Source organism: Cellulomonas sp. PhB150 (genome assembly GCF_003755175.1).
Classification (GTDB): Bacteria; Actinomycetota; Actinomycetes; order Actinomycetales; family Cellulomonadaceae; genus Cellulomonas.
Genome location: NZ_RKHX01000004.1, coordinates 55,624 through 170,176, shown reverse-complemented (window position 1 = coordinate 170,176; position 114,553 = coordinate 55,624). Strand labels below are relative to the sequence as shown.

At 72.0% G+C, this 114,553-nt stretch carries 101 protein-coding genes, 1 tRNA gene, 2 pseudogenes and 1 riboswitch (2 of these 105 running past the window's edge); of the genes and pseudogenes, 66 read left to right on the top strand and 38 right to left on the bottom strand.

The window, feature by feature from the left end; all coding sequences use genetic code 11:
* A protein-coding gene (locus tag EDF34_RS13835; protein ID WP_123372080.1) for a helix-turn-helix domain-containing protein crosses the window boundary here: on the bottom strand, window positions 1–1,150 show its 5' portion. 149 nt of this gene lie to the left of the window's left edge; only the first 1,150 of its 1,299 coding nucleotides appear in the window; its start codon is at window positions 1,148–1,150; its stop codon lies beyond the left edge, outside the window.
* A gap of 364 nt (window positions 1,151–1,514) precedes the next feature.
* Between EDF34_RS13835 and EDF34_RS13830 the strand changes: the two genes are divergently transcribed.
* Complete coding sequence (locus EDF34_RS13830; protein WP_148076637.1) at window positions 1,515–1,871, top strand: hypothetical protein; 357 nt, start codon at window positions 1,515–1,517, stop codon at window positions 1,869–1,871.
* A gap of 73 nt (window positions 1,872–1,944) precedes the next feature.
* Here EDF34_RS13830 and EDF34_RS13825 read toward each other — a convergent pair whose 3' ends face one another.
* On the bottom strand, window positions 1,945–2,550 hold the full coding sequence (locus EDF34_RS13825) for a type IV toxin-antitoxin system AbiEi family antitoxin domain-containing protein (RefSeq protein ID WP_123372078.1): 606 nt from the start codon (window positions 2,548–2,550) through the stop codon (window positions 1,945–1,947).
* Between the two features lie 99 nt (window positions 2,551–2,649).
* Complete coding sequence (locus EDF34_RS13820; protein WP_199737903.1) at window positions 2,650–2,916, bottom strand: helix-turn-helix domain-containing protein; 267 nt, start codon at window positions 2,914–2,916, stop codon at window positions 2,650–2,652.
* Window positions 2,917–2,993: 77 nt separating this feature from the next.
* Between EDF34_RS13820 and EDF34_RS13815 the strand changes: the two genes are divergently transcribed.
* Window positions 2,994–3,185 carry a hypothetical protein gene (locus EDF34_RS13815; RefSeq protein ID WP_123372077.1) on the top strand — a complete coding sequence of 64 codons (192 nt, stop codon included), beginning with the start codon at window positions 2,994–2,996 and terminating at the stop codon, window positions 3,183–3,185.
* Window positions 3,186–3,531: 346 nt separating this feature from the next.
* Here EDF34_RS13815 and EDF34_RS13805 read toward each other — a convergent pair whose 3' ends face one another.
* From EDF34_RS13805 to EDF34_RS13790, 4 genes are read right to left on the bottom strand one after another with little or no spacing between them, the layout of a single operon-like run.
* Window positions 3,532–5,238, bottom strand: coding sequence for a TniQ family protein (locus tag EDF34_RS13805; RefSeq protein WP_123372075.1), 1,707 nt, complete (start codon window positions 5,236–5,238; stop codon window positions 3,532–3,534).
* Complete coding sequence (locus EDF34_RS13800; RefSeq protein ID WP_123372074.1) at window positions 5,213–6,280, bottom strand: TniB family NTP-binding protein; 1,068 nt, start codon at window positions 6,278–6,280, stop codon at window positions 5,213–5,215. The genes EDF34_RS13805 and EDF34_RS13800 overlap by 26 nt, the downstream gene beginning before the upstream one ends.
* Window positions 6,277–8,277 (bottom strand): helix-turn-helix domain-containing protein, encoded by a 2,001-nt coding sequence (locus EDF34_RS13795; protein WP_233575394.1) that lies wholly within the window; start codon window positions 8,275–8,277, stop codon window positions 6,277–6,279. Before EDF34_RS13795 ends, EDF34_RS13800 begins: the two co-directional genes overlap by 4 nt.
* Window positions 8,274–8,993 (bottom strand): TnsA-like heteromeric transposase endonuclease subunit, encoded by a 720-nt coding sequence (locus EDF34_RS13790; protein ID WP_123372073.1) that lies wholly within the window; start codon window positions 8,991–8,993, stop codon window positions 8,274–8,276. The genes EDF34_RS13795 and EDF34_RS13790 overlap by 4 nt, the downstream gene beginning before the upstream one ends.
* A 286-nt stretch (window positions 8,994–9,279) precedes the next feature.
* Between EDF34_RS13790 and dnaK the strand changes: the two genes are divergently transcribed.
* From dnaK to EDF34_RS13770, 4 genes are all read left to right on the top strand, one after another.
* Window positions 9,280–11,136, top strand: coding sequence for a molecular chaperone DnaK (gene dnaK / locus EDF34_RS13785; protein WP_123372072.1), 1,857 nt, complete (start codon window positions 9,280–9,282; stop codon window positions 11,134–11,136).
* On the top strand, window positions 11,133–11,684 hold the full coding sequence (gene grpE / locus EDF34_RS13780) for a nucleotide exchange factor GrpE (RefSeq protein WP_123372071.1): 552 nt from the start codon (window positions 11,133–11,135) through the stop codon (window positions 11,682–11,684). The genes dnaK and grpE overlap by 4 nt, the downstream gene beginning before the upstream one ends.
* 64 nt (window positions 11,685–11,748) lie before the next feature.
* The gene (locus tag EDF34_RS13775) at window positions 11,749–12,711 is read left to right on the top strand and encodes a DnaJ C-terminal domain-containing protein (RefSeq protein WP_123372070.1); all 963 of its coding nucleotides are present in this window, start codon (window positions 11,749–11,751) and stop codon (window positions 12,709–12,711) included.
* Entirely contained in the window at window positions 12,711–13,136 is a 426-nt protein-coding gene (locus tag EDF34_RS13770; RefSeq protein ID WP_123372069.1) for a heat shock protein transcriptional repressor HspR, read from the top strand. The genes EDF34_RS13775 and EDF34_RS13770 overlap by 1 nt, the downstream gene beginning before the upstream one ends.
* Before the next feature lie 6 nt (window positions 13,137–13,142).
* Here the strand turns inward: EDF34_RS13770 and EDF34_RS13765 are convergent, their stop codons facing one another.
* Window positions 13,143–14,153, bottom strand: a complete 1,011-nt coding sequence (locus tag EDF34_RS13765) for a DUF389 domain-containing protein (protein WP_123372068.1) — start codon at window positions 14,151–14,153, stop codon at window positions 13,143–13,145.
* A gap of 81 nt (window positions 14,154–14,234) precedes the next feature.
* On the opposite strand from EDF34_RS13765, the gene EDF34_RS13760 reads away from it, so the two are divergent.
* The 5 genes from EDF34_RS13760 to EDF34_RS13740 all read left to right on the top strand — a co-directional run bounded on the left by EDF34_RS13760 (window position 14,235) and on the right by EDF34_RS13740 (window position 22,877).
* Entirely contained in the window at window positions 14,235–15,182 is a 948-nt protein-coding gene (locus tag EDF34_RS13760) for a 1,4-beta-xylanase (protein ID WP_123372380.1), read from the top strand.
* A 312-nt stretch (window positions 15,183–15,494) separates the two neighbouring features.
* Complete coding sequence (locus EDF34_RS17900) at window positions 15,495–16,922, top strand: glycosyl hydrolase (RefSeq protein WP_123372067.1); 1,428 nt, start codon at window positions 15,495–15,497, stop codon at window positions 16,920–16,922.
* A gap of 56 nt (window positions 16,923–16,978) precedes the next feature.
* Complete coding sequence (locus tag EDF34_RS13750; protein WP_123372066.1) at window positions 16,979–20,779, top strand: Ig-like domain repeat protein; 3,801 nt, start codon at window positions 16,979–16,981, stop codon at window positions 20,777–20,779.
* Window positions 20,780–20,784: 5 nt separating this feature from the next.
* Window positions 20,785–21,771: a PHB depolymerase family esterase gene (locus tag EDF34_RS13745; RefSeq protein WP_123372065.1), complete on the top strand. Its 987-nt coding sequence runs from the start codon at window positions 20,785–20,787 to the stop codon at window positions 21,769–21,771.
* A 98-nt stretch (window positions 21,772–21,869) separates the two neighbouring features.
* A complete protein-coding gene (locus EDF34_RS13740; protein WP_123372064.1) occupies window positions 21,870–22,877 on the top strand; it encodes a LacI family DNA-binding transcriptional regulator in 1,008 nt (335 codons plus the stop codon).
* 138 nt (window positions 22,878–23,015) lie between these two features.
* On the opposite strand, the gene EDF34_RS13735 is transcribed toward EDF34_RS13740, so the two are convergent.
* Window positions 23,016–24,428: a glycoside hydrolase family 28 protein gene (locus EDF34_RS13735; protein ID WP_123372063.1), complete on the bottom strand. Its 1,413-nt coding sequence runs from the start codon at window positions 24,426–24,428 to the stop codon at window positions 23,016–23,018.
* Window positions 24,429–24,468: 40 nt separating this feature from the next.
* Complete coding sequence (locus EDF34_RS13730; protein ID WP_123372062.1) at window positions 24,469–25,734, bottom strand: ROK family transcriptional regulator; 1,266 nt, start codon at window positions 25,732–25,734, stop codon at window positions 24,469–24,471.
* 231 nt (window positions 25,735–25,965) lie between these two features.
* Between EDF34_RS13730 and EDF34_RS13725 the strand changes: the two genes are divergently transcribed.
* The 4 genes from EDF34_RS13725 (at window position 25,966) to EDF34_RS13710 (ending at window position 31,657) form a co-directional block, all read left to right on the top strand.
* Window positions 25,966–27,282, top strand: coding sequence for an ABC transporter substrate-binding protein (locus EDF34_RS13725; RefSeq protein ID WP_199737901.1), 1,317 nt, complete (start codon window positions 25,966–25,968; stop codon window positions 27,280–27,282).
* A 110-nt stretch (window positions 27,283–27,392) separates the two neighbouring features.
* Window positions 27,393–28,352: a carbohydrate ABC transporter permease gene (locus EDF34_RS13720; protein ID WP_123372060.1), complete on the top strand. Its 960-nt coding sequence runs from the start codon at window positions 27,393–27,395 to the stop codon at window positions 28,350–28,352.
* Window positions 28,349–29,170, top strand: coding sequence for a carbohydrate ABC transporter permease (locus EDF34_RS13715; protein WP_123372059.1), 822 nt, complete (start codon window positions 28,349–28,351; stop codon window positions 29,168–29,170). Before EDF34_RS13720 ends, EDF34_RS13715 begins: the two co-directional genes overlap by 4 nt.
* 18 nt (window positions 29,171–29,188) lie before the next feature.
* Complete coding sequence (locus EDF34_RS13710; RefSeq protein WP_123372058.1) at window positions 29,189–31,657, top strand: glycoside hydrolase family 2 protein; 2,469 nt, start codon at window positions 29,189–29,191, stop codon at window positions 31,655–31,657.
* A 52-nt stretch (window positions 31,658–31,709) separates the two neighbouring features.
* Here the strand turns inward: EDF34_RS13710 and EDF34_RS13705 are convergent, their stop codons facing one another.
* The 3 genes from EDF34_RS13705 to EDF34_RS13695 are packed head-to-tail and all read right to left on the bottom strand — an operon-like array spanning window position 31,710 to window position 34,310.
* Window positions 31,710–32,561, bottom strand: coding sequence for a hypothetical protein (locus EDF34_RS13705; protein ID WP_123372057.1), 852 nt, complete (start codon window positions 32,559–32,561; stop codon window positions 31,710–31,712).
* 28 nt (window positions 32,562–32,589) lie between these two features.
* Window positions 32,590–33,354, bottom strand: coding sequence for an MBL fold metallo-hydrolase (locus EDF34_RS13700; protein WP_233575393.1), 765 nt, complete (start codon window positions 33,352–33,354; stop codon window positions 32,590–32,592).
* A complete protein-coding gene (locus EDF34_RS13695; protein ID WP_123372056.1) occupies window positions 33,351–34,310 on the bottom strand; it encodes a helix-turn-helix domain-containing protein in 960 nt (319 codons plus the stop codon). The genes EDF34_RS13700 and EDF34_RS13695 overlap by 4 nt, the downstream gene beginning before the upstream one ends.
* Before the next feature lie 85 nt (window positions 34,311–34,395).
* Here EDF34_RS13695 and EDF34_RS13690 point away from each other — a divergent pair, with 85 nt between their 5' ends.
* From EDF34_RS13690 to EDF34_RS13645, 9 genes are all read left to right on the top strand, one after another.
* Complete coding sequence (locus tag EDF34_RS13690) at window positions 34,396–34,662, top strand: hypothetical protein (RefSeq protein WP_123372055.1); 267 nt, start codon at window positions 34,396–34,398, stop codon at window positions 34,660–34,662.
* A 13-nt stretch (window positions 34,663–34,675) separates the two neighbouring features.
* Window positions 34,676–35,542, top strand: a complete 867-nt coding sequence (locus EDF34_RS13685) for a LacI family DNA-binding transcriptional regulator (protein ID WP_233575392.1) — start codon at window positions 34,676–34,678, stop codon at window positions 35,540–35,542.
* Between the two features lie 174 nt (window positions 35,543–35,716).
* Entirely contained in the window at window positions 35,717–36,145 is a 429-nt protein-coding gene (locus EDF34_RS13675; protein ID WP_158615092.1) for a MarR family winged helix-turn-helix transcriptional regulator, read from the top strand.
* The gene (locus tag EDF34_RS13670) at window positions 36,138–37,649 is read left to right on the top strand and encodes an MFS transporter (protein WP_123372052.1); all 1,512 of its coding nucleotides are present in this window, start codon (window positions 36,138–36,140) and stop codon (window positions 37,647–37,649) included. Before EDF34_RS13675 ends, EDF34_RS13670 begins: the two co-directional genes overlap by 8 nt.
* A 109-nt stretch (window positions 37,650–37,758) precedes the next feature.
* Window positions 37,759–38,682 carry an ABC transporter substrate-binding protein gene (locus tag EDF34_RS13665; protein ID WP_123372051.1) on the top strand — a complete coding sequence of 308 codons (924 nt, stop codon included), beginning with the start codon at window positions 37,759–37,761 and terminating at the stop codon, window positions 38,680–38,682.
* 4 nt (window positions 38,683–38,686) lie between these two features.
* A complete protein-coding gene (locus tag EDF34_RS13660) occupies window positions 38,687–39,667 on the top strand; it encodes an amino acid ABC transporter permease (RefSeq protein WP_233575391.1) in 981 nt (326 codons plus the stop codon).
* Entirely contained in the window at window positions 39,664–40,452 is a 789-nt protein-coding gene (locus EDF34_RS13655; RefSeq protein ID WP_305038128.1) for an amino acid ABC transporter ATP-binding protein, read from the top strand. Before EDF34_RS13660 ends, EDF34_RS13655 begins: the two co-directional genes overlap by 4 nt.
* Before the next feature lie 167 nt (window positions 40,453–40,619).
* Complete coding sequence (locus EDF34_RS13650) at window positions 40,620–41,603, top strand: ATP-binding cassette domain-containing protein (RefSeq protein ID WP_123372050.1); 984 nt, start codon at window positions 40,620–40,622, stop codon at window positions 41,601–41,603.
* Complete coding sequence (locus EDF34_RS13645) at window positions 41,600–42,430, top strand: ABC transporter permease (protein WP_123372049.1); 831 nt, start codon at window positions 41,600–41,602, stop codon at window positions 42,428–42,430. Before EDF34_RS13650 ends, EDF34_RS13645 begins: the two co-directional genes overlap by 4 nt.
* Window positions 42,431–42,490: 60 nt before the next feature.
* Here EDF34_RS13645 and EDF34_RS13640 read toward each other — a convergent pair whose 3' ends face one another.
* Entirely contained in the window at window positions 42,491–45,679 is a 3,189-nt protein-coding gene (locus EDF34_RS13640; protein WP_158615091.1) for a BTAD domain-containing putative transcriptional regulator, read from the bottom strand.
* 107 nt (window positions 45,680–45,786) lie between these two features.
* The gene (locus tag EDF34_RS13635) at window positions 45,787–46,197 is read right to left on the bottom strand and encodes a DUF5684 domain-containing protein (protein ID WP_199737899.1); all 411 of its coding nucleotides are present in this window, start codon (window positions 46,195–46,197) and stop codon (window positions 45,787–45,789) included.
* Window positions 46,198–46,585: 388 nt separating this feature from the next.
* Here EDF34_RS13635 and nrdH point away from each other — a divergent pair, with 388 nt between their 5' ends.
* The 8 genes and pseudogenes from nrdH to EDF34_RS13595 all read left to right on the top strand — a co-directional run bounded on the left by nrdH (window position 46,586) and on the right by EDF34_RS13595 (window position 54,871).
* On the top strand, window positions 46,586–46,831 hold the full coding sequence (gene nrdH / locus EDF34_RS13630) for a glutaredoxin-like protein NrdH (protein WP_118766443.1): 246 nt from the start codon (window positions 46,586–46,588) through the stop codon (window positions 46,829–46,831).
* Window positions 46,832–46,912: 81 nt separating this feature from the next.
* Entirely contained in the window at window positions 46,913–47,329 is a 417-nt protein-coding gene (gene nrdI / locus EDF34_RS13625) for a class Ib ribonucleoside-diphosphate reductase assembly flavoprotein NrdI (protein WP_123372047.1), read from the top strand.
* Window positions 47,299–49,446, top strand: coding sequence for a class 1b ribonucleoside-diphosphate reductase subunit alpha (gene nrdE / locus EDF34_RS13620; protein ID WP_123372046.1), 2,148 nt, complete (start codon window positions 47,299–47,301; stop codon window positions 49,444–49,446). Before nrdI ends, nrdE begins: the two co-directional genes overlap by 31 nt.
* Before the next feature lie 31 nt (window positions 49,447–49,477).
* Window positions 49,478–50,452 (top strand): class 1b ribonucleoside-diphosphate reductase subunit beta, encoded by a 975-nt coding sequence (gene nrdF / locus EDF34_RS13615; RefSeq protein ID WP_118766446.1) that lies wholly within the window; start codon window positions 49,478–49,480, stop codon window positions 50,450–50,452.
* 330 nt (window positions 50,453–50,782) lie between these two features.
* Window positions 50,783–50,977 (top strand): annotated as a pseudogene (locus EDF34_RS18030) (peptidase inhibitor family I36 protein); the annotation flags it as partial.
* Between the two features lie 23 nt (window positions 50,978–51,000).
* The gene (locus tag EDF34_RS13605; RefSeq protein ID WP_123372044.1) at window positions 51,001–51,531 is read left to right on the top strand and encodes an RNA polymerase sigma factor; all 531 of its coding nucleotides are present in this window, start codon (window positions 51,001–51,003) and stop codon (window positions 51,529–51,531) included.
* Complete coding sequence (locus EDF34_RS13600; RefSeq protein ID WP_123372043.1) at window positions 51,528–52,619, top strand: hypothetical protein; 1,092 nt, start codon at window positions 51,528–51,530, stop codon at window positions 52,617–52,619. The genes EDF34_RS13605 and EDF34_RS13600 overlap by 4 nt, the downstream gene beginning before the upstream one ends.
* A 185-nt stretch (window positions 52,620–52,804) precedes the next feature.
* Window positions 52,805–54,871 carry an alpha/beta-hydrolase family protein gene (locus EDF34_RS13595; protein WP_123372042.1) on the top strand — a complete coding sequence of 689 codons (2,067 nt, stop codon included), beginning with the start codon at window positions 52,805–52,807 and terminating at the stop codon, window positions 54,869–54,871.
* 19 nt (window positions 54,872–54,890) lie between these two features.
* Here the strand turns inward: EDF34_RS13595 and EDF34_RS13590 are convergent, their stop codons facing one another.
* On the bottom strand, window positions 54,891–57,119 hold the full coding sequence (locus EDF34_RS13590) for an MMPL family transporter (protein WP_123372041.1): 2,229 nt from the start codon (window positions 57,117–57,119) through the stop codon (window positions 54,891–54,893).
* A gap of 279 nt (window positions 57,120–57,398) precedes the next feature.
* Between EDF34_RS13590 and EDF34_RS13585 the strand changes: the two genes are divergently transcribed.
* Window positions 57,399–57,698: a DUF1540 domain-containing protein gene (locus tag EDF34_RS13585; protein ID WP_199737898.1), complete on the top strand. Its 300-nt coding sequence runs from the start codon at window positions 57,399–57,401 to the stop codon at window positions 57,696–57,698.
* A gap of 60 nt (window positions 57,699–57,758) precedes the next feature.
* On the opposite strand, the gene EDF34_RS13580 is transcribed toward EDF34_RS13585, so the two are convergent.
* Both EDF34_RS13580 and EDF34_RS13575 read right to left on the bottom strand, forming a co-directional pair.
* Window positions 57,759–58,580, bottom strand: coding sequence for a phosphotransferase (locus EDF34_RS13580; protein ID WP_123372040.1), 822 nt, complete (start codon window positions 58,578–58,580; stop codon window positions 57,759–57,761).
* A 49-nt stretch (window positions 58,581–58,629) separates the two neighbouring features.
* Window positions 58,630–59,382 carry a hypothetical protein gene (locus tag EDF34_RS13575; RefSeq protein ID WP_123372039.1) on the bottom strand — a complete coding sequence of 251 codons (753 nt, stop codon included), beginning with the start codon at window positions 59,380–59,382 and terminating at the stop codon, window positions 58,630–58,632.
* Window positions 59,383–59,519: 137 nt separating this feature from the next.
* On the opposite strand from EDF34_RS13575, the gene EDF34_RS13570 reads away from it, so the two are divergent.
* Window positions 59,520–63,413: a sigma-70 family RNA polymerase sigma factor gene (locus EDF34_RS13570; RefSeq protein WP_123372038.1), complete on the top strand. Its 3,894-nt coding sequence runs from the start codon at window positions 59,520–59,522 to the stop codon at window positions 63,411–63,413.
* Here EDF34_RS13570 and EDF34_RS13565 read toward each other — a convergent pair.
* Both EDF34_RS13565 and upp read right to left on the bottom strand, forming a co-directional pair.
* On the bottom strand, window positions 63,394–63,639 hold the full coding sequence (locus tag EDF34_RS13565; protein WP_123372037.1) for a hypothetical protein: 246 nt from the start codon (window positions 63,637–63,639) through the stop codon (window positions 63,394–63,396). The two genes, EDF34_RS13570 and EDF34_RS13565, sit on opposite strands and share 20 nt — an antisense overlap.
* 202 nt (window positions 63,640–63,841) lie before the next feature.
* Window positions 63,842–64,477, bottom strand: a complete 636-nt coding sequence (gene upp / locus EDF34_RS13560; RefSeq protein ID WP_118767941.1) for a uracil phosphoribosyltransferase — start codon at window positions 64,475–64,477, stop codon at window positions 63,842–63,844.
* Window positions 64,478–64,676: 199 nt separating this feature from the next.
* Between upp and EDF34_RS13555 the strand changes: the two genes are divergently transcribed.
* Complete coding sequence (locus tag EDF34_RS13555; RefSeq protein ID WP_233575389.1) at window positions 64,677–65,177, top strand: nucleoside deaminase; 501 nt, start codon at window positions 64,677–64,679, stop codon at window positions 65,175–65,177.
* Here the strand turns inward: EDF34_RS13555 and EDF34_RS13550 are convergent.
* On the bottom strand, window positions 65,109–65,963 hold the full coding sequence (locus EDF34_RS13550) for an NAD-dependent protein deacetylase (protein ID WP_123372036.1): 855 nt from the start codon (window positions 65,961–65,963) through the stop codon (window positions 65,109–65,111). The two genes, EDF34_RS13555 and EDF34_RS13550, sit on opposite strands and share 69 nt — an antisense overlap.
* Window positions 65,964–66,027: 64 nt before the next feature.
* Here EDF34_RS13550 and EDF34_RS13545 point away from each other — a divergent pair.
* Window positions 66,028–66,114: transfer RNA gene (locus tag EDF34_RS13545), tRNA-Ser, on the top strand.
* Between the two features lie 51 nt (window positions 66,115–66,165).
* Here EDF34_RS13545 and EDF34_RS13540 read toward each other — a convergent pair.
* On the bottom strand, window positions 66,166–68,034 hold the full coding sequence (locus tag EDF34_RS13540; protein ID WP_158615090.1) for an Ig-like domain repeat protein: 1,869 nt from the start codon (window positions 68,032–68,034) through the stop codon (window positions 66,166–66,168).
* 301 nt (window positions 68,035–68,335) lie between these two features.
* Here EDF34_RS13540 and EDF34_RS13535 point away from each other — a divergent pair, with 301 nt between their 5' ends.
* On the top strand, window positions 68,336–69,679 hold the full coding sequence (locus EDF34_RS13535; RefSeq protein WP_123372034.1) for a glycosyl hydrolase family 18 protein: 1,344 nt from the start codon (window positions 68,336–68,338) through the stop codon (window positions 69,677–69,679).
* A gap of 54 nt (window positions 69,680–69,733) precedes the next feature.
* On the opposite strand, the gene phoA is transcribed toward EDF34_RS13535, so the two are convergent.
* Entirely contained in the window at window positions 69,734–71,449 is a 1,716-nt protein-coding gene (phoA, locus tag EDF34_RS13530) for an alkaline phosphatase (protein WP_199737897.1), read from the bottom strand.
* 250 nt (window positions 71,450–71,699) lie between these two features.
* Between phoA and EDF34_RS13525 the strand changes: the two genes are divergently transcribed.
* Window positions 71,700–73,913, top strand: coding sequence for an esterase-like activity of phytase family protein (locus EDF34_RS13525; RefSeq protein WP_123372033.1), 2,214 nt, complete (start codon window positions 71,700–71,702; stop codon window positions 73,911–73,913).
* Between the two features lie 100 nt (window positions 73,914–74,013).
* On the opposite strand, the gene EDF34_RS13520 is transcribed toward EDF34_RS13525, so the two are convergent.
* From EDF34_RS13520 to EDF34_RS13505, 4 genes are all read right to left on the bottom strand, one after another.
* Window positions 74,014–74,718 (bottom strand): phosphatase PAP2 family protein, encoded by a 705-nt coding sequence (locus tag EDF34_RS13520; RefSeq protein ID WP_123372032.1) that lies wholly within the window; start codon window positions 74,716–74,718, stop codon window positions 74,014–74,016.
* Window positions 74,719–75,402 carry a phosphatase PAP2 family protein gene (locus EDF34_RS13515; RefSeq protein WP_123372031.1) on the bottom strand — a complete coding sequence of 228 codons (684 nt, stop codon included), beginning with the start codon at window positions 75,400–75,402 and terminating at the stop codon, window positions 74,719–74,721. It lies immediately after the preceding gene.
* Window positions 75,403–75,446: 44 nt separating this feature from the next.
* The gene (locus EDF34_RS13510; protein WP_123372030.1) at window positions 75,447–76,052 is read right to left on the bottom strand and encodes a hypothetical protein; all 606 of its coding nucleotides are present in this window, start codon (window positions 76,050–76,052) and stop codon (window positions 75,447–75,449) included.
* Between the two features lie 70 nt (window positions 76,053–76,122).
* Window positions 76,123–76,713, bottom strand: a complete 591-nt coding sequence (locus EDF34_RS13505; RefSeq protein WP_123372029.1) for a hypothetical protein — start codon at window positions 76,711–76,713, stop codon at window positions 76,123–76,125.
* A 114-nt stretch (window positions 76,714–76,827) separates the two neighbouring features.
* Between EDF34_RS13505 and EDF34_RS13500 the strand changes: the two genes are divergently transcribed.
* From EDF34_RS13500 to EDF34_RS13465, 8 genes are all read left to right on the top strand, one after another.
* Complete coding sequence (locus EDF34_RS13500; protein WP_123372028.1) at window positions 76,828–77,403, top strand: PadR family transcriptional regulator; 576 nt, start codon at window positions 76,828–76,830, stop codon at window positions 77,401–77,403.
* On the top strand, window positions 77,400–78,140 hold the full coding sequence (locus tag EDF34_RS13495) for an ABC transporter ATP-binding protein (RefSeq protein ID WP_123372027.1): 741 nt from the start codon (window positions 77,400–77,402) through the stop codon (window positions 78,138–78,140). The genes EDF34_RS13500 and EDF34_RS13495 overlap by 4 nt, the downstream gene beginning before the upstream one ends.
* Entirely contained in the window at window positions 78,140–80,833 is a 2,694-nt protein-coding gene (locus EDF34_RS13490; protein WP_123372026.1) for an ABC transporter permease, read from the top strand. The genes EDF34_RS13495 and EDF34_RS13490 overlap by 1 nt, the downstream gene beginning before the upstream one ends.
* 328 nt (window positions 80,834–81,161) lie before the next feature.
* On the top strand, window positions 81,162–82,238 hold the full coding sequence (locus tag EDF34_RS13485) for an LLM class flavin-dependent oxidoreductase (protein ID WP_123372025.1): 1,077 nt from the start codon (window positions 81,162–81,164) through the stop codon (window positions 82,236–82,238).
* 20 nt (window positions 82,239–82,258) lie between these two features.
* On the top strand, window positions 82,259–83,044 hold the full coding sequence (locus tag EDF34_RS13480; protein WP_123372024.1) for a tyrosine-protein phosphatase: 786 nt from the start codon (window positions 82,259–82,261) through the stop codon (window positions 83,042–83,044).
* Between the two features lie 98 nt (window positions 83,045–83,142).
* Window positions 83,143–84,984, top strand: a complete 1,842-nt coding sequence (locus EDF34_RS13475) for an AAA family ATPase (protein WP_123372023.1) — start codon at window positions 83,143–83,145, stop codon at window positions 84,982–84,984.
* A gap of 20 nt (window positions 84,985–85,004) precedes the next feature.
* The gene (locus EDF34_RS13470) at window positions 85,005–85,940 is read left to right on the top strand and encodes an Fpg/Nei family DNA glycosylase (protein WP_123372022.1); all 936 of its coding nucleotides are present in this window, start codon (window positions 85,005–85,007) and stop codon (window positions 85,938–85,940) included.
* 56 nt (window positions 85,941–85,996) lie between these two features.
* Entirely contained in the window at window positions 85,997–87,295 is a 1,299-nt protein-coding gene (locus EDF34_RS13465; RefSeq protein WP_123372021.1) for a leucine-rich repeat protein, read from the top strand.
* A gap of 9 nt (window positions 87,296–87,304) precedes the next feature.
* Here the strand turns inward: EDF34_RS13465 and EDF34_RS13460 are convergent, their stop codons facing one another.
* Complete coding sequence (locus tag EDF34_RS13460) at window positions 87,305–88,105, bottom strand: hypothetical protein (protein WP_123372020.1); 801 nt, start codon at window positions 88,103–88,105, stop codon at window positions 87,305–87,307.
* Window positions 88,102–88,740 carry a DUF1684 domain-containing protein gene (locus EDF34_RS13455; protein WP_233575388.1) on the bottom strand — a complete coding sequence of 213 codons (639 nt, stop codon included), beginning with the start codon at window positions 88,738–88,740 and terminating at the stop codon, window positions 88,102–88,104. Before EDF34_RS13455 ends, EDF34_RS13460 begins: the two co-directional genes overlap by 4 nt.
* A 51-nt stretch (window positions 88,741–88,791) precedes the next feature.
* Between EDF34_RS13455 and EDF34_RS13450 the strand changes: the two genes are divergently transcribed.
* The 4 genes and pseudogenes from EDF34_RS13450 to EDF34_RS13435 all read left to right on the top strand — a co-directional run.
* On the top strand, window positions 88,792–89,715 hold the full coding sequence (locus EDF34_RS13450; RefSeq protein WP_123372019.1) for an LLM class F420-dependent oxidoreductase: 924 nt from the start codon (window positions 88,792–88,794) through the stop codon (window positions 89,713–89,715).
* 213 nt (window positions 89,716–89,928) lie between these two features.
* Window positions 89,929–91,611, top strand: coding sequence for a glycosyltransferase (locus EDF34_RS13445; RefSeq protein WP_123372018.1), 1,683 nt, complete (start codon window positions 89,929–89,931; stop codon window positions 91,609–91,611).
* Window positions 91,608–92,333 (top strand): HlyD family efflux transporter periplasmic adaptor subunit, encoded by a 726-nt coding sequence (locus tag EDF34_RS13440; RefSeq protein WP_123372017.1) that lies wholly within the window; start codon window positions 91,608–91,610, stop codon window positions 92,331–92,333. The genes EDF34_RS13445 and EDF34_RS13440 overlap by 4 nt, the downstream gene beginning before the upstream one ends.
* Window positions 92,330–94,255, top strand: a pseudogene (locus EDF34_RS13435) (glycosyl hydrolase); the annotation flags it as partial. The gene EDF34_RS13440 and the pseudogene EDF34_RS13435, both read left to right, overlap by 4 nt.
* Here the strand turns inward: EDF34_RS13435 and EDF34_RS18025 are convergent.
* The 7 genes from EDF34_RS18025 to EDF34_RS13400 form a co-directional block, all read right to left on the bottom strand.
* Window positions 94,219–95,553, bottom strand: a complete 1,335-nt coding sequence (locus EDF34_RS18025) for a glycosyltransferase 87 family protein (protein WP_370450074.1) — start codon at window positions 95,551–95,553, stop codon at window positions 94,219–94,221. The pseudogene EDF34_RS13435 and the gene EDF34_RS18025 sit on opposite strands and share 37 nt — an antisense overlap.
* A 144-nt stretch (window positions 95,554–95,697) precedes the next feature.
* Entirely contained in the window at window positions 95,698–95,907 is a 210-nt protein-coding gene (locus EDF34_RS13425; protein WP_123372015.1) for a hypothetical protein, read from the bottom strand.
* A 68-nt stretch (window positions 95,908–95,975) separates the two neighbouring features.
* Window positions 95,976–96,635 carry a LytR C-terminal domain-containing protein gene (locus EDF34_RS13420; protein ID WP_233575386.1) on the bottom strand — a complete coding sequence of 220 codons (660 nt, stop codon included), beginning with the start codon at window positions 96,633–96,635 and terminating at the stop codon, window positions 95,976–95,978.
* The gene (locus EDF34_RS13415; RefSeq protein WP_123372013.1) at window positions 96,632–96,928 is read right to left on the bottom strand and encodes a type II toxin-antitoxin system VapB family antitoxin; all 297 of its coding nucleotides are present in this window, start codon (window positions 96,926–96,928) and stop codon (window positions 96,632–96,634) included. The genes EDF34_RS13420 and EDF34_RS13415 overlap by 4 nt, the downstream gene beginning before the upstream one ends.
* 74 nt (window positions 96,929–97,002) lie before the next feature.
* Window positions 97,003–97,479: a hypothetical protein gene (locus EDF34_RS13410; protein ID WP_123372012.1), complete on the bottom strand. Its 477-nt coding sequence runs from the start codon at window positions 97,477–97,479 to the stop codon at window positions 97,003–97,005.
* Between the two features lie 134 nt (window positions 97,480–97,613).
* Window positions 97,614–98,681, bottom strand: a complete 1,068-nt coding sequence (locus tag EDF34_RS13405; protein WP_123372011.1) for an acyl-CoA desaturase — start codon at window positions 98,679–98,681, stop codon at window positions 97,614–97,616.
* 194 nt (window positions 98,682–98,875) lie between these two features.
* Window positions 98,876–99,079 (bottom strand): cold-shock protein, encoded by a 204-nt coding sequence (locus EDF34_RS13400; RefSeq protein WP_123372010.1) that lies wholly within the window; start codon window positions 99,077–99,079, stop codon window positions 98,876–98,878.
* Between the two features lie 256 nt (window positions 99,080–99,335).
* Here EDF34_RS13400 and EDF34_RS13395 point away from each other — a divergent pair, with 256 nt between their 5' ends.
* Window positions 99,336–99,917: a SigE family RNA polymerase sigma factor gene (locus EDF34_RS13395; protein WP_123372370.1), complete on the top strand. Its 582-nt coding sequence runs from the start codon at window positions 99,336–99,338 to the stop codon at window positions 99,915–99,917.
* A complete protein-coding gene (locus EDF34_RS13390) occupies window positions 99,910–100,542 on the top strand; it encodes a hypothetical protein (protein WP_148076634.1) in 633 nt (210 codons plus the stop codon). The genes EDF34_RS13395 and EDF34_RS13390 overlap by 8 nt, the downstream gene beginning before the upstream one ends.
* Before the next feature lie 70 nt (window positions 100,543–100,612).
* Here the strand turns inward: EDF34_RS13390 and EDF34_RS13385 are convergent, their stop codons facing one another.
* The gene (locus EDF34_RS13385) at window positions 100,613–102,886 is read right to left on the bottom strand and encodes a hypothetical protein (protein WP_148076633.1); all 2,274 of its coding nucleotides are present in this window, start codon (window positions 102,884–102,886) and stop codon (window positions 100,613–100,615) included.
* A gap of 195 nt (window positions 102,887–103,081) precedes the next feature.
* Window positions 103,082–103,204, top strand: a riboswitch (TPP riboswitch).
* 88 nt (window positions 103,205–103,292) lie between these two features.
* Between EDF34_RS13385 and EDF34_RS13380 the strand changes: the two genes are divergently transcribed.
* From EDF34_RS13380 to EDF34_RS13330, 11 genes are all read left to right on the top strand, one after another.
* A complete protein-coding gene (locus tag EDF34_RS13380) occupies window positions 103,293–103,586 on the top strand; it encodes a thiamine-binding protein (protein ID WP_123372007.1) in 294 nt (97 codons plus the stop codon).
* Window positions 103,583–104,335 carry an ABC transporter permease gene (locus tag EDF34_RS13375; protein WP_123372006.1) on the top strand — a complete coding sequence of 251 codons (753 nt, stop codon included), beginning with the start codon at window positions 103,583–103,585 and terminating at the stop codon, window positions 104,333–104,335. Before EDF34_RS13380 ends, EDF34_RS13375 begins: the two co-directional genes overlap by 4 nt.
* 7 nt (window positions 104,336–104,342) lie before the next feature.
* Entirely contained in the window at window positions 104,343–105,347 is a 1,005-nt protein-coding gene (locus tag EDF34_RS13370) for an ABC transporter substrate-binding protein (protein WP_123372005.1), read from the top strand.
* The gene (locus EDF34_RS13365; RefSeq protein WP_123372004.1) at window positions 105,331–106,131 is read left to right on the top strand and encodes an ABC transporter ATP-binding protein; all 801 of its coding nucleotides are present in this window, start codon (window positions 105,331–105,333) and stop codon (window positions 106,129–106,131) included. The genes EDF34_RS13370 and EDF34_RS13365 overlap by 17 nt, the downstream gene beginning before the upstream one ends.
* A 49-nt stretch (window positions 106,132–106,180) precedes the next feature.
* Complete coding sequence (locus EDF34_RS13360; protein ID WP_123372003.1) at window positions 106,181–107,704, top strand: ATP-dependent DNA ligase; 1,524 nt, start codon at window positions 106,181–106,183, stop codon at window positions 107,702–107,704.
* A 2-nt stretch (window positions 107,705–107,706) separates the two neighbouring features.
* The gene (locus EDF34_RS13355) at window positions 107,707–108,045 is read left to right on the top strand and encodes a TraR/DksA C4-type zinc finger protein (protein ID WP_123372002.1); all 339 of its coding nucleotides are present in this window, start codon (window positions 107,707–107,709) and stop codon (window positions 108,043–108,045) included.
* 83 nt (window positions 108,046–108,128) lie between these two features.
* Entirely contained in the window at window positions 108,129–109,697 is a 1,569-nt protein-coding gene (locus EDF34_RS13350) for a sodium:proton antiporter (protein ID WP_123372001.1), read from the top strand.
* Between the two features lie 50 nt (window positions 109,698–109,747).
* Window positions 109,748–110,122, top strand: coding sequence for a PH domain-containing protein (locus EDF34_RS13345; protein ID WP_123372000.1), 375 nt, complete (start codon window positions 109,748–109,750; stop codon window positions 110,120–110,122).
* Between the two features lie 154 nt (window positions 110,123–110,276).
* Window positions 110,277–110,567, top strand: coding sequence for a hypothetical protein (locus EDF34_RS13340; RefSeq protein WP_148076632.1), 291 nt, complete (start codon window positions 110,277–110,279; stop codon window positions 110,565–110,567).
* 185 nt (window positions 110,568–110,752) lie between these two features.
* A complete protein-coding gene (locus EDF34_RS13335; RefSeq protein WP_158615089.1) occupies window positions 110,753–111,064 on the top strand; it encodes a hypothetical protein in 312 nt (103 codons plus the stop codon).
* Window positions 111,024–111,755, top strand: a complete 732-nt coding sequence (locus tag EDF34_RS13330) for a DUF6308 family protein (protein WP_148076630.1) — start codon at window positions 111,024–111,026, stop codon at window positions 111,753–111,755. Before EDF34_RS13335 ends, EDF34_RS13330 begins: the two co-directional genes overlap by 41 nt.
* On the opposite strand, the gene EDF34_RS13325 is transcribed toward EDF34_RS13330, so the two are convergent.
* Window positions 111,724–112,464 carry a DUF4118 domain-containing protein gene (locus tag EDF34_RS13325; protein ID WP_199737896.1) on the bottom strand — a complete coding sequence of 247 codons (741 nt, stop codon included), beginning with the start codon at window positions 112,462–112,464 and terminating at the stop codon, window positions 111,724–111,726. The two genes, EDF34_RS13330 and EDF34_RS13325, sit on opposite strands and share 32 nt — an antisense overlap.
* 295 nt (window positions 112,465–112,759) lie before the next feature.
* Between EDF34_RS13325 and EDF34_RS13320 the strand changes: the two genes are divergently transcribed.
* The 3 genes in view from EDF34_RS13320 to kdpB are tightly spaced (each overlapping or abutting the next) and all read left to right on the top strand, a layout consistent with a single transcriptional unit that may run on beyond the window.
* Complete coding sequence (locus EDF34_RS13320; RefSeq protein ID WP_118767978.1) at window positions 112,760–112,852, top strand: potassium-transporting ATPase subunit F; 93 nt, start codon at window positions 112,760–112,762, stop codon at window positions 112,850–112,852.
* On the top strand, window positions 112,849–114,513 hold the full coding sequence (kdpA, locus tag EDF34_RS13315; RefSeq protein ID WP_123371995.1) for a potassium-transporting ATPase subunit KdpA: 1,665 nt from the start codon (window positions 112,849–112,851) through the stop codon (window positions 114,511–114,513). Before EDF34_RS13320 ends, kdpA begins: the two co-directional genes overlap by 4 nt.
* Window positions 114,510–114,553 carry the 5' portion of a potassium-transporting ATPase subunit KdpB gene (gene kdpB / locus EDF34_RS13310; protein ID WP_123371994.1) on the top strand. Its footprint extends 2,044 nt past the window's final position, so the window shows 44 of its 2,088 coding nt (coding positions 1–44); its start codon is at window positions 114,510–114,512; its stop codon lies beyond the right edge, outside the window. The genes kdpA and kdpB overlap by 4 nt, the downstream gene beginning before the upstream one ends.

Genomic DNA, 114,553 nt, shown 5'->3' with positions numbered 1-114,553 from the left:
GCTCCAGCGTCGCGCTGGCCGTGCGGTAGTCGGAGTGCAACTCGCGCTCCCAGTCACCCGAGATGAGTTGCCGGCCCGCCATGCCGCGCAGCGCAATTCGGAACGTCATCGGCACGCCGCCGAGTTCGAAAGAGAGCCGAGCGCCGAACTCGGCAAGCTCGACCAGGTAGAGCAGCACGTCCCACACGGCGACGGCACCGGTCGCGCCGGGGATGTCCGGCGTGAGCTGTGCACTGTCGCGAAGGTCCGTGGCGAGCGCCCGCCGGTGGAGGAACTGTGCGCTGGTGCACAGCCGCCACGCCTCGGCGTGCGGCACTCGGTTAGGTCTGATGTCTTGACCGATCCACCCAGCAGTGCGGATCAACGAGTCGCGCGTTGACGTGAACGGCACGGGCCAGCCCCTTAGCCGAACGGTGGACTCGGTGACGAGCTCCTCGAGGTCGTGCAGAGCGACCCGGCCGGCCTCGAACGGCTCGGGACGCACAGCGACGTCGAAGTGCCCGAGCGTGACGACCCCCTGCAGCACCTCGCTGGGTTCCGCCCACGCGGCTGCGGCCTCACCGGTGTACTCCTGCTCCCCGCTGGGAGGAGCGCTGCTCGTCCCGAGAAGCCCCACCGCCCCGAGACGGCCGATGAAGGCGCGCACGCGCTTGTCGGTCGCCAGTTCGAGCAGTTCGCGCATCTCCTCGCTCGAGGGCACGTGCTCCGACCGTGGCTTGCCTCGCGGACGCACGTAGAGGGCCCCGCGGCGCAGGATGTCCGAGTGGTCTCGTTCGCAAACGTGCGGGACATCCTCGAACTCGGTGACGTCGAGGACCACCACGTGCGCACCCGTGGACAACTCGAGCGGCTGCAACGCGAACGTTGCGGCCGGGCGGGTGAACCGCGCGATCGCGTCGCTCACGTTGTCGAAGTCGGACCATTGCGCCAGCTGCTCGTCGGTAAGCCCCGGCAGCATCGAGCTAAGGGCCTTGTCGTTGATCCCGAGGCATACCAGGCCTCCGTCTCGCAGGTTGCCCATCGCCATCACCGCGCGCGCGACCCGAGCGCAGAACGCCAAGTCCGTCAGCAACCCCGGGCCCTTGACCTCGAACGAGCGCGACTCGCGGCCCAGCGCAAGCAGGTCCTCGACTTCTGCGGGTGTCGGCATACGGCGAACCTAGCGGCCGTCCATGCCGCGGCGTGCGCGTTGACGGGCACGTACCGGAAGTCGCGGAGGCGAGATCCGCCGGCGAACCAGCGAGGACGCACGGTCATGCCGCTGGGCAGCACGGCAGCGTGACGCTCACGCCTGGTGCTCGCCGCCGGTCGTCGGCCCGACCGACGATCTGGCTGTGCAACAGTGCGAGCCGCCATGCATTCGGGGCCCTACCGTTCGTGGGAACCGTGCAGGGCGACTTCGTCGACCGCTTCGACGCCTGGAGCGGGGTGAGCCATGCCGTGCACGGGGATTGTAGGCGGCAGGCAGCCCGCGCTCGGCCGCCGGACTGGACGGTGGGTCTAGCGTTGAATGCGTGGAAGTAGTCGAAATCGCCGAACTTGCCCTAGGCGCAGAAGCGGTCGTGCGGCGCGTGCAGATGACGGGCGCTGCGATCTCCGTGACCGTTGATGGCGAGCCCACGGGAGTGGGAGTCGTGCTGCTCCGACAGCAGTCGGTCGTTGCTCCAGAGAGCCCACGCGGGTTGGCGGTAGGCGAGCAGGTGCTCGAGGTGGTGGACGGCCTGCGTCAACTCATCAGTGCCTTCGACGACGTCGGGCCCCAGGACATGACAGACGTCTTCTACGTCCACGCATTCAACGAGTACGACATCGCGGTCCGCGAGCTGTTGCAGGCCGTCGACCGAGGCACCGGTTCGAGCATGTCGATCTGAGGAATGAGCCCCTGAGCCGGCGCACGGATCCTCGGACACGACCGCTCTGCGTCATCGGCCGCGTGATGAGATCTCAGCCGGGGCGCTGGTCTGAGCTCGAAACATGGCCTGCGGTGGCGCCCGGTGCGTTCGAGTCGGCGCGTGGAATCAGCCCGGCGCGCGCAGCGTCGGCGGCTAGGTCACCGAGCAGGCCTGGGTCGGTCCCGATATGGCGCAGGTCGACGATCGTGCGAGCCGCGGTGGTCACCGGCAGGCCTGCGACGAGAGTGACCTCCCGTTCCTCGAGTCGTGCGCGGCGCACACGCAGCCCCACCCGGGTGGACTGAACTCGCCGAGTCAGCAGGAATTCGTGTTCGTCCGCGATGAGGTCGCCGATCCGGTGCAGGCGCGCCGCCGACGCATGGGAAACGACGCCGGTGGACGCCAGATCTGTGAGCCGCTGTTCGACGAGCTCCTTCGGCGAAAGCGACAGCCACGCTGCCCGCAGGTCGAGCAGTTCGTCTCCGCGGACCGCTGGCGACGCATAGATGCCGTGTGCGACGCGGTCGAGGAGGCCCGCGCTCTCCATCCGCGACAACTGCATCCGTGACACTCCGCGATCCACCGCCTGAGCGGTCGTGAGCAGCCCCCACTGGCCTGCGAACAGATCGTTGACAGTGCGTTGATGGGTGGTCAGCATTCTGGAAATGTAACGCCAGATGTTACGTCCGCAGCACCCGGTGCAACCTGGGGCGGTATGCGGGGTCGTCGGGCGCCCGGCAGGCGCTCGGGCTGGCCGCTACGAGTCAGGCGATGGGACGGCGGCGACGAGGTCGCCGACGGTCGTTCCCAGCGGCTCGGCGAGGTCGAACAGCCGCTCGAACAGAACGCCGCGCCGGCCATGTTCCAACTCGATGAGTACGTTCCGGCTCAGCCCGCTCTCGAGCGCGAGAGCCTCCTGAGTGAGGCCCGCCGCGAGCCGGAGCCGCCGGACGTTCGAGCCCACCTGCTGCCGGCTTTGAAACCAGGCTGCGCGCCGTTCGGGTTCGACAGTCTGCGGATCCACTGGCACGCCTGTGATGTCATACGAGTAGGGCACCAATGTCTGCCCCGCTAGTAGGGCATCGGACGTGAGGCGCGGTCATGAGCGATGAACGAGACACCGCTGGTCTGGAGATTGCGATCCATCTGCCAGGTCAGGTGCCGCTCGGCGTGATCCGCCAGTTCGTGCGCGTAGCAGACTTCCTAGAAGCCCCTGACAGTCTCGACGTGGCCTTTCTGGATGTTGACGGCCACGTCACGGGGCTCGGCATCGTTGTCGAGCCTTCGACGTGACGTCGTATGCCGCGCGCCTTCAGAAGGCGATCTCCCAGTCGGGGTAGCCCTCGACGCCGAGTGTGAACTTGAGCGACTCAGACGTGGGGTGGCCGGCGGAGGCGACTCGGTGCGCAGCGCCCGCGAGGACGCGTCTAGCGTTGTCTCCCGCCTCGGAGTACCAGTCGCGGTCCGGCCCTACGAGGGCGACTCTGGCGCCGTCGATTTGCCGCTCCTGCGAGCGGCTGGCCGATGACAGCAGTCGATGCATCGCGTACGAGAGAACGGGATCCGGCGCACCGTATCCAGCCGTCGGCGTCCGTCGTCGCCGGCCCGTGATCGAGCTGGACGGATGGAATGGATTCCTTCATGGCGGCGACCATGCGAGAGGCTCGCGCTCCCCGTGCGGCAGTAGCTGGAAGCCGATTCTGAGGAAGTCGGTGCGGTCAACCCGGGGCGGCAGCGACGGAGTGCTCTGACCCGGAACCAGGAGCGGGCAAAATCGCGGGTGCGAACCGGTGTACGCGACCCACAGGGCTACGGTCGCGCCGGCCTCGCCGCGCTCGTCCAGCGCCACCAACTGCAAGGCTGCCGCCTCGACCGCGGCAGCCCGGACCATTGCCAAGTCGCGCGCCACGGCCACCCTCTTCGAGTAGTTGACCGGCGGCGGATTCGCCTCGAGGCGGGCGAACAACTGCTCGAGGCTGCGGGCCAATCGCTCCTGATCTGGGCGCGACCGGCCGCCCAGGATGGCGGCCACACGATCTGCGAGCCACGCGGGCAGCCCAAGATCAACCGCGATCGCGCGCAGGGGCACGCTAGAACCTACTTTGGACAGGGCCAGCGAGAGCGCGGCTGGGCCGTACGACCCGGCCGCAACGACATGATCGGCGAGCTCGCCGTCCCACAGGACGGGCGGGACCCAGCCGCGGGCGGGCCACGTCCCCTCGGTGAGGCGTCGCCCGCCGGCCCGATGTTCGACCCGCACCGGCGCGCGGGGCCGCTCGGACGCGGTGCGGTACATCAGCTGTTGGGACAGCGACAGGTGCGCGGACAAGGATCCGAGGCGTAGCGACATCAGCAGGGGATTGCGAGGATGGATGTCGTGCTCCTTCGGCCAGATCGGCGTGTGGGAGCCGACGGGGTCGAGCACCCCGTGTCGCGCGGCAAGAGCCTCAACGTGCTCGAGCGAGTCGGCCGTGATGATCTGCGCGGCGACTCCCACGGCAGAGACCAGCTCGCGAGCGGATGTGTCTGGCCACCGGTTTGCTGGCACCTGTTCGTCGATGAGTTCCAAGTACGCGTGTGCGCGCTCTCCTGACGTCGCAGTCCAGTGCATGGCCGTCGCGACATCGCGAGGAGCCTGGGCGCCAGCGTCGAGCGCCTCATGAAGGAGCAGCATTGCGTCGAGCTCCGTCGGGCTTGCGGGCGGCGCGAGAACCGTACGCAGGTCGGTTTCACACCAAGCGCGGCGCGTACGGTGCGCGCGGATGTCCTCGTCGCGCCGCGACGGGCACATCCACATCGAGGAGATTCGCTGCGTCCACGATGAGTGCGTCCCGAACGGCCGCTTGCCGCACGTCGGGCAGGTCTCCACGAGCAGCACTCTGTGCCGTCGGCAGACCAAGGAGAGCGCGCCGGACCACTCGGCACGCCAGTACGGTGTGGGGTCACTCAGGCAACGGGGGCAGAACGACGCACCTTGACGCTTCCGTGTCCTTCGGCCGTATGTTGCCGCCCAACGACGAATTTCGTCGTCTTGCTCGTTCGACAGCGTCGGAGGTTTGCGAGCACGGACGAGGTTCGCGATTGCGGTCGTCACCTGTGCGGTGTTGGCCGGGGACAAGGTGACCGGCCCGCCGTTGGCGAGGTGGAGCAGGGCAGAGGGCGTGACCTGATAGCGAGCCGCGACGCGGGATAGCCACGACTCCGCGAGTTCGCCGTCAAAAGTGGGCACGCTGATCGGCCACTCAGTGATGTCGAATCCGCCAGGGATCTCCCGCAGTGGACGCGCGCGATGCGGCGCGCGTCCACTGCGGCCGCGACGGTCAGCGCCGGCTGGCTGCTCGTTCACCGGCGTTGTCTACGGTGACGGCGGCGAGCACGGTCTCGTCGATCCGCTCGGTCCCGGTCGCGATCGCGATCCAGCACGCCCGGTCGATGATGTTCGTGAGCGAGACGAGGAATCCCTGGGTCCGCCGAAACAGCTCATTGGCAAGCTCCGTCAGCATCCCGGGCCGGGCGTCGGCTAGCACGATGTGCTCCTCGAACGCACGAAGCAAGTAGTTCCACGCCTGGTAGTGGGAATCGCTCGAGATGTCGAATGGGCTGACGGGGCACCGGGTTGCGCGGCGGCTTGTCTGTGCGTAGGTCGACTGGTCGGGGAGCAGCCCTTCGTCGAAGAAGCGTTTGGCCTCCAGCTCCATTCCGACGTAGACGAACGTGACTGGCATCTCGTTCGCCAACCACTTGAGGTGGTTAGAAACCTCCATGCCGTTGCGGTGCTTGAAGTCGATGAAGTGCAACTCATCGATCACGATCATCCGAGTCTGGCAGGAGAGCACGCAGTCGACTGCGAGGCTCCCGAGCGCCGTGGTGCTCGCTCGCTGGGCGCCTGGATGCCCGTAGAACTCCAGAATCTTCGTATTGAGTCCCTTCAGCGTTACACCGGCCGACAGCGGAATGAACGCCACGGGGAGTCGCTGGTGTCCCTCGTCGGTCAACGCGCCTTCGCGCTCATAGATCCGGCGGTGAAAGTCGCGGGCGTACCGGGTCGCGATCGTCGTCTTGCCCACCCCAGCTGGTGAGTCGATGACGACCGAGCCGCGCAGGCGATCGCCATCGCGCCGGGACGAGGCCACGACCTGATCCATGATCGAGTACGAGCGCACGAGCTGCGACGTCCTGATCGTCGGCAGGTTCGCGTTCCACACCGTCCGCGCCTCGTCGTAGTCGGCTCGCTCGACCGGCGATAGCCGCGCCAACGCGCCACGGTCTAGCCGCCTGAGCGGCTCGCGGCCGGCAGCTTGCACGAAGGCGTTCCACCCCGCCTTGCGCGCGAGATGGAACTGCCGCGTTCCGTTGCGAGACAGCCAGTCCGCCCACTCGTTGCTCATTCGTCGAACACCTCGAATCCGTCCACAGGTAGGTGCGCCTCGAAGACGTCCAGGTCATCGGGCGGCGCCGCTCGTTCGACCCGGCGCTCGAGCAGACTGACTACGCCCGGCAGCGACGCGACGTCGCGGGTGGCAGATTCGTCCGCGTCCGGCTGCTGTGAAGCGAGCCTCCTCGCCAGCACGCGCTCGCGACGCGTATTCACCTCGCCGCGCTTCCACGCGGTCAGGAGGTCGTGGACGGCGGCAGCCGGGTCGACGAGCCGGTCCTCGACCGCGGCAAGTCGCCGGGCGTAGTCAACGGCCTCGGAGCTGAACGGAGCGCCGAGACCGGCGGCGTGCTCCCAGGTCAACTCGTGCCACGATCCGTCGACAGGATCCCGGAACCAGGCAGTGCGGACGTCGTGCGTGTCGACGTGGATCGGCCACTTGCCGCCGTGAGCGCCGCCATAGCTCGATGTTGTCAGCCGGTAGGGGTTCAACCCCGGACCGTCGTAACGCAGCCCGCGGACTTCGACGCCGTAGTGGTTGAGCCGCCTCCATTCGACATCGAGGAACTCAAAGGAGAGGTCGGGGTTGAGCGGAAAGGTGACGCTTCCGGTGCGGGCGAGTCCCAGTTCGAACATCTGCACCGGTGTGAACCTCGCCCGAGGCACTTCTGGGAGCGCGAGGCCGTCGTGCTCGCTGTGGTGGTACACGGTGGCGACCCACTCGCGGATGATCTGCTCGAGCTCGGAGACGTAGTAGAACGCTCCGCTCTCGACGTCCTTGCCTCGCGAATAGACGTCGGGTCCCTTGTACCCAGTCAGGTGCTGCAGCAGAGACTGTCGCAAGGTCTTGAAGAATCTCTCCACCGTCGGCTTGTCCGTTGGTTTGCCGGGGGTCGCTGGCTGAACGCAGATCCCGAGTCGAGCGCAAGCGCCGATCACGTGCGCGGACATGTACTGCTTGCCGTGGTCAACAACGATCGTCTCGGGAAGCACGGCCGGTCTGCCGCCGATACGTTCCTGGTGCACACCGTCCGGCACTTCGGTTCCAACTAGGACATTCGTCGGCACGCCGTGGTACGGCCATTCCGTGCCCGCGGCTTCCTGGGGGCGGACGCACTGGAACAGCACGTTCGCCACATCGGCGGCCTTCGATGACACGGGCGTCAAACGCAGTCCCAAGATGCATCGCGAGAAGAGGTCCATCGCCACCGTCAGCTTCACCGCTACCCAGCGGCACGTCACTGGCTCCATGGCGAACACGTCGAGGTCGTTGGTGTCGAGGACGACGTATTGACCAGGCCGATCGGCACGCAGCCGTCCCAGAACGCCCTCGGGTCGCTCGGCTACTGATCGCCGTGACTTGGCCGACCCGAACGTGTGCCGGCCCTTGTCAAGCACTGCGAGTCGTCGATAGGCGCTCGCGCGATGCGGCAGCGCGACGTCGGTCCCGTGCACCGCGACGACCTGCCGATTGACCTCATCAATGACCGCGGCCCGCGTAGGTGTCGAGGAGTACGTGTGGCTGCGCAGCGCGGCGAGGCAGGCCTCATCCCATCGGGGGTCGATCTTCGGTTCTCGCCTCTCCAGCGCGCGACTGTCGATGAGACCGGCGAGACCTGCGCGCCGGTACGACGCCACCCACCGGCGCACCGTCCTGACATCGACGCCAAGTGCAGTCGCCGTCGACTCCATCCGGCGTCCCCACTGGCCGTCGCCGTCCAGTAGCTGAGCGATCGCCCTCCCGTGAGCCTCGAGGACTTCCCGAGCTCCCGGCGTCAGCGCGGACAGTGCGACAGAGCCCAATTCGCTTAGATCGGAGTTGAGTTCGTCGACCGAATCGTGGAGTGAGCTCAGACCATCAGCGAGGCGGGTGAGAGAGACGCGTTGGAATCGGCTGCCGCGCCTGATGACGACGCCGTCGATGTCAACCGAGTCGACCTGCCAGGCTTCGCCCTGCCACCACGCCTGGGCCCCGACGCTTACGTCGACCGTGCCGACCTGGCTCATCATGACGCCGCCACCACGGTCGCTGCGTCGATGGGTTCGGCCATGTTGCACTTCAGCAGGCCGATCCACAGCGCGGCGAGGATCACGAGCCGCGCACCTTGAACACTCTGCCGAGCCAGGCGTTGCTCGATCTCCGCGATCGTTGACCCGGGAGCCTGGCACAGTTGAACTGCCGCCTCGATGTCGACGTCTCGGACCATGCCTGGCCGGCGTGCCGCTGCCAGCAATCGCACGTTCCGGAGCGTGACCTGCGGAGCCTCTACCCAGACTTCGTAGCCCCAGCCACGATCGCGAATGACCGATCCGGTCCACGCGAGAGCCTCCTTCGCTCCGCGCTTTTCGAGCAGTGCCGGGGCCTTGACGTCGACGACGCGCACGCCCTCGGCTGAGTCGAGGCAAAGGAAGTCTGGGTAGCGGGTTCGAGCTCGGCCGTTGTCGTCGCCAATCAGCAGCATCGGCTGCGCCGCGATACGCGTCACGTGCGGATCGAAGTCGGCGAGCCAGAGCCAGGCAAGCTCGAGCAGACTCTCGTAGACGATGTGCCCCAGGTTCGTCGACGACCAGAAGAGTCCGGGGTAGTTGCGCTGACCGCGGTAGTACGGCGGGATGCGCTTCGGCATGCTCCATGCCAGCGCTACCGCGTCCGCGTCGCAGAGGGGAACCTGCACCTCGCCGCCGTCAGCGGTGAAGAAAAGGACCTCCGGAGCCTCTGAGCCCATGCGCTGAGCATCCTCCGCGGACACCGTAAAGCGACGAACGGACACGCGCCGGACACGGTAACGCGAATCGGACAACTCCAACGCGAACCTACACCCTTCGACCCGCTCGGCCTGAGCCCAATCGGGAACATTCGGCCCTCAGCGAAGGTTGAGCCAGACAGACTCAAGTTTGCGCCGCAGGGCTTGCATCGAGATCGAAGCGGATGCAAGGTTGAGCGCAGCGGACTCAAGAGCGGCCCGCCTAGCGGGCCAGACCCAGCAGCAGAGATCGAAAGAAGGCACACACATGGCACGAGCAGTCGGGATCGACCTGGGCACCACCAACTCCGTGGTCGCCGTCCTCGAGGGTGGCGAGCCCACCGTCATCGCCAACGCCGAGGGGTCGCGCACGACGCCGTCGGTGGTCGCGTTCTCCAAGACCGGCGAGGTCCTGGTCGGCGAGATCGCCAAGCGCCAGGCCGTCACCAACGTCGACCGCACGATCGCGTCCGTCAAGCGCCACATGGGCACGGACTGGTCGCAGTCGATCGACGACAAGAAGTACACCGCGCAGGAGATCAGCGCGCGGGTGCTGTCCAAGCTCAAGCGTGACGCCGAGGCCTACCTGGGCGAGCCCGTCACCGAGGCCGTCATCACCGTCCCGGCGTACTTCAACGACGCCGAGCGTCAGGCGACCAAGGACGCGGGCGCCATCGCGGGCCTCAACGTCCTGCGCATCATCAACGAGCCCACCGCCGCCGCCCTCGCCTACGGGCTCGAGCGCGGCAAGGAGGACGAGCTCATCCTCGTCTTCGACCTCGGTGGCGGCACGTTCGACGTCTCCCTGCTCGAGGTGGGCAAGGATGACGACGGCTTCTCGACGATCGAGGTCCGCGCGACCTCGGGCGACAACCGCCTCGGCGGCGACGACTGGGACAACCGCATCGTCGAGCACCTGACCGCCGAGGTGAAGAACACCACGGGCGTCGACCTGTCCAAGGACAAGATCGCCGTGCAGCGTCTGCGTGAGGCGGCCGAGCAGGCCAAGAAGGAGCTCTCGTCCGCGACGAGCACCAACATCTCCCTGCAGTACCTGTCGATGAGCGAGAACGGCCCGGTCCACCTGGACACCAAGCTCACGCGTGCGCAGTTCCAGCAGCTGACGCAGGACCTGATCGACCGCACCAAGGCGCCGTTCAACGCCGTGATCCGCGACGCGGGCATCAAGCTCGCCGACATCGACCACGTCGTGCTCGTCGGCGGCTCCACCCGCATGCCCGCCGTGACCGAGGTCGTCACCGAGCTCACCGGTGGCCGCGAGCCCAACAAGGGCGTCAACCCGGACGAGGTCGTCGCCGTCGGTGCCGCGCTGCAGGCCGGCGTCATGAAGGGCGACCGCAAGGACGTCCTGCTCATCGACGTCACCCCCCTGAGCCTCGGCATCGAGACCAAGGGCGGCGTGATGACCAAGCTCATCGAGCGCAACACGGCCATCCCGACCAAGCGCTCGGAGATCTTCTCCACCGCCGAGGACAACCAGCCCTCCGTGCTGATCCAGGTGTTCCAGGGCGAGCGTGAGTTCGCGCGGGACAACAAGCCGCTCGGCACGTTCGAGCTGACCGGCATCGCGCCGGCTCCGCGCGGGCTGCCGCAGGTCGAGGTCACCTTCGACATCGACGCGAACGGCATCGTGCACGTGTCCGCCAAGGATCGCGGCACGGGCAAGGAGCAGTCGATGACGATCACCGGCGGTTCAGCCCTCCCCAAGGAGGACATCGAGCGCATGGTCAAGGAGGCCGAGGAGCACGCGGCCGAGGACAAGGCGCGCCGCGAGGACGCCGACGCCCGCAACTCCGCCGAGCAGCTCGTCTACTCGACCGAGAAGCTGCTCGTCGACAACGCGGACAAGCTGCCCGAGGACGTCAAGACCGAGGTCCAGGCCGCGGTCGGCGAGCTCAAGGTCGCCCTCGAGGGAACGGACGCGGACGAGGTCAAGGCCAAGACGGCCAACCTCTCGACGGTCGCGCAGAAGATCGGCGAGGCGATCTACGCCAACCAGGGCTCGGCCGACGAGGCCCCGTCCGACGAGGCTCCGGCCGACTCCGCCCCGGACGAGGACGTCGTCGACGCCGAGATCGTGGACGACGAGGACGACAAGAAGTGACGGCCGAGACCCCCGACGACCGGACTCCCGAGGACGAGGTCCTCGCCGAGGCTGAGTCGGTCGCGGCCGACGCCGAGGAGGCGATCGTGCTCGAGGGCCTCATCGAGGCCCAGAAGCTCGCCGCCGAGCGGCTCGAGGAGGTGCAGCGCGCCAACGCGGCGCACTACAACCTCGAGCAGCAGTACTCGGCCTACGTGAAGCGCTCGAAGGCGGACGCGCTCGCCGCGCAGGAGCGCGGCGTCGCGAACGTCGTCGAGGCTCTCATCCCGGTGCTCGACGACATCGAGCTGGCTCGCCAGCACGGTGACCTCACCGGACCGTTCGCGTCGATCGCCGACAAGCTCGAGGCGACGCTCGGTCGGTTCGGCGTGCAGCGCTACGGCGCTGTCGGTGAGGCGTTCGACCCGGCGGTGCACGAGGCGCTCATGCACTCGCACTCCGCCGAGGTCACCGAGCCGACCGTGCAGCTCGTGCTGCAGCCGGGCTACCGCACGGCCGACCGCGTCATCCGCGCGGCACGCGTGGCGGTCGTCGACCCCGAGGCGTGACCCCCGCGACGCCGCGCCCGAGACCCGGGCGCGGCGTCGCACCACAGACACACAAGGAGGCTCGGTGACTGGGCAGGACTGGATCGAGAAGGACTTCTACCGCGTCCTCGGCGTGGCCAAGGACGCCGACGCGGCGACCATCAAGAAGGCCTATCGCAAGCTCGCCCGCACCAAGCACCCCGACCACAACCCCGGCGACGCGAAGGCGGAGGCGGAGTTCAAGGAGGTCGGCGAGGCCTATGCGGTCCTGTCCGACCCCGCCCAGCGCCAGCAGTACGACCAGCTGCGCGCGATGACCGGCGGCGCCCGCTTCCAGGCCGGTGGCCGCGGCGGCGGCACGGCCGGGTTCGAGGACATGTTCGGCAACATGTTCGGCGGCGGTGCCGCAGGCGGTGCCCGCGCCCGCTCGGCCGGCGGCGCGGGCGGCTTCGAGGACCTCCTCAGCGGCATGTTCGGCAGCGGGGCCGGCGGCTTCCAGCGCGGGCCGCAGCCCGGGGCGGACCTGTCCGCGTCGGTGACGCTGCCCTTCCGCGAGGTCGCGGAGGGCGCCACCGTCTCGCTGTCGGTCGACGGCCGCACGGTCAACGCGCGCATCCCGGCAGGTGTCCGCGACGGCCAGAAGATCCGGCTGCGCGGCAAGGGCCGCCCCGGCGACGCGGGAGCCCCGGCGGGCGACCTCGTCGTGACGGTCAAGGTCACGCCGCACCCCGTCTTCACCGCCGACGGCACCAACCTGCGCCTCACGGTCCCGGTCGCCTTCGACGAGGCCGCGCTCGGCGCGACGATCGAGGTCCCCACGCTCGACGGCACGCCCGTGCGGGTCAAGGTCCCCGAGGGCACCCCCTCCGGTCGGGTGCTGCGCGTCAAGGGCCGCGGCATCGGCGGCAAGGGCGACCTGCTGGTGACCGTGCAGGTCGTCGTCCCCCAGCGCCTGAGCGGCGCCGCGCGCGAGGCCGTGCAGGCGTTCGGCATCGCGACCTCGGGCGACGACGTCCGCGCCGGGCTCATGGACCAAGCCAGGCAGTAATGGCCGACGACACCCCGCTCTACGTCATCTCGGTGGCCGCCGAGCTGGCCGGCATGCACCCGCAGACCCTGCGGCAGTACGACCGCCTGGGGCTGGTGTCCCCGTCCCGCACGGCCGGCCGCGGACGGCGCTACTCGCTGCGCGACATCGCCACCCTGCGCGAGGTCCAGCGCCTCTCGCAGGACGACGGCGTCAACCTCGCGGGCATCAAGCGCATCCTCGAGCTCGAGTCCGAGGTGGACCGGCTGCGCCACCAGGTCGACTACCTGCGTGCCTTCGTCGACGCGGGCCGACGAGTCTTCACGGCCGACCCGCGAGGCGACGTCGTCGCCACCCGCCGCGTCGCCCGCCAGCCCCGCCCGACCCAGGCGCCGAGGGCGATCACCCAGGCGGGCTCGGTCGTCCTTTGGCGGCCCTCGCGCTGACGATCGTCAGTCGCCGACGACGCCGATGCGCAGCCGCTCACCCAGCGACGTGTCGACCAGGACCGTCACGCCGGACGGCACCTGGCCCTCGAGCGAGTCGAGCAGGTCCTGCGTCGGCGGCAGGTCCGTCGGGGCCCGCACCTCGATGAGCACCCGGTCGCCCTGGACCTGCACGCCGAGGACCTCCGCGCCGGGCACGGGCTCGACCCACGCGTCGGCCGCGGCCTCCACGCGTTGGGTCATGACCGCCAGCACGTAGTTCGCCACGGTGTTGAGCACCAGCGGCAACGCGACGAGCACGAACACCACCGCGATCGACAGGTACGTCCGCCGCCGCGGGCCCGAGGCCTCGGCCGCCGCCTCCGCCGTGTACCCCGTCGCGGCGTACACGAGCGTTCCCGCGAGGACCAGGGCGAGCAGGTTGGACAGGAACAGCACCAGCGCGCCGAGCCCGAGCGCGATCGCGCCCTGCCCGAAGCAGATGCCGACGACGGCGAGCGGCGGGACCAGCGAGATCGCGATCGCGACCCCGGGCAGGACCGCGGCGACGTCCCGGCGAGCGAGAGCGATCGCGCCGGCGAACCCGGTGGCGATCGCGGCGGCGAGGTCCAGGAGCCCGGGGGACGTGCGGCCGGAGATCTGGCTGTTCGCGAGCAGGTTGACGGTGCTGGGCACGACCAGGGAGAACAGCACCCCGATCCCGATGACCGTCAGCGCCCCGAGCGTGACGAACCGTGCCGCACCGAGGATCGCCGTCCGGCTGCCCTTGGCCAGGCCGAGCGCGATGCCCATGATCGGCGTCGAGAGCGGCGCGATGATCATGGCGCCGATGACCGTCGCGGTGGAGTCGGACAGCACGCCGGCGCTCGCGATCACCGCGGAGAGCGCGAGCATCACCCAGAAGGCCGACCGCTTCGACTGCACGTCCCCGGCCGACAGGTCGAGGTCGTCGGTCAGCTCGTCGAGCGTGCGGCGCTGACGGTCCGGCAGGACCGCCTGCAGCGGGTTCTTCGCCATGCCTGGACCCTGGCACCCTGACGCGGCGCACGGGTGGCGCCACGCGCACGGCTACCGTGGATGTCGACGAAGGAGGTCTCGATGGCGAGGCAGGTGGACGGCTGGGACGCACCGGTGTGCGGGATGACCTGGGGCTGGACCGGTGTGCGGGGGACCTGGCTCACGCCCGATGCGCAGCACTCGATGGACGAGATGGCGGCGCTCGGCACCAACTGGGTGACCCTCGCGTACGGCGCGCTCCAGGCGACGGCGCAGTCGACGACGATCGCGTTCGCCGACGAGCCGACCGTCACCGACGACGAGATCCGCGGCGCCGTCGCCCGGGCCCGCCGTCTCGACCTCAAGGTCTGCCTCAAGCCGGTGGTCAACGTCGCGGACGGCACCTGGCGCGCGTACATCGGCTTCTTCGACTGGGACGTGCCGGGCGAGCCGAGCTGGGCGCAGTGGTTCGACGCCTACCGCGAGTTCATCGTCCACCACGCCCGGCTCGCGGCCGAGCTGCAGGTGGAGATGTTCTGCGTCGGCTGCGAGATGGTCCGCGCCGACCCCCAGGAGGCGCACTGGCGCGAGCTGATCGCGGACGTGCGCGAGGTCTACGACGGGCTGGTCACCTACAACTGCGACAAGTACCAGGAGGACCACGTCACCTGGTGGGACGCCGTCGACGTCATCTCGGCCAGCGGCTACTACCCGACGGGCACCTGGCCCGAGCAGCTCGACCGCATCGGTGCGGTCGTCGAGCGCGAGGGCAAGCCGTTCCTGTTCATCGAGGCGGGCTGCCCGAGCCGCGAGGGGTCGCCGGAGCGGCCGAACGACTGGACCCTCGTCGGCCCACCGAGCGAGCAGGCGCAGGCCGCCTACCTCGACGAGATGCTCACGGCCTGCGCGGAACGCCCTTGGGTGGGCGGCTTCATGCTCTGGGACTGGCCGGCCACGCTGTACTCGTCGGCCGACGCGGCGAGCAACGACGACTACTGCATGTACGCCAAGGCCGGCGCGGCCGTCGTCCGCCGCCATTTCACGTCCTGACCCCTCCGCCGAGACCGACCCGCGCGGGTGAGACCGACCCTCCCGGAGGCTCGGTCTCGCGCCGGAGGGTCGGGCTCGGCGGAGGGCTCGGCTGGGCGGAGAGGGCTCGCGGGCTTGGCTCGGTGACTGTAGCGCTGCAGTAGTCCGCGCCCCCCGGTGTGCCGGCGGCGACGCGGGGCCCATCAATGTGCGTCCGTTTCGCCCGATCTCTTGACCGCTGACGCCTTAAGCGCTTTAGTTAGCCGCGGCCCCCAGCGTCGCTCGGCGCGCTGGCCGCGTCCGCACGGGCCGTCGGAACAAAGGAGTTTCGAGATGTCCTCCAGCAAGGTCGCGCGCATCGGCGCGCTCGTCGCCGCAGCACTGCTCGGCACCACCGCGGTGCTCGCCGGACCCGCCCAGGCGTTCACCGCCTCGAGCAAGCAGCAGGTGCTCAGCTACCTCTCCTCGATCACCGGCGCCTCGATCGTCGCGGGTCAGCACAACAAGGAACCCGCGTCGAATCCCGGGCAGTACAGCCAGGTCGTCAAGAACGTCACGGGGCAGTGGCCGGGGCTGTGGGGCGGCGACCTGATGTTCAACGCGGCCGACGTCGCGAACCGGCAGCGCGTGATCGACCAGGCCAAGACCGAGTGGACCAACGGGTCGCTCGTCGCCCTGACGTGGCACGTCTGCCCGCCGACCCAGGGCTCGTCCTGCTCGTTCGACGGCGGTGTGAAGTCGCGCATCACGAACTCGCAGTTCGACCAGGTGATCGCTGACGGCACGTCGCTGAACACCGCGTGGAAGCGCCGGCTCGACGAGGCGGTCCCCTACCTGCAGCAGCTCAAGGACGCCGGGGTGCCCGTGCTGTTCCGACCGCTGCACGAGATGAACGAGACGTGGAACTGGTGGGGCGGGTACGGCGCCAAGAGCGCGCGGCTCTACCAGATCACGCACGACTACCTGGTCGCCAAGGGGCTGACCAACCTCATCTGGGTCTGGAACGTCCAGGACAACCCCGCGGGCGGGTGGTCGTCGTACTACCCGGGCAGTTCCTACGTCGACGTCGTCAGCCTCGACGCTTGGTACAAGAGCTATCCGAGCGCGGGCGACTACCAGCAGATCCAGTCGATCGCCGGCTCGAAGCCCATCGCGATCGCCGAGATGGGCAAGGTGCCCGATGCGGCGCTGCTGAGCAGCCAGCCGCGCTGGTCGTACTTCATGATCTGGTCCGAGCAGCTGCAGGGCAGCAACACGAACGCGCAGATCCAGGCGACGTACTTCAACTCGCGCGTGCTCTCGCAGGGCGAGATCTCCCTGCCGGGCGGCGGCGGAGGGGGCGGCGGCACGACGGCGCGCACCGGTGCGATCACCGGCCTCGGCGGCAAGTGCGTCGACGTCCAGGCCTCCGGAACGGCCGACGGGACCGCCGTGCAGCTCTACACCTGCGCGACGGGCGTCGCGCAGACCTGGACGGTCAACGCCCCGGCGGGCACCGGCACCGTGGTGAACCCCAGCTCCGGCAAGTGCCTCGACGTCACCGGTCAGGGCACGGCCGACGGCACGAAGGTGCAGCTCTGGACCTGCAACGGCTCGGGCGCGCAGCAGTGGACGTACTCCGGCTCCGCGGGCACCTTCCGCAACCCGGCGTCCGGCAAGTGCCTCGACGTCACCGGCCAGAGCAGTGCCGACGGCACCCGCCTGCAGATCTGGACGTGCACCGGGCAGAGCAACCAGCGCTGGACCCTGCCGGCCGCCTGAGGCGCCGACGACGCAGTGAACCCGACAGTCATCGACGCAAAGGAGCGCCGCGCACCATGCAGCCCACCATCCATCGCCCCCACCGCCGGAGGACCGGCGGCCTGCTCGCCGCGCTCGTCGTCGGGGCGGTCGTCGTGACGGGCGTCCCGGTGCCCGCCGTCGCCGCCGCGCCGCAGGACGCGGGCCTCGGCCCGTCCCTCAACCACGGCTTCGTCACCCGCGACGGATCGCAGCTCGAGCTGGGCGGCGAGCCGTTCCGGTTCGGCGGCACCAACGCCTACTGGCTCGGGGTCGACGAGAACGTGCCGGCCGGCGTCGTCGACTACCCGACGTACTTCCGCATCCGGGACGCGATCGACACCGCGGCCGCGATGGGGACGACCGTGATCCGGTCCCACATGCTCGCCTCGACCGGCAACGACCTGTCGATCCTGCCCTCGAAGGACGCGGGCTTCTCCGAGGGCGCGTTCGACACCGTGGACTACGCGATCGCGTACGCGGCGACCAAGGGCATCCGCCTGATCCTGCCGCTCACCGACAACTGGGCGTACTACCACGGCGGTCTGCGGGACTTCGCGCGCACGTACGGGCTGTGTGCGGACCCCAGCGCCGACTGCCCGCAGTTCTACTCCGACCCGCGGGTGATCGCCGACTTCCAGGACTACGTGGCCACGATGCTCAACCACGTCAACCGGTACACGGGCGTCGCCCTCAAGGACGACCCGACGGTGATGGCGTGGGAGCTCGGCAACGAGCTCGAGGGCATGACGCCCACCTGGATCGCCACGATCTCGGCGCAGCTGCGCGCGGGCGCTCCCGAGCAGCTCGTCGCGGCGGGACGCCGGTTCGACATCGACCCGGACACGCTGGCGGCCGACGTGGACATCGTCGACGTCCACTACTACCCGCCGACGGTCGCCAAGGTCAGCGCCGACGCGAAGACCGTGACCGACGCGGGCAAGGCGTACATCGCGGGGGAGTACGACTCGAACTCCGCGTCGGCCGTGCTGCCCGGCCTGGTCGACAACCCCGACGTCACCGGCATGCTCTCGTGGTCGCTGTTCCCGCACGACGACACCAGCGGGTTCGTCCAGCACCTCGACGGGTTCCAGATCCACTACCCCGGCGACGACCCGGGCATGAAGGAAGACGTCGCCGCCCAGCGCGCGTACGCCGCGGCGCTGGGTTCGCCGGGCGACGACTCCGTGACCCGGCCCCCGCTGATCACCTCGGTGACCGACGACTACGGCCTGCACCGGCTGGCCTGGCGCGGCGCGACCGGCGCGGTCGGGTACGACGTGCAGGTCGAGGCTGTCGACGGCTGGACCACCCTGACCGACGAGCCCGTCGGCGACGCCCCGTGGCTCGACACCGAGACCCGTGGCGCGGCGACCTACCGCGTCGTGCCGATCCGCGCCGACGGCAGCCGCGGCCCGGCCTCGGCGCCCCTGCGCGTGGGTGCCGGCGAGCAGGTGGGCGTGGACGCGCTCGGCTCGCTGACCCCGGCCGTCGCGCACTCCGGCGTGGACGTCAGCCCGGCGGGGGAGGAGACGGTCGTCGCCCCGACCGGCGACGACGGCGGCTCGGTGACGTGGTCCGCTCCCGGGCTGGCCGAGGCGCGCCTGACGGTGCTCTCCGCCGAGCGTCCCCGGCTCGCGCTCGCGGCCGGGTCCGGCTCGAGCTGGACCGACCTCGCGGCCGACGTCTCCCCGGCGGGTGACGGCCGATGGACCGTGACCGCGTCCGGGACGGGCGCGGAGCAGCTGCGCGTCACGTGGCCCGCAGGCTCCACCGACGGCCTGACCCGGGTCGAGCTGCGCTCGGCGCCGCAGGAGGCCGTCCTCGTCGACCCGCTCGACGACCTGGACCGCACCAGCGCCGCGAACGCAGTCGCGATCGACACCGGCGACGGACCCTTGTTCGGCGGCGACACGGGCCGGGCCAAGCGCACCGCCCCCGGTTCGGCGAGCCTCGAGTGGACCATCGGCGACGACGTCGCCCCCGATGGCGTGACCGGCTTCGAGGCCTCCGCGTACTACTGGCCCGACCAGAGCGCGGAGACCCTGGCCTTCTCGGTCTCCGAGGACGGCACGACGTGGCGCCCGCTCACCCCTGACGTCGCGACGACGCCGGGCGTGGTCGGCGGTGCGTGGCGCAAGGACGTCGTCACCGCCCGGGCCCTCACCGGCGTCCGGCACGTGCGGGTCGAGTGGCCGCAGGGCAGCACACCCGAGTGGGCGCAGCAGCTCGGCGAGATCCGCTTCCTGGCCACCGGCTCGGGCGGCGGTGCGCCGAGCGGCGTCACCACGACGACGCCGGCCGACGGCACCGACGGCGTGCGCGGGGTGCCGACGTTCACCTGGACCGCCTCGCGGGCCGCGCTCTACCGCGTCGTGCTCTCCGCGCACGCCGACCTGTCCGACCCGGTCGCCAGCACCAGCACGGCGAGCACCTCGTGGGTCCCCGAGGTCGCGCTCGACGAGTCGACCACGTACTACTGGCACGTCACCGCGCTCAACGGTGCCGGCCAGACCTCGTCGGACACGGCCGCCTTCGCCACGGCGACCCGCCCGACGGCCCCGAAGGTCGTCGACGACTACGAGTCGTACGCGACCGACGCGGACGTGTCCAAGGCGTACGTGCGCAACACGGGAGGCGGCACCATCGCGCCGACGCTCGTGGCCTCCGGTGCGAGCGGGCAGGCGATGAGCCTCGCGTTCGACCTGGGCAGCCCCGGGTACGCCGGTGTGACCCGCACGTTCGCGGAGCCGCAGGACTGGTGGGGCTACGACGGCCTGTCGATGTGGCTGGACCGCACTGCTCTCGAGGCGGACCAGAAGATCTCGGTCCAGCTCGTCGCGGGCGGCTCCTACTGGGAGGCGACCCTGCCCCAGACCGGGCCGCATGCCCCCGGCGTCGTCACGGTGCCGTTCGCCGACTTCGCACCTCCGGCGTGGGCCGGGGACAGCGGTCCCCTGGACCTCACCCGCGTCACCCAGCTGTCGTTCTACCTGGGCGGCGCGGGGACCGGGACGCTCCTCGTCGACGACGTCCGTGCCGTCCGCACGGACACCGCGGCTCCGTCCCTCACGCTGACGACGACTCCCGACCAGCCCGGGTCGGGCTGGTTCACCGGGGCCGTCGACGTCGTGGCGTCCGCGAAGGATGCCGTCGACGCGCACCCGGCGGTCGAGCTGCAGGTGGGCGACGGTGCGTGGAAGGCAGCCACCGAGGTGCGGGTGACCGCGCAGGGCTCCACGGTGGTCCGTGCCCGGGCCACCGACGAGGCCGGCAACACCTCGGATGTCGTCGACCGCACGGTGCGGATCGACTCGGTCGCACCCGCGGTCGCGGCCTCGCTGAAGGGTCGCGTGGTGACCTTCGCGGCGACGGACGCCTCGTCCGGGGTCGCCAAGGTCCAGTACCGCTTCGCCGGCGGCGACTGGCTGACCGCCGAGGGCTCCGTCCGCGTCCCGACCGACGTCGCGTCGCTGCAGTACCGGGCGGTCGACGTCGCGGGCAACGCCTCGGCGGTCGCGAGCCTCGCGACCCACGGCTCGGCCCGGGCGGTGGTCCTCGCGCTCGGCCTGCCGCCGATCGTGCGGGCCGGCGCTCCGGCGCAGGTACTGGTGCAGGTTCTCGGCACCCGCGGTCCGGCATCGGGCGCGGTCACCGTCACCGACGCCGCCGGCACGGTCGTCGGCTCGGCGGACCTCACGCACGGCCGGGCGACGATCCGGCTCACCGCGCCGACGTCGGCGGGCACCCACCGCTTCGTCGTGCGCTACACCGGCGACGCGACCTACGCGCCGTCGACAGGTCAGGCACTGCTCTACGTGATCGGAGGCAAGCGATGAGGCGGATGCGATCAGTCGCACTGGGGGTGGCCGCGGCGCTCGCGGTGGTAGGCGTCGCGGGCGCGGCGAGCGCGGGGGCTGCGCCGCCACGGCAGCTCGCTTCCGCGAGCTGTCACGCACAGCTGGCCGCGGGCACGCACGCCGTGCCCGTCCGGTTCCAGGGGCGGGCGTACGACGTGCGGGTCCACGTGCCGGCGGACCGGCCACGCCGCGTGCCGGTCGTGCTCGACCTGCACGGGTCCGGCGCGGACGGCGCGGCGCAGGCGGCGATCAGCGGGCTCGACGCGGTGGCCGACGAGAACGGCTTCGTCGTCGTCGAACCCACTGCGGCCATCGCGCTCAACGGCGGCTGGGCGTGGAACGTGCCCGGCGTCCCGACCACCGCGGGCCAGCTCCCGCCCGCGGACGCCCGCGACGACGTGGCGTTCCTGCGCGCCGTCATCGCGCGCGTCGGGGCCGCCGTGTGCGCGGACGCCCGCCGGGTGTACGCCACCGGCTACTCCGGCGGCGGGCGGATGGCCTCGGCGCTGGCCTGCCGCCTCGCCGACCGGCTGGCCGCCGTGGCCACCGTCGCGGGGCTCCGCGCCGGCAGGCCGTCCCCGCAGGACACGTCCGTCCCCGACGTGGCCGACTGCACCCCGTCCCGGCCCGTCCCCGTCCTGGAGTTCCACGGGGACGCGGACTACACCAACCCGTACCTCGGCAGCACGGACCTGCGCTGGGGGTACACCGTGCCCGTCGCGGTCCAGACCTGGGCGCGCCTGGACGGCTGCCGGGTGGGGCCGGTGACCCAGCAGGTCAGCGCGCACGTCACCCGCTACGCGTACTCGCGGTGCGAGGGGCGGGCCGACGTCGAGCTCTACCGGGTCGCCGGCGGCGGGCACACGTGGCCCGGCACGTCCGTCGACCAGAGCAGCAACGGCACGGTGACCCAGGAGATCGACGCGAGCCGCCTGATGTGGGCGTTCTTCGCCGACCACCCGCGGCGGTGAGGGCCGAGCGGGCCGCGTCCGCTCAGGACGCGGCCCGCTCGTGGCGCCGCAGTAGGCTGCCCGTTGTGGCGGACAGCGCGAGGCCGGCCCGGTCACGAGTGACCATCAGCGACATCGCCGAGCGCTCGGGCGTCTCCATCAGCGCGGTGTCGTTCGCCCTCAACGGCCGCAAGGGCGTGTCCGCGCAGACCCGCGAGCGCGTGCTGCGGGTGGCCGACGAGCTGGGCTGGGCGCCGAGCAGTGCCGCGCGGTCCCTCATGGGGGCCCGGACGGACACGATCGGGCTGGTCCTGGCCCGGGAGTCGCGGACGCTGGGCATCGAGTCGTTCTACATGCAGTTCATCGCGGGCATCGAGAGCGAGCTGTCGATGCGGGACAACGCCCTGCTGCTCCAGGTGGTCCCGGACATGGAGACCGAGCTCGCGACGTACAAGAAGTGGCGCGCCACGCGCCGGGTCGACGGCATCGTCATGGTCGACCCGCGCATCGACGACCCGCGGATCGCGATGCTTTCCGAGGCGGACGCGCTCCCGGCCGTCGTCGTCGGCGACACCTCGCTGGCCGGGGGCCTGCCGAGCGTGTGGACGGACGACGACGCCGCGACGCGCGAGTCGCTGCGCTACCTGCACGCGATCGGCCACCGGCGCATCGCGCGCGTGGCCGGCGTGGAGGCGTTCGGCCACACGCACATCCGTGACCTGGCGTTCCGCGACGAGGCCGCGACCCTCGGCATCGACGGGACGACGGTGCGCACCGACTACATGCCCGAGTCGGGCTCGCTGGTGACCCGCCGCCTGCTCACCAACGGGCCGCGGCCCACCGCGATCGTCTACGACAACGACGTGATGGCGCTCGCGGGCCTGGGGGTGGCCGCCGAGCTGGGCATCCGGGTGCCGGACGAGCTCTCGATCATCGCGTGGGACGACTCCCCCCTGTGCGTCGCCGCCTACCCGCGGTTGTCCGCGCTCAACCACGACGTCGTCGCCTACGGGGCGCACGTCGCCCGCCGGCTCTTCGACCGGATGCTCGGTGCCGAGGGCGGCAGCTTCCAGGACTCGACCCCCGCCCTCGTCCCCCGCGGCACCACGGCGCGAGCCCCGGCCTGACCCGTCTGGCCCCTCACCCGCCCGCCGAGACCGACCCTCGCGCGTGAGAACGACCCTCCCGGAGGGTCGTTCTCACGCCGGGGGGTCGTTCTCGGCGATAGGGGGCGCGAGACTACGCGGCGGGAGGGCGAAGACGGCTCAGTCGCCCGCGGCGCGCATGACCGGCATGGGCACCGCGACCGGGTAGCGCTCCTCGTCGGCGGCGCGGGTGCGGATCAGGACCGGCTCCAGGTCGGGGCGGGCCGCGGTGCCGCGCAGGTCCTCGATCACGAGGCCCTCCACGTCGACCGCCTCCACCGCGTGCGCGAACAGCGGGTCCGTCCCGGCCCACACGACCTCGCAGCTGCGCAGCGTCACGTCGGTCGCGGTGTCGATGTGGATCCCGGACGTCGGGTGCGCGTAGACCTCGGGGCCGTTCGACGTGGGGCGGCGGTCGTACTCGCCGGCGGGCCAGCGCGACCAGCGGTCGAGCTCGATGCGCACGCCCTCCAGGACCACCCCGGAGATGAGCCCGGGGGCGTCGGCGCCGATGTACGCGCCGTTCTCGGAGCGGCACAGGATGTTGCGGAACCGCACGTTGCGCAGCCGTCCGACCGAGTCGTGCCACGCGCCGACGTTGACGTAGATCGGCTCGCCGTGGCCCCACCAGCCGCGGTCGAAGTGGCGGGTCTCGACGATGCAGTCGGAGAACAGGATGTTCTCGAAGCTCCCCTCCTGGCCCAGGTTGACCGCCAGGCCGCGGTGCGAGGACCGGATCACGCAGTTCGACACGACCACGTTGCGGATGTCCGCGATCGCGTCGACCCCGACGACGACCGCGCTCGAGGTGGACTGCAGGGTGCAGTTGGTGATGGTGATGTCCTCGGTGGGACCCAGGTCGGGGAACTCCTCGCAGGTCTTGAGCGAGATGGCGTCGTCGCCGCAGGAGATCTCGCAGTCGCTGATCCGCACGCGGCGGCAGCGGTCCAGGTCGATGCCGTCGGCGTTGGGGTACTTCAGGTCGCTGTCGATGGTGATGGCGTGGACGACCACGTCCTCGCAGCCGGACAGGCGCACGCACCACAGCGCGGCGTCCGTGAACAGCACGTCGCGGATGGTGACCCGCGTGCAGCCGATGAGGAACACCGTGAACGGGCGCTGGTTGGGGCAGCGGTAGATGGTGCCGAGGTCCTCCGCGATGAACGCCCGGCCCGCGCCGTCGATGCGTCCTGCGCCGGTGATGGCGACGTTCGTCGCACCGTTGGCCGTGATCAGGGCGAGCGCGGAGTCGTTCTCGGAGTTCACGACGCCGGCGGACAGGGCGCCGACCGACAGGCGTGCCGTGTACGCGGCCGGGTCGCCGGAGCCGGCCAGCACGGCGCCGCGCTCGACGTGCAGCTCGACGTTCGAGCGCAGCTCGATCGAGCCAGTCAGGAACGTCGCGCCGGCCGGGACGAGCACGGTTCCGCCGCCGCCGGCATGGGCAGCATCGATCGCGGACTGGATCGCGGCGGCGTCGTTGGTGGTGCCGTCGCCGGTCGCGCCGTGGTCACGGATGTCGAAAGTGGGCATGACGAGGTCCTCTCACTGCGGTGGGAAAGGTGCGGGAAGGTCAGGCGCGAGCGGCGTCGGGCTGCCGCAGGGCGTGGGGGGCGGGCAGGGTCCGGACCGCGGCGCTCAGGGCGCGGGCCGACGAGGCGCGAGGTGCGAGCTCGCTCTGCAGCACCAGTGCTGCGCCACCGACCGCGGCCGCCTCGGCCGCGTGGGTGGAGATGACGACCTCGATCGCGTGGCTGGTCCGCGCGAAGAAGGAGCGGTCGAGCTGGGTCTGGATCGCGGGGACGTAGAGCGACCCGGCGTGGGCGAACGACGGCCCCGTCAGGACGATCCGGTCGAGGTCCATGATGTTGGCGAGCGCCTGCGCCGCGAGCGCGACGTACCGGGCCGAGCGCTCGATGATGCCGGCGGCCGGCTCCTGGCCCACCATCGCGGCGCGCGACACGGCAGCGAAGTCCTCGGCGATCCCGATGTCCGGCAGGGCGACCCCCGCGGTGCGCGCGGCGGCGACCACCGCGGCGGGACCGGCGAGCGCCTCGACGCAGCCCTGGCTGCCGCACCAGCACTCCGGCCCGTCGATGTCCACGCAGATGTGGCCGATCTCGCCGGTGTTGCTGCTCGCGCCCCGGTACAGGTCGCCGTGCACCATCACGCCCGCGCCGATCCCGGTGCCCATGTAGAGCGCCGCGAAGCACGTCGAGGCCTCGCTGCTGCCGGCCCAGTACTCGCCGACGGCCGCGGCGGTCGCGTCGTTCTCGAGCATCACGGGCAGCCCGGTCGCGCGCTGGAGCGCGTCGGCGAGCGGGTAGTCGGTCCACGCGTGCATCACGGGCGGGGTGAGCGCCATGCCCGCGGCCCCCGTCAGCGGTCCGGGGGAGACGACGCCCAGCCCGACGATCCGGTCCGGGTCGACGCCGACCTGGGCGACGAAGGTCGTGAGCTCGGCCGCGATGCGTTCGACGACCGCGGTCGGCTCGTCCGTCCCCGCGCCGGGGCGTCTCCAGCGGCCGACGATCGCCCCGCCGAGGTTGGCCAGCACGTAGGTGATCCCCGCGTGGTCCAGGTGGATGCCCACGGCGTACCGCGCGTCGGGGTCGAGCGCGAGCAGCACGGCGGGCTTGCCGCCGGTCGACTCGGCGCGGCCCGACTCGACGACGAGCCCGTCGTCGATGAGGCGACGCACGACCGTGGAGACCGTCGCGCCGGTCAGCCCCGTCGCGCGGGTCAGCTCGACGCGGCTGATCTGGCCGGCGCCACGGATGACGTCGAGGAGGGCGGCGCGCGTGGTCACGTGCGCCACGCCGCCGGAGCTGGTGCTCATCAGTTCCCTCGTTCCTCGACGTCGTCGTCGGTCCTCCGACCGGAGCGACGCGATGGCGCTCACGGTAACGGTTGTGCATCGTCGGGACTGTGACCCGACTCACTGGTTGACTTACTTTAGTCGCCGATCTAAGAATGTCCACCAGGAGGTTGGGTCGGTCCCGCGGCCCACGGCGAAGACGCCCTTCCTGCGTCGGCACGTCGAGGTGCCGACCCGTCGAGAGGATCATCGATGTTCCACACGCGACACATGCGGATCGCCGTGGCTGCCGCCGCGGTCGTCACGCTCACCCTGACCGCCGCCTGCTCCAGCGGCGGCGACGACGACACGAGCTCGGACGGTGGGAGCGCCAGCGCCGGCGCGCCGTCGGGCGACATCCTGGTGCTGACGAACCGGACCGACCTCGTCGACACCACGTTCCAGGACTACAAGAAGACCTTCGAGGCCAAGTACCCCGACGTGACGGTCAAGTTCGAGGCCCTCACGGACTACGAGGGCGAGGTCAAGACGCGGATGAACACCAAGGACTACGGCGACGTGCTCCTGATCCCCAACAGCGTCTCGGTCGCGGACTACCCCGACTTCTTCGAGCCGATCGGCAAGACCGACGAGCTCGCCAAGACCTACAGCTTCGTCAACGAGGCCGCGGTCGACGGCACCGCCTACGGCCTGGCGACCTTCGGCAACGCGAACGGCGTCGTCTACAACAAGGACGTGTTCAAGGCCGCGGGCATCACCGCGCTGCCGACCACGCCGCAGGAGTTCATCGCCGACATGCAGGCGATCAAGGACAAGACCGACGCGGTGCCGTTCTACACGAACTACAAGGACGGCTGGCCGCTGACCTGGCCGCAGAGCTGGATGGGCGCGGTCTCGGGCGACAAGGACGCCCTGGTCAAGATGGCCGCGGACGACGCGCCGTGGGCCGACGGCAAGGAGAAGGCGACCGTCGACTCCCTGCTGTTCGACGTCGCCAAGGCCGGCCTCATCGAGGACGACCCCACGACGACCAACTGGGAGAACTCCAAGAACCTCATCGCGACCGGCAAGATCGGCGCGATGGCGCTCGGCTCCTGGGCCGTGCCGCAGATGCAGGACGCGGCGACGAAGGCGGGCTCCGACCCGGCGTCGATCGGCTTCATGCCGCCGCCCTTCCTCGTCGACGGCAAGCCCGTCTCGCCCGTCGGTGGCGACTACAAGCTCGCGATCAACGTGAACTCCGACCACAAGGCCGCCGCGCGTGCCTGGTTCGACTGGTTCATCAACGACTCGGGCTTCTACGACCTGGCCGGCGCGCTGCCCACGGTCACGGCCAACCCGGCACCCGCCAACCTCAAGGACTTCGAGGCGACCGGCGTGCAGTACCTGGAGATGACCCCCGAGGCCAAGATCTCGGCCATCGACAACCAGGCCGAGATCGGCCTGGGCCAGCCCGACTACTACCGCCAGCTCGTCGACGCGGGCCGCGGTGCCTCGAAGGACACCAAGGAGTCGATCTTCGAGGGCCTCGACAAGAAGTGGGCCGCGGCTCGCGCCACGGTCGGCTGACCTGATCCCTGGTCGCGCGGGTCCGCGAGGGCCCGCGCGACCGGGGGCAGGCGCCCTCGCACCATCCACGGGCCCCCCGCAGCGCAGCGGGGTCCAGCAAGGAGTAGTCCATGAGCGACACCCCCAAGGTCGCCACCGTCCCGCGCCGCACCCCGCGGCCGTTCCGCTCGAACCCGCGGCCCGCGGTCGTGCGCCAGTCCCAGCGCGGCTGGCGGTTCACCCCGTGGCTGTTCCTGCTCGTCCCGCTCGCCCTGCTGGTCACGTTCACGTACATCCCCGTCGCGAACATGTTCTGGTACTCGACGACGGACTGGAACGGGATCAGCAAGGTCAAGCACTCGGTCGGGCTCGACAACTACGTCGAGTTCTTCACGCGGCCGGAGCTGTTCCGGGTGTTCTGGGTCAGCGCCTACTACCTCGCCGCCTCGGTCATCCAGCTCGCGCTGGCGCTCTACTTCGCCACGCTGCTGAGCTTCAAGACCCGCCTGAAGAACACCTTCAAGGGGATCCTCTACTTCCCGTCGCTGATCAACGGCGTCGCGGTCTCGTTCATCTTCCTGTTCTTCTTCCAGCCCGGCGGCACGCTCGACTCCGTGATCGGCCTGTTCGGCGTCTCGCAGGACTCGATGCCGCAGTGGCTGGGCAACCCGGACATCATCAACTTCTCCCTCGCGGGGACGTCGATCTGGCGGTACATGGGCCTGAACTTCGTGCTGTTCCTCGGCGCGATCCAGTCCATCCCGGCCGGCATCTACGAGGCCGCGGAGCTCGACGGCGCCGGCAAGTGGGCCCAGTTCCGCTACATCATCGCGCCCGGCATCAAGCCGATCATCGGGTTGTCGTTCATCCTGGCGATCTCCGGCAGCCTCGCGGTCTTCGAGATCCCGTTCATCATGACCGACGGCGCCAACGGCTCGACGACCTTCGTCATCCAGACGATCAAGACCGCGTTCGAGTCCAACAAGGTGGGCCTCGCGAGCGCCATGGCCGTCGTCCTGCTCGCCATCATCCTGATCGTCACGTGGGTGCAGCGCCGCCTCGTCCCGGAGGAGGAGGTGAACCTCACGTGAAGAAGACCCTCGCCGCGACCGGCAAGTACTCCAGCCTCATCATCGCCAGCCTCGTCACGCTGGTCCCGCTCGTCGTCATCGTGCTCACGTCGCTCAAGACCGCGCAGGACTACGCGACGTCGGGCCCGCTCGACCTGCCCAAGCACCCGACCCTGCAGAACTTCGTCACCGCGTTCCAGGACGCGGACATGGCCCGGGCGTTCCTCAACACCACGATCATCCTGGTCGCCTCGGTGGTGGGCACGATCATCATCGGCACCATGACGGCGTACGCGCTGGACCGCTTCCAGTTCCGGTTCAAGAAGCTGGTGCTCTCGCTGTTCCTGCTCGCCACCCTGGTGCCGGGCGTGACCACGCAGGTCGCCACGTTCCAGGTGGTCAACGAGCTCGGGCTCTACAACACCAGGCTCGCGCCGATCGCGCTGTTCATGGGCACGGACATCGTGTCGATCTACATCTTCGTGCAGTTCATGCGCTCGATCCCGATCTCGCTGGACGAGGCGGCGACGCTCGACGGTGCGAACCACTTCACCATCTACCGGCGCGTGATCTTCCCGCTGCTCAAGCCCGCGATCGCCACCGTGATCATCATCAAGGGCGTGGCGATCTACAACGAGTTCTACATCCCGTTCCTCTACATGCCCTCGCAGGACCTGGGCGTCATCTCGACGTCGCTGTTCCGGTTCCGGGGGCCGATGGGCACGCAGTGGGAGATCCTCTCCGCCGGCGCGCTGCTCGTCATCATCCCGACCTTGATCGTCTTCCTCGCCCTGCAGAAGTACATCTACAACGGCCTGTCGGCCGGGGCCACCAAGTAAGCACCAGGAGCTCGCACCATGAACCGCACGACGTTGCACGACGGCTGGACCCTGCGCTCGGCGGGCGGTCCGGTCCCGGCCGAGATCGCCGGTCGGTCGATCCCCGCCCAGGTGCCCGGCACCGCGCACACCGACCTGCTCGCGGCGGGCCTCATCGAGGACCCGTACCTCGACCTGAACGAGAACGACCTGGTCTGGGCGCACCGCGCGCAGTGGCTGTACTCGCGGGAGCTGGACACCCCGCAGGCGGCCGACGACGAGCGCGTCGACCTGGTGTTCGACGGGCTCGACACGGTCGCGGAGATCAGCCTCGGCGGCGTCCAGATCGGGCGGACGGCCAACCAGCACCGCGGCTACCGCTTCGACGTCCGGTCCCTCCTGACGGGCGCGCCGCAAACGCTCGAGGTCCTGTTCCGCTCCGCGCTCGAGACCGCCGAGGCCGAGGTCGAGCGCATCGGCGCACGCCCGGGTGCCTACCCCCACCCGCTCAACATGGTCCGCAAGATGGCGTGCAGCTTCGGCTGGGACTGGGGGCCCGACCTCCAGACGGCCGGCATCTGGAAGCCCGCGCGGCTCGAGCGGTGGCGGACGGCGCGCCTGGCGTCGGTGCGGCCGCTCGTGACGGTCGACGGCGCGGCCCGCGTCGCGGTGCACGTCGAGGTGGAGCGCTCGGGCCTGTCGGACGCCGAGCCGCTCGCGGTGAGCGTGACGCTCGGGGAGCAGCGCGTCGCGGGGACGGTCGCGGCCGACGAGTCGTCGACCGTCGTCGAGGTCGTCGTCGAGAACCCCGACCTGTGGTGGCCGCACGGCTACGGCGAGCAGCCGCTCTACGCGCTGACCGTCGAGCTCGACGGGCTGGACTCCTGGGAGCGGCGCATCGGGCTGCGGACCGTCGAGCTGCGCACGGGGGCCGACGAGAACGGCACCGAGTTCACCCTCGTCGTCAACGGCCAGCCGGTCTTCGTCAAGGGTGCCAACTGGATCCCCGACGACCACCTGCTCACCCGCATCACCCGCGACCGGCTCGCGCGCCGCCTCGACCAGGCGGTCGACGCGCACCTCAACCTGCTGCGCGTGTGGGGCGGCGGCATCTACGAGTCCGACGACTTCTACGAGCTGTGCGACGAGCGCGGGCTCATGGTCTGGCAGGACTTCCTGCTCGCGTGCTTCGCCTACCCGGAGGAGGAGCCGCACCGCTCGGAGTTCGAGGCCGAGGCGCGCGAGAACGTCACGCGCCTGTCGTCGCACCCCTCGCTCGTGCTGTGGAACGGCGGCAACGAGAACATCTGGGGACACGAGGACTGGGGCTGGAAGGAGAAGCTCGACGGCGCGACCTGGGGCCTCGGCTACTACGAGGACCTGTTCCCCGGGATCATCGCGGAGCTCGACCCGACCCGCCCCTACGCCGCGGGCAGCCCGTTCTCCCCGGGGCAGGACCCGACGGTCGTGCACCCCAACGACCCCGACCACGGCACCCACCACCAGTGGGAGGTCTGGAACCGGATCGACTACATGCACTACCGCGACGACGTCCCGCGGTTCAGCTCCGAGTTCGGCTACCAGGGCCCGCCCACGTGGGCGACGCTGGAGCGCGCGGTCCGCAACGCCGACGGCGCCCCGCTGGCCAAGGAGGACGAGGTCTGGCTGCTGCACCAGAAGGCCGAGGACGGCAACGGCAAGCTCGACCGCGGCATGGCGCCGCACCTGGGCGTGCCCGACGACTTCACCGACTGGCACTGGGCCACGCAGCTCAACCAGGCGCGCGCCGTCGAGCACGCGATCACGCACTACCGCTCGTGGTGGCCGCGCACGGCCGGCTCGATCGTCTGGCAGCTCAACGACTGCTGGCCCGTGACCTCGTGGGCGGCGATCGACGGCGACGAGCGGCCCAAGCCGCTGTGGTGGGCGTTGCGCGCCGCGTACGCCGATCGCCTGCTGACGGTCCAGTCGCGCCCGGAGGGGGACGTGCTCGCGGTCGTCAACGACACGGCCTCGCCGTGGACGGGCAGCGTGGCGGTGCGGCGTGAGCAGCTGGACGGGTCCGCGCTCGCGGACGTGTCCCTGCCCGTGCACGTCGCGCCGCGCAGCGTGTCGCTGGTCCCGCTGCCCGACGAGGTCCGCGTGCCCGGCGACCCGGCGGGCGAGGTGCTCGTCGCCGAGCTCGACGACGTCCGGACGGTCCACACCTGGGTCGAGGACGTCGAGCTCCGGCTCGACGCCGCGCCCTTCACCGCGTCGGCGGAGGCCGTCGAGGGTGGCTACGTGGTCACCGTCGTCGCGCACTCGCTGGTCCGCGACCTCACGCTGCACGTCGACCGCCTCGACCCCGTGGCTGTCGTCGACGCCGCCCTGATCACGCTCCCGGCGGGTACCACCGCCCGGGTGCACGTCCGCACCGGGACGTCCGGCCTGGAGGGTGTCCTCGTCACTGCGCCCGTCCTGCGCACGGCGAACGACCTGGTGGCGGCGCGGGCGTCCGTGGGCTGACGGACGCACGCCGAGAGGGCCGGCCCCCGCGGGGACCGGCCCTCTCGTCTGCCTACGCCGCGCGCGCGGTCAGGACGACGTCGTCGCCGACGTCGAGGCGCAGGTCGACGATCCTGACACCCGCCGGCAGCTGCGCACCGAGGTCGATGCGGCGGCCCTCGAGGGCCTGGAGCCGGCCGCGCCCGGCGGCGAGCACGGCCGCGACCAGGGGGTTCCCGCTCGTCGCGGTCACGTCGCTGAGCGTCAGGACGAGCGCGTCGTCGATCGTGGCGTTCGCCCCGCCGGTGGCCGTCGCCGAGAGGATGCCCTTGCGCAGCTGGGCGCGCACCGCGACGGAGACGGCCCGCGGACCCTTCGAGACGAGGTCCACGTCGAGCCGGGTCAGCTTGAGCCCCTGGCCCGCGGCGACCTGCTCCGCCAGCCGCTGGATCGCCGCGACGAGCTGCGTCTGCGGGGCCGCGGCGCGCAGCGTGCCGACGAGCGGGGCGTCGGGAGTGGGCTCGACGAGCTCGAGGGCGAGCGAGCCGTCGACGCCCTCGACCCAGGAGAACCGCACCTGCTCGGCCTCCGCCCGGACGTCGACGGCGACGCCCTCGACGGTGACCGGGTGGGCGTCCACGGTGAGGCGGTGGACGACGCCGGGCTCGCGCTCGCGGACGACCACACGTGCGGGTGCCGGGGGCGCCGTGCGCGCGCCGGCGACGACGAGGCCGGTGAGGTCGATCGCCAGGTCCGGCACGTCGGGGCCGTCGAGGCTCGCGCGGACCTGCAGGCGGCGGACGTCGACCTGACCGCCGACCTGGTCGCGGACCGTGCTCCGCACGCGGTCGGCGAGCTCGTCGCCGGTGGACGGTCGGGGCGTGTGGCCCAGGGGGAAAGTGGTGGTCGCATCGGGTTCGGGCATACCGGGAGCGTAAGCGCGGTGGTCGTCCTCAGCCGCTCGTGCGGACCAGCTCGACGAGGTGGTCGTACTCGCTGCGGTTCTCGGCGTCCTCGAGGCGGGCGTCGTCCGGGACCCGCCCCGCGATGACCTCGTCGAGGTAGCGCCGGTCCGCGTCGAGCCTGGCCATGGGCTCGTGGGTGGGTGTGCCGTGGCCGGGGACGAGCACGGCAGCGCTGGCCACGTAGGGCGCGAGCCGGTCGAGGCCGGCCAGGTACGCGGGCAGGTCGTCGGGCCAGAAGGGCAGGGGGACCTCGCGGTCGCTGAGCATGTCACCGACGACGAGCACGCGCTGCTCCGCCAGCCACAGCGCCGTGTGACCGGGGGCGTGACCGTCGTGCACGACGAGCTCGATGCCCTCGTCGATATCTGCGGCCGGTTCGACGCGCCCCATGAGGTCGACGAGCTCGTCGGGCCAGCCGTCCCCGAGCGCCTCGACCAGGGCCGCACGCTCCGTCCGCGCCAGCTCGGCGGTGCGCGGCGACGCCCATCGCGGCACGTCGCCGAACCGCGGGTGCCACAGCAGGTGGTCGTGGTGCGCATGCGTCGCGAACCCTCCGACCACGCGCCAGTCCCGCTCGTCGAGCGTGGTCGCCAGCGCGTCGAGCTCGGAGGGGACCCAGGCCGGGTCGACGAGCAGCACTCCGCGCGGCCCCACGAGCACGGTGCTCGTCGTCGCCATGACCCGGCTCGTCGCGACGTGCACGCCGGGGGCCACCTCGACCAGGGCGCGACCCGTGTGGACGGGGCCGGTCACGCGACGCGGCTGCGGAACGAGGCGCGGTAGTCGGCCGGCGCCACGCCGACCGCCCGGCGGAAGTGGTGGCGCAGCAGCGCGGCGGACCCGAACCCGCACTCGCGCGCGACCTCCTCGACGTCGAGGTCGCTGTCCTCGAGCAGCACCTGCGCGTGCATGACGCGCTGGCCCACGAGCCAGCGCATGGGCGTGGTCCCGGTCTCGGCCGCGAACCGGCGGGCGAAGGTGCGTGGCGACATCAGGGCGCGGGCGGCGAGCGAGTCGACCGTGTGGTCGTCGGCCAGGGTCTCCTGCACCCACTCGAGCACGAGCCGCAGGGAGTCGTCGGTGCACTCGGGCACGGGCTGCGGGATGTACTGGCGCTGGCCGCCGTCACGCTGCGGGGGGACCACCATGCGGCGCGCGATGGCCGTCGCGACCGTGCCCCCGAGCTCGCGGCGCACGATGTGCAGGCACGCGTCGATGCCCGCTGCGGTGCCGGCGCTCGTGACGATGTCGCCCTCGTCGACGAACAGCACGTCCGGGTCGACCGTGAGGTGGGGGTACCGCCGTGCCAGCTCGGCGGCGTGCTTCCAGTGGGTGGTGACCGTGCGGCCGTCGAGGATCCCGGCGGCGGCGAGCACGAACACGCCCGAGCAGACCGAGACGATCGTCGCTCCGCGCGCGTGGGCTGCGCGGATGGCGTCGAGCACGGCGGGGTCGTACTCGTCCCGGATGACGGTGGCGGGGACGGCGACCAGGTCGACGTCGGCAAGCGCGTCGAGGCCGTACGGCGCCCGGATCTCGACGCCCGGGATGCCGGACCGGATCGTCGCGCCTGCGGTCGGTCCCACCACGCGGAAGTCGAAGCTCGGCACGCCGTCGTCGGTCCGGTCGATGCCGAACACCTCGCACACGACGCCGAACTCGAACACCGCCAGGCCGTCCACGACGAGGGCTCCTACGCTCCGCAGCATGCCGCCAGGGTAGTTGGCAGCATGTTGACGGTCAACGTCCTGACTGCCACTCGTCGATGGCCGGCAACCCGACGACGCTGGCGCCATGAGCACTTTCGTCACCGCCCTCGCCGCACTCCTCATCGTGTCCCCGCTCGTCGTGCTCGCCCTGCGCGGCACCCGCTGGGACCCGATCGCCCGCACCGCCGACCGGCCTGCGGAGTGCGACGCCGACGCTCGTCGGGCCGCGCTCGACCTGGCGGCGCTCCGCGCTCACGAGGTCCCGGAGCCCGTGGTGGCGACCCCGACGTCACCCGCCGGCCACGGCCGCGCGCTGGCCCGGATGGCAGGCGCGACGCCGCACGCCTCGTGACTAGGCTGGCCGCGTGCCGCACCGAACCGATGCCGTGGGCCTGGTGCTCGCGCGCCCGGCCCGGATGCTGGGCCATGAGCCGTTCTTCGGGGAGCTGATCGCCGGCATCGAGGAGGTGCTCGCCACCGAGAACCGCTCGCTGCTGCTGCACGTCGTGCGTGACCACGCCGCCGAGATCGAGGCCTACCGCCGCTGGGCCGCGGGGTCGATGGTGGATGCCGTCGTCGTCGTCAACGTCGTGGTCGACGACCCGCGCATCCCGGTCCTCGCGGAGCTCGGCATCCCGGCCGTCGTCGTCGGCGGTCCGTCGGGCGGCATGGCCGAGTTCTCCAACGTCTGGATCGACGATGCGCAAGCGAGCCGGGACGCGGTCGACTACCTCGTCGGCCTCGGGCACACCCAGCTCGGACGGGTCAGTGGGCCGCGCGACCTGATCCACACCCGCGCCCGCAGCGACGCGTTCCTCGACCAGTGCGCGCGCTCGTCGGTGCACGGGGTGATCGTCGAGGGCGACTACACCGAGGAGTCCGGCAAGAGCGCGGCCCGGTCCCTGCTCGGCCGGCGCAACGCCCCGTCGGCGATCATCTTCGACAACGACGTCATGGCCCTCGCCGCGCTCGCCGTCGCGGCGGAGATGGGGATCGGGGTCCCCGGGCAGGTCTCGCTGCTCGCGTGGGACGACTCCGCGCTGTGCCGCCTGTCCAACCCGCCGCTGTCCGCGATGACGCTCGACGTGCACGCGATGGGCCAGCAGGTCGGCACCTGCGTCCTCAACACCCTGGCCGACGGCCCGGTCCGCGCCTACATGGCCCCGATGCAGCGCCTGAGCGCGCGCGGCTCGACGGCCCGCCCCACCACCCCGCCCCCCCAGCCCGCCTGACCCGCCGGCCACCCCAGCGCGCCTGACGCGCGGCTCGCGCCTGTCGCGCGCGAGAACGACCCGCCGGGGTGAGATCGACCCTCCCGGGTGGTCGTCCTGGCCCCGGAGGGGCGGTCTCGAGTGCGGGCATAACTCGTCAGCCTGACTGATCAGTTGGGCTGTACTGTTCGGGGGGTGGATGACTCGACCGTCGCGGAGCTCGCCTTCGACCTGCGCGCAGCACTCGCCCCGATCTACCGCCGACTGACCGCGGAGAAGGACCTGCCGCTCGGCCAGACGAGGGTGCTCAACGCGCTCGTGCGGCACGGCGGCGCGACGTCCTCGGCGCTCGCGGGCGCCGAGCACATCACGCCGCAGTCGATGGCCGCGATCGTCGCCGAGCTCGAGGCCCGCGGGTACGTCCAGCGCGAGCAGGACCCCGACGACGGCCGCCGCCGCGTCGTGCGCATCACCGCGGACGGCCGCGAGGCGCTCGAGCGCGACCGCAACGCCATGAGCGGCTGGCTCGCCTCCGCGATCGTCGAGCAGCTCGACGCCCGCGAGGTCGCCACGCTCGCCGCGTCGATCCCGGTCCTGCACAAGCTCGGCCTGCCGCGTGGCTGAGCGCACCCGCCTCGTCCCCGCGCTCGTCTACACGGCGCTCGCCGCGGCGATCATCAGCTCGCTGGGGCTGCTGCTCGTCCCGACGATCGCGGTCGAGTTCGGCGTCGCGGTCAGCACCGCGCAGTGGACGGTGACGATCAACCTGCTCGTCGGCGCGGTCGCCACGCCCGTCCTCGGGCGCCTCAGCGACGGGCCGCACAAGCGGCGGATCCTGCTCGTGACCCTCGCCGTCGTCCTCGTCGGCTCGGTGCTGGCGGCGACCGCCCAGACCTTCGGGCAGATCGTCGCGGGGCGAGCGCTGCAGGGGCTGTCCTACGCGATCACGCCGATGACCATCGCGCTGGCTCGGCGGTACGCGCCGGCTGACAAGGTGCGGGCCGGCATCGCGTCGCTGTCGGTCACGGTCGCCACCGGTGTCGGGCTCGGCTACCCGCTGACCGGCATCATCGCCTCGACCTTCGACTTCCGGTGGGCGTTCTGGTTCGCCGCGGCGTTCGTCGTCTCGGCCATCGTCGTCGTGCTCGTCGCCGTGCCGGCGGGTCCTGACGAGCACGGGCTGCGCCAACCGTTCGACACCCTCGGAGCGGTGCTGCTGGGCGTCGGCCTGGCGAGCCTGCTGCTCGGCATCAGCGAGGGTCCGCGCTGGGGCTGGGGGTCGACGACGACGCTCGGCATCCTCGCCGGCGCGCTCGTCGTGCTCGTGGCCTGGGTCTGGCGCGAGACGCGCACCCCGCACCCGCTCATCCGGCTCGACCTGCTGCGCCGCTCGGACGTGCTGCTCGCCAACGCGACCGCGCTGAGCATCGGCACGTCCATGTACATCGGCATCTCGGTGATCAGCCTCATCGCCCAGGCCCCTGCCGAGACCGGCTACGGGGTGGGCCTGCCGCTCTTCTGGGCGGGCTTCGTCATGTTCCCGATCTCGGTGGGCAGCCAGCTCGCGAGCCGCATCGCCCGGCGGTTCGCGCACCGCGTCTCGTTCACGATGCTGCTCCCGCTGGGCGCTGCGTTCGCGACGGCCGCCAACCTGCTCATGGTCGGTGCGCACGACGAGCTGTGGGAGCTGCTCGTCGGCATGCTGCTCATCGGGATCGGCATCGGCACCACCTACGCGGCGATGCCCGGACTGATCGCACGCGGGGTCGCGGCCCAGGAGCTCGGCAGCGCGGTCTCGTTCAACCAGGTGCTGCGCACGATCGGCGGCTCGATCGGCTCGGCCGTCGCGGGCGCGGTCATCGCCACGCACCTGGCCCCGGACCTGCTGCCGACCGGCCACGGGATCGAGCTGACCTTCGTCATCAGCGCCGTGGCCTGCGGTCTCGTGTTCGTCGGGCTCGCCACGCACGCCTTCCTGAGCGCCCGACGAGCGCGCCGGCTGCTCGCTGGCGAGCACGTGCCCCACCGCGTGGCCGACGTGGTTCACGAGCTTGAGGTGCTCGAGCCGCACGACGGTGGCACCGTGGGCGACGCCGCGTCCGACGGCCGGGCAGTTACCACGGCGTAACACCGGACCGCTACGCTCCGGCTCGCGTGGCCGACCAGGCGCGCCAGACCTGACTCCCGTCAGCTGCTGCAGTCACCGCGTCCCCCCGGCGCGGCGAAGGAGGACCCTCTTGCGCACGTTCCGCCCCGCAGTCCTGACCGCAGTCGTCCTGAGCTCCGCGCTGGCCCTCGCCGCGTGCAGCTCGGGCGACGACGACACGGCCACCCCCGGCAGCACCGAGACGTCGGCCGCGTCGTTCGACCCCTCGTCCGTCGCGAAGGACGACGCCATCGCCGCCCTCGTGCCCGAGAAGATCGCGTCGGCCGGCAAGCTCGTCGTCGGCTCGGACACGTCCTACGCCCCGGCCGAGTACATCGACGAGGACGGCACCACGCCGATCGGCTACGACGTCGACCTCGCCAAGGCCCTCGCCGCGGTGATGGGCCTGAAGGCCGACGTCCAGACGGCCGACTTCACCGGCATCATCCCGGCCATCGGCGCCAAGTACGACGTGGGCATCTCGTCGTTCACGATCAACCCCGAGCGCCTCGAGCAGGCCAACATGGTCGAGTACTTCGAGGCCGGCGAGGCCTACGCGGTGGCCGCGGGCAACCCGAAGAAGGTCGACCCCGCCGACCTGTGCGGCCTGACCGTCGGCGTCCAGACCGGCACGGTCGAGGACGAGGAGCTCGACGCGCTCGTCGCGAAGTGCAAGACGGACGGCAAGGACGCGATCACGCCCCTGAAGTACGCCAAGCAGTCGGACGTCACCACGGCGCTCGTCGGCGGCAAGGCGGACCTGATGTACGCCGACTCGCCGATCATCGCCTACGCGATCGCGCAGACGGCCGGCAAGCTCGAGCAGCTCGGCGACGTGTTCGCCAGCGCCCCGCAGGGCATCGTCGTCAGCAAGGACGACCAGGCGCTGACCGACGCGGTCCAGAAGGCCATGCAGAAGCTCATCGACTCGGGCGACTACCTGAAGATCCTCACGGCCTGGGGCAACGAGACCAGCGCGGTGAAGACCGCTGAGCTCAACCCGTCCGTAGGCTGACGCCGTGACGACGCCCACCGCCGCGAAGACGCCGGCCGCCGAACCGCAACGGATCCACGCGATCCCGGTGCGGTACCCCGGCCGCTGGGTCTCCGCGGCGGTGGTCGTCGTGCTGGCGGCCATGGCCGTCAACGCGCTGCTCACGAACGACACGTTCGCGTGGCCGACCGTGGGCAAGTACCTGTTCAGCCAACCCGTGCTGCGCGGCGTCGGCTGGACGCTGTTCCTCACGGTGACGTCGATGGCGATCGCGATCGTCCTCGCCGTCGCCCTCGCGATCATGCGGCGGTCCGCCAACCCGGTGATGCGCTACGTCTCCTGGGTCTACATCTGGTTCTTCCGTGGCACCCCGATCTACACGCAGCTGATCTTCTGGGGCCTCGCCGGTGTCCTGTACCCCGTGCTGACGCTCGGCGTCCCGTTCGGGCCCGAGCTGTTCTCGATGGACACGAGCGTCGTCCTCAACGCCACGCGCGCGGCGATCCTCGGCCTGGCGCTCAACGAGGCCGCCTACCTCGCCGAGATCGTCCGCGCCGGCCTGCAGAGCGTGGACCGCGGCCAGTTCGAGGCCGCGCGTGCCCTCGGCATGAAGGAGGGACGGATCCTGTGGAGGATCGTCCTGCCGCAGGCCATGCGCGTCATCGTCCCGCCCACGGGCAACGAGACGATCTCGATGCTCAAGACCACCTCGCTCGTGCTGGCGGTGCCGTTCTCGCTGGACCTGCAGTTCGCCACCAACGCGATCGGCAACCGCACGTTCCAGCCCGTCCCGCTGCTCATGGTCGCCGCGATCTGGTACCTCGCGATCACGAGCGTGCTGATGGTCGGGCAGTACTACCTCGAGCGGTACTACGGCCGCGGCTTCGACGAGCACGTGCCCAAGCGCGCCCGACGAGGCCGGCAGTCGGCGATCAACGCCGCGGGGACCACCCCGGAGCTCGGCCCGATCGACGACATGGGCCGACCGATCGGAGGTGGCGCATGAGCTCCCCGGCCACCGCCCCCATGGTCGAGATGACCGGCGTGCACAAGTGGTACGGCGACTCGCACGTGCTGCGCGGCGTCGACCTCGTCGTCCAGCAGGGCACGGTCACTGTGATGCTCGGCCCGTCGGGCTCGGGCAAGTCGACCGCGCTGCGCTGCATCAACCAGCTCGAGGAGATCGGCGCGGGCTCCATCCGCGTCGAGGGCGAGCTCATGGGCTACCGCGAGGGGACCAAGGGCGGGTCGCCGGCCCTGTACCGGTTGCACCCGCGCCAGATCGCCACGCAGCGCGCCCGCGTCGGCATGGTCTTCCAGCGCTTCAACCTGTTCCCGCACATGACCGCGCTCGGCAACGTCATGGAGGCGCCGGTCCAGGTGCTGGGCCGGTCCAAGGCCGAGGCTCGCGAGCGCGCCGTCGAGATGCTCACCCGCGTGGGCCTGTCCGACCGGATCGACCACTACCCGGCCCAGCTCTCCGGCGGTCAGCAGCAGCGCGTGGCCATCGCCCGCGCGCTCGCGATGGACCCGGACATCATGCTGTTCGACGAGCCCACCTCGGCCCTCGACCCCGAGCTCGTGGGTGAGGTGCTCGGCGTCATGCGGGACCTCGCCTCGTCGGGCATGACGATGATCGTCGTGACGCACGAGATCGGGTTCGCCCGCGAGGTCGCCGACCAGGTCGTCTTCATGGCCGACGGCGTCATCGTGGAGCACGGCCCGGTCGCCCAGGTCATCGACGCCCCGACCGAGCAGCGCACCAAGGACTTCCTCGCCCACGTCCTCTAACCGGACCGAGACCGACCCTCCGGGCTGAGAACGACCCCCCGGAACGGTCGTTCTCGCCCCCGCGGGTCGTTCTCGGTGCTGGCTGGACGGCGGCTGGCGGCAGGACGTGTCAGCGCGTGTCAGCCGGGTGTCGGCGCCCTGTCAGGCGGGGCGCGCAGGGTGGACCCATGAGCACAGACCTGGTGATCGAGGCCGAGGGCCTCGTCAAGCACTTCGGTGAGACCAAGGCGCTGCAGGGCGTCGATCTCGCCGTTCCCCGGGGGACCGTTCTCGGTGTCCTCGGCCCCAACGGCGCCGGCAAGACGACCGCCGTCCGCATCCTGTCCACCCTCCTGACCCCCGACGCCGGCCACGCGACCATCGCGGGCTTCGACGTCGTCAAGCAGTCCCAGCAGGTCCGCCAGAGCATCGGCCTCACCGGCCAGTACGCCTCTGTCGACGAGGACCTCACGGGCCGCCAGAACCTCGTCCTGTTCGGCACCCTCCTGGAGCTGGGCCGCAAGGGCGCCAAGGCGCGCGCGGTCGAGCTGCTCGAGTGGTTCGACCTGACCGACGCGGCCGACCGCCCGGCCAAGACCTACTCCGGTGGCATGCGCCGCCGCCTCGACCTGGCCGCGAGCCTCGTCGGGCGCCCGGACGTCATCTTCCTCGACGAGCCCACCACGGGCCTCGACCCCGCCAAGCGCGAGGACATGTGGGACGTGGTCCGCTCGCTCGTGACCGACGGCTCCACGGTGCTGCTCACGACGCAGTACCTGGAGGAGGCCGACGCGCTGGCCGACGAGATCACGGTCATCGACCACGGTCGCGTCATCGCGCACGACACCCCCGAGGGCCTCAAGCGCATCGTCGGCGGCCAGACCCTCGAGGTCCGTCCGGCCGACCTGGCGCGGATGGAGGAGACCGCCACGATCCTGGGTCAGGTCTCCACCGGCGTCAGCGGCGCGGTCGAGATCCGCAAGGGCATGCTCGCGGTCCCCGTGGCCGACGACAGCGCCCTGACGGCCACGGTCTCGCGTCTCGCGAGCGTCGGCATCGGCGTCACCGAGCTCTCGCTGCACCTGCCGAGCCTCGACGAGGTCTTCTTCAAGCTCACCGGGCGCACGGCGTCCGAGGACGACACGACTCAGACGAAGGAGGTCGCCGCATGAGCACCGCGACCCTCACCCAGGCGCCGCGCACGAGCGTGGTGCCCAAGGCCGCCGAGGTGGCCCGCAAGCCGTTCCCGCTGGTGCGGCACTCGCTCGCGCTGGCCAAGCGCAGCCTGATCAAGACGTGGCGGACGCCCGAGGCGCTCATCGACGTCACGCTCCAGCCGGCGATCTTCCTGACGATCTTCGTCTACATCTTCGGCGGCGCGGTCGCCGGCTCGACCAGCCAGTACCTGCAGTTCCTGCTGCCGGGCATCCTCGCGCAGACCATCGCGACCGGCGCGATCGCGATCGGCGTCAACCTCAACACCGACCTCGAGAAGGGCATCTTCGACCGGTTCCGGTCCCTGCCGGTGCCGCGGTCCGCGCCGCTGCTCGGTGCCGTGCTCGGCGACGTGGTCCGCTACGTCATCGTCATCATCTCGACGATGGGCGTCGGCTACCTCATGGGCTTCCGCATCGAGGGCAGCCTGCTCGCCGCGGTGGCCGGGTGCCTCCTGGCCATCCTGTTCGCCCTGTCGCTCTCCTGGGTGTCGGTCTTCGTCGGCATGAAGGTCCGCACCAGCGGCGCCGTGCAGGGGATCATGTTCCTCATCATCATGCCGCTGAGCTTCGCCTCGACGACGTTCGTCGCCGGGACCACTCTGCCGGGCTGGATGCAGGGGTTCGTCAAGGTGAACCCGTTGACGCACCTGGTCGACTCGATGCGCGCCCTCTTCCTGGGTCAGCCGGTCGGCAGCCACGTCTGGTGGACGCTGGCCTGGTGCGTGGGTCTCGTCGCGGTGTTCATGCCGCTCGCGCTGCGGGCCTACCGCAAGAAGGTCTGACCTCGCACGACGAACGGGCGGGCACCTCCCTGGTGGGGTGCCCGCCCGTTCGTCGTCGTCCTACTCCAGCAGCTCCGTGGCGAGCGTCTGGACCCGCGCCGCGATCGTCGAGGACTTCTCGTCGCGCAGGGGGGCCACCGCGGCGGCGCGCGCCGCGTCGTCGCCGACGAGTGCCTCGAGCCGGCCGCCGGTGCCGAGCTGGAACATCGATCCCATGTTGGCCCCGAGCCGGGTGCCGAGCGCGAAGAGCTCGACGGCCACCGCGACCTCGTCCCGCGAGGCGGCGAGCTCCGCGCAGCCGAGCGCGAAGGAGCCGAGCACGGGCATGTCGGAGATGCCCTTCGCCTCGGCGGTCGCGCGGCGCAGGAGGTCCGTCGCCCGGGCCTCGGCGGCCGCGCGACCGGCCGCGTCGCCCTCCTCGGCCGCGCGCACGTGGATGGTCGCCGCGGCGACCATGAACACGACGTGCGCCTGGGGGACCCGCACGACACCGGAGAGGGCGACGTCGATGGCGCTGTCGGCGTAGCGCGAGGCGTCCGCGAGCCGACCGTCGCTCCACGCGATCTGGGCCAGGCCCAGGCGGGCCTGCGCGACGTCCGTGTCGTCGGCCTGCTCCGAGCGCGCGGTCTGCTCGACGCGGACCAGCGCGTCCTCCTGGCCGGCGATCGCGCGCTGGACGTCGAGCAGCAGGCGGATGCTGCGCGCGTCCTGCATCGCGCCGACGATCTCCAGGTGCCGGACGCCGCGCTCGAGCCACACCAACGCGTCGTCGGTCCCGCGCCCGCTGCCCCACTGCCCGATGCCCTGCGCGGCCATGCCCATGCCCCAGTGGTCGCCCGCCGCCTTGAACCGGTCGTACGCCTCTCGCGCGGCCTGGCCCGACTCCTCGGTGTCCCCGAGGTTCTCGGCGACAGCGGCCCGCATGAACAGGCCGAGCGCCTGCAGGTACGGGTCGTCGGAGCCGACGAGCGCGGCCGCGGGCGGGCCGAGGTCCTCGGCGTTGAAGCCGAGGGCGGGAAGTGCCCCGGACAGCGCGAGGGTGCGGGCGCTCATCTGGTCGCCGCGCTCGTCGCGCACGCACCGGCAGGCCCGCCACGCGATCACCGACAGCCGCAGCGACTCGATGACCCCGCCGTTCATGGCGGCGAGGGTGCCGACGATGCCCGCGCGGTCGGCGTTCGGCAGCGCGCGGCCGCTCGCGCGGCCGTGCAGGAGCGGGGACGTGCGGCGCGCCGCCGGGTCGTCGACGTGCAGGATCCGCGTCGCCCAGCCGACGACCTCCATGTGGGCGCCGCGCACCGTCCAGAGCCAGAACAGCGCGGCGATGATGTCGACGAGCGCGGGCTCGTCGTCGTGGTCGGCGGCCCACCGCGCCGCGACGAGCAGCGCCTCCTGGTCACGCGCGCACGCCTCGAAGGCCGCGACCTGCGCCGGGCCGACGAAGTCCGCGCCGAGCCGGACGGCCCGGGCGGCGGCCCAGCGCACCAGGCCGGCCATGGCCGCGGGGCGGTCGCCCGCGGCGTCGAGCCGCGCCTCGCCGTACTCGCGCACGGTCTCGAGCATCCGGTACCGGGCCGGGCCCTCGTCCTGGTCGGCCATCGTCAGCAGCGACTGCTCGACGAGGATCGACAGCCCGCGCCGGACCGCCGGTGCGGGCTGGTCGGCGACGGACATCGCCGTCTCGGCGGTGAACGACCCCGCGACGACGGCGAGCCGGGCCAGCAGCGCGCGTTCGGCGGGTGCGAGCAGCTCGCGGCTCCAGTCGACCATCGCCCACAGGCTCGCGTGCCGCTCGGGCAGCCCGCGCAGGGCGTCGTCCAGCAGCGCGAACCGGTCGCTGAGCCCGTCGAGCACGTCCTCGACCGGCATCGACCGCAGCCGCGCCGCGGCGAGCTCGAGGGCCAGGGGGAGGTTGTCGAGCCGGTGGCACAGCTGCAGCGCGAGCTCGCGGTCCCAGGTCACGCCGGGCCGGCCGGCGCGGGTGCGCGCCTCGAGCAGCCCGAGCGCGTCCTCGTCGGGCAGCATCCGCAGCTGGTGGACGGCCTCGCCGACGATGCCCAGCGGGGCACGGCTCGTAGCGAGGACCACGACGTCGGGGGAGGCCGAGTCGAGCAGGTCCGCGACGACCGCCGCGGCGGCGTCCAGGAGGTGCTCGCAGTTGTCGAGCACGAGCAGCCCGTCGAGGTCCTGCGCGGCCTGCCGCAGGCGTTCGGCGGGCTCGAGGACGCGTCGCTCGACCGTGAGGTCGGCCCGGCTCGGCGTGGTGTCGCCGCCGCCGATCGTCGCGAGCACGGCGGGCAGCACCTCGTCGGGCGAGCGCAGGCCGGCGAGCTCGACGACCTGCACCGACCGCCCGTCGGCCGCGGCGCAGCGCGCGACCTCGGCGGCCAGGCGCGTCTTGCCGGCACCGCCCGTCGCGACGAGCGTGACGAGGGGCGCGGTGTCGAGCGCGGCCAGCACGGCGGCGAGGTCGACGTCGCGGCCGAGCAGGGGCGTGCTCGCGCGGCGCCACGACGGCGGCAGGTGGACCGTCTGGTGGACGTCGGTGCGCGGCGTCGGCCGCGTGGTGGGCAGCTCGCCGCGCAGCAGGGCGAGGTGGGCCTCGACGACGACGGGGGACGGGTCGGCCCCGTACCGGTCGGCGAGCTCGGTGCGGACCTGCTCGACCAGCTCGAGCGCCTCGGCGTCGCGTCCCTGCGCGGCGAGCACCCGCACGAGCAGGGCCACCGCGGGCTCGTCGGGCGGGGTCCGGTCCACGAGCCGGTGCAGGTCGGTGCCGTCGAGCGCGCCGGCGCCCGCCAGGGCGGCCTCGGCGCGCAGCATCGCGACCTCGGAGAACAGCCGGGCGATCGCGACGTCGTCCAGGTCCGGGACGTCGGGGAACAGGGCCCGAGCCTCGTCGGCCAGCTGCTGGGCCACCGCGGGGCGCCCGTCGCGCAGGGCGGTCGTGGCCCGCGTGACCCGGTCGCGGACGTCGGTGGCGTCGACGTGCAGGTTCTCGGTCGGTAGGCGGTAGCCGCCCGGGGCGCCGACGACGGGCAGGCCCGTGCGTCGCAGCCGGGAGACCAGCGCCTGGATCGCGCCCGCCTCGTCCTGGGGCGGCTCACCGTCCCAGACCGCCTCGACGAGGGCGCCGACCGAGACCGCTCGGCCTCGCGCCTCGACGAGCTCGCGCAGCACGGCCGCGAGCCGGTCGCCGCGCACGGGGCGTCCGTCGACGGCGAGGCCGCCGAGCGTGGTGATCTGCACAGGCCCCAGCATTCCTCACCGTGCCGACGCCGGCGTCCCCCCGCGCCCGTCCGGGCGCGGAGACGCCCCGGCGGGCGGACCCGGCCGGGGCGTCGGTGGGTGGGTGGTCAGTACGTGGTGCCGGCGACGGTCCTGCCACCGGGGCCGCGGTAGGTGCTCGACCCGAGCCAGAGGATGTAGAGGAAGATCACCGAGAGGAAGACGAGCCCGACGGTGAACCCGACGCCGTGGCCGAACGACACCGAGAGCGCGTGCCAGACCAGGATCAGGACGACGATGTTCACGATCGGGATCAGCAGGAGCAGGATCCACCACCACGCCTTGCCCGAGATCTTGAGCAGGACCAGGGTGTTCCAGATCGGGACGAAGCCCTGCCAGCCGGCCTCACCCGCCTTGGTGAAGATGCCCATGAGGGCGAGCGAGCCGATCAGGTAGCCGACGAGGCCCCCGATGAAGGTCGGCCCGAGGTTGGTGTCGGTGGTGGCCGGGTCGGTGACGACGGTCAGCAAGGTGTGCATGTGCGGAAGGTAGCGGTTCCCCTGCGGGCCGCGTGGGCGTTTCGGCCGACGAGTTCTGTGGACGGCGCTGGGGACGACCGGCGTGTCGCTGTGGACGCCCCTGTGGGTGCTCCGCGCGGCCTTCGCCCGAACGCCGCGAACGTGCAGGCCAGCGGGTCGTGTCAGTACCCACAGGTAGTGTGAAACTCGGCGCACAGGGTGAAAAACGACACTCGTGTAACACAACACCTAGTGGTCCATTGAAGTGTCAGCCACTAGGTGTAGTGTCTTCCTCACGCACTCGGCAGGTCGGCCGATTGGCAAGGACGGCCCCTCGGGGACGCCGCCGGCAGGGTGCGAGGGCCGCAGCAGGGGGTCCGGCACGCGACGACTTTCACGGAGAACCACCATGACGATCACGGTCTACAGCAAGCCCGCGTGCGTGCAGTGCAACGCGACCTACCGCGCGCTCGACAAGCTCGGCGCCGACTACACGGTCGTCGACATCAGCGAGGACGCGGACGCCCGCGACTACGTCATGTCGCTGGGTCACCTGCAGGCGCCCGTCGTGATCGTGGACGGCGACCACTGGTCGGGCTACCGCCCGGACCGCATCGGCGCGCTCGCGGAGCGTCTCGCCACCGTCGTCGCCTGACCCGTAGCCCACCGGCTGCACGTGGTCGCCTCGGCGACTGCATCACCGCACGACCGTTCGACCCGACGTGAGGGGACCGTCATGAGCTCGCTCGTGTACTTCTCCTCCGCCTCGGACAACACGCACCGCTTCGTCGAGAAGCTCGGCCTGGCGGCCACCCGCATCCCGTTGCGCCCTTCCGATCCGTTCCTGCACGTCACCGAGCCCTACGTGCTCGTCGTGCCGACGTACGGCGGGGGCAACGAGGGCGGCGCGGTACCCCGCCAGGTCGTGAAGTTCCTCAACGACGAGGCCAACCGCACTCTGATCCGCGGCGTCATCGCCGCGGGCAACACCAACTTCGGTGAGGCCTACTGCATCGCGGGGGACATCATCGCGGCCAAGTGCCGCGTCCCCTACCTGTACGGGTTCGAGCTGATGGGGACCAGCGAGGACGTGACCCGCGTCCGTGAGGGATTGGGACGATTTTGGCAGCGACAGTCACAGATACCCGCGTAGATCTGACGGGTCTGGACTACCACGCCCTCAACGCCATGCTGAACCTGTATGGCGCGGACGGGGAGATCCAGTTCGACAAGGACCGTGAGGCGGCGCGCGCGTACTTCCTGCAGCACGTCAACCAGAACACGGTCTTCTTCCACGACCTCGACGAGAAGCTCGAGTACCTCGTGGAGAACAAGTACTACGACCCCGAGGTCCTGGCGCAGTACGACTCGGCGTTCATCAAGACGCTCTTCAAGTACGCGTACTCGAAGAAGTTCCGCTTCCAGACGTTCCTCGGCGCGTTCAAGTACTACACGTCGTACACGCTGAAGACGTTCGACGGGAAGCGCTACCTCGAGCGCTTCGAGGACCGGGTCTGCATGGTCTCGCTCGCGCTCGCCGAGGGTGACCAGGACTTCGCGATCTCCCTGGTCGACGAGATCGTCTCCGGCCGCTTCCAGCCGGCGACCCCCACGTTCCTCAACCTCGGCAAGGCGCAGCGCGGCGAGCCCGTGTCCTGCTTCCTGCTGCGCATCGAGGACAACATGGAGTCCATCGCGCGCGGCATCAACTCCGCGCTGCAGCTCTCCAAGCGTGGCGGCGGCGTCGCCCTGCTGCTCTCGAACGTCCGTGAGCACGGTGCGCCGATCAAGCACATCGAGAACCAGAGCTCCGGCGTCATCCCCGTGATGAAGCTGCTCGAGGACTCGTTCTCCTACGCCAACCAGCTCGGCGCCCGCCAGGGTGCCGGCGCGGTGTACCTGCACGCGCACCACCCGGACATCTACCGGTTCCTCGACACCAAGCGTGAGAACGCCGACGAGAAGATCCGCATCAAGACGCTCTCGCTGGGCGTCGTCATCCCGGACATCACGTTCGAGCTGGCCAAGAAGAACGAGCCGATGTACCTGTTCTCGCCGTACGACGTCGAGCGCGTGTACGGCAAGCCCTTCGCGGACGTGAACGTCACCGAGAAGTACTACGAGATGGTCGACGACGCGCGGATCAAGAAGACCAAGATCAGCGCCCGCGAGTTCTTCCAGACGCTCGCCGAGCTGCAGTTCGAGTCCGGCTACCCGTACGTGATGTTCGAGGACACGGTCAACCGTGCGAACCCCATCAAGGGCAAGATCACGCACTCGAACCTGTGCTCCGAGATCCTGCAGGTCTCGACGCCGTCGACGTTCAACGAGGACCTCTCGTACAAGCACGTCGGCCGCGACATCTCCTGCAACCTCGGCTCGATGAACATCGCCCTGGCGATGGACTCGCCGGACTTCGGCAAGTCGGTCGAGACCGCGATCCGTGCCCTGACGGGCGTCGCCGACCAGACGAGCATCGAGTCCGTGCCGTCCATCAAGCGCGCCAACGCCGGCGGCCACGCCATCGGCCTGGGCCAGATGAACCTGCACGGCTACCTGGCGCGCGAGCGGATCTTCTACGGGTCCGACGAGGGCCTGGACTTCACGAACATCTACTTCTACACGGTGGCGTACCACGCGATCCGCGCCTCGAACCTCCTCGCCAAGGAGCGCGGCAGCGCGTTCGACGGCTTCGAGGACTCGAAGTACGCGACCGGCGAGTACTTCGAGAAGTACGTCGAGCGCACGTGGGAGCCGCGCACGGCGCGCGTCGCCGAGCTGTTCGCCACGGCGGGCGTGCACATCCCGACGCAGGACGACTGGCGCGAGCTCGCCGCCTCCGTCAAGGAGCACGGCATCTACAACCAGAACCTGCAGGCCGTCCCGCCGACCGGCTCGATCTCGTACATCAACCACTCGACGAGCTCGATCCACCCGATCGCGTCGAAGATCGAGATCCGCAAGGAAGGCAAGATCGGCCGCGTCTACTACCCGGCGCCGTTCATGACGAACGACAACCTGGAGTACTACCAGGACGCGTACGAGATCGGCTACGAGAAGGTCATCGACACCTACGCCGAGGCCACGCAGCACGTCGACCAGGGCCTGTCGCTGACCCTGTTCTTCAAGGACACGGCCACGACGCGTGACCTGAACAAGGCGCAGATCTACGCCTGGCGCAAGGGCATCAAGACGATCTACTACATCCGCCTCCGCCAGCTCGCGCTGGAGGGTACCGAAGTGGACGGTTGCGTCTCGTGCATGCTCTGACCGTTCTGCTCGACACGAAGGAAGCCACTCGATGAGCGAGAAGCTCAAGCTCGTCAGCCGCGTCTCCGCGATCAACTGGAACCGGCTCGAGGACGACAAGGACGCGGACGTCTGGGACCGCCTGGTCGGCAACTTCTGGCTGCCGGAGAAGGTGCCGGTGTCCAACGACGTCCAGTCGTGGGCGACGCTGACCGAGCAGGAGAAGACGCTCACCATGCGCGTCTTCACCGGCCTGACGCTCCTGGACACCATCCAGGGCACCGTCGGCGCGGTCTCGCTGATCCCCGACGCGATCACGCCGCACGAGGAGGCCGTCTACACGAACATCGCGTTCATGGAGTCGGTGCACGCCAAGTCCTACAGCTCGATCTTCTCGACGCTGTGCTCCACCAAGGAGATCGACGAGGCGTTCCGCTGGTCGGAGGAGAACGCGAACCTCCAGCGCAAGGCCGAGATCGTCATGGACTACTACCGCGGCGACTCGCCCCTCAAGCGGAAGGTCGCGAGCACGCTGCTCGAGTCGTTCCTCTTCTACTCGGGCTTCTACCTGCCCATGTACTGGTCGAGCCGCGCCAAGCTCACGAACACGGCGGACCTCATCCGCCTCATCATCCGTGACGAGGCCGTGCACGGGTACTACATCGGCTACAAGTACCAGAAGGGCCTCGAGAAGCTGTCGGCAGCCGAGAAGGCCGAGCTCAAGGACTACACCTTCGAGCTGCTCTTCGAGCTGTACGACAACGAGGTGGAGTACACGCAGGACCTCTACGACGGCGTCGGCCTGACCGAGGACGTCAAGAAGTTCCTGCGGTACAACGCCAACAAGGCCCTGATGAACCTGGGCTACGAGGCGCTGTTCCCGCGCGACGAGACCGACGTGAACCCGGCGATCCTGTCGGCCCTGTCGCCCAACGCCGACGAGAACCACGACTTCTTCTCCGGCTCGGGCTCGTCCTACGTGATCGGCAAGGCCGTGAACACGGAGGACGAGGACTGGGAGTTCTGACCCGGCACTGACGCACACGCACCCGCCGACGGCTCGCCATCGGCGGGTGCGTCGTCTGGGCCGGCTGGCGCCGACCTGAACGAGCGTCCACTACCCTGGTGCCCGCTGTCGCGTCGAGCTCACCGACGTCGGGCCACGTCATCGGGGGGGAAGCTCATGCGCCGCACTGCACGACTCGCGGCGATCCTCGCACCCATGATCCTCGTCGTGGGCCAGTCGACAGCAGTCGTGGCTGACGACACCGCGATCGAGCCGGCGTCCGCGTGAGAGTGCCTCTCGTCGCAGTTCTGCGTCTGGTCGACGGCCAGCTACGGCGGCGCGTTCAGCTACGCCACGTCGACGGCCGCCACCACGTCGACCGTGACCCGGGCGAAGTCGGTCTGGAACCGGTCGACGAAGGCCGCCGCCGCGTACTCGGGCCCGTCAGGGACCGGCACCGCGACGTGCTTCGGACCCGGTGAGCAGGTTGCCGTGACCAGCGTGGCCTCGGTCTCGATCCGCCTGCTCAGCTCGACGTCCTGCTGACGGTCGGGAGCCGAGCAGCACTCATGACGAGGCAAGCAGCAGGTGGCCGACCGGCGGCCGAGTTCGAGGCGTTCTTCGCCGCGACCGCGCCGCAGGTGCGCCGGTACGCGCACCGGATGGTCGACCGCGCGAGCGTCGACGACATCGTCGCCGAGACGTTCACCGTCGTCTGGCAGCGCTGGGTCGACGTCCCGGCCGACCCCGACCGCCGCCGCGCCTGGGCGTTCCGGGTCGCGCACCACCGCGTCCAGCACTGGTACGAGGCCAAGCAGCGCGAGGTCCGCCTGCACCGCCGCCTGGGCCCGGCTCGCGCCGACGTCGCTGACCACGCCGCGGACATCGTCGGCGAGCACGACGTCGCCGCCGTCCTCGCCCTCCTCCCGCCAGCGGAGCGTGAGGCGATGTGGCTCGTCGTGTCCGTCGGCCTCTCCCCGAAGGATGCCGCCTTCGTCCTCGACTGCGCACCCAGTGCCGTCACCACGCGCCTGAGCCGCGCGAGACAGCGCCTGGCGACGGTCCTGGCTGCACGAGTCGAGGGGGAGGTGGCCCGATGAACGACCTCCAGCGCGCCCAGGCCGAGGCCGACGCGATCGCCACGCTCCTGCTCGACGCCGGCATCGAGCCGACCGAGACCTTCGGGCACCTCGACCCCACCGACGAGACCCTGCTCGCGCGCATCCTCGCCACGGAGCCGGCAGCGCCGCGCCCGTCGCGGACGAGCCTCAGGCGCCGCCGGGCGCTGCTGCAGGCAGCCGCAGCGGCGTGCATCGCCCTGCTGGCCGTCGTCGGCGTCGGAGCCCTCCAGTCGAGCAAGAGCCCCGCGCTCGCCGGGCCACCCCCGACGTTGACGTTCGGCACCGCCTCCGCGGCGGACCTGTTCGCGGGGAAGGCGCCGTCCGCGGCCGCCGAGCTGAGGAACCTGGCCGCGGTCGCCGACGCCCAGCTCCCCGCGAGCGAGGAGGGCAGCCCGCACATCGAGTCCTACGGCTGGTACGCCTCGACCGGGACGGACGCGGAGGGCGTCCACACCTCCGTCGTCCAGGCCGTCTTCCAGAGCGCGACGGTGCATCTCGACGGGTCCGTGACGAGCACGGAGGACCGCTCCTCGGGCTTGGACGTCAACGGGAAGGTCGTCCCCCGCAAGGCCGACCCGACCGCCGGCAAGGTCGTCACCGACGAGCTGCCCGCCGGCACGATGGACCCGCACTGGGTCAACGCCCTGCCCCGCGACGACGACGACGCGATGCGGACCGCGATGCTCGACAGGCAGGGCGGCGAGGCGACCTGTCCCGAGCCGGCCGCCATCGGCGTGCCCTACTGCATGTTCCTGACGATCCAGGAGATGTGGGGGTGGCAGGTCGTGCCCTCCCAGGTAGCCGCGTCCGCGTGGCGCACCCTCGCCAACGAGCACGACGTCTACCTGCTGGGCCAGACCGTCGACCGGGTCGGACGACTGGGGATCGCGGTCGCCGTGATGGAGCCGCCGAACGGCTCCTTCACCCGAGCGGACATCATGATCATCTCGCCCACCACCGGGCAGCTCCTGTCCTGGGAGTGGATCGAGGAGGCGCCGCAGGAGCCGGCCGGCGCCACGGTCACCGCCTTTCAGGCGATCACGTCGTCGGAGCTCATCAGGCCGTGACGGGGACGACCGGCCGCGGGCCGCGGGCGTCGTCGACCGGTCCGAGCATCCTGCCTCCCGGTCTCTGACCAGGACACCCTCCGGTCCCCTACGCTGGGGCTGCGCCGAAGGGCGCCGGTTCGACATCTGAACATCCCGAACGGTCGCTCGGTGCTCCGCGTGCCGAGGGACGAGAGGAGCCCGGCGTGGACGCATCGGCACTCGTGGGCAGGCTCGGCAGGGCCCTTGCCGGTGGTGATCCCGCCGAGCGGACCGCAGCCCTGGTCTCGACCGCGTCGACCGGGACCACGTTCATGCCCGGGCTGATCGCCCGCGACGGCGCCGACCAGGCGATGGCGACCGGGCTGGTCGCGGCGACGCAGTACGGCCTCGTCGTCACGTCGCAGTCGATCTCCGTCGCGATCGCGCGCCGACTGGTCGGCGACGACGGGACCCAGTCGGCGGCGGCCCGGCGCCTCGCCGTGCAGGCGGGCGTGGGGCTCGTGCTGGCGTCGGCCGGTGCCGTCGCCGAGCGTGCGGCGTCGGCGCGCCCCGGTGAGCCGATGCGACGCGCCGTCGTGCGGACGGCGGGGCGGCGGACGCTGCGAGTCGGGCTGTCGGGCGTCGCGGTGTCCGCGCTGGCCTCGGCCGAGGCAGCGATCGGGGGGCGGCACGCGTGGATCCGGGTCGCGTCCAGCAGCGCCGGCCTCGTGGCCGGGACCGCCCTCGCGGCGTGGCAGATCCGGCGCTACCGGGCCGACGACCCGGTCGAGGCCGCCCGTCTCGCGCCGCCGTCCGACCCGTTGACGGGGAGGTCGAGCGCACCCCCGGACGCGCCCACGGCGCCGGCGGTACCCCCGTTGGCACGTTCGCTCCTGCTCGGCGGCGCGGTCAACGTCGGGCTCCAGTCGTTCGCGGCGCTCGAAGGCGTGTTCGCCCGGTCCGTGGCCGCGGGCGTGCGGCACGTGTCGCCCCGCACCGGGTGGGCCGCCGGCGCGATCGGGCACGGCGTCGCGCTGGGCGCGATCGGCGCGGGCGTCGCGGCCGGCGTCGAGTACGCGCTGCGCAGCGCGGATGCCGGCGGCGCGGCGATCGACGCGGCCTACACGAGCGCGCCCACGTCGGCGGCGGTGAGCGGCGGCCCCGGCTCCGGGGTGCCCTGGTCGTCGCTGTCCCGCGAGGGCGTGCGGTTCGTCAACATGGCTCTCACGGCGCAGGAGATCTCCGACGTCACGGGAGCGTCCGCGGCCGAGGTGAAGGAGCCCGTCCGGGCCTTCGTCGGGCTCGCGAGCGCACCGACCGTCGACGCGCGGGTCGACCTCGCGATGAGCGAGCTCGAGCGGCTGGGCGCCTTCGACCGCAGCGTCATCTGCGTCGCGTCGCCGACCGGGAGCGGCTACGTCAACTACGTGGCGACCGAGACGCTCGAGCACCTCACCCGGGGCGACTGCGCGACCGTCGCGCTGCAGTACTCGCTGCGGCCGTCGTTCCTCTCCCTCGACCGGGTCTCGATGGGCCGCGAGCAGAATCGCGCGCTGCTCCACGCCCTCACGTGGCGGCTGCGTGCCATCCCCGAGGAGCGGCGCCCCCGCCTGGTCGGCTTCGGCGAGTCGCTCGGCGCGCACACCCTGCAGGACGCGTTCCTCCACGAGGGCGTCAGCGGCCTGCACCGCGTGGGGATGGACCGCGCGCTCTTCGTCGGGACGCCCGCCGGCAGCTCGTGGGCCCGCCAGTGGCGCTCCGACCCGGACCGCGTCGACCCCGAGGGGCAGGCGGTCGAGATCGCGTCCTGGCCGGACTGGGCCGCGCAGGACGAGGGCCGCCGGGACGGCCAGCGCTTCTTCCTGCTCTCGCACCACGAGGACCCGATCACGAGGTTCGACGGCGCGCTCGCCGTGCAGCAGCCCGACTGGCTCGGGCCTGTGGACACCCGTCCCCCGGGGGTCTCACGGCTGGCGACCTGGTACCCGCTGACCACCTTCGTCCTGACGCTCGTGGACGTCACCAACGCGCTGAGCACCGTCCCGGGCATCTTCGTCGCGCACGGTCACGACTACCGGTCGGACCTCGCGCGCGTGGTGGCCACCGCGTACGGCCTGGAGGTCGCGGACGACGAGCTGCGCCGCCTGGAGGACGCCCTGCGCGCACGCGAGGTCGTCTGGGCGGAGAGGCGGCTCGTCGCCGAGCAGCTGTTCCGCGCGCGGGACGCCGTGCAGCGCCAGCTCGACCGCTGGGGAACCAGCGAGTCGGACGCCGGCCTGCCCGAGGGCTGAGCGTCCCGCGCGCGTACCCTCACGCGTGCGCGGCCGGCAGGATCCGGTCGAGCCAGCGCGGCAGCCACCAGTTGTAGCGGCCGAGCAGGGTCATGGCGGACGGGAGCAGCACGGCGCGGACCACGGTCGCGTCGATGATCACCGCGGCCGCCAGGCCGATCCCGAGCTGCATGAACTCGATGAGCGACAGCGACGCGAAGATCGCGAACACCGCCACCATCACGACGGCCGCGCTCGTCACCACGCCCGCCGAGGCGGTCACGCCGCGGGAGACGGCCAGCCGCGTCGAGACGCCGGGCACGTGCTCCTCGCGGATCCGGCTGACGACGAACACGTGGTAGTCCATCGAGAGCCCGAACAGGATCACGAACAGGAACAGCGGGAGCCAGTTGACGACGAAGCCGGTGTTCGTGACGCCGAGCAGGTCGGCACCCACGCCGTGCTGGAACACCAGCACGAGCAGCCCGTACGCGGCGCTGACCGACAGCGCGTTGAGGACGATGGCGGTGGCGGCGACGACGACCGACCGGAAGGCGATCAGCAGCACGACGAAGCTCGTGGCGACCACGAACGCGATGACCAGAGGCAGGTGCGACGACAACGCATGGCCGAAGTCGACGGTCTGAGCGGAGTCGCCGGTCACGGCGACCGAGGCGTCGGGCAGCTCGGCGTGCAGCGCCGGCACCAGCGTGCCGCGGAGCAGGTCGAGCGACGCGATGGCCTCGCTGCCGGCGGGGTCGCCGGCGACGGGCAGGTCGAGGCGCGCGGTGCGGCCGTCGGGAGCGACGTCGAGCGCGACGCCGGACAGGTCGGCGAACAGCCCGCTGGCCTTGGCGTCGGCGACGAGGTCGTCGGTCGCGGCCTTCGTGGCGGACAGGTCGAGCGGCGCGTCGTCGGGCGACCAGAGGGCGACCGTGTGGGCGGAGCCCTCCTGCGGGAACGCGTGGGTCATCGCGGTGTACGGCGCGATCGCCGGGATGGACTTGCCCATCGCCTCCAGGCTCGTGTCGCTCGTCTTCATGCCCAGCGCCGGGAGTGCGAGGGCGCCCAGCGCGAGCACGGCCAGCACGAGCGAGACCGCCGGCTTGGCGAGGATCACGCGCATCGCGGCGGGCCAGAAGCGGGGCTTGCCCGGCCGGCTCAGGCGGTGCAGGAGCGGGATGCGCGGCCGGTCGATCGCACCGCCGAGCAGGGAGAGCATCGCGGGCAGTGCGGTGAGCGACCCGAGCACGGCGACGGCGACGACGAGCATCGTCCCGACGGCCATCGACGTGAAGATCGACGCCCCGGCGAAGAACAGGCCGGCCATCGACACGATGACGGCCAGTCCCGACGTGACGACCGCGCGCCCGCTGGTCGCGGCGGCGATGTCGATCGCCGAGCGACGGTCCGCGCCGCGGGCCATCTCCTCGCGCATGCGGCGGACGTAGAACAGGGAGTAGTCGACGCCGACGGCCATGCCCACGAGCAGGATGACGCTGCTGAGCGTGTCGGTCGCCGGGATCAGGTGCGACACCAGTGCCGCGAGGCCGATGGCGGACCCGACGGACGACAGCGCGAGCAGGACGGGCACGCCGGCCGCGAGGATCGCGCCGAACGCGAGGAGCAGGATCACGAACGTGACGGGCAGGCTGAGCTTCTCGGCGCTCGCGAAGTCGCTGCTGACCTGGTCGTCGATCGCGACGTCGAGCGAGGCGCTGCCGACCTCGTGGATGGACAGGTCGGGATGCTCGGCCGCGACGGCGTCGGTCGCGGCGATCACGGGCACGACGGCCTCGCTCGCCGCGGCATCGGCGTCCGCGCCCGTCGCGTTGCCGACCTCGAGGGTGAGCGGCACGAGGGCGGAGCGACCGTCGGCCGAGCGCACGGGGTCGCCCGTGGTGGCGACCTCGGGGAGGTCGGCCCATCGGGCGTGCAGGTCCGCCGTGACCGCGGCGAGGTCGGCCTTGCTCAGCGTGCTGCCGACCGGTGCCTGCACGAGCACCCGCTCGGAGGTGTCCGGCGGGAAGCCTGCCTGCTCCAGGGCGATGTCGGCCCGCCCGGACTCGCCCGTGCCCTGCTCGGCGGCCGTCTGCGAGCGGGTGCCGGCGGCGAGCCCGCCGACGAGCGTGCCGGCGACGAGCAGGACCCACAGGCCGAGCGCCGCCCAGCGGTGCGTCGCGCTCCACCGGGCGATGCGCTGTGCGGCGGGGACGCGGGGTGGGGCGGGCGCCGTGCGCGGGCGCGCCGGGGTGCTGACCGTGGACATGACGGCTCCTTGCGTGGGGCGGTGTGGTTGCCTCCTACGCTCCCCGAGTCGCGCGAGCGAGTCAGTGACGCAGCCCCACCAACCTGGGGTAGGGCTAACCCACCCCCGGCAGGCCGATGACCAGCAGCGACGCCGCCGCGGTGAGGGTAGCCTTCCCTGAAAAGTGGCTCTGACCTGCGGGTAAGCCAGTCCTTGCTTGCTAGGCAGGGTGCCCGGAACGGGTCTAGCGTCGATCACGTACGACCCGATCGAGCGTTCCCCAACCCCGCGGAGGTCATCGTGAGCACGCTAATGGAGATGCCCGCGGTCACCGAGTGTTCGGTGGCCGGCTGTTCCTACAACGACCACTCGAGCTGCCACGCAGCCGCGGTCACGATCGGCGGGACCAGCGGCGACGCGTCCTGCGCCACGTTCATCCCGCTCGGGGTGCGCGGCGGTCTCGACAAGGTCATCACCCACGTCGGCGCCTGCCAGCGGTCGGAGTGCACGCACAACTCGTCGCTCGAGTGCACGGCCGCCTCGGTGCGCGTCGGTGCCGGCCACGACCACGCGGACTGCCTGACGTTCGACCCCGCCTGACCCGTCACGCGAGAACGGCCGCCCCGGACCGGGGCGGCCGTTCTGCTGTGCGGAGGCGGGTCAGGGGCGGGCCGAAACCTCGATGAGCTCGCGCACCAGGGTCGCGGCGACCGGGACCAGCGTGCGCTCCCCGGCGACGAGCGTCGGGTCCTGCGCGCGCAGCCCCGCGGCCTCGTCGAGCGCGCCGAGGACGTCGACGTCGACCGCCGACAGGAACGCGGCGAGGAGCGCGCGAGCGGCCTGCGAGTAGACGCCGCCCGCGTCGACGGCGACCTCGGCGACGATCAGCGCGGTGATCGCCACGTCGAGCTCGGCGGTACCGATCCGGGTGTTGCACCAGTCGACGACCGCGGCGCCGCGGTCCTCGGTGAGGATCACGTTCGCGGGGTGCAGGTCCAGGTGGACGACGACGGTCCCGGCCATCGACTCCGGCCACGACTGCGACGTCGGGCCGTCCCACCCCTCCGGCGTCGGGAGCGCGTGCAGCCGGGCGTGCAGGTCGGCGAGCAGCGCGGCCCCGTCGTGGATCGAGGTCTCGCCCGCGGCGAGCGACTGCAGGAGTGTCGGGCCGTGCAGGCGCTCCATGACGATGTCGGAGCCGGCTGCGGCGTAGACGCCGGGTGCGGGGTAGCCGTGCGCGACCACGTGCCGGACCATCGCCGCCTCGGCCGTGGCGTCGCGGCCCTCGCGGTAGCGCCGCAGCACGAGCTTGTCATCGACGGCGAACACGTCGGCCGAGTCGCCCGAGGCGAGCAGCGGGCCGGGCTCGGCGCTGCCGAGGAGCTCCTGCGCGCCGGGGTCGTCGGGGCCGGGCGCCGGGGCCGCGGCGTGGTGGTCGGGGTCAGCGCTGGGGTCGCCAGGGGCCAGTCCTGCAGGAGTCATGCGTTCGACGGTAGGCGCATTTCGTCCGGTTGTCCCCTCGCTGGCCGGCTCAGGTGCGGGCCAGGCGGCTGATCAGGTCCGCCGCGTCGGTGGGTGAACGCGGGACGTCCACGGACCGGATCCGGACGGGGCAGCGCGTGGCCGAGCGCAGGGGCTCGTCGCCCACGCGGCGGTCGATCTCGCGGCGCAGCAGGGGGACGAGGTCCACCGGGTCCTGCTCGCCGCGGACCAGCACGGCGAACACACCGCCGCCCAGCGCGGCCATCGGGTGGCCCGCGCCGTAGGTGCTGACCAGGGCCTCGCCGACGGCCGCGGAGCGCGCGATCCGGACCGCGGGGAGGACGTCCCCCGCGGCGACGTCGACGACGACGAGATGCCCGGGGGTCAGGGACGCGCAGGCCTCGCCGATGCGCACCGCGAGGTACTGGGTGGTCGGGAGGCCGGACTCGGGGTCCCGGCAGGACCCCGCGACGACCGCACCGGCCTGGGCGTCGGCCCATCCGGCGCACAGCGCGCGCAGCACTGTCGGCGGCGGATGGTGGGGGCCGAGCGCGTGGTAGAGGCAGGCGACGTCGTCGATGGTCTCCTCGATGCCGACGCCGATCTCACCGCGAGCCTGCCCGAGGTTCCACGCGGAGTCGCGCGGGTCGTCGCCGATCGCGACCGCGTAGGCCATGTGGTCGACGGTCGGGTGGTCCCAGTCGGACGCGCGGAGCCAGATCGACGCGAGGCTGCGCGCTCGCCAACGCGCCGCGAGGTCCGCGGGGAGCGTGGCGCTGCCGAGGCGCGCTGGTGTCGTCACGCCGGATGAGAGGCCGGTCGACCCGCTGCGTGACGCCGGTGAACGTTTTTTCACCCACTCAGCCCACGCCCAGGTTCGGTTCACCCTATTCGTCCGGTATGGCACTCTGAACGGGGTCATCAACAGGAGGAATCCGCGTGAGCACGGAGGCGGGCATCGAGGACGGGGTCCGGGAGGACGCCGAGCTCATCGCTGCCGTGCGCGGGGGAGACGTCGAGGCGACGGGCGAGCTCTACGAGCGTCACGCCGGCGCCGCGCTCGTCGTCGCCCGCCGCTACACCGACTCCACCGCTGACGCCGAGGACGTCGTCGCCGACTCCTTCGCCGCCGTGTTCCTCGCGCTGCAGCGGGGCAACGGTCCCGATGTCGCCTTCCGTGCCTACCTGTTCACGGTCGTCCGCCGCGTCGCCGGGCTGCAGCGCACGCGTGCCCGGCGGGCGGAGCCGACGGACGACGTCGCGAGCCTCGAGGCCGGAACCGCGTGGGCCGGCACCGCCGAGGAGCCGGCGCTCGAGGGGTTCGAGCGGGGTGTCGTGGCGCGTGCCTTCCACGGGCTGCCCGAGCGCTGGCAGGCGGTGCTCTGGCACACCGAGGTCGAAGGGCTGCAGCCGGTGCAGATCGCCCCGATCCTGGGCCTGACGGCCAACGGCGTCGCGGCGCTCGCCTACCGGGCCCGCGAGGGGCTGCGGCAGGCCTATCTCCAGCAGCACCTGCAGGACCCGCTCGACGAAGGCTGTCGCTCGGTCGCGGGCAAGCTCGGCTCGTACGTCCGAGGCGGGCTCGGCACGCGCGAGAGCACCCAGGTCGAGCAGCACCTCGAGACGTGCGGGGACTGCCGAGCACTCGTCCTCGAGCTCGCGGACGTCAACCACGGCATGCGGGCGGTCATCGCACCGCTCGTCCTCGGTCTCGCGGGTGTGGGCGCGCTCGCGCACCTGCTGCCGGTGGGCGGTGGGCTGGCTGCGGGCGCCGCGCTCGCCGGCCACGGCCAGGGAGCCGCCGCCACGACGGCGACGGCGGGCACCGGCGGCGCTGCGGCCGTCGCCGCGGGCAGCGGCGCGGGAGCGACGGCAGGCGCCAGCGCCGCGGGAGGGATCGCGGCCTTCATCGCCTCGATCCCGGCCGCCGCCGTCGCGGTCGCGGCCGGGGTGCTCGTGCTCGCGGGCGTCGCGACGGCGCTCGTCGTCAACCTGATGTCCGGTCCCGACGACACGGCGACGCTGCCCGTGCCGACCTCGAGCGCGTCCTCGACGATGGACCAGCCGCAGAGCCCGGCCGCGACGCCCGAGCCGAGCGGCGCGCCCTCGCAGCAGCCCACCGCGCCGGTGGTCGCTCCGAGCACCGCCCCGACCGCCCCGGTGACGAACCCGACCGCGCCCCCGGCGCCGCAGCCCACGAGCCAGCCGACGTCGCAGCCGACGTCGCAGCCGACGAGCCAGCCGACCAGCGAGCCGACGACCGACCCGACCCAGCCGCCGACGGACCCGCCGACCGACCCGCCCACGGACCCGCCGACCGACCCGCCCACGGACCCGCCGCCCGCCCCGGCCTCGCTCTCGGTCGTCCTCCCGGACACGGGCCTGTCCCTGTCGGCCGGCGCGGAGGACCAGGAGCTCGCCATCGAGGTGGCGAACACCGGGGGCACCGCGGCCGCCGACCTCGCGGCCGACGTCGTCCTGCCGGACGGCGTCACGATCGACGACGTGCTCACGGTGACCACCCCGGGGGTGTTCGGGCGCTTCGCCGCAGCCACCGACCCCGGCTGGGTGTGCACCGGCGGCGCGCAGTCCCCGACGGCGCGCTGCACCCTGGACGTCCTGGCTCCCAGCGCCACGTCCCGCCTCGTGCTGCACGTCGCGGTCGACGAGTCGTACGAGCGGTCCGACGGGGAGATCGCCCTGCACGTGACCGGCGCGGACCTCGACTTCCAGGCTCCGCCGATCCGGGTACGGGTCGCACCCGCCCCGCCCCGCCTGACGCTGCAGTCCGCGCCGGACCCGCTCGTGCTGCTCAGCCAGCGGCCGACGACGCTCACGCTGCCCGTCCGCAACGCCGGCGGGACCGCCGCGACCGCCGCCGCCGTCCAGGTGACGCTCCCGTCGGGGATCGGCTGGGAGCAGGTCGGCGGCGACTGGACCTGCCAGCTGCCGCAGGCGGCGCGCGCGGCCGGGAACGTCGTCGACTGCACCATGGCGACCGTCCCGGCCCGGGGCCGGGCGCCGCTCGCGCTGGCCCTCACGGCCGGCGAGCCCCGCGACGTGGGGGAGGACCCGATCGTCGTCACGCTCAGCCCGTCCGGTCGCTCCGCGCCGACCCCGGTCTCGGTGCCGTTCACGGTCGAGCGCCCCGCGCGGCTGTCCGTGCAGGCGGCCGATCAGCTCGAGGTGCTCGGCGGGCACGCCGTGCCGGTCGCGCTGACCGTCGGCGACGTCGGCGACCTGGACGCGACCGACGTCGTCGTCGACGCGGTGGCACCCGAGGGGACCCGGTGGGCCGACGTGTCGCCCGAGGGCTGGCAGTGCGGGCTCGACGGCTCGCTCGCCACGTGCACGCGCGACACGGTGGCCGCCGGGAGCGACGAGTCACTGGTCCTCCGTCTCGTCGGCGACGTCGGCAGCACGGGCTCGCTCGGTGATCTGTCCGTCACGGCACGGGCGCCCGGCGCGGACGGCGCGGCGGCCCGCGTGCCGGTCGTCGGCCGCGCGCCGTCGCTCGTCGTGCGGACCGAGACCGCGCCGGTGCTGCTGCAGGGCGACGAGGGCGTGCAGGTCTCGTTCGCCGTCGACGTCGGCGACGGCTCGGACGCGGGCGACGTCGTCGCGCGCGTGGTGCTGCCGCGGAACGTGGTGCCGAACCCCGACGGCACCCAGACCGCGGGTTGCGCGGCGACCGAGGACGCGCACGTCGTCGAGTGCCCGCTCGGCGATCTCACGGCGGGCGGCTCGGCGGCCGTGCTCGTCTCGGGCCACCTGATGTGGAGCGAGCGCAGCCGCGTGACGGTCACCGCGCTCGCCACGGGCGCGACCAGCGACCCGGTCCAGATCACCCTTCCCGCCACGTCGGCCGGCCTCGCCGAGCGCTACACCGGCAGCGGCGACGTCACCCAGGTCGGCGCGCCGCTGCTGTCCTGCAACACCTACCTCGCCGCGTGCCGCAGCGCGCTCGAGAAGGGCACCGCGGACAACAACGGCCTCGCGATGATCCCGCTCGACGAGGCGCCGCCCGCTGGTCAGCGCGCCAGCATCCCCGTCTCGTCGCGGGCCCAGCTCTCGGTGCCGAAGGGCGCGACCGTCGAGTTCGCCGGGCTGTACTGGTCCGCGAACGCGACCGGCTCCGACACCTGGAGCACGGCGCTGACCCACGCGCGCCTGCGCGGGCCGCAGGGCGACTACCGGCCCGTCACGGGGACCGTCATCGCCGACCGGACCGACAACGCCGCGCGGCGCTACTACCAGTCGTTCGCCGACGTGACCGACCAGGTGGCCGCCGGCGGCAGCGGGACGTGGTCGGTGGCGGACGTCGCCGTGAGCGCGGGCCGCTCGGACAAGGACCCGACCTACTTCGCCGGCTGGTCGCTCGTCGTCGTGTACTCCGCGCCCGGCGACGCGACCGTGGCCGTGTACGACAGCGGCGCGTGGGTGGGCAGCGGCGCGCAGCCGCCCGTGTTCTCGTTCGCGGCGCCCGCAGGCACGCTCGCGCGTGTCGGCGTGGTCGCCTGGGAGGGCGACTACCAGGGCAGCGGCGACCAGCTGCGGCTCACGAGCCCGCTGTGCGATGCGGCACCGACCGCGCTGACCCCCGTGCGGTGGGACGGCTCGGCGGGCTCGTCGTCCAACGCGTTCGACTCGACCGCGACGGGATGGCGCGCGGCGAACTCGCTCGGCACGGACGCCAAGGCGTTCCGGCCGGTCGTGCTGGGCTGCGACGTGAGCTCGTTGACCGCGTCGACGGTCGGCGACCAGTACCTCGTCGGCGCCATCACGCTGCGGACGCAGCCCCCCGAGCCTGCGGCTACTGCTGACCCGCGATGAGCCGCAGGTCGGTGAGGCGCTCGCCGATCCGTCGCACGTCGTCCGAGCCGCCGGGCACCAGGGAGAGGGCCGTCACGGTCTCCGCGCCGGGCAGCGCGTCGACGGCGAGCTCGTGCAGGGTCGCCGCGACGTCGGCCAGGGCGGTGGGTGTCGTGGACTCGGGGACCGAGACGTACAGGACGAAGCCGGCGCGTGGCGGCGGGGGCAGGGGAGCAGGAAGTGCCATGGGGTTCTCCGGGGGTGCGGTCCGCCGAGAAGGGCGGGAGGGTCGGGCCTGAGGGGCGACGTCAGGCCGGACAGCGCGTCGCAGGTACGCGCACGGCGGACGCCGCCGTGGCGTAGTGCGTGGTTCGGATCACGAGCCGAGCATCGCACGGCTCGTCGGCCGTGCCCAAGGTGTTAGCCGGGCGGTCTCACCCGGTGGATGCTCAGACGACGCCGTAGAGGCGGTCTCCCGCGTCCCCGAGGCCCGGCACGATGTACGCCTTCTCGTTGAGGCGCTCGTCGACCGCGGCGACGACGATCGACACGTCGGCCCGGTCCCCGACGAAGTCCTCGACGACCTTGAGGCCCTCGGGGGCGGCCAGCAGGCAGACCGCGGTGACGTCGCGCGCGCCGCGCTGCAGCAGGTAGTCGATGGCCGCGACCAGCGTCCCGCCAGTGGCGAGCATCGGGTCGAGCAGGAAGCACTGCCGGCCGGACAGGTCGTCGGGCAGGCGGTTCGCGTAGGTGATCGCCTCGAGCGTCTCCTCGTCGCGCTGCATGCCCAGGAAGCCGACCTCGGCGGTGGGCAGCAGGCGCGTCATGCCGTCGAGCATGCCGAGGCCGGCGCGCAGGATCGGGACGACGATCGGACGGGGCGTGGCCAGCTTGCGCGCGGTCGTCGTGGTCACCGGCGTGGTGATCTCGACCTCGCGGGTGTGCACGTCCCGGGTCGCCTCGTACGCGAGCAGGGTGACCAGCTCGTCGACGAGGAGGCGGAAGGTCGCCGAGTGGGTCTCGACGTCACGCAGGACGGCGAGCTTGTGGTCGACCAGCGGGTGGTTCGCGACGTGCAGGCGCATGGGAGCAACCTACCGGGTGTCCCACGGGCTGGGATGCCGACCGGCGCGGCCCGTGCTGTGACGTCCGACCTGCCCCCACCTAGCCCGACCTAGCCGCACTTGTGGCTGGTGAGACCTCCTGAGGCTTCGCGCAGCCCCACGAGACGACTCTCGTCACAAGTGCGGCTATCTCGGGCCGGCGCTGGGGGATCATGGCGGCATGAGCACCCGACCCGAGGCGGCCGCCGACGCGTGGGCGATGGGTGAGGCGCTCGACGAGGCCGCGCTGGCGCTGGCCACGGGCGACGTGCCGGTCGGCGCGGTGGTGCTGGGGCCCGACGGGACGGTGGTCGGGCGCGGGCACAACGTCCGCGAGGCGGCCGCCGACCCCGCGGGGCACGCGGAGGTCGTCGCGCTGCGGGCCGCCGCCGCGGCGCTGGGCCGGTGGCGGCTCGACGACTGCACCCTGGTGGTGACCCTGGAGCCGTGCCTCATGTGCGCGGGCGCGACCGTCCTGGCCCGCGTCCCGCGGCTGGTGCTCGGCGCGTGGGACCCCAAGGCGGGCGCGTGCGGCTCGCAGTGGGACGTGGTGCGCGACCGGCGGCTCAACCACCGCGTCGAGGTCGTCGGCGGGGTCCGGGCAGCCGAGTCCTCAGAGCTGCTCCTGCGCTTCTTCGAGACGCGCCGGCAGGAGCCGGGCGAGGGCGCTCAGGGTCTCTGACGTCCCCGCGTGGTAGGTCAGCGTGGCGTGCCGGTCGCCGCGCGTGACGCCCCGGTTCACGATGACGATCGGCTTCTCGGCGGCCGCGGCGTGCCGCACGAAGCGCAGCCCCGACTGCACCGTCAGCGACGACCCGGCGACGAGCAGCGCGTCGCCCTCGTCGACCATCGCGTACGCCGCGTCCACCCGCGGGCGTGGCACGTTCTCGCCGAAGTAGACGATGTCCGGCTTGAGCATCCCGCCGCACACCGGGCAGTCCGCGACGACGAAGTCGGCGGTCTGCTCGATCACCGCGTCCGCGTCGGGCGCGATCTCGATGTCGGCGACGGCCTCGGGCGCGAAGTCGGGGTTGAGCGCGTCGAGCAGGTCGGCCAGCTCGCGCCGGCTCATCACCGTGCCGCAGCTCAGGCACACCACCCGGTCGTAGCGGCCGTGCAGGTCGATGACGTTGCGGGAGTCCGCGGCCTCGTGCAGCAGGTCGACGTTCTGCGTGATGATCCCCACCACGACGCCCTCCTCCTCCAGCCGTGCGAGCGCGCGGTGCCCCTCGTTCGGCTGGGTCCGGCGCACGTGCCGCCAGCCCACGTGGTTGCGTGCCCAGTAGTGTCGGCGGAACGCCTCGTCGCTGGTGAACTGCTGGAACGTCATGGGCGTGCGGGGCGGCGAGTCGGGCCCGCGGTAGTCGGGGATCCCCGAGTCCGTGGACAGCCCGGCGCCGGTGAGGACCGTCAGCCGGCGGCCCGACAGCTGGGCCAGGACGTCGTCGAAGGTGCCCTCTGCGCTCACCGGTCCACCGTACGTCGGGGCCGGATTCGGAGCACGGCCCCCGACCGGGTACCCTTCTCGGCGAGGTAGCGTGTCCGAGCGGCCTAAGGAGCACGCCTCGAAAGCGTGTGTGGGTGAAAGTCCACCGTGGGTTCAAATCCCACCGCTACCGCCGACCGAAGCGGCCCTGACCAGCAGGTCAGGGCCGCTTCGTGCATCCCGGCTACTTCTTCGGCAGCACGACCAGCGTGGCCTTCGCGGACGCCGCCGCGACCGTGGTGCTCCCGGAGTACTTCACCGTCAGCGCGTAGCTCTTCGCCTTCCAGGACCTCGGCAGGTGGATCGTCGCGCGCCCGCTCTTCACGGTCGCCTTGCCGACGTAGGTCGAGCCCCGGTAGACGCGCACCGTTCCGGTCGCCTTGAGGTCCGAGGTCACCCGTGCGGTCACGGTGGCGCTCGTGCCGGTCCGGACCTTGGTCGTCGTGACGCGCAGCTTCGAGGCGTCCTTGACGGTCGTCCGCACCGAGGCCTTCGAGGCGCCGAAGGCCGGGGTCCCCGCGTAGTGCACGGAGAAGGTGTGCCTGCCCCGCATGAGAGCCTTCGGGGTCGAGAAGGTGACCTTCCCGCCCGACAGGGTGCGCGTCGCGATCTTCGTGCCGTCCTGGTAGACGACGACCGTGCCGGACGCCTTCTTGCGCGCGGATCCGACCGTGACGGTGACCTTCGCGCGGGAGCGCTCGGTCACGGTGGAGACGGCGATCTTCGCGGTGGTCGAGACGCGCGGGTTGTCGGCGTACGAGACCTGGACCTGCGCACCGGCAGCGGTCTGGCTGATCAGCTTCAGGGTCACGTCGCCGCCCAGGAGCGTGAGCTCGTCGCCCGTGCGGCCCGCGGCCCGGTACGACGTGCTCGTCGCGGGGAACGCGACCGTGTAGACGTCGCCGTCGATCGGGAGCGAGACGGTCACGCCGCGGCGGAAGGAGACCGAGCCCTCGTCGAACCAGCCCGCGAGCAGGCCCGTGCGGTCGGAGGCGTAGAACGTCGACGCGTCGCCTGCGGCGCCCGAGCGGTAGTCGAGGAAGAACGTCGGGGTGTTGGTGTCGTCGTTCACGACGAGGGTGGTCCGGCCGCCCGACGAGGTCAGCGGGGCGAGCGTGTAGACGGCGGGGGCCGCGTTCCACCGCACGACCTGCTCCCGCGCGGCCTCGCCGGGCAGGCCGAGCTGCGCGCGCCAGGCGCCGTCGAGCGCGCCGGGCGCGTAGCTGTCGAGCTGGAGCGCCTGGGGGCCGAAGAGGCCGAAGTACTCGTAGCCGGCAACGCCGGTGGGGGTCTGCAGCGCGAGGTCGGCGTGACCGAGGCCGAAGTGGTGCCCGAGCTCGTGCGCGAGGACGCCCCACTCGTCGGCGATCACCTGGACGTAGCCGCCGGTGGTGAAGTCCTCGCCGACGTTCGCGACGCCGGCGTAGCCGTAGTCGTCGGCGCAGCCGAGCGGGCTGAACGCGACGACATGCTTGCCCGGCGCCAGGAAGTCGACCTTCGGGTAGGCGTCGGCCGCGGCCTGGAAGACCTCCTCGTAGTCCAGGGCGCAGCTGCCGTCGAGGGCGAGCGGGACGGTGGACGCGACCGTGAACGACGAGATGGCGCCGCGCGCCTCGCGCTTCCAGTACGCGGCGGCCGACGAGGCGACCGCGGCGGCTCGGCTCGTGCTGAACGAGCCGGTGGTGGTCGAGTCCTGGATCGTCACGACGTAGAGCTGCTCGGCGACCGGGGCTGCCGAGCGCGCGACCGTCGTCGTGCGGCCTGCGGCGGCTGCGCCGGACGTGCCGGATGCAGGACCCGCACCGACCAGGGCGCGCACGTCGGCGGCCTCGCCCGCGGGAGCGCGCACGTCCGACGCCAGCGGCACCACGCGGCCGTCGTCGGTCAGGAGCGCGCGGTCCTCGCGGCTGCGCGGCGACGTGCCGCCGAAGCTGTCGATGCTGACCGTGGCGACGGTGCCCGCGGGTGCGTCGTCGGCAGCGAGCGCGGGCAGGGCGGAGACGACGAGCGAGGCCGCTGCGACGGCCGCGGCCGCGGGGATCTTCCAGTGCATGGGAGCCAGTGAAAGGCCCGCCGCCGACACCTCCGACCACCTCCGAAACCGGCATCTCGTGCCACACGGGCGCAATTCGGTGCGGAACGCCCCGGGGAGTCGCCCAAACCGGGCAGCGATTTCACCCGCTCCGAAGGGGCGCCAGATTTGTTAGGACTTTTTTGTAAGGACCTCTTCCATCCAGCCCGGATCGGGCACTACGGTCAAATCGCCCTCCCGTGGGAGGGGGACCGCCCCGACGTCGTGGCGGTCATGACCTGTTCGACCTGCCACCAGCCCGTCCTTCCACCGGAGGTCCCGAATGCGTCGCACCGTCCGCCCCGGCCGCTCGGCCGCCCGAGCCATCGCGGCCCTGGCCGCCACCGCCATGGTCGCCAGTCTCGGCCTCACGATCGGCTTGTCTTCCGCCGGCGCCGCCGACACGTGCGGCCAGAAGTCGCGACCCACCGGCAAGGTCCTGCAGGGCTACTGGGAGAGCTGGGACAACTCCTCGGTCCACCCCGGGCTCGGCTACATCCCGATCGACGACACCCGCCAGGCGCAGCACGGCTACAACGTGCTGATGGCGGCGTTCCCCGTGATCGCGCCGGACGGCACCGTGAAGTGGCAGGACGGCATGGACACCGGCGTCGACGTCCCGACGCCCGCCCAGGTCTGCGCCGCCAAGGCGCAGGGGCACACCGTGCTCATGTCGATCGGTGGGGCGAACGCGAGCATCGACCTGTCATCGACGGCGGTGGCGGACCGGTTCGTCGCGACCATCGTCCCGATCCTCAAGGCCAACAACTTCGACGGCATCGACATCGACATCGAGGCGGGCCTGACCGGCTCCGGCAGCATCGGCACCCTGTCGACGTCGCAGTCGAACCTCATCCGGATCATCGACGGGATCCTCGCCCAGATGCCCGCCGGCTTCGGCCTGACGATGGCCCCGGAGACCGCCTACGTCACCGGCGGCTCCGTGGTCTACGGCTCGATCTGGGGCTCGTACCTGCCGATCATCAAGAAGTACGTCGACAACGGCCGCCTGTGGTGGCTCAACATGCAGTACTACAACGGGTCGATGTACGACTGCGCCGGCGGCTCGTACGCGGCGGGCACGGTGGCGGGCTTCGTCGCCCAGACCCGGTGCCTCGACGCCGGGCTGACGGTCCAGGGGACGACGATCCGGGTGCCGTTCGACAAGCAGGTCCCCGGCCTTCCCGCGCAGCCCGGTGCCGGCGGCGGGTACATGACGCCCGCGCTCGTCGCGCAGGCGTGGTCGCAGCTCGGCGGCGCGCCCAAGGGTCTGATGACGTGGTCGATCAACTGGGACGGCTCGAAGGGCTGGACGTTCGGGGACAACGTGAAGGCGCTCTTCGGCGGCACGACGCCGACGCCGACGTCCACACCCACGCCTACTCCGACGACGACCCCGACGCCCACCCCGACGACGACCCCGAAGCCGACGACCACCCCGACCCCGACCCCCACGCCCACCCCGACCGCCACCACGCCCGCCACGGGAACGTGGGTGGCCAACCGCGCGTACGGGGTCGGTGACGTCGTGACCTATGCCGGCAAGCAGTACCGCTGCCGCCAGGCCCACACCTCGCTGACCGGCTGGGAGCCGCCGAACGTGCTGGCGCTCTGGCTGCCGCTCTGACCGAGCGGACGCACGAAGGGGCGGTCGCCGCAGCGACCGCCCCTTCGTGGTGGATCAACGGTTGGTGATCGTGAACCCGATCAGCTTCTCCGTGGTGCGGCCGTCGATCCCGACCGCGTCGATCTTCAGCTGGTACTTCCCGTTCGGGTAGTCGCGGGTGTCGAGCACCAGCGTCGGCTTCTTGCCGGCGTTGCTGCTGCCGGGCGCCTTGGTGTTGTCGGTCAGCCAGGTGCCGCCGCGGTTGAGCTCGATGTAGGTGTACGCCGGCTCGGTGTCGAGCGTGACCCGCACGGTCTGCTTGCCCTTGAGGGTCGCGCCCTCCATCACGTTGACGTTCTCGACCACCGGGGCCGCGGGGGACGGCTTGTCGGCGTCGAGGCGGAGCGCGTCACGGATGGTGAAGAACAGGTCCGTCTGGTCGGTGAGCCCGACGACGTTCGCGGCGCGCGGCCCGTAGGCGGCGATCCGGACCTGCGTGCCCGTGTGGTCCTGCGAGCCGCCGGTGTCGGCGGTGCCGTAGGCGACGGTCATCGGCTTGTTGTCCGCCGTCAGCAGCGTGCGCGTCAGGCCGGGCGTCAGGGTGTTCGGGTAGACGATCTGGCTCGAGTGGCCGTGGTCGGCCGTCAGCACGACGAGCGTGTTGCCGTCCTTCTTGGCGAAGTCGAGCGCGACCTGCACGGCCTCGTCGAGGTCGACGGTCTCACCGATCTGCCCGCACGGGTCGGCCGCGTGGTCCTGCTTGTCGATGCTGGCGCCCTCGACCTGCAGGAAGAAGCCCTTGCCGGACTTCCGGTCGAGCAGGTCGATCGCCTTGGTCGTCATCGCCTTGAGCGTCGGCGTCGTGGCGAGGTACTTCGGGTTGGCCGTGCACGTCGCGGCGGGCTCGGTGCCGCCGGTGTGCGTGGCGGCCGGGCCGACCCAGCGCACGGGCATGTTGCCGGGTGCGAACAGTCCCAGGACGGGCGTCTTCTGGTCCGCCTTCTGCACGGCGGAGAGGCCTGCGGCGTCCGTCACGACCTGGTAGCCGCGCGCGGTCGCCTGCTGCAGGAGCGTCTTGCCGGACCACTGGCCCGCTGCTGCGGACTCGTTGAACGAGGTCCCGCCGCCGCCGAGGGTGACGTCCGCGCGGGCGTCGATCAGCTGCTCGGTGATCGAGCCGAGGCCGCCGTTCTGCAGGGCGTTCGCCGGGCACTTGGCCAGGGTGGACGAGGGGGCGTAGCAGCCGCGGTCGGTCACGTGGGAGACCTGGACGGCCGGCGTCGCGTCCTGCAGCTCGGCGGTGCTCACGTCGCCGGTGCGCAGTCCGTTGGCGCGCGCGATCTCGAGCAGCGAGCGCTGCGGAGCACCGTTGACGTCGACCGAGATCGCGCCGTTGTAGGTCTTGGTGCCCGTCGCCCAGCCGGAGCCGGACGCGGCCGAGTCGGTCACGTAGTCCGGCAGGCCGTCCTTCTTGTCGAGCGCGTAGGTCGTGTACTGGCCCGTCAGCGGCAGGGCGTCGATGCCCGCGAAGTGGCCCGCCGCGCCCTTGGCGTAGTTGCGGGCGACGGTGATCTCGGAGTCGCCCATGCCGTCGCCGATGAGCAGGATGACGTTCTTCGCGGCGCCGCCCTTGATCTGGGCGCGGACCTTCGAGGTCTGGTCTCCGTCGAGCCGGCGCGCGTCGCCGTGGCCCGACAGGTCAGTGGTGACGGCCCAGCTCGTGGCCGCGCCCATGACGAGCCCGCCGGCGACGACTGCCGCGGCGAACGGGCGGAATGCACGTGTCTTCATCGTGATCCTTCCGGGGGTCTGCAGGCGACGTCCGCCGCCTCGTGCAGTCGACCGGGTGAAGGTGACGCCCCGATGATCAGGGAGGAAACGGGACGAGTCGGACTGTGGGCGGGCTGTGGTTGCGCGGGGAGCCGGTTGTGGGCCTCGTCGCGTCCCGGACATCCCCCGGACGGGTGACGGATTCGCCGCTTTCATCCCGATGTCGACGCCCCGACCTCCGGCCGTCGCGTAGCCAGAGTTCGGTCGAGGCATGAGAAGACGAGCGACTCTCTCCATCCTGGCCGCCGCCGTGGCCGCCAGCCTCCTGCCGTCCGCTGCCGTGGCCGCGGACAAGCCGGGACCGACGATCACGGTCCCCACCCTCGAAGCCCGCGCGACCCTGTCCGCCGACTACCTCGCCGCCGGCCCGCAGTCGGGTGCGCTGGTCACGCCCGCGAACGGGCGCAGCGGCCCGTTCCCCGGGCAGGTGGTCCCCGGCTTCAGCGGCATCGTCGACGCCGGGGACGGCACGCTGTGGGCGATGCCCGACAACGGGTTCGGCAGCAAGGCGAACTCGGCCGACTTCCTGCTGCGGATCTACCACGTGAAGCCGCGGTGGGAGACGGCGAAGGGCGGTGCGGGTGAGATCAAGGTCAAGGGCTTCGTCTCGCTGCGCGACCCGGACCACCGCATCGACTTCCCGATCGTGCACGACGACACCAAGCAGCGGCTCCTGACCGGCGCGGACTTCGACATCGAGTCGATCGTGCGCCAGAAGGACGGCAGCTTCTGGATCGGCGAGGAGTTCGGCCCGTTCCTGCTGCACGTCGACAGCACCGGCAAGCTGCTCGCTGCACCGGTGCCGTTCCCGCTGGGCAAGTCGCCGCAGAACCCGTACCTCGGCGCCGGGGAGACCCCGCGCATCAAGGCGAGCCGCGGCTTCGAGGCGATGGCCGCGTCCAAGGACGGCCGTTACCTCTACCCGATCACGGAGGGCGCCTTCGTCGACGACGCCCTGCAGCGGCGCCGGACGATCTCCGAGTTCGACACCCGCACCCACCGCTACACGGGCGTCACCTGGGCGTACCAGACCGACCAGGACGCCAACGTCGTCGGCGACGCCTTCACCACGGGCCGCCACCAGCTGCTCGTCATCGAGCGCGACGACTTCCAGGGCGAGGCGTCCGTGATCAAGCGGGTCTACGCGCTCGACCTCGACAAGCGGGACGTCGACGGCTTCGTGCGGAAGACGCTGGTGCTCGACGCGCTCAAGATCGCCAACCCCGCCCACCTCGGTGCGGGTGACGGGTACGGCACCGGCGACCCGTTCTCGCTGCCGGTGCAGTCGTTCGAGACCGTGGTGCAGCTGGCCGACGGCCGCCTGCTGATCGCCAACGACAACAACTACCCGGGCAACGCCGCGCGCATCGCGGGCAAGCCCGACGACACCGAGATCGACATCATCGACCTGCGCAAGGTGCGCGCACCGAAGGCCAGCGCGACGACGGTCATCGGTCACCGCGGCGCGAGCGGCTACCGCCCCGAGCACACCCTGGCCTCGTACGAGACCGCGATCCGGCAGTGCGCGGACTTCATCGAGCCGGACGTGGTCTCGACGAAGGACGGCGTGCTCGTCGCCCGGCACGAGAACGAGATCGGCGGCACGACGAACGTCGCCGACCACCCGGAGTTCGCTGCCCTGAAGGCGACCAAGGTGATCGACGGCCGCAGCGTCACGGGCTGGTTCACGGAGGACTTCACGTTCGCGCAGCTCAAGACGCTGCGTGCCAAGGAGCGGCTGCCGCAGGTCCGCCCGGCCAACACCGCGTTCGACGGGCTCTACGAGATCCCCACGCTCGACGAGGTCATCGACCTGGCCCGGCACTCCGTCTCCTGCGACGGCAAGCAGGTCGGGGTCTACCCCGAGACGAAGCACCCGACGTACTTCGACTCGGTGGGCCTCTCGCTCGAGGAGCCGCTCGTCGCGCAGCTCAAGGCGAACGGCCTGGACAAGCGCAACGCGCCCGTCTTCGTGCAGAGCTTCGAGACCGGCAACCTGCGCGAGCTGTCCCGCCTGACCAAGGCGCCGCTCGCCCAGCTCGTCGACTGCTCCGGGGCGCCCTACGACCTGGTCGCCGCCGGCGACACCCGCACCTACAAGGACCTGGTGACCGACTCCGGGCTGGCGCAGATCGCCCGGTACGCGGACGGCGTGGGCCTGTGCAAGGACGTGATGATCCCGCGGACCTCGTCGGGCAACCTGGGCACCCCGACGACGGTGGTGCGTGACGCGCACCGCGTGGGGCTCGAGGTGCACGGGTGGACGTTCCGCCGGGAGAACCAGTTCCTGCCCGCGGAGTACCGCATCGGCACGGACCCGAACGGGATCGGTGACCTGGCCGGCGAGATCCGGGCGTTCGTGGCCATCGGGCTCGACGGCGTGTTCAGCGACAACCCGGACGTGGCCTCCGCCGCGGTGAGCTGACCCTTCGCGTCCAGCCGCCGAGACCGTTACCCCGAGGCGAGACCGTCACCCGTACGTGTCGGTCTCACTTCGGAGTGACGGTCTCGGCGGGGTCGTGGAGTCAGGACCGTCGGGTCGCCCCCGAGGTGTCCCGGCGGAGGTAGTTCCACGCGATGAACGCGCACACGATGCCGTTGGCCAGCCCGACGAGCACGTCGCTCAGCGAGTGCATGCCGCGGTAGAGCCGAGCGGACCCCATGGCGATCGGGCAGAGCAGCAGCAGGACCGTCACGACGACCCGCAATGCCCGGTTCTCGATCCGCTGCGCGACCAGCGCGAGCGTCACGTACAGCGCGGTCGAGGCACCCGTGTGCCCGCTCGGGTAGCTGGAGGTGGGCGGCGCGTCGTCGAGGTGGTCGACGTCCGGACGCTCGCGGCCGACGACGAGCGAGGACGTGAGGAACACCGCGGCCTGCAGCCCGATCGCCAGGCCGGGGACCAGCGCGAACCACCACTGCCTGGTCCGCCACAGCAGCAGGAGCATGACGACGACGGCGATGGCCACGACGATCGGGGTGTTGCCGATCTGGCAGATCACGGCGGTCACGTCGTTCATCGTCGGCGTCCGGATCGAGACGAACCAGTCGTTGACGCCCTTCTCGCCGGGCAGGTTGTCCAGCGGCCCGGTGATGAGGAACCCCAGCCCGACGACGACGACCCACACGGCCGCCGCGGGCACGAGGGCCCGCAGTGCGACGTCGCGCCAGAACTCGCGCGCGGCGGGCCGGCTGGAGTCCAGCTCGTAGCGGTGGACGAACGTGCTCACTCAGACCTCCGGGTCAGGTGTGTGGTCGTGCAGCGCGGTCCAGCCGCGATACCCGATGTAGGACGCGCCCGAGACGGTCGCGCCGAGCAGGATGCCGCCGACGACGTCGGACGGGTAGTGCGCGCCGAGCAGGATGCGGTCTGCGCCGGTAGCGAGCGTGAAGAGCGCGGCGACGGTCGGCACCGCGACGCGGCCGCGGGGGCCGAGCATCGGCCAGAGCAGCAGGGTGATCGTGGTGCCCGCCGCCGCGCTGGCGAACGCGTGGCCCGAAGGGAAGCTCGTGCCGCCCGCGTGGACCAGGGCGTCCTCGACGACCGGCCGCGCGCGCCGCACGATCTCCTTGGAGAAGTTGGCGATCAGCCACGCGGCCACCATCGTCCCGAAGCCCCACAGGGCCCGGCCTGGTTGGTGGTGCCGCCGCCACACCCACACGCACACCAGCGACCCGGCGAGGTACACCCAGCGCGGCTGGGAGATCTCCTGCCAGACGATCAGCGCGTCGTGGAAGGCCGGGTGGGAGCGCGTGAAGTCGGTCGTCTCGACGATCGCGTGCTGGTCCCAGCGGACGATCGGGCTCACGTCGGACCGGACCACGTAGGCGAGTGCGGCGACCGGGAGCCCGACGCCGAGGGCCAGGCCACCCGCGCGCAGCAGGGCGCGCCAGGGGATCAGGGCCGGTCGCATCCCCGGAGGTTATGTGCGCGCGGGTCGGTGCGCGCGGCGAACGGTCAGGACGGGCAGGTGGTCGGCGGCACGTGGCCGATCTCGGTGCTGTAGACGAGGGGCTGGTCGGTGTGGACCTCGACCGTCCGGCTCAGCCCGAGCGCGCTGACGTGCAGGCGGACGACGTCGGTCCCCAACGACCTCCCCGCACTCATCCGCGTGCATCCCGGGGCCCAGGAGTACGCGACGGCGAACTCCTCGCCGGGTCCGACCGTCACGACGTCCGCGTCGGCGATCGACGAGCCGCCGTGGGGTGGGACCAGCCTGAGGTGGATGTCGTACGTGGCTGTCCCGGCGTCCTGGTCCGCCGCGCTCACGACGATCGTGACCGACCCGGTGTTCCGGAACGACCACTCGCCGTCGAGGCTGCCGTCCGAGGGGTCCGTGACCACCTGCTCGTCGGGCCCGAACATGAAGCCGGGTGGCTCGGCCACGGCCTCGGGATCGGGTGCCGAGACCGAGCCGTTGACCAGGTGCGGCGTGAGCCCGACGACCAGCCATGCCGAGACCGCGGCGACGGTCAGCCCCGCGGCGACGGCAACGGCGATCCAGCGGCGACGGTGTCGGCCTCGCGGTGGCGCCGCGACGGGCGCGACGGCGGTATCGATCATGGTCACGTTCTTCCCCCTGCTCCCGTGCCTGGCGACACGGTAGCGCCCCCCGGACGCGCCCGGGGCGGTTTCAGCTCGTGCAGCTCGCCGGCGGGACGTACCCCGCCGAGTTCCGGTACGCGACGACCGTGTCGCTCACCGCGTCGACCGTGCGCATGACGCCGAGCGTCGTCACCTCGAGCCTGACCCGGTCCACGCCCACGACCGTGTGCTCGTCCATCGGCGTGCAACCGGGGCCGAACGAGTACGTGACCCCGAACTCCGCACCGGGGGGAACGGTCACCTGGTCCCCGGAGATCCGCGTCGCGGTGCCCAGCGCCGCCACCCGCGCCTCGAAATGGATCGCCGGCTCGGTCTGCGGCTGGACGTCCGCGACGCGGACGCTGATGGTGCGGCTGCCGTCGTTCACGAACGACCACTGCCCGTCGCTGGTGCCGTCTGCCGGGGCGTCCACCGTGACCTGCCGCGGGGAGTCGCCCATCGAGGCGGCAGTGCCCTCGTACTGCAGCGTCGTCCCCGGCCCGACGTGCGGCGTGACGAGGCTGTTGAGCACCAGGCCGGTGCCGACTGCGGCGACACCGACGGCGGCGGCGGCGATCCAGCCCCGGCGGGAGCGGACGCGCGGCGGTGCGGCTGCGGTAGGTGCGTCGACGACGGTCATGGCTCGGCCCCCTGTGGCTCGGTGGCGACACGGTAGCGGGCGGGGTGCTTGACGCGACAGGGGTTACTGCGTAACTTCCGTCGCACGAGTTACCGCGTAACCACAGGGGGAACGATGTCCGTCCGGCAGGGGATGCTCGCGCTGCTCGCGCAGGAGCCGATGCACGCGTACCAGCTGCGCCAGCAGTTCGAGGCGCGCACCGGCGGCACGTGGCCGCTCAACATGGGTCAGGTCTCGACGACGCTCGACCGCCTGGTCCGCGACGGACTCGTCGAGCCCGTCGCGGACACCGAGCCGCCGGCCTACGCACCCACCGAGGCCGGCCGGGTCGCGCTGGGTGAGTGGTGGTCGACGCCCGTCGTCCGGACCGCTCCGCAGCGCGACGAGCTGAGCATCAAGCTCGCGCTCGCGGTCACGGCGCCCGACGTGGACGTCACGGCGATCGTCCAGGCGCAGCGCACGGAGACGATGCGCGCGCTGACCGACCTGACCCGGCTCAAGGCCGACCTGCCCGCGGCCGGTCCGGCGTCCGACGACCTCGCGTGGTCGCTCGTGCTGGACAACCTGGTGTTCGCCGCGGAGGCCGAGGTGCGCTGGCTCGACCACGTCGAGGCCCGGGTCGCCCGTGCGGCGGCCCAGCCGACCCGTCCGGCCGTCGCGGCCGACGAGCCCACGCGGGTGACCCGATGACCGGCCGCCAGCTCGGCCCGGTGCTGCTCACGGCCCGCGGCGTGACCCGCGTCCACGGCGAGGGCTCCACGGCGGTGCGAGCCCTCGACGGCGTCGACCTCGACATCCGCCTCGGCGAGCTGGTCGCGGTGATGGGCGCCTCGGGTTCGGGCAAGTCCACGCTCCTCAACATCGTCGGCGGCCTCGACACCCCGACCACCGGCTCGGTCACCCTGGCCGGCGACGAGCTCAGTGCGCTCGACGCGCGCGCCCGCGCCCGGCTGCGCCGCCGCTCGGTCGGCTACGTGTTCCAGGACTTCAACCTCATCCCCGCGCTGACCGCGGCCGAGAACGTCTCGCTGCCGCGCGAGCTCGACGGCATCGGCGGCCGCACCGCCCGCGCCGAGGCCCGCGCCGCGCTGCGCGAGGTCGGCGTCGACCACCTCGCGGACCGGTTCCCCGACGAGATGTCGGGCGGCCAGCAGCAGCGGGTCGCGATCGCCCGCGCCCTCGTCGGCCCCCGTCGCCTGGTCCTGGCCGACGAGCCCACCGGCGCACTCGACTCCACCACCGGCGAGGACATCATGCGCGTGCTCCGCGCCCGCATCGACGCGGGTGCGGCCGGCCTGCTGGTCACGCACGAGCCGCGGTTCGCCGCGTGGGCCGACCGGACCGTGTTCCTGCGGGACGGCGTGGTGGTGGACGGGACCGGCCGTCGCCTGGAGCCCTGGTCGCTGCAGGCCGCGGGTACGTACTGATGCGCCGCTGGTTCGTCGCGATGCGGGCCACCGCCCGCATCGCCCGCCGTGATGCCGTCCGGAGCAGGGGCCGGACGGCGTTGGTGGTGGCGATGGTGGGGCTGCCGGTGCTGGTGGCGTCGGGCGGGGCGGTGCTGGTGCAGTCGACGGTGCTCACCCACCAGCGCGAGGCCCTGAACAACCTGGGGCCGACGGCGCAGGCGCTGGTGGGCGTGTCGGTGTACGGAGCATCGATCGAGCAGGATCCGTGGGGCTGGCAGACGATCCCAACAGGATCGGTGCACGAGGCGCCGCTCGATGCCCCCACAGCGGCGAAGCGCTTGGCACAGGCGCTGCCCGCGGGCGATCGAGTCGTGCCCTTCCACCTGACGCACGTCGTCCTCGCTGGGTCGGCGGGCAGGTACGACGGTGAGGTGCAGACCGTCCCGGGTGCCGACCTCGCCGCCCTGGCCACGTCGACCTTGGTCGAGGGCGCATGGCCCCGCGTGCCTGGGCAGGTCTCGCTGCCGGACCACGTCGCCGAGGACCTCGGAGCCCGGGTTGGCGATGAACTACGAGCCAGCATCGCGTCGGGTGACCTGGGGCCTTTCACCGTCACGGGCATCACCAGCGGTCCGACGAACTCGAACGGGACCACGTCCGACCTGCTGACGGTCGACGGATCGTTCGACGCGCCTGGCTTCCCCAATGGCTGGTACGTGCTGGGCGACGAGCCCGTCGACTGGGCGACCGTCGGCGAGCTCAACCGTGACGGGATCGTGGTGACCAGCCGTGCTGTCGTCCTCGACCCGCCGCCGACGCCTCAGTCCGTGGCCGAGGTGGACGACGTGAACGACCCGGTCGCGAACGGGACTCTCGCGGTCGTCGCCGCGGCGATCGCGATGGGGCTGCTCGAGGTCGTGCTGCTCGTGGGGCCGGCCTTCGCGGTCGGCGCGCGCCGCGCCCAGCGTCAGCTCGCGGTGATCGCCGCCGCCGGCGGTGAGCGCCGCACGCTGCGGCAGGTGGTCCTGCTCGGCGGCGTGGTCATCGGGCTTGCCGCCGCCGCCGGGGGTGCGGTGATCGGCGTGGTCGGTGGGGCGGTCATCCGGCAGGTCGCGGTCGCGCGGGGTTCTACGGGCTTCCCCGAGCTGCGTGTGCCGTGGCTGATGATCGGTGGGTTCGTCGTGCTGGGCGTGCTCATCGCGGTCGCCGCGGCGTGGCTCCCCGCCCGGAAGGCTGCGCGGGTCGACGTGGTCGCGGCGCTCGCGGGCCGACGGGCCGAGGCGTATCCGCATCCGCGGGTCCCCTTCGTCGGGCTCGCGTTCCTCGTCCTCGGCCTCGCGGCCGCCGTCGCGGGAGCCGCCGAGAGCACGAAGACGCTCGTCGTCGTGGGTGTCGTGCTCATCCAGGTGGGTGTGGTCGCAGCTTCAGGTGGGCTCCTCACCCTCGTCGGCCGACTCGCGCCGCGAGCCGGCGTCGCTGGGCGCCTCGCGATGCGCGATGCGGCGCGCCAGCGCGGCCGGACCGCCCCGGCGATCGCGGCGGTGATCGCCGCCGTGGCGGGTGTCGTCGCGGCCGGTGTGTACATGGACTCGCGGACCGCAGACGAAGAGGCCCACTACCACCCGCTCGCAGCGGTCGGCACGACGCTCGTCTCGTTCGCAGCCTCCGACGAGTGGGGCGACCCGCTGGACCCGCCCGATGCGGCGGCGGCCCAGGAGATCGAGCGGTCCGCGGCGCTCGCGGTCGGCGCGACCGGGAGCGCGGACGTCGTTCTCGGCCGGCCGGTCGCGCCGGGAGTGGGCGTCATCGCCCAGGTCCCGGCCGAGCAGGCGTGCCAGCGCCCGGACGGCAGCATCGACCCGACGTGCGTCGACGAAGGTTCGTACTCGCTCGCCTTCGGCGGCGGCGGGATGACCTCGGACAACGTTCTCGTCGACGACGGCACGACGGTCGATGCCCTGAACCTGCCAGGCGCAGAGGCGGCAAGCACCGCGCTCCGGAGCGGCAAGGTCCTGGTGAACCGGCGTGCCGTGTGGCCGGATGGCACAGCGCACCTGGCGATCCTGCAGGAGGGGGGTGACTCCGAGACGGAGCCCGCGCTCCTCGTCGTCCCCGCCGTGCCGACCGAACGACTCGGCCAGTTCGACATCGTCCTCACGCCCGAGGTGGCCCACCGGATGGGGGTCGAGGCGCTCCCGAGCGGGTTCGTGCTGACGTCGGCCGAGTCGCCGACGCAGGCCGCGGAGGTGGCCGCGCGCGCGGCCGTGTCCGGCGACGGCGCCCGCATCGACGTCGAGCGCGGGTATGAGGGGCAGACCCCGCTCATGCTCTGGATCCTGGTGATCGCCGCGCTGGTCGTGGGCCTCGGCGCGACGGGCCTCGCGATGGCACTCGCCGCCGCGGAGTTCCGGCCGGACCTCGCGACGCTCGCGGCGGTCGGCGCGAGCCCGCGTACTCGCCGTCGGGTCTCGGCTGCGCAGAGTGCGGTCATCGTCCTGCTCGGTGTGGGTCTGGGCACCATGACCGGCCTGGTGCTGGGGTGGGTGCTGGTCCACTCCTACGAGGGATTCGACGGCGCGAGCCGTCTGCCCGTGACCGTTCCGTGGCCCCAGGTCGTCGCCATCCTCGTCGGAGTCCCGCTCGTGACGATCGTCGGCGCCTACCTCCTGACGCGTTCCCGCCTCCCGGTCACCCGCCGCCTCGCCACCTGACTGTCGCCACGCGGCGGTGCGTCGATCCTCGAGACCGACCCTCCGGGGTGAGAACGACCGTTCGGCGCGGTCGTTCTCGCTCCGGGCGCTCGTTCTCGGCGGGGAGGCAGGGCTGGGCGTGGGGCGTGGACACGCGTTGACAGCCACTCGGGGGCCCGGATACATTTCGTACCGATCCAGTCGGGATTAACGAGAGGGGAGATGCGCCTTGGTTGCCGTCTCCATGCCTCTCGCCTGTTGTCGCTGTTGTCGCTGAACCGACGACCACCCGCGCCCCTCGCCGCTGAGCGAGCGCGTGCGCGCCCCCTCGCGACGAACTGGATCGGCCATGACTCTCCCGACGCACACCCACGCCCACCTCGGCCTCGACCTCACGGAGACCCGGGCCCGCGCCGCCTCCTGGAAGGACGTCGGCTCCACGGCGGCCCGGCCGTTCGACGGCGCCCACCTGATCGAGCTGGTCGAGCTCGCCGAGCGCGGGACGCTCGACTTCGTGCTGTTCGACGACGACTTCACGCTGCAGGCCTCGCGCAACACGACCCTGCGCGGTCGGCTCGACCCGGCCCTGATCGCCGCCCGGCTCGGGCCGCGCACGCGACGGGTCGGGCTGGTGGCGAGCGTGGGCACGCAGCACACCGACCCGCGTGACGTGGCCCAGGCCGTCGCGTCGATCGACCGGGCGTCCGGCGGGCGCGCGGCGTGGCAGGTCGGAGGCGGCGCGACGCCCGGCCACCGCATCGACGTCGCCGCGGAGCAGGTGCAGCGCGCCTGGGACCGCTGGGAGGGCGCGGTGCCGACACCGGTCGACCCGGGCCGCGGACGGTACGTGGACGTCGAGGGCATCCACTTCGCGGCGAGCGCCCGCACGATCACGCCGCCGCCTCCGCAGGGGCGGCCGCCGGTGGTCGTGCGGCTCGGCGACACCGGGACGCTCGACGTGGCGGCCCGGTTCGCGGACGTCGTGCGGATCCGCGCGACGACCCGGGAGGATGCGCAGCGCCTGAGCGCGCAGGTGCTCGACGCCGTGGCCGGCGCCGGCCGCGACCCTCGCGACGTGCGCGTGCTCGTCGACGCGTTCGTCGTGCTCGCGACCAACGAGGCGAGCGCCCAGGCGAGGCTCGAGCTGCTCGCCGAGCTCGAGGGTGTCGCGGGGGACGCCGGATCGCTGGTCTACGCCGGCACCGCGACCGGCCTGGCGGACCTCGTCGGCGAGTGGGTCGGGACGGGCGCTGGCGACGGCTTCACGCTGCGCCCCGCGTCGCTGCGAACGGATCTGAGCGAGCTCGTCGAGCACACGGTCCCGGCGCTGCGTGCCGCGGGCCTGTTCCGCGATGCCTACCCGGGCACGACGCTGCGCGACACGCTGGGGCTCGCCGCCCGGGGGGCGCTCGCCGTCAGCGCGTGACGCCTGTCTAGGCTGCGGTCATGACGGACCTGCACCGCATCGAGTCGGCCCACCTCGGCAACCTCCGCGACATCGGGGGGCGCCCGACGAGCGACGGCGGGCTCGTCGCCACCGGTGTCGCGTACCGCTCGGCGGAGCTGGCCGACGAGGCCGTCGTCGACGACCCCGACCTCGCCGCACTGGCGGTCCGCACGGTCGTCGACCTGCGCACCGGCGCCGAGCGCGCGGCGCGGCCGGACCGCGTTCCCGCCGGCGCCCAGCTGGTCGAGCTCGACGTCCTCGCCGACCTGTCGACGGGCGCGGCCGCGCAGGTCGCCACCCTGTTCGAGGAGCACGGGGGCCGGATCGAGGGTCTCGACGTCGCGGGCCAGATGCAGTCGACCTACCGGAGCTTCGTCACCAGCGCCGCGGCGCGCGCCGCCTACGCCCAGCTCGTGCGGCTCGTGATCGACCCCGACCGGCTCCCGGTGCTGTTCCACTGCACGGCCGGCAAGGACCGCACCGGCTGGGCGGCGACCATCCTGCTGCTCGCTGCAGGCGTCACGCGCGAGGAGGCGGACGAGGAGTACCTCGCCGTCAACCCCGCCGTACGCGCCGCCTACGCGCCGCTGCTCGAGCAGTTCGCGGCGTCCGGGGGAGACCCCGACGCGCTGGCCCCGTTCCTCGAGGTCCGGGCCGAGTACCTGCAGGCCGCGTTCGACCAGGTCGACGAGTCCTACGGCTCGTTCGACGCGTACCTGCGCGACGGCTTGGGGCTCACCGATGGCGAGGTCGAGGCGCTCGGCGGGGCCCTGCGCGCCGGTTAGCCCGTTCGGGTGGTCCGATATGTCCGATCTTGCCGGTTCCCGGTGGCGACCGGACGATGGGGTGTCCGCCCTGACCAGCACGAAAGGACACACACCTCGTGGCCGAAGAGCTCGTCTCCCCCATCCGCCAGGGAGCGCACGACATCGCGCTCGACCGGGAGCGCATGCGCCGCCGACGGTTCTACCGGCTCGCGGTGGTGGTGCTGCTCGTCGAGGCGTACGTCATCGGTGGCGCGTTCGCCGGCTGGTCGGTCATCCCGCCGCTGCCGCACGTGGACCCGTTCCTGCTGACGATCATCGTGTTCTTCGCGATCATGCTGCTGGTCGTCGTCGGCACCCAGATGGGCGGCGGTCGCTCGCCGCACCTGACCTACCGGCCCGAGCAGATCGACGTCGCCCTGGACGACGTGGTCGGCATCGACCCGGTCAAGGAGGACGTGCGCCGCTCGATCGACCTGTTCCAGACCCACCGCCGGTTCGCCGACCAGATGGGTGGCTCGCCGCGCCGCGGCCTGCTGTTCGAGGGGCTGCCGGGCACGGGCAAGACGATGACCGCCAAGGCCATGGCCGCCGAGGCCGGCGTGCCGTTCCTGTTCGTCTCCGCGACGTCGTTCCAGTCGATGTACTACGGGGCCACCGCCAAGAAGATCCGCTCGTACTTCAAGGCGCTGCGCAAGGCCGCGCGCGCCGAGGGTGGGGCGATCGGCTTCATCGAGGAGATCGACGCGATCGCCATGCGCCGCGGGGGGATGGCCTCGGCCATGACCGCCTCGCCGATGCAGGGCTTCCACCGCGGGCTGGTCACCAACCAGGTGGTCTCCGAGGGAACCGGCGGGGTGGTCAACGAGCTGCTCGTGCAGATGCAGTCGTTCGACGAGCCGACCGGCGGCGACAAGATGTACAACCGCCTCGTCGCGCGCGTGAACCTGTTCCTGCCCGCGCACCGCCAGATCCAGCAGCGCAAGCCCGGCCGTGCGCCGATCCTGCTCATCGCCGCGACGAACCGTGCCGACTCGCTCGACCCGGCCCTGCTGCGCCCGGGCCGGTTCGACCGGCACCTGACCTTCTCGACGCCGGACGCGCTGGGCCGGCGCGAGCTGGTCGACCACTTCCTGGCCCGGCGCGCGCACGACGCCGAGCTCGACGAGCCCGTCCTGCGGGACCGCGTCGCCGCGGCCACCAACGGCTGGACCCCGGTGATGGTCGAGCACCTGCTCGACGAGGCCCTGGTCAACGCCCTGCGCCGCGGGTCGCTCGAGATGTCGTTCCACGACGTCGAGCAGGCGCGCATCACGGAGATGGGCGGCATCGGCCAGCCCGTGCGCTACACGGCCGCCGAGCAGGAGCTCATCGCCACGCACGAGGCCGGGCACGCGACGGTCGCGTGGCTCGTCGCCCCGAACCGCACGCTCGAGGTCCTCACGATCGTCCGGCGCGGCGAAGCCCTGGGCCTGCTCGCGCACGACGACTGCGAGGAGGTCTGGACGCACTCGCACTACGACCTCAACTCCCTCGTGCAGATCGCGATGGGCGGCTGGGTCGCCGAGGAGCTGTTCTTCGGCCAGACGTCCACCGGACCGGCCTCCGACCTCGCGTCGGCCACCCGGACCGCCGCCCAGATGGTCGGCGCGGCCGGCATGACCGGCTCGCTCGTGTCCTTCGCGGCGACCCAGCACGACCTGGTCTCCGCGGTGCTGTCGGACGCCGCAGCCCGGGAGAGCCTGGAGACGGTCCTCGACGACGCGCGCAGCCACGTCCGCCGGCTCCTGAGCCGCAACCGGCACCTCGTCGAGGCGCTGCGCGATGCGCTGCTGGAGCGGTACGAGCTGATCGGGCCGGAGATCACCGACGTGCTGGAGGCCGCGGCGCAGACCCCGGCCCCCGCCCCGGTCACCCCGCCGACCGGCACCCCGCTGGCCAAGGTCCTGCACGTCGCCTGACCGACCCGTAGCGTGGCCCGGTGCCCGAAGGTCATACCGTCCACCGCATCGCCCGGCAGGTCTCGGCCGACTTCGTCGGGCACGCGCTCGCCGTGACCTCGCCGCAGGGGCGGTTCGCCGCGGGGGCGGCCCGGCTCGACGGGCAGACGATGGTCGAGGCGCACGCCGTCGGCAAGCAGCTGTTCTGCACGTTCGGCTCCGGCGACGTGCTGCGCGTGCACCTCGGGCTCTACGGCGCGTGGGACTTCTACGGACGGATCGCGCCGATCGTGGCGGGCCAGGCGGCGCTCGGGAGCATGGGGGCGCCGCGGTTGCGGCGTGCGGTGCGGATGGGTGAGGACGAGCGCGAGTCCCCGGCCGACGAGGGCGGGCTGCTCGCGCCTTTCCCGCCGGAGCCCGTCGGGCAGGTGCGCGTGCGGCTGGCCGCGCCCGAGTCGGTCGCGGACCTGCGCGGCCCGTCGGCGTGCGAGGTGCTGGGGCCCGACGAGGCGCAGGCGGTGGTCGACCGGCTCGGTCCCGACCCGGCGAGCACCGACGACCTGGCGGCCGCGGGCGAGGTCGTCGTCGCGCGGGTCGGGGGCCGCGGAGTCGCGGTGGGCCAGCTGCTCATGGACCAGAGCGTCGTCGCGGGCATCGGCAACATCTACCGGGCCGAGCTGCTCTTCCGCGCCAGGCTCGACGCGCACACCCCCGGCCGCGCGGTCCCGCGCGACGTGGTGCGCGCGCTGTGGGCCGACTGGGCGGGGCTGCTCGCGGACGGCATCCGCGACGGCGCGATGATCACGCGCGAGGACCTCGACGACGCCGGGCGGGCCGCGGCCCTGGCGGACCCGGGCGAGCGGCACTGGGTCTACAAGCGCGACGGCCTGCCGTGCCGGGTGTGCGGCACGACCGTGGTGGTCGAGGAGATGGCGACCCGCAAGCTCTACTTCTGCCCGTCCTGCCAGCGCCCCTGACGCATTCACCCGCAGATCTTGGCGAGGCAGGCGCCCCGCGCCCCTAGATTTCCCCCATGAGCACCCCGAGACGACCCGTCGCCCGTCGGCTCCTCCCCGGCCTGGTGGCTGCCGCGCTCGTCCTGGTCGGCGTGACGGCACCCGCTCAGACGGCTGCCGGAGCGTCGTCGGGAGTCGCGGTCGGGGCGTTCACCTACGTCCTGGACCCCCAGCAGCACACCGCGACGCTGAAGGGCTGGAGCGGGAAGCGCAGGACGACGATCACCGTGCCCGGCAAGATCACCACCCGGGGCGCGACGTACCGCGTGACCACCATCGGGCGCGCGGCCTTCGCCGGGCCGGTCGACTACGTGCTGCCCGGCCGGTCTCCGGTGCCGGCGACGAAGGTCTCGATCCCGTCCGGCGTGGTCTCGATCGAGGACTACGCCTTCTACGGCAACCGGATCACGTCGTTCGTCATCCCGGCCAGCGTCACGTGGATCGGCACCAACGCGCTGAACCAGGACGAGATCGCCGGTGAGGCCTGGAAGTACTCCCTGCGCAAGGTCACCTTCCGTGGCGCGGCGCCCCAGATGGGCGAGCTCGGCGACTACGTCTGCTCGCCCGGCGGCTGCGGGTACAACGGGATCGCCCCGTTCGGGATCGGCAACGGTCTGATCGTCTACTACCCGAAGGGCGCGAAGGGGTTCACGAGCCCGACCTGGGCCGGGTACATGGCCGCGCCGGCCGGCTCGAAGTCCGTACCGACCGGGTACGGCTCCCACGTCGGCGACCTCGACGTGAGCCTCGACCGCGAGCCCGTCGCCGGCGTCAAGGTCACGGCGAGCCTGCGGGCCTGGGCGGTGGGCGGCAAGCTCTCGCCGAAGCCGACGACGTTGACCTACCTGTGGCAGCTGCGCGGCACCGACGGGACGTGGAAGAAGCTCCGGACCGGGAAGTCGGTCACGCTGCCGAAGGACAGCGCCGGGAAGGTGCTGCGCGTCCTGACGATCGCCAACGGCCCCGGCAAGCGGTCCGCCGTGCTCCAGCTCCGCGGCGTGCGCACGGTCCTGCACGCGTTCGCGAAGAAGCCCAGGCCGACGATCACATTGCCGTCGGGCGTGAAGAAGGCGGCCGTCGGCACCAAGCTCACCGCGGCCGGCGCGACGGCGGGAAAGTGGTCGCCCCACGCCGACTCCGTCCGCTACCGCTGGTACCGGAACGGCAAGGCGATCACGAAGGCGACGAAGCGCACCTACACCGTCACCGCGGCCGACCGAGGCAAGAAGCTGACCGTCCGTGCGACCGCCACCAAGGCCGAGTACGGCACGGCGTCGCGCACCTCGGCCGCGCTCGCCGTGCCCAAGAAGCGGTGAGGCGCGCGCTCAGATCCCCAGCAGCGACCGCCACGCGCGGTGGTGCTCGACGCTGACGCCCTCGTACCCCGGGACGTCGGCGAACGCGTCGCCGACCAGCGCAGCCTCGCGCTCGAGCGCGTCCGGCCCCTCGTCGTAGAACGTGAACTGCGCGCCGCCCGCGATCTCCGGGGTGTCGGTCTCGACGCCGATGGTGAACGGCATCCCGCACGCGAGCGCGGCGGGGGAGGCCAGGGTGACGATCCCGTCCGGCCCGGCCGCGTGGTCGGCGAACGCGACGACGCCGATCCGGTCCGCGCGGGGCAGGACGGCGTCCAGCACGGTGCCGTCGCCGTGCGTGGTCGAGGCGAGCCACCACGGGCAGTCGATCCCGAGCTCCGCGCCCGCGACGTCGAGGCGCACCGCGTCGAGCAGCGCGAGCCACCGTCGCACCGAACCGGCCTGGTCGGACTGCCAGGCGGGCAGGACCCAGGGCTCGACGTCGAGCTGGATCGCGGTCGCACCCGCGGCGCGCGCGGCGCGGGACCACTGCACGGCCAGCTGCGGCGTCCCGAGCCAGCCGGGGTCGCCGCCGAGCGCCGAGACGGTGACCCCGGCGCGCGTGAGCGCGTCGACCGCCGCGGTGAACCAGTCGCCGACCGGCCCCTCGTCGGCCGCCCAGGGCGCGGAGAGCATCACCCGGGTCAGGCCACGCGCCCGGGCGAACGCGACGAGCTCGTCCGGCGCGGCTGGCGCGTAGCCCCGGCCGCGCGCGTCGACCGAGGCGGGGACCGGGTTGTCCCAGGCCCACATCGAGGTGATCGCGCTCATGCGGTCCGCACCTTCGCGCGCTCGCCGACGTCCAGCCCGACGGGCACGGTGTTCTCGGCCTGCGCGAGCGGGCATGCCCACGCCGGGTCGTACGCGCACGACGGGTTGTACGCGAAGTTGAGATCCACCATGAGGCCCTCGTCGGACGCCCCCAGGTGCGCGCTCTTGCTCGTGTCCAGCAGGTAGCGGCCGCCGCCGTACGTGCCGCCCGGCCGGCCCGCGAGGGCGTCCCTGACCGGCACGAACAGGCCGCCGCCGTAGGAGCGCAGCGCCCACACGGCGAGCGAGCCGACGCCGGGCAGCTCCACGCGCCCGAGCCGCTCGAACGGCACCACGCCGTCGGTCCCGGTCGGCACGTCCATGCGGCGCGGCTCGTCGGGCAGCACCGGGACGACGAACCGCATCGAGGGGTCGTACGGCGCGACGTCGAGCCCGGCGAACGACTCCTGGTCGAGGATCGGCGAGGCCGGATGCGTCGCGAACAGCTCGTCACGCGCGGCGACCCAGCCGGCGTGCGCGTCCGCGGGATCCTCCGAGGCGCGCACGGCCGCGTAGATGCGCGCGACGCGCAGCCGCCAGTCCGCGACGGCGAGCGCGTAGTCGAGCGAGGTCAGGTCCACCACGGGTGCGTCCACGCCGCCACGCTACGCACGGTCACCCACGCCCGCCGTGCGAAGGTGGAGGACATGGAACTGCGCATCTTCACCGAGCCCCAGCAGGGCGCCACGTACGACGACCTCCTGGCGGTCGCGAAGGCCACCGAGGACCTCGGGTTCGACGCCTTCTTCCGCTCCGACCACTACCTGTCGATGGGTGACGGCGACGGCCTGCCGGGCCCCACGGACGCGTGGACGACGCTCGCCGGCCTCGCGCGCGAGACGAGCCGCATCCGCCTCGGCACGCTCGTCTCGTCGGTCACCTACCGGCACCCGGGCATCCTCGCGATCCAGGTCGCCCAGGTGGACCAGATGTCCGGCGGGCGCGTCGAGCTGGGCCTCGGCACGGGCTGGTTCGAGCGCGAGCACGCCGCGTACGGCATCCCGTTCCCGGCCAAGCGGTTCGGGATGCTCGAGGAGCAGCTCGAGATCGTCACCGGCCTCTGGGGGACCCCGCTGGGCGAGACGTTCAGCCACGCCGGCGAGCACTACTCGCTCGTCGACTCCCCGGCGCTGCCCAAGCCGGTGCAGGCGAAGATCCCGGTCGTCATCGGCGGCTCCGGCCCGCGCCGCACGCCCGCGCTCGCGGCCCGGTTCGCCGACGAGTTCAACCTCGTCTTCCCCGACGCCGACGCCGTCGACGGGCGCCTGTCGGCGATCCGCACCGCGCTCGACGAGGCCGGCCGCGACCCGAGCACCCTGACCCTCTCGATCGCTCACGTCCTGTGCACGGCTGCCGATGAGCAGGGGGTGAATCGCCGCGCGGCCGCCATCGGTCGCGACCCCGAGCAGATGCGTGCCGACGGTTTCGGTGGCACCGCGAGCGAGGTCGTCGACCGACTGGGCGCGTTGCAGGAGAAGGGCGTGAAGCGTGCGTACCTGCAGGTCCTGGACCTGCACGACCTCGACCACCTGGAGTTCGTCGCGAACGAGATCGCCCCACAGCTCGCCTGAGCAACTGCCCCCGACGATGTCCGGGGCGTTCACCGACGTGTGACCTGGCGCACACTCCACGTTGGTGGACAGCCTCGGCATGCCTCCGTACCGTCGTTCGCATCCCCCGCGATGACGCAACGCCAGGCGTACGTCGAGGGGTTGGCGCCATCGCGGCCGTCGTCACGGCAGAGGTGGGCCCTCCGGGCCCGCCCAAGCGACGGGGGCCCAGCTATGAGCACCACGTTCGACCGACTCTTCATCGAGCCACGCAGGACCGACCAGCCGCAGGCGCGCCCGGCTCGCGCCCGTGAGACCGAGACGGCGCAGAGCCCGTCGATGGTCCTCCTCGTCCTTCTCGCCAGCGCGGGGATCGTCGTCTACGCGATCTTCCTGCTCAACCCGGGCAACCGGGGTGACTGGCTGCCCTACGTCATGGTGATCGCCGCCGAGTCGGTGCTCGTGTTCCACGCGCTGCTGGCGATGTGGACCGTCCTGGCCTCGGGCTACGACCCGCGCGGTTTCTCGTTCCACCACGCCCAGGACCGGTTGTACGGCCTGGAGGAGATCCTCCAGCTGCACACCGAGTCGAGGCCGCAGGACTGGACGATGTCGCTGGACGGCCGGACCGTCACGATCGACGTCTTCATCACCACCTACGGCGAGGACCTCGGCACCATCCGCCGCACGGTCACCGCGGCGCTCGCGATGCACGGTCACCACGAGACCTGGGTGCTCGACGACGGCCGGTCCGACGAGGTCGCCGCGCTGGCGGCCGAGCTCGGCGCCCGCTACGTCCGGCGCCTGTCGAGCAACGGCGCGAAGGCGGGGAACATCAACCACGCGCTGTCCATCACGCGCGGCGAGCTGTTCGTCGTCTTCGACGCGGACTTCGTGCCCAAGCCGGAGTTCCTGCACGAGACGGTGCCCTTCTTCGCGGCCAAGGACGTGGCCTTCGTCCAGACCCCGCAGGCCTACGGCAACCTCGACACGGTCGTCAGCAAGGGCGCGGGCTACATGCAGGCGGTGTTCTACCGCTTCATCCAGCCCGGCCGGAACCGGTTCAACGCCGCGTTCTGCGTCGGGACCAACGTGATCTTCCGGCGTGCCGCGATCAACGACGTCGGCGGGATCTACTCCGACTCGAAGTCGGAGGACGTCTGGACCTCGCTGATGCTGCACGAGAAGGGGTGGCGGACGATCTACATCCCCCAGGAGCTCGCGGTCGGGGACACCCCGGAGACCGTCGAGGCGTACACCAAGCAGCAGCTGCGCTGGGCGACGGGCGGGTTCGAGATCATGCTCACCCACAACCCGATGTCGCCCCGGCGCAAGCTCACGATCGACCAGCGCCTGCAGTACACGGTGACGGCGACGTTCTACCTCACGGGCATCGCGCCCCTGCTGCTGATCATGGTCCCGCCGCTGCAGATCTTCTTCAACCTCACGCCGATGAACCTCACCATCACGCCGGCGACGTGGCTGCTCTACTACGCGGGCTTCTACGTGATGCAGGTGCTGGTCGCGTTCTACACGCTCGGCTCGTTCCGCTGGCAGACGCTGCTGATGGCGGCCGTCTCCTTCCCGATCTACGTCCGGGCCCTGCTCAACGCGGTGCTCAAGCGCGAGCAGGCGTGGCACGTCACGGGCTCGAAGGGTGCCTACCGCTCCCCGTTCGCGTTCATCCAGCCGCAGGTGCTCGTCTTCGTGTTCCTCGCCCTGACGACCGTCGTCGGCGCGTGGAAGGACCTGAGCAACGGGTACCCCAGCCTGGCACTGGCCTGGAACGCCACGAACACCGTGATCCTCGGAGGCTTCGTGGTGACCGCGTGGCGTGAGGGTCAGGTGGCGCGACGAGCGTTGCGCGAACCCCGCGGCAGGCGCGTCGCGACGCTGACGACGGCGGGTGCGGCATGACGTGGGCGGGGCGGTTCCGGCTGCTCGCAGGGCTGGTGGTGGTGCTGCTGATCGCGGCGCTGGCCACGTACAAGCTCAACGAGAGCCGCGGCATCGCGACGAGCGACTCGGCCCAGATCCTGGGCAAGACCTACAACGTGGGCACCCCCTACGCCGGCCTCGTGGTCAACCAGGCGGTGGAGATCGGCGACGAGGTGCGCGAGGGCGAGACCTTGTTCGTCATCGACGCCGCGAGCCTGCACACGACGACGGGCGAGGCGCCGGTCGTGCCCGAGACGACGCACCTGGACGACGAGGGGCGCCTCGTCGTCACCGCGAGCGGACCGGGGGTCGTGACGGCCGTCGCGGCGACCCAGGGCACGTTCGTGCAGGCGGCGACCGACCTGGCCACCGTCCAGCGCGACGGCACGCTCTACGTCCAGGCGGAGTACACGCTCTCGCCCAAGGAGTACGCCCGGGTGCCCGACGACGCGGCGGTCAGCATCGAGCTGCCCGACCAGACGACCGTCGCGGGCCACGTGGACCGCGTCCAGGTCGAGACCGTCGACGGCAAGGCACAGGCCGTGGTGACGGTGGTCAGCGACGGGCTCGACGAGGGTGACCAGGACGGGCTCGTCTCGGCGGGCACGCCCGTCGTCGCCCAGCTCCACCTGCGGAACGACGGGGTGGTGACGACCGTGTCCGATGCGGTGAAGGGCTACCTGAAGGACGTGGTCGGATGATCAGGCGCCGGTGGGCAGTGGCAGGAGCGGTCGTGGCGACGTTCGGGGTGGCGGGGGCGCTCGTCGCCGTGAGCGCGCCGTGGTCGCAGGACCCACCCGACGCGCAGGCGACGTCGACCGTTCCGGTGGCGAGCCCGCCGACGATCGACGCCGCGGCACTGGTCGCCTCGGTGCCGCACCGGTCGGTCGCGAAGATCGACCCGGTGCGGCTGGCCGACGGCGTGGTCCCACCGACCAACCGCTGGTACTCGGGGCTCGTCTTCGGCGAGCAGCCGCAGCCGGTGTTCGCCGAGCCCCTCTCGTTCGGGCTCACGGGCAGCGGCTTCACGATCGGGCTCCCGACACCGACGGTGACCGCCCAGACGATCGCGGGACCGCACGTCCCCGGCGTGACGGTGGACGTGGGCGCGGCCTCGGCACGGATCAGCGCCGCGGACCCGGTCAGCGTGACGGTCGAGCTGCTCGACGGCTCGGGCGCGGTGCTCGGCCGCGTCGTGGTCGCGGAGGGCTCGCCCTTCGTGTCCTTCACCGCCGCGCGGGACGTCAGCGTCCGCACGGACGGCGCGCTGTCCGCCACCCCCGACGGCCCGGCGACCGCGGCGGGTGAGCGGTGGGCCTTCGTCGGCCCGTCCTTCGACGCCGGGAGCACCGCGCTCGCCAAGGACGAGACCGCGACCTGGTACGCGCTGCCGGACGCCCCTGCCCCGGCAGCGGCCGCGACGCTCGCCGCGGCCGCGACCCATCCGGTCACCGGCGTCGACGTCGCCTACGGCGTGGACGACGACGAGGCGAGCACCACGCTGACGTACCGCACGGCCGACGACGGCGAGAGCGCCCACGTGCTCATGCCGCACCACACGGTGGCGACCGCGTGCGACCTCGGCACGTACCCGAGCGTGTACGGGGACCTGCGCCTGTGCGCCGGGTCGACGCTCGCCTCGACCGTGCCGGTGCAGCGCCCCACCGGGGCGTTCGACGTCGACGCGCTGACCGACGAACAGCGCGCGACCCTGGTGAAGAGCCTGAAGGAGGACATCGCGGCGACGCCCGCGTTCCCGTCGGACACCTACTTCGGCGGCAAGTCGCTCCTGCGGGCGGCGACCCTGATCGGGCTGGCCGGACAGCTCGACGTCGATGCGAGCGCGCTCACGAAGACCACGCTGGCGACCCTGCGCGAGTGGGGCCAGCCGGACGGGTGCGAGGAGCGTGACGCGCGCTGCGTCGTGTACGACGAGAAGGCGCGCTCGATCATCGGGCTCACGGCCTCGTTCGGGTCCGACGAGCTCAACGACCACCACTTCCACTACGGCTACCTGCTGGCCGCAGCGGGGATGATGGCGGCCGACGACCCGACGCTGGCGGCCGACGTCAAGGACGTGATGGACCTGCTCGGCGAGGACATCGCGGCGGCGGCGCCGTCCGACGAGTTCCCCGAGCTGCGGTCGTTCGACCCGTACGCCGGCCACTCCTGGGCGTCGGGCACGTCCCCGTTCGCCGACGGCAACAACCAGGAGTCGAGCTCGGAGGCCGTCAACGCCTGGAACGGGCTCGGCCTGTGGGCCGCGGCGTCCGGGCAGGAGGCGCTCGAGACGCAGGCCACCTGGCTGCTGTCGACCGAGGCCGCGACGGCGCGCGACTACTGGACCGACCCGGAGCTCCCGGACGGGTTCGCGCACGAGGTCGTCGCCCTCAACTGGGGCGGCAAGCGCGACTGGGCCACGTGGTTCAGCCCGGAGCCGAGCGCCATGCTCGGCATCCAGCTGCTCCCGCTGAGCCCCGCGCAGCTCACGGCCGGCGTCGGAGTCACGCCCGACAAGATCCGCGCCTCGGTGAAGGAGGCGGCGCCCGACGGGTACGACGTGATGTTCGGGGGCGACCTGCTGGGCTACCTGGCGCTCGCGGGCCCGGACGACGCGTCGGCCGCCTGGACCGCGCTCGAGTCGTTGCCGGCCACGGCGATCGACGACGGCACGTCGCGCTCGGCGCTGCTGGCGTTCGTGGCGTCGGCGTCGGCGGCCTCCGCGGGGTCGTCGGGCTGACGCAGCAGCTCGAGCACGGTGTGCACGAGCAGGACGACGAGGGCGACGTTGCGGGCCACCAGCACCAGCGTGTTGGCGGGGTGGCCCGCGATGATCCCGTCGTAGCCCCACGGGAACACGACCTGGGTCGCGCCCGCGATGCCCGCGACGAGCAGGGCCGTCGTGCGCCAGTGCGGCAGCTTGAGCGCGAGCGCCACGGCGACCGGCGGTGCGAGCCAGCCGATGTACTGCGGCGAGCCGACCTTGTTGAAGGCGATGAGCACGACCGACATGAGCATCGCGCCGCGCACGAGCAGCTCGGCACCCACGCGCGGCGAGCGCCACAGCCGCCCGTCGAGCTCGTGCCGGCGCCACCACAGGAACACCGAGGCGGCCGCGAGGGCCAGGAAGAACAGCCCGCCGAGGGTGTCGGCGGCCAGCTGCGTGCCGGGACCGATCAGCTCCCATGTCACGAGCGGCTCGTTGAGGTGCACCAGCACCTGGTCGGACCACAGGCTGGTGATCAGCCACGGCGTGGCGCCCACGGCCTCGAGCTGCAGGCCGCGCTGGTCCTGCTCGGTGAGGAACGACGTCAGGTAGGGCAGCCCGCCGAGCGCCGCGACGATCGCGACGACCGCGACGCTGACGGCGGCCGCGGGGGCCACGACGTCGCGCCACGGGCGCCGCGCGGCCAGGAACAGGGGGGCGAGCAGGGCGCCGGGGGCGACCTTGATCCAGGCCGCGGCTGTCAGCAGGGCCGACGAGAGCCACGGGTGCCGCAGGCCGAGGACGAGCGCGACGACGACGACGGGGGCGACCGCGGCGTCGAGCCGACCCATCGCCACCGGACCCAGCAGCGCGAGGAACGCGAGCCACCACCAGGCGCCGGCCGTGGTGCGGTGCCGCGTCGTGCGGGTGCCCGCCCAGGCCGGGGTGTGCAGGAGGGCGAACAGGGCGACCGCGTCGAGCGCGGTGATGCCCAGGCTCCACGCGGTCGCGTACCCCGCGGTGCCGACCGTCCCGCCCAGTGCGGCCACCAGCATCGGCAGCAACGCGCCCGGCGGGTAGACCCAGGCCACGTCGATGCCCTGCCAGACGCCCTGGTGCAGCCCCTGCCACATCCACCAGCGGTACAGGTCGAGGTCCCAGAAGGCGCGGCCAGGGATGAGGACGACGCCCAGCAGCATCAACCAGCCGTGCACGAGGACGAAGGCGGCCCAGACGGCGACGTAGGAGTGCAGCAGGCGGCGCAGGTCGGCCTCCGTCGACGGGGGCCTGGCGGCCCGGGGCGGGACGATCAGGCTAGCGGCTCGCGCTGTGCGCCCGGTCGGCCCGCCCCCGGCCGTCTACCGGGGCGCGACGGGCGGCACGGTGCCCACGCCGGCGCCCGCCACCGGGAAGACACCCTTGCCCTCGGCGTCCATCAGGCGGTCGACCTCGCTCTCGTCCTCCGGAGAGGCGTCCGCCTGCGGGGCGGTGGCCACGACCGGGTCCGGAGCACCGCCAGGCGTGACGTGGTCAGGGAAAGGTCGGACGTCGTCGTCGGACGTGGTCATGATGATCGCCTCCCGGCGTCGGGGGATCTGGCTGACCCTCCCAACATGGCAGCCCCCGCGCCGTCGCGCTACTTCTTGGCGGTGGCCTTCGGTGACGCGGACGCCTTCGCCGAGGCCTTCGCCGCGGCCTGGGCCTTGGCCAGGTCCTCGATCGGCGTGCAGTTGGCGGGCGCGACGAGCGGCTCGTCGGGGTCGAGCGTCACCTTGTCGAGCTCGAGCAGCGTGGTGAAGTCCGACCCGAGGGTCAGGTCGACGGTCGCGTTCTTGCGCGCGTCCATCTGGAGCTCCGCGCCCGGGACGTGGGCCGCGAGCGTGTACGCCGCGGCGACCCCCTTGGTGCCGAAGTTGATCCGCGCGACGCCGGCGTAGGTCACGGGCGCGTTGGTGGTCTCGGCGACCTTGAACCCCCGGCCCTCGACGTCGTCGGCCGTACGGCCCGCCAGCCCCGCGGTCGAGGTGCCGTTGTAGATGTTGACCTTCACCTTGCTGTACTTGACCGGCAGCGCGTCCTCGGGCGGGCAGGGCACCGGGTCCAGAGTCGGCGTGGGGGTCGGCTCCGCCGCGAACTGCTCCTTGAAGAACGGCAGGTCGACGCTGTTGGTGTAGACGGCCGCGGCGCCGAGCCCGATCACGGCGAGGGCGGCGAGCAGGATGCCGAAGATGACGGCCTGCCGCTCGTGCATGTGGCGCCGGCGCAGGGCCCTGGCGCGGTCGGGATCCGTGCTCACTCGATCACCAGGACGCGTGCGTGGAGGATGGGGCGCTGGTGCAGGGCGGCCCGGACGGCCCGGTGCAGGCCGTCCTCGAGGTACATCACACCCTTGTACTGCACGACGTGGGCGAACAGGTCGCCGTAGAACGTGGAGTCGTCCGCGAGCAGCGCGGCGAGGTCGAGCGTGCGCTTGGTGGTGACGAGCTCGTCGAGCCGCACCTGGCGCGGCGGGACCTCGGCCCACTGCTTGGCTGTCTCGAGCCCGTGGTCCGGGTAGGGCCTGCCCTCGCCCACCGCCTTGAAGATCACGGGGTGAGTCTAGGTGCTCTCGCGGCCGGGCAGGCCCGTGTCCGGCGCCGGCCCGGTCGCGAGGGCTGTGGGATTCACCCGATGCGGGTGCTGCCGCCGCCCTTGGCGGCGAGATCGAGGGCCGCGTCGTGCAGCCCCGTGAGCTCGTCGGCGAACCCCGCGCCGGCCCAGATCCCGGCGCTCGCCTCCAGCCCGACGGCGAACCCCAGGTTGTAGTCGCCCCAGAAGTCGTCGGCGTAGCCGCCACGGATCGGGGGCCACGGCGCCGGTGGCCAGGTGAACGGCGGACGCTTCGGCGGGGTGCCGCACCAGTCGTCGAAGTCGATCGCGTACCGGCTGCCGGACCGTTCGGCGATGAGCGCGCCGCGCACGAGCTCGCCGGCTGCGGCGAACCCGGTGCTGATCGCGGCGGGCGGGAGCGGCTGCGGGTTGAGCTCCGCCGCCGCGAGACGACCCTTGAGCTTGTACGGGCCGTAGGGGTTGCCCAGGAGCTCGAAGATCTCCGGGTGGGTGCGGCCGATCAGGTAGATCGCCGTCGTCGTCAACGCCATCGTTGTCTCCTCGTGTCGTCACCGCAGGGCGCGGGGTGCGTCCCGTGATGGAGGAGGTCGTCACTCTTTCGGGTGATACGACGAGAGGGGCTGAAGTCGTCGCCGACCTCAGCCCCTCCCGTGGTGCGCGCGCGTCAGGCGCGGTAGAGCGCCGTGATGGGGCAGGAGAACAGGTCGCGGTCGGGATGCCCGACGGTGTTGAGGTGGCGCACGATGATCGCGTAGGACTTGGGCAGCGACACCGCCATGTACGGGATGTTGTGCTTCTCGCAGTACGCCTTGACGATCGGCTGCGCCCGGCGCAGCGTCACGCGCGGCATCGACGGGAACAGGTGGTGCTCGACCTGGTGGTTGAGCCCGCCCATGAGGACGTCGACCCAGCGGCCGCCCCGGATGTTGCGGCTCGTCAGCACCTGGCGGCGCAGGAAGTCGACGCGGGCGTCCTTGGGCAGCAGGGGCATGCCCTTGTGGTTCGGGGCGAAAGAGGCGCCCATGTAGAAGCCGAACAGCCCGAGCTGGATGGCGAAGAAGGCGAGCCCCTTGGCCGGCGACATCACGGCGAAGACGAGCGCGAGCGCACCCAGGAGCCGGACGCCGATCATCACGGCCTCGACGGCGCGGTGCTCGAGGGGGTCCTTGTTGATCAGGCGCTTGATCGCCGAGACGTGCAGGTCCAGGCCCTCGAGCAGGAGCAGCGGGAAGAAGAACCAGCCCTGGTGGGCGAGGTACCAGCGGCCGATCGGCGACGTGCGCGCGGCGGCCTTCTCGGGCGTGAGTGACAGAGCCTCGAGCTCGATGTCCGGGTCCGCGCCGATCTGGTTGGGCTTGGCGTGGTGACGGGTGTGCTTGTGCTGCCACCAGCCGTAGGAGAGGCCGACGAACAGGTCCGCGAGCACCAGGGAGGTCCAGGTGTTCGCCTTGCCGGAGTTCCAGATCTGGCGGTGCGCGGCATCGTGGCCGAGGAACGCGATCTGGGTGAGGACGACAGCGGCGCCCGCCGCGACGAGCAGCTGCCACCACGAGTCGCCGACCAGGACGATCGCGGTGATGAGGGCGCCCATCGCGACCACGGCACCGGCGATGCGGGCGGTGTAGTGGCCGGGGCGGCGGCGCATGAGGCCGGCCGCCTGCACGGCTTTGGTCAGCTCGGTGAAGTCGCTGACTGCGCGCTCACGCGGTCGCATCGGGGTCTCTGTCGTCATGAAGTCCGTTCCATCTATCCGTCGGTGGGGTCGTTCCGTCGGCGGTGCATGGCCGGCCGGTCGATGCCGACGATCTGACCTGGTGGTCCGACGATTCACGAGGGCAACGAGCCGCGAGTGCGAGCAGTTCCCGGGTGCAGCAAAGCCCCCGACCGGAAACCCGGCCGGGGGCTTTGCTCAGCTGATCGCGAGGATCAGAGGGGCGTGACGTTCGAGGCCTGGGGACCCTTGGGGCCCTGGGTCGTCTCGAACTCGACCTTCTGGTTCTCCTCGAGCGAGCGGTAGCCGCTGGAGGTGATCGCGGAGTAGTGCACGAAGACGTCGGTTCCGCCGTCCTCGGGCGCGATGAAGCCGAAGCCCTTCTCGGCGTTGAACCACTTCACGGTGCCGGTGGCCATGTCGTTCTCTTCTCTGTCGTACGGTCGGACAACCCTCGGCAAACTGGCCGAGGACCGGTGATCACGGTGGTCGTCGTCCGTCCCGAGCGAGCTCGAGAACGTGGTGCCACACCCACTCAGGGCGAGCGCGGCGGTCATGACAATCGATGCACTGCGACTACGGTGCCCTACGGTACGGCACAACTGGCCAGAAAGTCTCCCCTTTGGTGTCAACCAATCCACGTTCTGGGACGTGTGATCAGGTATGACGGTCCTCATGGGGGAGCTCGACGGGCAGGCGCGTGCCGCCGACGTGCCCACCGCCGACCCCTCGGTGCCGCTCGATCCGCCCGTCGTGGGAGATCGCGACGCCGAGTTCACGGCCTTCGCGACGACCGCGCAGGCCGAGCTCGGGCGGATGGCCTGGCTCCTGACGGGCGACGTCCACCTCGCCGCGGAGCTCGTCCAGACCGCCCTGGTGCGGACCTATACCGCCTGGCCACGGGCGCGCGCCGGCGATCCGCTCGCCTACGCGCGCCGGGTGCTGGCCAACGCGCGGATCGACCTGTGGCGGCGCCGTCGTCGTGAGGTCCTGGTCGCGCCCGACGACGTCCCGCACCAGCCGTCCGCCGACGAGGGAGCCACGGTCGAGCACCGCGACGAGCTCGTCCGCGCTCTCGCGGAGCTCAGCCCGCAGCAGCGCCGCGTCGTCGTGCTGCGCTACCTCGTCGGGCTCTCCGAACGTGAGGTAGCCGACGATCTCGGCGTGAGCGCGGGCACGGTCAAGACGCAGGCCTCACGCGGGCTGCACCGCCTGCGCGCGTCGATGGGCGAGCTCCCGGGAGGCTCCGGTGACTGAGCCGATGGACGACGAGGCCTGGGCCGCCGCGCTGCGCTCCCGGTCGGCGGACGTCGCGCCGGCCGTGCCCGTCGACGTGCCGCGGGCGCTGCGCCGGGGGCGTCGTCGCCGTGCCGTGCGGGGCGTGGCCGTGGGCGGGGGAGCGCTCGTGGCGGCCTGCGGGGTGGTGGTGGTTGCCGTGGCCGCGGTTCCGAGCCTGCTGGGGGGACTCGGATCCGCGGACTCGGTGGACAGTGCGGGATCGGCGCCGGTGCCAGCGGCCGGCGACCAGGAAGCAGGCGCTGACGCCGGTGCCCGCGCAGCAGTCACGGCACCGGAGCTCGCCTCGGCGGTCGCCGACGGTTCTCTCGGCGCCGGCCCGGTGTTCGTGGTCCAGTCGGGTGTGCCCGTGACGTCCTCGTTCCTCGACGCCATCCGCCCGGGGTCGAAGGAGGACTCGATGCCCCTCGCCTCGTCGACCTACCCAGCCGCGAAGTGGGCAGGGTTCATGCGCCCGTGCCTGGCGGCGGCAGGGTGGGAGGTCGAGGCGACCGACGACGGCTGGTACCTGGAGGTGGCATCGCCCCGGGCTGACGAGTACCTCGAGGCCCTGGCTGACTGTGCGGAGCGGTACCCGGTGAGCTGAGCTGACAGGGAACGCACACGGGCCCACGTCGCGGCAGGTGCGACGTGGGCCCGTGTGCTTCCTGACGGAACTACGACAGGCGCGTGAACGCGTCCACGCCGACCTTCTTCGAGGTCAGGCTCACGATCTTGATCGTGTGCGTGCCGGCCTTGGTCCACGTCTTGGTGAACACCTGCTGCGCGTAGGTGGTCTTCTTCGCGTAGAGGTTCACCACGGCGACCTTCCTGCCGTCGACGTAGACCGCCGCCTTGCCGCGGTCCTTGCCCTTGGTCGCGACCCAGCCGATGCTGCGAGCCTTGACCTTGTAGGAGACGTAGGCCTTCTTCTTCTTGGTGACCTGCTCGGTCCCGCCGAGGGCCTTCTTCGCCTTCGTCGCGGTCCAGGTGCCGTGGTAGCCCTTGCGCTTGGACTGCTTGTCGAGCGTGGCCTTGGTCTTCGGGCCGTAGGTCGCCGCGGTGGTGTTGTAGAGGCAGTCGGCCGCGCGGACGCCGAACTGGTTGGTACCCACCTTGACCCGCGTCGTGAGCGACTTGGGCTTGCCGTAGTACGTCCTGCTCAGGCCGTTGCTGCCGGCGACCGAGTTCCACACGATCCCGCAGCCGTCGCTGGCGGACCAGGCGACGGTGGCAGGGATCGTCTTGGAGGAGACCGTTCCCTTGGCGAGCGAGGCGCGCGGTGACTTGGTGATCTTCGGCTTGCCGCCGGTGTCGATGCGGAAGGCCTGGTCAGGAGTCGTGCGGACGTTGTTGAAGATGTCGCGGACGACGAAGTGCCACTTGTGAGCGCCCTGGCTCAGGCCGGCCACCTTGAGCTGGGTCGTCCCCAGCGTGGCCGAGCTGGCGCGACCCTTGCCGTCGACGTACAGCGTGACGGAGGCGATGCCGGAGTCCGCGTCGCCGACGGACACGTACCCGGTCGCGAGCGTGCTCGAGGTCAGGACGGTGCCGACGTGGTTGTAGGTCTTCTCGGTGTTCCAGTAGCCGTAGCGGCCGATGGCGGGAGCCGACTTGTCGGCGGATCGGGTCACCGTGACGTCGGCACCTCCCGCGGACGTCGATCCCACGGCGATCTTCAGACCCGCGACGCTGAAGGGCTCGTTGGCCTTCAGGTAGTCGACGACGAGGTCGTGGTCGACGTTGGGGTCGCGCAGCCGCACGACCACGGCCTGGCCGGCGGCGGGGATCCACGCGTCGAGCGAGCCGGGAACGGCGTACCGGTACTCGACCGTGTAGGTCCGGGTGCCGTACGGGATCGCGATGAGCCGCAGGCCCCTGCCGGAGGCGACCGGCTTCACGTTGAGCTTGGCGGTCGACGTCGACCGGACCGTGTACTTCTCGGCCGCGGGGAGCTGCCCGATGCGGTCGAGGTTCGGCGAGGACATGAAGCCGACCGTCTGCTCGTCCGGGGTCCCTGCGCCGCCGCCCATGACGTCCCACGGGTCGCCGTACTCGTCGTAGCAACCCGTGCCGAGCGCCTGCTTGGCCGACGTGAGCGTGCACGTGGCGCCGGGCTGGACGAAGTCGGAGTGCTGCAGGCCGAGGTTGTGGCCGAACTCGTGGTCCAGGACGCGGGGCGTGAGCGACTTGGCGCCGTTCATCCAGATCCGTGAGCGGCCGTCGCTGCTCGCGCCGATCGAGCCGAGGCCCCACCACCCGCAGCTGTCGGGCAGGTCGGGGAGGATCAGGACCAGGTGGTTGAAGCGGCTGACCGGCACCTTGGTCTTGTCGATCTTCGCGAGCGTCCGGTCGTAGATCGCGGTCGCGTCGCAGTTGGTCGCGCCGTAGTTCGGAGCGGCGATCGTCACTGCCGGCAGCGAGCCCTTCGGGACGACCTTGATCCGCGAGGCGCTGATGGTCGAGTAGTACGACGCCAGCTTCGACACGAGCGGGTCGGTCGCGGTCGTCGGGGCCGTGCCGCCGGTCCAGCTGACCCGGACCGTCCAGACGTTGTGCGTGCCGCTACCGGAGATCGCCCCGAGCGCCTCGGCACCATCCGTGGAGCTGACCTCGGCCGGGACGCCCTCGACCGCGAGGACCGTGCCGGCCGCATCGCGCTCGACGGTGACCTGGTCGCCCGAGGACAGCGAGTCGACCAGGGACGTCGGAACCGCCACGTCGCCCGCGTCCGTCTGCACGAACGCGGTCGTGCGGGAGGCGTGGCTGTCGAAGTCGTCGGCGACCGTGAGGCGCAGGACGCCGTCTGTCGTCGAGGCGGTGGTGGAGACTCCGGCGACGCTCGAGGCGCCAGACGGGGTCGGCGCCGGCACGGCAGCCGCCGCGGCGCCGGCCGGGATCAGGCTCAGGCACGTGAGTGCGGCGATGGATATGGCGAGGCGTCGTGGCACGGGGTCCCCCTGCAAAGTTCGGCAGGGGCGCGTCAGTCGGCCCCCGTCGTCGGTCGACCGACGGACGCGAGGATACCGGCGCGAAGCAGGCGCAATCACCGTCGGCCGGGCGAATCCACCCGTTTGCCTCGGGATACCAGTTCAGGGTGCGGATCCGGCTCTTTCCGCGGCGCCCGAAAGGTGTAGGTTCGCACCTGCCAACGCCGGGGAGCTCGGGACAGCCGGGCTGAGAGGACGCGCCGCGACACACGTCAGCGCGCGTCGACCCGAGAACCTGAACTGGGTAATGCCAGCGGAGGGAAGCGCGAACGTGCGCGGCGTCGGCGGTCGTCGACGTCCGGCGCCGTCCCCCGCTGCGTGTGCTCGGCCGTCCACTGGTGGACCCCGGACCACCCGGAGGAACACCGTGCTCGCACAGATCCAGGTCTCGCCGCGTCCCAGCGGGACCGACGACGACCGCTACGCCTACGTCGATGCCGCCATCGCGGTCATCCAACGCTCGGGCCTGACCTACGAGGTCGGTGCCATGGGCACCACCATCGAGGGCACGCCGGACCAGCTCTGGCCGCTCCTGCGCGCGGTCCACGAGGCGACGACCGCCGCCGGCGCCGCCGGGGTGAGCTCCCTGATCAAGGTCGCGCAGACGAGCGCCGACGACGGTCCCCGCATCCAGGACCTGGTCGGCAAGTTCCGGGCGTGACGCGCCGACGAGTCGTCGCGCCGCTGGTCGCGGCGGCCGTCCTCGTCGGCGCGTGGGAGATCGGCGTGCGGGCCTCGGGCCTGCCGCCGTTCGTCCTGCCCGCGCCCTCGGAGGTCGCCGCGACCGGCGTGCGCGTCGCGCCCCTGCTCGTCGGGCACGTCGTCACGACGCTGCAGGAGGCTGCGCTCGGTCTCGTGCTCGGGGCCGTCGTCGGCATGCTGCTCGCGGTCGTCATCGCCGCGTTCCCTGTCGTCGCCGACACCGTCTACCCGCTCGTGACGGTCACGCAGACCGTGCCGACGGTGGTCCTCGCGCCCCTGCTCATCCTGTGGGCGGGGTTCGGCCTGCTGCCGAAGGTGCTGCTCGTCGCCCTGACCGTCTTCTTCCCCGTGCTGGTCAGCGCGGTGACGGCGATGTCCGACGTCGACGGCGCGCACGTCGACATGGTCGCCGGGCTCGGCGGGCGGCGGTGGCACCAGTTCGCGCTCGTGCGGCTGCCGGCCGCCGTCCCGGGGGTGTTCGGCGGGCTGCGGGTCGCGACGACGTACGTCGTCGGGGCGGCCGTGGTCGCGGAGTACCTGGCCGGCACCAGCGGGCTCGGCGTCTTCATCCAGCGCTCGCGCAAGTCCTACGACGTCGACCAGATCCTCGTGGCCGTCGTCGTCATCGCCGTGCTCACCGGCGTCCTGTTCCTGATCGTCGACGCGCTCGGCCGGCTGGCCACGCCGTGGCGACGGTCCACCACCTAGGAGACCCATGCGTACCCGACCCTTCGCCCTCGTGGCGGCCGTCGCCCTGCTCGCAGCGTGCAGCAGTGCCGATGCGTCCTCGTCGTCCTCCTCGTCCGACGACGAGACGAAGCAGCACGTCGACGTCGTCCTCGACTGGACGCCCAACACCAACCACTCCGGCCTCTACATCGCCCAGGCCCGGGGCTACTTCGCCGACGCCGGGCTCGACGTGACGATCGTCGAGCCGGGGGAGACCTCGGGCAGCCAGCTCCTCGCCGCCGGGAAGGCGGACTTCGCCTACACCGTCGCCGAGTCGCTCGTCCCGGCGCGCGACCAGGGCGCCGACCTCGTCTCGGTCGCCACCGTCATCGAGCACAACACCTCCAGCCTCATCTCGTTGGCCTCGTCGGGCATCAGCCGACCGCGCGACCTGGCCGGGCACAGCTACGGCACCTACGGGTCCGAGCTCGAGGAGGCACTGATCAAGAAGCTCGTCGCCTGCGACGGCGGAGACCCCTCCGCCGTCGAGTTCACGCCCTTGGCGAGCGACGACTTCCGCATCGGGCTGACCCAGCACCAGTTCGACACGGCCTGGGTGTTCGACGCGTGGGACACGATCCGGCTGCGTGACGTCGACGGGCTGGACGTCGCCACCATCCCGTTCATCGACCACACGGACTGCATCCCTGACTGGTACACACCGCTGATCGCGACGTCCCGGGCCCACCTGGACGACGACCCGGCGATGGTGCGCGCCTTCCTCGCCGCCGTCGCGCACGGGTACCGCGACGCGATGACCGACCCTGCTGTGGCGGTCGACGCCCTGCACGCGGCGTCGCCCGAGCTCGACGCGGACCTGCTCACCCGCAGCGCCGACTACCTCTCGACCCGGTACGCGTCCTCGCCCGAGGCGTGGGGGCGGCAGTCGTCGGCCGTCTGGACGGACTTCGTCGACTTCCTGCAGGACAACGACCTGGCCGACGACGACTTCGACGTCGCCGCCGCGTGGACCGATGACTACCTCCCCTGACCTGGTCGCTGTCCGCTCGCTGACCGTGCGGTTCGGTTCGCTCACGGCACTGTCCGACGTGTCCTTCTCGATCGCACCGGGCTCGTTCGTGGCGGTCATCGGGCCGTCGGGCTGCGGGAAGTCGACCCTGCTGCGCGTCCTGGCGGGCCTCGCGCCCGCCGGGGCGGCGGTGTCGGCCGACGAGATCCGGGTGCCGCTCGGCGCCGACGGACGGCGGGCCACCGCGTGGATGCCGCAGGGCGACAGCCTGCTGCCCTGGCGGCGTGCGCTGCCGAACGCGCTGGTCGGGGCGCGGATCGCGGGGCTCTCACGGGACGCCTCATCGGTCCGGGCGCGGGCGCTGCTCGAGGAGTTCGGGCTCGGCGGGTTCGAGCGGGCGTGGCCGCACGAGCTGTCCGGCGGGATGCGGCAGCGCCTCGCCCTGGCCCGGACCTGCCTGCCGGGCCAGCCGGTGCTGCTGCTCGACGAACCCTTCGGGGCGCTCGACGCGCTGACCCGGCGGCGGATGAACGCGTGGCTCGCGTCGCTGGCACTCGCCGGCCCGTCCGGGGCCGTGGTGCTGGTGACGCACGACGTCGAGGAGGCGCTGCTGCTCGCGGACCGGGTGCTCGTGATGAGCGAGCGGCCCGGGCGCATCGTGCTCGACCTGGACGTACGCGGCCGGGCGGGTGCGCGCGAGCAGGTGCTGGGTGCGTTGGGGCTCGGCTCGTCGACGGCGGGTCTCGCGGCGCCGGAGCGGGTCGCGCGCGACGCGCCCTCGCGCCGTCCGACCCGCGCTCGGTGAGTGAACCGTCCACCGGGCGCGTGTGGGTGGGGCGCGCGACGATGCGGGGGTGCTCCTCGCCGACGTCGCCGCCACCTCCACCGCGCTCGCTGCCACCCGGTCGCGGCTGGCCAAGCGCGCGCTGCTCGTCGACCTGCTGCGCCGGACCGACGCGTCCGACGTCGAGGTGGTCGCCCGCTACCTCGGCGGTGAGCTGCGGCAGCGGCGCACGGGGCTGGGGTGGCGCTCGCTCACCACGCTGCCCGAGCCGGCGGCCGAGCCCACGCTGACGGTCGCCGAGGTAGACGCCGCCTTCGAGCACATGGCCGGGCTCGAGGGGCCGGGCTCGTCGACCGCGCGGTCCGCGGCGGCCGGATCGCTGTTCGCCGCGGCGACCGCCGACGAGCAGCAGCTGCTGCGCGGACTGGTCACCGGGGAGCTGCGGCAGGGCGCGCTCGACGCCCTGCTGCTCGACGCGGTCGCCGAGGCCGCCGGGGTGCCCGCACCCGCTGTGCGCCGGGCCGCGATGCTGGCGGGTGCGACCGAACCGGTCGCCGTCGCCGCCCTGGGTGCGGCATCGCCCGAAGCAGCGGCCGAGGCGCTGGCCGGGTTCGGCCTCGTCGTCGGGCGACCGGTCCGGCCGATGCTCGCCTCGTCGGCCCCGGACGTCGCCGCGGCGCTGGAGTCGCTCGGGTCGGGGCCGGTGGTCGTGGACACGAAGCTCGACGGCATCCGCATCCAGGTCCACCGTCGCGGCGACGACGTGCACGTCTACACCCGCAGCCTCGACGACATCACCGCACGCGTGCCCGAGATCGTGGCAGTCACGCGGGGGTTCCCCGCGACCGACCTGGTCCTGGACGGGGAGGCGCTCGCGGTCGGCGCCGACGGTCGCCCGCGGCCCTTCCAGGAGACCGCATCCCGGACGGCGACCCACGAGGCCGACGAGGCCGTCGCCCTGACGCCGTACTTCTTCGACTGCCTGCACGTCGACGGGCGTGACCTGCTCGACGCGCCCTTGCTCGAGCGGCTCGCCGCCCTCGACGCTGTCGCGGGTCCGTACGCGGTCTCGCGGCTCGTCACGTCCGACCCGGCCGGAGCGCGGGCTCGGTTCGACGAGGTCGTCGGCGCCGGTCAGGAGGGCGTCGTCGTCAAGGCCGTCGACGCGCCCTACGAGGCGGGCAGGCGCGGCGCCGCCTGGGTCAAGGTCAAGCCCCGGCACACCCTCGACCTCGTCGTCCTCGCGGTCGAGTGGGGGTCGGGGCGGCGGCGCGGGTTCCTGTCCAACATCCACCTCGGTGCACGCTCGGCGGACGGGTTCGTCATGCTCGGCAAGACGTTCAAGGGGATGACCGACGAGATGCTCGCGTGGCAGACCGAGCGGTTCCAGGAGCTCGAGGTGTCCCGCACGGAGTGGGAGGTGCGGCTGCGACCCGAACAGGTGGTCGAGGTCGCGTTCGACGGGTTGCAGCGGTCGACGCGCTACCCCGGTGGCGTGGCGCTGCGGTTCGCGCGGGTGCTGCGCTACCGGGACGACAAGACGGCGGCCGAGGCGGACACGATCGAGACCGTCCTCACCCTCGCGGGCGGCTGACCGTGGATCCGGCTGAGGTGCGCTCCCGGCTCGAGGAGCTGCGGGCCGAGGCGCTCGGGAGGCTCGACGGCTTGCGGGCCAGCAAGACGGATCTCGTCGATGCCGCTCGCGACTCCAACGTCGACGACGAGCACGACCCCGAGGGCGCGACGATCGCGTTCGAGCGGGCGCAGGTCGACGCGCTCGCGGACGACGTGGCGAAGCGGCTGGCCGAGATCGACGCAGCCGAGCGGCGGCTCGACGACGGGACCTACGGCCTCTGCGCGGTCGGTGGCGAGCCCATCGACGACGCCCGGCTGATGGCGCGCCCGACCGCGACCACCTGCGTCGCGCACGCGTGAGGTACTCGCCGCTCGGGCCGAGTGGTGCGACGCTGGGCCCGAGCCGTCCGGCGTGATCGCACCGAGCAGAACGGGAGTCGTCCTTGCCGCCTGTCGTGGTCGTGGGGATCCTCGTCGCGGGCATCGTCGTGCTCACGCCGCTGGCCGACAGGCTGCGCGTGCCGTACCCGGTGCTGCTGACCCTCTTCGGGCTGGCGGTCCCGCTCCTCCCCGCCGTCCCTGACCTGAGCGTCGAGCCGGACCTGATCCTGCCCCTGGTCCTGCCGCCGCTGCTGTTCGCGGCGACCCAGCGCGCGACGGCCCGCGAGTTTCGTGAGAACGCGCGCCCGATCCTGCTGCTCGCGGTCGGCCTGACGATCGCGAGCGCCGTGGCCGTCGCCGTCGTCGCGCATGCCGTCGGCCTGGGATGGGGTGTCGCCTTCGTGCTCGGGGCGATCGTCGCGCCACCGGACCCCGTGGCGGCCACTGCGGTCGCGCGCCGCCTGCGCCTGCCGGGGCGCCTGGTCACGGTGCTCGAGGGCGAGGGGATGTTCAACGATGCGACGGCGCTCGTGCTCTACAACGTCGCGATCGCGGCGGTGCTCGCCGGCGAGGTCAAGGCTGGGGTGCTCGGGATCGACCTCCTGCTTGCCGTGGTCGTGGGCGTCGGCATCGGGGTCGCCGCCGCCGTCGTGACGAAGTTCGGTCTGGGCCGCCTGCACGCGGCGTCCGCCGAGACCACCGTGACGGTCGCGATGCCGTTCGCCGTGTACCTGGGCGCGGACGCGCTGCACGGCTCCGGCGTGCTCGCCGTCCTGAGCCTCGGCCTCTACCTGCGCACCTACGCCCACCACGCGCTCACGTCCGAGGGCTGGTTGCTCGGACGCGCGGTGTGGCGGTACGCGGACTACCTCATCACCAGCTTCGTCTTCGTCTTCATCGGTTTCGAGCTGACGCAGATCCTCGAGACCAGCCCGGACGTGGGAGACGCTCTCGCGCTCGCAGGCTGGACGTGCGTGACGGTGATCGCGCTGCGGTTCGTGTGGGTGCTGGGCGCCAGCGCGGCATTCGGCAAGATCGGGCACGGCCGAGCGATGCCGATCGGCACGCGCGAGGCGGTGGTCACGTCGTGGGCGGGGATGCGCGGCGTCGTCACGGTCGCGACCGCGCTGGCGGTCCCGGCCTTCGTGGACACCGGCGACCGGTTCCCGTCGCGCGACGCCGTCGTCGTGGTCGCGCTGGTCACCGTGCTCGTCACCCTCGTCCTGCAGGGCCTGACGCTCGCCCCGCTCGTGCGCTGGCTGCACGTCGGGTCCGCGGGCGACCTGGACCAGGAGCGCCGGGAGCTGCGCCGGGCCGCGACGCGGGCGGTGCTCGACGCACTCGACGGGCCGACCGCCGAGTCCTACCCCGAGCGGGTGCAGCAGGCGGTCCGGCTGCAGTACGAGGGGTACCTGGCGGCGCAGGAGGCGTTCGGCACGGCGAGACGCGGGCCCGACCAGGACGAGGAGGACACCGGTGACGACGAGGCGGTCGACTCCCTGCTCCGCGAGATGAGCGAGATCGAGCGCGTGTACGTGCTCGTGAGCCGTGGCGTCGGGCAGGTCAGCCCGGAGGTGGCCGACGAGGTGCTCGACGAGGTCGAGCGGCGGGCGCTGCGGCATCTGGAGTAGGTCCCGGGCGTAGCCTCGTCGGGCCGATGCCGCCCTGATCCGGAGGACTCATGATCGACTTCGACACCGCATCGTTCACGAAGCTGGCGCCCTGGGACGTCAAGGAGGCCTTCGCGGAGCTAACGGGCATTCTGCTGCCCGACGAGCAGGTGCTGCTCGCCTTCAAGGGCATCCGCGACTCGGTGACGTTCACGAGCCGCCGGATCGTCGCGCTCAACGTCCAGGGGCTGACGGGCAAGAAGAAGGACTACAGCTCCCTGCCGTACTCCAAGGTCCAGGCCTTCTCGGTCGAGACTGCGGGAACCTGGGACCGCGACTCCGAGCTCGAGCTGTGGTTCAGCGGGCTGGGGCGGGTCAAGTTCAACTTCGCGTCCGGGGTCGACGTCCGCGAGCTGAACATGCTGATCAGCGAACGGCTGCTGTAGTGGGGGCACACGAGCGAGGGGCTGGCGGGCGGTGATCGGTGGGTTCATCGCTGACCTCCTCGGCGGCGCTGCGGGCGGGACCATCGGACAGGGCCTCTACGAGTCGGGTCGGCGACGACGGCTCGCGCGGGACGATCGAGCCGGTCGGCCCCTCGTGCTCCCCGGAGCGATCCTCGGGAGCACGCGCTACTGCCACCCGCGGGGCGGGGTGCTCGAGGTCGACGGCTCCTCGTTGTCCTGGCTCACCGGGCGCGGCGGGCTGCGCTATCCGGTACCCGTCGACCGCCTGACGGTCGAGCACCTCACGAGCAGCGCCGACCAGATCGCGGTCGGTGGCGCATGGGTCGACGTGCACTGCACCGACGGGCTGGAGCAGGTGACGATCGTGGTGTCGCGGCACGACCTCCCATACCTGGCGCGTGCCCTGCCGGGCGTCATGGACTGACTGCCGAACGCGCGGCGAGCGCGTCAGATCGCGGACAGGGCCGTGTGGGCGCAGTAGGGGAGGGTCAAGGCATGCGTCACCTCGATGCCACCACCCGCGGGCTCGCACTTGCGGCCCCCGCCGTCGAACTGTGCCCGGCCCCGAGTGGAGTGCCGCCAATCGCGGTCGGTGACGGGATCGAGACCATGCGTGTGCAGGCGCTGCTCGACGTGTGCGCGCCGTACCTGGCGGACGGCGAGGGCGTCCTGGGGATCGCGCTCCTGTCCGACGAGACGACGCCCGGAGACCTGTTCGTCGTCGTCACGACTGCCCGGATCGCCCGGCTCCACGTTGCCGGGCGGTCGGCGTTCGTCGGCGAGTGGGCAGCGGACATCGCCGCGCTGGGCTTCTCTCCGGTGGTCGTGCACCGGAGAGATGGTCACCCGTTCGTCGTCGGACGGTTGCGAACTCCGGCTGATGCCCACCTGCTCGAGTTCGCTCTCTGGCACCACGGGTGATCTCTCGCTGTTTCCCGGCGGCGAGAGGACACGGCCTGCGATGGTGGCGACCATGGCGAAGAAACTCCCCGAGCTGAAGATTCCTCCCGTCCTCGGACCAGGTCGCGAGGTCGAGGCCGTGGAACTGCTCACGACGTACTTCGGGTCGCCCTACACGGGGGCGGCGTTCGAGGATCTCGGCCGCCCATGGAACACGCCCGAGACGCTCGACGTCATCGACGCCACGGACATCGTGGCCGTCTCCACGCTCTCGGTCGACGTTCCCGCGAGGGCAGCGATCGCGATCCTCGGCGAGCTCGCGCCTCAGATCAGTGCGCTTCTCCGGGACATACCCGCCGAACGTGACCTCGTCGATGCTGACGACGACCTGATCGACGCGGGGTCCGCCACGGTCAGGCTGTGGAACCTGCTGCGAGAGCTTCCAGGCATGGGGCCCACGAAGACGAGCAAGCTCATCGCGCGCAAGCGCCCGCGGCTCGTCCCGATCTACGACTCCGTGGTGAAGAAGGAGCTCGGCTTGGAGGATGCGCGCGGGTTCTGGCAGGCGATGCGCGCCGCGCTCCTAGCTGATGAACGGGCACTCGCGCACCGTGCGGCCGATCTGCGGGCCGCGGCCAACCTGTCCGAGCTCGTCACCGACCTTCGCGTCGTCGACGTCGTCATCTGGATGACCGGGAAGAACCCTCGCTGAGCGCGGCGCGCACCTGGTCCGCCAGCAGCACAGCGACGCGGCGCTGCTCGATCGTCGGCCGCACCACGCGGGTCGACGACGTGAGCAGGAACCGCCCGTGCCCCGCGTCCAGCGCGATCACGTCGTCGGTCGGCAGCCCGTGCCTCGCGACGTCGACGTCGTGCCCACGCTGGACCACCGAGCCGTCGTGCGTGAGCGTGGTCGACCCGCCGCGAGCGTCGGGCTCGAACCGGCACGCGTCGATGCCGAGGACCTCGACGATCTGCCGGCACACGGCCTCGGCCAGCTCCGGAGCCCTCACCGCGACGAGGTCAGCCGCGCCGAGCACGCCGGCCAGGTAGCCCGCGCGCCGGCTCGACCGTGCCTGCTGCCGCCGGCCCCACAGTGCGAGCTCCGAGACGGCGATCCCGACGAGGAGGAGCAGGACCGCGGCCTGGATGTCGTCGGGGTCGGTGACCTTGAAGCTCTCGTACGGGCGTGTGAGGAAGTAGTCGAACCACGCGCCAGCCGACAGTGCGGCGAGGACGCCGGCCGCGCGGATCCCGGTCGATGCCGCAGCGACGACGACGAGCACGAGCACCAGGGCTGCGGTCGTCGGCGTGACCGACGAGCCGGCGACGTGCAGCGCGGCGGCCACGACGAGCGGCGCCGCGAGCGCGTAGGCGATCACGACGGAACCGTGCGACCGGACGAACGACGAGCTGTCCACCTTCACTCCCACCCTCGAGAAGCCTTGTCCTTCGAGCATGGACCCGGTCCGGCGAGCCGGACCGACAAGGTTTCGGCAAGACCGGCGGCAGCACCGTCAAGGTCCCGTCAACGCCGCCGATGGCGCCCGATCCACGGCGTAGACCTGCGACTGCGGCCACACGTACAGCGGCCGCCGGGGTCCGCCCCGCCCGTCGTCGAAAGCGCTGTGACCTCATGGCCGATGTGGCCTTCCTCGCGCTGACCGTGGTGTTCTTCACCGCCCTCGCGCTGCTCGCCCGCCGGGCGGACCGCTCATGACCGGCTTCGACTGGGCCGGCCTCGTGATCGCCGGCGCGCTGCTCGTCTACCTCGTGGCCCAGCTCCTGCGCTCGGACAAGGTCCGATGAGCGCCACGTGGACCGCGGTCGGCCAGATCGGGCTCGTCGTCCTGGTCCTCGCCGCCGCGCACAAGCCTCTGGGCGACCACCTGTTCCGGACGATGACCGCGACCAAGCACCTGCGGGTCGAGCGGCTCGGCTACCGCGCGATGCGCGTGGACCCCGACGCCGAGCAGCGGTGGAGCACCTACCTGCTGTCCCTGCTGGGCTTCTCGCTGGCCTCGGTGCTCGTGCTGTTCGGCCTGGCGCGGCTGCAGGACAAGCTGCCGCTCGACATCGGGATGTCGCCGATGGACCCCGCGGGGTCCTGGAACGCCGCGGTCTCGTTCGTCACCAACACCAACTGGCAGTGGTTCTCCGGCGAGGCCGCCGCGGGCCACCTGCTGCAGATGGCCGGCTTCGCCGTGCAGAACTTCCTCTCGGCGGCCGTCGGGATCGCCGTGGCGTCCGCGCTGGCCCGCGGGTTCTCCCGGTCCGGGACCGACGGGCGGGTCGGCAACTTCTGGGCCGACCTGGTGCGCGCCACCGTGCGGGTCCTGCTGCCGCTCGCATTCGTCGCCGCGCTGGTCCTGGTCGCCGGCGGCGTCATCCAGAACCTGCACGCGCACGCCGAGATCACCACGCTCGCCGGGCAGACGCAGTCGGTCCTCGGCGGCCCGGTCGCGTCGCAGGAGGCGATCAAGGAGCTCGGCACGAACGGCGGCGGGTTCTTCAACGCGAACTCCGCGCACCCGTTCGAGAACCCGACGCCGTGGACCAACGCGCTCGAGGTGATCCTGCTGCTCCTGATCCCGTTCAGCATGCCGCGCATGTTCGGCCAGATCGTCGGCGACCGCCGCCAGGGCTGGTCGATCCTCGCCGCGATGTCGATGCTGTGGGTCGCGGCCGTCGGCCTGCTGACGTGGGCCGAGATGGCCGGACCGGGCCTGGTGCCCGCCGCTGCCGGTGGCGCGATGGAGGGCAAGGAGGTGCGGTTCGGGGAGGCCGCCTCGGCGCTGTTCGCGGCGTCGACGACGATGACCTCCACCGGTGCGGTCAACTCGATGCACGACTCGCTCACCGCCCAGGGCGGCGGCGTGGCTCTCGTCGGCATGCTGCTCGGCGAGGTGTCGCCGGGCGGCGTCGGCAGCGGGCTCTACGGGATGGTCGTGCTGATCATCGTCGCGGTGTTCCTCGCCGGGCTGATGGTCGGGCGCACGCCCGAGTACCTCGGCAAGAAGATCGGGCAGCGCGAGATCACGCTCGTCGCCCTCGCCGTGCTGACCATGCCGGCGGTGGTCCTGATCGGCTCGGCCGTCGCGGTCGTCACCCCCGCGGGACTCGCCGGACAGCTGCAGGGCGGCCCGCACGGGCTGACCGAGATCGTCTACGCGTTCGCCTCGGCGGGGAACAACAACGGCTCCGCGTTCGGTGGGCTGACCTCCGGGACGCCGTTCTACAACACGCTGCTGGGCCTGGCGATGCTCGTCGGCCGGTTCGTCCCCATCGCGCTCGTCCTGGCCCTCGCCGGCCGCTTCGCCAGCCAGCGGCGCGTCCCCGAGGGTGCCGGAACCCTGCCCACCCACACCCCCCTGTTCGTCGGCCTGCTGGTGACGGTGACCCTCGTGGTCGTCGGCCTCACCTTCGTGCCGGTCCTGTCCCTCGGTCCCGTCGTGGAGTCCCTGTCATGAGCACGCTCGTCAAGCCGCCCGAAGCCCAGCCGCACGTCGT

What these genes read in the sequence shown, in the direction of transcription:
- EDF34_RS13825 (WP_123372078.1), bottom strand. Translation starts at nt 2,550, where the DNA reads ATGCTGACCACCCATCAACGCACTGTCAACGATCTGTTCGCAGGCCAG.
- EDF34_RS13815 (WP_123372077.1), top strand. Translation starts at nt 2,994, where the DNA reads ATGAGCGATGAACGAGACACCGCTGGTCTGGAGATTGCGATCCATCTG.
- EDF34_RS13800 (WP_123372074.1), bottom strand. Translation starts at nt 6,280, where the DNA reads ATGAGCAACGAGTGGGCGGACTGGCTGTCTCGCAACGGAACGCGGCAG.
- EDF34_RS13795 (WP_233575394.1), bottom strand. Translation starts at nt 8,277, where the DNA reads ATGATGAGCCAGGTCGGCACGGTCGACGTAAGCGTCGGGGCCCAGGCG.
- EDF34_RS13790 (WP_123372073.1), bottom strand. Translation starts at nt 8,993, where the DNA reads ATGGGCTCAGAGGCTCCGGAGGTCCTTTTCTTCACCGCTGACGGCGGC.
- dnaK (WP_123372072.1), top strand. Translation starts at nt 9,280, where the DNA reads ATGGCACGAGCAGTCGGGATCGACCTGGGCACCACCAACTCCGTGGTC.
- EDF34_RS13770 (WP_123372069.1), top strand. Translation starts at nt 12,711, where the DNA reads ATGGCCGACGACACCCCGCTCTACGTCATCTCGGTGGCCGCCGAGCTG.
- EDF34_RS13765 (WP_123372068.1), bottom strand. Translation starts at nt 14,153, where the DNA reads ATGGCGAAGAACCCGCTGCAGGCGGTCCTGCCGGACCGTCAGCGCCGC.
- EDF34_RS13760 (WP_123372380.1), top strand. Translation starts at nt 14,235, where the DNA reads ATGGCGAGGCAGGTGGACGGCTGGGACGCACCGGTGTGCGGGATGACC.
- EDF34_RS17900 (WP_123372067.1), top strand. Translation starts at nt 15,495, where the DNA reads ATGTCCTCCAGCAAGGTCGCGCGCATCGGCGCGCTCGTCGCCGCAGCA.
- EDF34_RS13750 (WP_123372066.1), top strand. Translation starts at nt 16,979, where the DNA reads ATGCAGCCCACCATCCATCGCCCCCACCGCCGGAGGACCGGCGGCCTG.
- EDF34_RS13745 (WP_123372065.1), top strand. Translation starts at nt 20,785, where the DNA reads ATGCGATCAGTCGCACTGGGGGTGGCCGCGGCGCTCGCGGTGGTAGGC.
- EDF34_RS13735 (WP_123372063.1), bottom strand. Translation starts at nt 24,428, where the DNA reads ATGCCCACTTTCGACATCCGTGACCACGGCGCGACCGGCGACGGCACC.
- EDF34_RS13730 (WP_123372062.1), bottom strand. Translation starts at nt 25,734, where the DNA reads ATGAGCACCAGCTCCGGCGGCGTGGCGCACGTGACCACGCGCGCCGCC.
- EDF34_RS13725 (WP_199737901.1), top strand. Translation starts at nt 25,966, where the DNA reads ATGTTCCACACGCGACACATGCGGATCGCCGTGGCTGCCGCCGCGGTC.
- EDF34_RS13720 (WP_123372060.1), top strand. Translation starts at nt 27,393, where the DNA reads ATGAGCGACACCCCCAAGGTCGCCACCGTCCCGCGCCGCACCCCGCGG.
- EDF34_RS13710 (WP_123372058.1), top strand. Translation starts at nt 29,189, where the DNA reads ATGAACCGCACGACGTTGCACGACGGCTGGACCCTGCGCTCGGCGGGC.
- EDF34_RS13705 (WP_123372057.1), bottom strand. Translation starts at nt 32,561, where the DNA reads ATGCCCGAACCCGATGCGACCACCACTTTCCCCCTGGGCCACACGCCC.
- EDF34_RS13695 (WP_123372056.1), bottom strand. Translation starts at nt 34,310, where the DNA reads ATGCTGCGGAGCGTAGGAGCCCTCGTCGTGGACGGCCTGGCGGTGTTC.
- EDF34_RS13690 (WP_123372055.1), top strand. Translation starts at nt 34,396, where the DNA reads ATGAGCACTTTCGTCACCGCCCTCGCCGCACTCCTCATCGTGTCCCCG.
- EDF34_RS13655 (WP_305038128.1), top strand. Translation starts at nt 39,664, where the DNA reads ATGAGCTCCCCGGCCACCGCCCCCATGGTCGAGATGACCGGCGTGCAC.
- EDF34_RS13650 (WP_123372050.1), top strand. Translation starts at nt 40,620, where the DNA reads ATGAGCACAGACCTGGTGATCGAGGCCGAGGGCCTCGTCAAGCACTTC.
- EDF34_RS13645 (WP_123372049.1), top strand. Translation starts at nt 41,600, where the DNA reads ATGAGCACCGCGACCCTCACCCAGGCGCCGCGCACGAGCGTGGTGCCC.
- EDF34_RS13635 (WP_199737899.1), bottom strand. Translation starts at nt 46,197, where the DNA reads ATGCACACCTTGCTGACCGTCGTCACCGACCCGGCCACCACCGACACC.
- nrdH (WP_118766443.1), top strand. Translation starts at nt 46,586, where the DNA reads ATGACGATCACGGTCTACAGCAAGCCCGCGTGCGTGCAGTGCAACGCG.
- nrdI (WP_123372047.1), top strand. Translation starts at nt 46,913, where the DNA reads ATGAGCTCGCTCGTGTACTTCTCCTCCGCCTCGGACAACACGCACCGC.
- nrdF (WP_118766446.1), top strand. Translation starts at nt 49,478, where the DNA reads ATGAGCGAGAAGCTCAAGCTCGTCAGCCGCGTCTCCGCGATCAACTGG.
- EDF34_RS13605 (WP_123372044.1), top strand. Translation starts at nt 51,001, where the DNA reads ATGACGAGGCAAGCAGCAGGTGGCCGACCGGCGGCCGAGTTCGAGGCG.
- EDF34_RS13600 (WP_123372043.1), top strand. Translation starts at nt 51,528, where the DNA reads ATGAACGACCTCCAGCGCGCCCAGGCCGAGGCCGACGCGATCGCCACG.
- EDF34_RS13590 (WP_123372041.1), bottom strand. Translation starts at nt 57,119, where the DNA reads ATGTCCACGGTCAGCACCCCGGCGCGCCCGCGCACGGCGCCCGCCCCA.
- EDF34_RS13580 (WP_123372040.1), bottom strand. Translation starts at nt 58,580, where the DNA reads ATGACTCCTGCAGGACTGGCCCCTGGCGACCCCAGCGCTGACCCCGAC.
- EDF34_RS13565 (WP_123372037.1), bottom strand. Translation starts at nt 63,639, where the DNA reads ATGGCACTTCCTGCTCCCCTGCCCCCGCCGCCACGCGCCGGCTTCGTC.
- upp (WP_118767941.1), bottom strand. Translation starts at nt 64,477, where the DNA reads ATGCGCCTGCACGTCGCGAACCACCCGCTGGTCGACCACAAGCTCGCC.
- EDF34_RS13555 (WP_233575389.1), top strand. Translation starts at nt 64,677, where the DNA reads ATGAGCACCCGACCCGAGGCGGCCGCCGACGCGTGGGCGATGGGTGAG.
- EDF34_RS13540 (WP_158615090.1), bottom strand. Translation starts at nt 68,034, where the DNA reads ATGCACTGGAAGATCCCCGCGGCCGCGGCCGTCGCAGCGGCCTCGCTC.
- EDF34_RS13535 (WP_123372034.1), top strand. Translation starts at nt 68,336, where the DNA reads ATGCGTCGCACCGTCCGCCCCGGCCGCTCGGCCGCCCGAGCCATCGCG.
- phoA (WP_199737897.1), bottom strand. Translation starts at nt 71,449, where the DNA reads ATGAAGACACGTGCATTCCGCCCGTTCGCCGCGGCAGTCGTCGCCGGC.
- EDF34_RS13525 (WP_123372033.1), top strand. Translation starts at nt 71,700, where the DNA reads ATGAGAAGACGAGCGACTCTCTCCATCCTGGCCGCCGCCGTGGCCGCC.
- EDF34_RS13515 (WP_123372031.1), bottom strand. Translation starts at nt 75,402, where the DNA reads ATGCGACCGGCCCTGATCCCCTGGCGCGCCCTGCTGCGCGCGGGTGGC.
- EDF34_RS13510 (WP_123372030.1), bottom strand. Translation starts at nt 76,052, where the DNA reads ATGATCGATACCGCCGTCGCGCCCGTCGCGGCGCCACCGCGAGGCCGA.
- EDF34_RS13505 (WP_123372029.1), bottom strand. Translation starts at nt 76,713, where the DNA reads ATGACCGTCGTCGACGCACCTACCGCAGCCGCACCGCCGCGCGTCCGC.
- EDF34_RS13500 (WP_123372028.1), top strand. Translation starts at nt 76,828, where the DNA reads ATGTCCGTCCGGCAGGGGATGCTCGCGCTGCTCGCGCAGGAGCCGATG.
- EDF34_RS13495 (WP_123372027.1), top strand. Translation starts at nt 77,400, where the DNA reads ATGACCGGCCGCCAGCTCGGCCCGGTGCTGCTCACGGCCCGCGGCGTG.
- EDF34_RS13490 (WP_123372026.1), top strand. Translation starts at nt 78,140, where the DNA reads ATGCGCCGCTGGTTCGTCGCGATGCGGGCCACCGCCCGCATCGCCCGC.
- EDF34_RS13485 (WP_123372025.1), top strand. Translation starts at nt 81,162, where the DNA reads ATGACTCTCCCGACGCACACCCACGCCCACCTCGGCCTCGACCTCACG.
- EDF34_RS13480 (WP_123372024.1), top strand. Translation starts at nt 82,259, where the DNA reads ATGACGGACCTGCACCGCATCGAGTCGGCCCACCTCGGCAACCTCCGC.
- EDF34_RS13465 (WP_123372021.1), top strand. Translation starts at nt 85,997, where the DNA reads ATGAGCACCCCGAGACGACCCGTCGCCCGTCGGCTCCTCCCCGGCCTG.
- EDF34_RS13460 (WP_123372020.1), bottom strand. Translation starts at nt 88,105, where the DNA reads ATGAGCGCGATCACCTCGATGTGGGCCTGGGACAACCCGGTCCCCGCC.
- EDF34_RS13450 (WP_123372019.1), top strand. Translation starts at nt 88,792, where the DNA reads ATGGAACTGCGCATCTTCACCGAGCCCCAGCAGGGCGCCACGTACGAC.
- EDF34_RS13445 (WP_123372018.1), top strand. Translation starts at nt 89,929, where the DNA reads ATGAGCACCACGTTCGACCGACTCTTCATCGAGCCACGCAGGACCGAC.
- EDF34_RS13440 (WP_123372017.1), top strand. Translation starts at nt 91,608, where the DNA reads ATGACGTGGGCGGGGCGGTTCCGGCTGCTCGCAGGGCTGGTGGTGGTG.
- EDF34_RS13425 (WP_123372015.1), bottom strand. Translation starts at nt 95,907, where the DNA reads ATGACCACGTCCGACGACGACGTCCGACCTTTCCCTGACCACGTCACG.
- EDF34_RS13410 (WP_123372012.1), bottom strand. Translation starts at nt 97,479, where the DNA reads ATGGCGTTGACGACGACGGCGATCTACCTGATCGGCCGCACCCACCCG.
- EDF34_RS13405 (WP_123372011.1), bottom strand. Translation starts at nt 98,681, where the DNA reads ATGACGACAGAGACCCCGATGCGACCGCGTGAGCGCGCAGTCAGCGAC.
- EDF34_RS13400 (WP_123372010.1), bottom strand. Translation starts at nt 99,079, where the DNA reads ATGGCCACCGGCACCGTGAAGTGGTTCAACGCCGAGAAGGGCTTCGGC.
- EDF34_RS13395 (WP_123372370.1), top strand. Translation starts at nt 99,336, where the DNA reads ATGGGGGAGCTCGACGGGCAGGCGCGTGCCGCCGACGTGCCCACCGCC.
- EDF34_RS13370 (WP_123372005.1), top strand. Translation starts at nt 104,343, where the DNA reads ATGCGTACCCGACCCTTCGCCCTCGTGGCGGCCGTCGCCCTGCTCGCA.
- EDF34_RS13365 (WP_123372004.1), top strand. Translation starts at nt 105,331, where the DNA reads ATGACTACCTCCCCTGACCTGGTCGCTGTCCGCTCGCTGACCGTGCGG.
- EDF34_RS13345 (WP_123372000.1), top strand. Translation starts at nt 109,748, where the DNA reads ATGATCGACTTCGACACCGCATCGTTCACGAAGCTGGCGCCCTGGGAC.
- EDF34_RS13335 (WP_158615089.1), top strand. Translation starts at nt 110,753, where the DNA reads ATGCGTGTGCAGGCGCTGCTCGACGTGTGCGCGCCGTACCTGGCGGAC.
- EDF34_RS13330 (WP_148076630.1), top strand. Translation starts at nt 111,024, where the DNA reads ATGCCCACCTGCTCGAGTTCGCTCTCTGGCACCACGGGTGATCTCTCG.
- EDF34_RS13320 (WP_118767978.1), top strand. Translation starts at nt 112,760, where the DNA reads ATGACCGGCTTCGACTGGGCCGGCCTCGTGATCGCCGGCGCGCTGCTC.
- kdpA (WP_123371995.1), top strand. Translation starts at nt 112,849, where the DNA reads ATGAGCGCCACGTGGACCGCGGTCGGCCAGATCGGGCTCGTCGTCCTG.